Origin of the sequence: Kocuria sp. TGY1127_2 (assembly GCF_013394385.1) — a bacterium.
In the GTDB taxonomy this organism is placed as follows: Bacteria; Actinomycetota; Actinomycetes; order Actinomycetales; family Micrococcaceae; genus Rothia.
The window spans coordinates 1-115,343 of sequence record NZ_AP022834.1 but is presented as its reverse complement, the minus strand read 5'-3'; the positions used below and the strand labels follow the sequence as shown (position 1 = coordinate 115,343).

The 115,343-nt window shown below is 59.6% G+C and carries 102 protein-coding genes, 2 tRNA genes, 1 pseudogene and 1 riboswitch (1 of these 106 running past the window's edge); of the genes and pseudogenes, 44 read left to right on the top strand and 61 right to left on the bottom strand.

Annotated features, from left to right (window positions below; genetic code table 11):
- Window positions 1–508, bottom strand: partial view of an imidazolonepropionase gene (gene hutI, locus sake_RS00520; RefSeq protein ID WP_178945216.1) — the beginning only. Its footprint begins 686 nt before the window's first position; 508 of the gene's 1,194 nt are visible here — the first part of the coding sequence; the start codon lies at window positions 506–508; its stop codon lies off the left edge, out of view.
- Window positions 505–2,187, bottom strand: coding sequence for a urocanate hydratase (gene hutU, locus sake_RS00515; RefSeq protein ID WP_129358362.1), 1,683 nt, complete (start codon window positions 2,185–2,187; stop codon window positions 505–507). Before hutU ends, hutI begins: the two co-directional genes overlap by 4 nt.
- A gap of 167 nt (window positions 2,188–2,354) precedes the next feature.
- Here hutU and hutC point away from each other — a divergent pair, with 167 nt between their 5' ends.
- The 6 genes from hutC to sake_RS00485 all read left to right on the top strand — a co-directional run bounded on the left by hutC (window position 2,355) and on the right by sake_RS00485 (window position 9,794).
- Window positions 2,355–3,104, top strand: coding sequence for a histidine utilization repressor (gene hutC / locus sake_RS00510; protein ID WP_238147503.1), 750 nt, complete (start codon window positions 2,355–2,357; stop codon window positions 3,102–3,104).
- Between the two features lie 370 nt (window positions 3,105–3,474).
- Window positions 3,475–4,047, top strand: a complete 573-nt coding sequence (locus tag sake_RS00505; protein ID WP_178945215.1) for a hypothetical protein — start codon at window positions 3,475–3,477, stop codon at window positions 4,045–4,047.
- Window positions 4,048–4,617: 570 nt separating this feature from the next.
- Window positions 4,618–5,205 (top strand): hypothetical protein, encoded by a 588-nt coding sequence (locus sake_RS00500; protein WP_178945214.1) that lies wholly within the window; start codon window positions 4,618–4,620, stop codon window positions 5,203–5,205.
- 88 nt (window positions 5,206–5,293) lie between these two features.
- Window positions 5,294–6,169 (top strand): PRD domain-containing protein, encoded by an 876-nt coding sequence (locus tag sake_RS00495; protein WP_129358359.1) that lies wholly within the window; start codon window positions 5,294–5,296, stop codon window positions 6,167–6,169.
- Between the two features lie 97 nt (window positions 6,170–6,266).
- On the top strand, window positions 6,267–7,262 hold the full coding sequence (locus sake_RS00490) for a glycosyltransferase family 2 protein (protein WP_238147502.1): 996 nt from the start codon (window positions 6,267–6,269) through the stop codon (window positions 7,260–7,262).
- A gap of 246 nt (window positions 7,263–7,508) precedes the next feature.
- Entirely contained in the window at window positions 7,509–9,794 is a 2,286-nt protein-coding gene (locus sake_RS00485; protein WP_178945213.1) for a S8 family serine peptidase, read from the top strand.
- Window positions 9,795–9,932: 138 nt separating this feature from the next.
- On the opposite strand, the gene sake_RS00480 is transcribed toward sake_RS00485, so the two are convergent.
- From sake_RS00480 to sake_RS00470, 3 genes are all read right to left on the bottom strand, one after another.
- A complete protein-coding gene (locus sake_RS00480) occupies window positions 9,933–10,631 on the bottom strand; it encodes a GntR family transcriptional regulator (protein WP_238147501.1) in 699 nt (232 codons plus the stop codon).
- A gap of 203 nt (window positions 10,632–10,834) precedes the next feature.
- The gene (locus sake_RS00475) at window positions 10,835–12,214 is read right to left on the bottom strand and encodes a lytic polysaccharide monooxygenase (RefSeq protein ID WP_178945212.1); all 1,380 of its coding nucleotides are present in this window, start codon (window positions 12,212–12,214) and stop codon (window positions 10,835–10,837) included.
- A 266-nt stretch (window positions 12,215–12,480) separates the two neighbouring features.
- Window positions 12,481–13,311 (bottom strand): thioesterase family protein, encoded by an 831-nt coding sequence (locus sake_RS00470; RefSeq protein ID WP_178945211.1) that lies wholly within the window; start codon window positions 13,309–13,311, stop codon window positions 12,481–12,483.
- A 233-nt stretch (window positions 13,312–13,544) separates the two neighbouring features.
- Here sake_RS00470 and sake_RS00465 point away from each other — a divergent pair, with 233 nt between their 5' ends.
- The 3 genes from sake_RS00465 (at window position 13,545) to sake_RS00455 (ending at window position 15,840) form a co-directional block, all read left to right on the top strand.
- Window positions 13,545–14,333: an HAD family hydrolase gene (locus sake_RS00465; protein ID WP_178945210.1), complete on the top strand. Its 789-nt coding sequence runs from the start codon at window positions 13,545–13,547 to the stop codon at window positions 14,331–14,333.
- 175 nt (window positions 14,334–14,508) lie between these two features.
- Window positions 14,509–15,417: a sulfite exporter TauE/SafE family protein gene (locus tag sake_RS00460; RefSeq protein WP_178945209.1), complete on the top strand. Its 909-nt coding sequence runs from the start codon at window positions 14,509–14,511 to the stop codon at window positions 15,415–15,417.
- A 174-nt stretch (window positions 15,418–15,591) separates the two neighbouring features.
- Window positions 15,592–15,840: a YrhK family protein gene (locus sake_RS00455; protein WP_178945208.1), complete on the top strand. Its 249-nt coding sequence runs from the start codon at window positions 15,592–15,594 to the stop codon at window positions 15,838–15,840.
- Window positions 15,841–15,882: 42 nt separating this feature from the next.
- Here the strand turns inward: sake_RS00455 and sake_RS00450 are convergent, their stop codons facing one another.
- Window positions 15,883–16,968: an NAD/NADP octopine/nopaline dehydrogenase family protein gene (locus sake_RS00450; protein WP_129358352.1), complete on the bottom strand. Its 1,086-nt coding sequence runs from the start codon at window positions 16,966–16,968 to the stop codon at window positions 15,883–15,885.
- Between the two features lie 61 nt (window positions 16,969–17,029).
- Window positions 17,030–18,622 carry an AbgT family transporter gene (locus sake_RS00445; protein ID WP_129358351.1) on the bottom strand — a complete coding sequence of 531 codons (1,593 nt, stop codon included), beginning with the start codon at window positions 18,620–18,622 and terminating at the stop codon, window positions 17,030–17,032.
- A gap of 160 nt (window positions 18,623–18,782) precedes the next feature.
- Between sake_RS00445 and sake_RS00440 the strand changes: the two genes are divergently transcribed.
- Window positions 18,783–19,445, top strand: a complete 663-nt coding sequence (locus sake_RS00440; RefSeq protein ID WP_129358350.1) for a GntR family transcriptional regulator — start codon at window positions 18,783–18,785, stop codon at window positions 19,443–19,445.
- A 50-nt stretch (window positions 19,446–19,495) separates the two neighbouring features.
- On the opposite strand, the gene sake_RS00435 is transcribed toward sake_RS00440, so the two are convergent.
- Complete coding sequence (locus sake_RS00435) at window positions 19,496–20,413, bottom strand: NAD-dependent epimerase/dehydratase family protein (protein ID WP_178945207.1); 918 nt, start codon at window positions 20,411–20,413, stop codon at window positions 19,496–19,498.
- A 113-nt stretch (window positions 20,414–20,526) separates the two neighbouring features.
- Here sake_RS00435 and sake_RS00430 point away from each other — a divergent pair, with 113 nt between their 5' ends.
- Window positions 20,527–21,201: a TetR/AcrR family transcriptional regulator gene (locus tag sake_RS00430; RefSeq protein ID WP_129358348.1), complete on the top strand. Its 675-nt coding sequence runs from the start codon at window positions 20,527–20,529 to the stop codon at window positions 21,199–21,201.
- Between the two features lie 16 nt (window positions 21,202–21,217).
- On the opposite strand, the gene sake_RS00425 is transcribed toward sake_RS00430, so the two are convergent.
- Entirely contained in the window at window positions 21,218–21,814 is a 597-nt protein-coding gene (locus sake_RS00425; protein ID WP_129358347.1) for a TetR/AcrR family transcriptional regulator, read from the bottom strand.
- Between the two features lie 84 nt (window positions 21,815–21,898).
- Between sake_RS00425 and sake_RS00420 the strand changes: the two genes are divergently transcribed.
- Window positions 21,899–23,422: an MFS transporter gene (locus sake_RS00420; protein WP_178945206.1), complete on the top strand. Its 1,524-nt coding sequence runs from the start codon at window positions 21,899–21,901 to the stop codon at window positions 23,420–23,422.
- 424 nt (window positions 23,423–23,846) lie between these two features.
- On the opposite strand, the gene sake_RS00415 is transcribed toward sake_RS00420, so the two are convergent.
- The 8 genes from sake_RS00415 to sake_RS00380 all read right to left on the bottom strand — a co-directional run bounded on the left by sake_RS00415 (window position 23,847) and on the right by sake_RS00380 (window position 32,514).
- Window positions 23,847–24,599 carry an ABC transporter permease gene (locus sake_RS00415; RefSeq protein ID WP_165000916.1) on the bottom strand — a complete coding sequence of 251 codons (753 nt, stop codon included), beginning with the start codon at window positions 24,597–24,599 and terminating at the stop codon, window positions 23,847–23,849.
- Window positions 24,596–25,513 (bottom strand): ABC transporter ATP-binding protein, encoded by a 918-nt coding sequence (locus sake_RS00410; protein ID WP_165000915.1) that lies wholly within the window; start codon window positions 25,511–25,513, stop codon window positions 24,596–24,598. Before sake_RS00410 ends, sake_RS00415 begins: the two co-directional genes overlap by 4 nt.
- A gap of 14 nt (window positions 25,514–25,527) precedes the next feature.
- The gene (locus sake_RS00405) at window positions 25,528–26,979 is read right to left on the bottom strand and encodes a YcaO-like family protein (protein ID WP_178945205.1); all 1,452 of its coding nucleotides are present in this window, start codon (window positions 26,977–26,979) and stop codon (window positions 25,528–25,530) included.
- Window positions 26,980–28,087: 1,108 nt separating this feature from the next.
- On the bottom strand, window positions 28,088–28,792 hold the full coding sequence (locus tag sake_RS00400) for a CPBP family intramembrane glutamic endopeptidase (RefSeq protein ID WP_178945204.1): 705 nt from the start codon (window positions 28,790–28,792) through the stop codon (window positions 28,088–28,090).
- Window positions 28,789–29,592, bottom strand: coding sequence for a SagB/ThcOx family dehydrogenase (locus sake_RS00395; RefSeq protein ID WP_178945203.1), 804 nt, complete (start codon window positions 29,590–29,592; stop codon window positions 28,789–28,791). The genes sake_RS00400 and sake_RS00395 overlap by 4 nt, the downstream gene beginning before the upstream one ends.
- Window positions 29,585–30,364: a hypothetical protein gene (locus tag sake_RS00390; RefSeq protein ID WP_129358340.1), complete on the bottom strand. Its 780-nt coding sequence runs from the start codon at window positions 30,362–30,364 to the stop codon at window positions 29,585–29,587. The genes sake_RS00395 and sake_RS00390 overlap by 8 nt, the downstream gene beginning before the upstream one ends.
- A 13-nt stretch (window positions 30,365–30,377) precedes the next feature.
- Window positions 30,378–30,809: a TOMM precursor leader peptide-binding protein gene (locus sake_RS13580; RefSeq protein WP_366150730.1), complete on the bottom strand. Its 432-nt coding sequence runs from the start codon at window positions 30,807–30,809 to the stop codon at window positions 30,378–30,380.
- A 1,198-nt stretch (window positions 30,810–32,007) separates the two neighbouring features.
- On the bottom strand, window positions 32,008–32,514 hold the full coding sequence (locus tag sake_RS00380; RefSeq protein WP_178945201.1) for a DNA glycosylase AlkZ-like family protein: 507 nt from the start codon (window positions 32,512–32,514) through the stop codon (window positions 32,008–32,010).
- A gap of 121 nt (window positions 32,515–32,635) precedes the next feature.
- Between sake_RS00380 and sake_RS00375 the strand changes: the two genes are divergently transcribed.
- The gene (locus tag sake_RS00375) at window positions 32,636–33,883 is read left to right on the top strand and encodes a glutaminase (RefSeq protein ID WP_129358337.1); all 1,248 of its coding nucleotides are present in this window, start codon (window positions 32,636–32,638) and stop codon (window positions 33,881–33,883) included.
- A gap of 68 nt (window positions 33,884–33,951) precedes the next feature.
- A complete protein-coding gene (locus sake_RS00370) occupies window positions 33,952–34,956 on the top strand; it encodes a putative FMN-dependent luciferase-like monooxygenase (RefSeq protein WP_178945200.1) in 1,005 nt (334 codons plus the stop codon).
- Window positions 34,957–34,978: 22 nt separating this feature from the next.
- Here sake_RS00370 and sake_RS00365 read toward each other — a convergent pair whose 3' ends face one another.
- From sake_RS00365 to sake_RS00335, 7 genes are all read right to left on the bottom strand, one after another.
- Window positions 34,979–36,211: a cystathionine gamma-synthase gene (locus tag sake_RS00365; protein WP_178945199.1), complete on the bottom strand. Its 1,233-nt coding sequence runs from the start codon at window positions 36,209–36,211 to the stop codon at window positions 34,979–34,981.
- Complete coding sequence (locus sake_RS00360; protein WP_129358334.1) at window positions 36,208–37,614, bottom strand: O-acetylhomoserine aminocarboxypropyltransferase/cysteine synthase family protein; 1,407 nt, start codon at window positions 37,612–37,614, stop codon at window positions 36,208–36,210. The genes sake_RS00365 and sake_RS00360 overlap by 4 nt, the downstream gene beginning before the upstream one ends.
- 40 nt (window positions 37,615–37,654) lie before the next feature.
- Window positions 37,655–37,772: riboswitch (SAM riboswitch) on the bottom strand.
- A gap of 176 nt (window positions 37,773–37,948) precedes the next feature.
- Window positions 37,949–39,628 carry an ABC transporter ATP-binding protein gene (locus sake_RS00355; protein WP_178945198.1) on the bottom strand — a complete coding sequence of 560 codons (1,680 nt, stop codon included), beginning with the start codon at window positions 39,626–39,628 and terminating at the stop codon, window positions 37,949–37,951.
- A complete protein-coding gene (locus sake_RS00350) occupies window positions 39,625–40,515 on the bottom strand; it encodes an ABC transporter permease (RefSeq protein WP_129358332.1) in 891 nt (296 codons plus the stop codon). Before sake_RS00350 ends, sake_RS00355 begins: the two co-directional genes overlap by 4 nt.
- Window positions 40,512–41,594, bottom strand: a complete 1,083-nt coding sequence (locus sake_RS00345; protein ID WP_178945197.1) for an ABC transporter permease — start codon at window positions 41,592–41,594, stop codon at window positions 40,512–40,514. The genes sake_RS00350 and sake_RS00345 overlap by 4 nt, the downstream gene beginning before the upstream one ends.
- Window positions 41,591–43,252, bottom strand: coding sequence for an ABC transporter substrate-binding protein (locus sake_RS00340; protein ID WP_178945196.1), 1,662 nt, complete (start codon window positions 43,250–43,252; stop codon window positions 41,591–41,593). The genes sake_RS00345 and sake_RS00340 overlap by 4 nt, the downstream gene beginning before the upstream one ends.
- Before the next feature lie 346 nt (window positions 43,253–43,598).
- Window positions 43,599–44,528 (bottom strand): LysR family transcriptional regulator, encoded by a 930-nt coding sequence (locus sake_RS00335; RefSeq protein ID WP_129358329.1) that lies wholly within the window; start codon window positions 44,526–44,528, stop codon window positions 43,599–43,601.
- 222 nt (window positions 44,529–44,750) lie between these two features.
- Here sake_RS00335 and sake_RS00330 point away from each other — a divergent pair, with 222 nt between their 5' ends.
- Together sake_RS00330 and sake_RS00325 are read left to right on the top strand one after the other, a co-directional pair.
- Window positions 44,751–45,743 (top strand): DMT family transporter, encoded by a 993-nt coding sequence (locus sake_RS00330; RefSeq protein ID WP_243155783.1) that lies wholly within the window; start codon window positions 44,751–44,753, stop codon window positions 45,741–45,743.
- Window positions 45,744–45,777: 34 nt separating this feature from the next.
- Entirely contained in the window at window positions 45,778–46,194 is a 417-nt protein-coding gene (locus tag sake_RS00325) for a DCC1-like thiol-disulfide oxidoreductase family protein (RefSeq protein WP_129358328.1), read from the top strand.
- Window positions 46,195–46,371: 177 nt separating this feature from the next.
- Here sake_RS00325 and sake_RS00320 read toward each other — a convergent pair whose 3' ends face one another.
- Both sake_RS00320 and sake_RS00315 read right to left on the bottom strand, forming a co-directional pair.
- Entirely contained in the window at window positions 46,372–47,571 is a 1,200-nt protein-coding gene (locus sake_RS00320) for an amidohydrolase (protein ID WP_129358327.1), read from the bottom strand.
- Entirely contained in the window at window positions 47,568–48,974 is a 1,407-nt protein-coding gene (locus tag sake_RS00315; protein WP_165000911.1) for an MFS transporter, read from the bottom strand. The genes sake_RS00320 and sake_RS00315 overlap by 4 nt, the downstream gene beginning before the upstream one ends.
- A 183-nt stretch (window positions 48,975–49,157) precedes the next feature.
- Here sake_RS00315 and sake_RS00310 point away from each other — a divergent pair, with 183 nt between their 5' ends.
- Together sake_RS00310 and sake_RS00305 are read left to right on the top strand one after the other, a co-directional pair.
- Window positions 49,158–50,159, top strand: a complete 1,002-nt coding sequence (locus tag sake_RS00310; RefSeq protein ID WP_178946236.1) for an Lrp/AsnC family transcriptional regulator — start codon at window positions 49,158–49,160, stop codon at window positions 50,157–50,159.
- Between the two features lie 91 nt (window positions 50,160–50,250).
- The gene (locus sake_RS00305; protein ID WP_243155707.1) at window positions 50,251–50,631 is read left to right on the top strand and encodes a GyrI-like domain-containing protein; all 381 of its coding nucleotides are present in this window, start codon (window positions 50,251–50,253) and stop codon (window positions 50,629–50,631) included.
- 290 nt (window positions 50,632–50,921) lie between these two features.
- Here the strand turns inward: sake_RS00305 and sake_RS00300 are convergent, their stop codons facing one another.
- From sake_RS00300 to sake_RS00280, 5 genes are all read right to left on the bottom strand, one after another.
- Entirely contained in the window at window positions 50,922–52,574 is a 1,653-nt protein-coding gene (locus sake_RS00300) for an amidohydrolase (RefSeq protein WP_243155706.1), read from the bottom strand.
- Between the two features lie 44 nt (window positions 52,575–52,618).
- Complete coding sequence (locus tag sake_RS00295; protein WP_371811902.1) at window positions 52,619–54,037, bottom strand: APC family permease; 1,419 nt, start codon at window positions 54,035–54,037, stop codon at window positions 52,619–52,621.
- A 310-nt stretch (window positions 54,038–54,347) separates the two neighbouring features.
- Window positions 54,348–55,085 (bottom strand): hypothetical protein, encoded by a 738-nt coding sequence (locus sake_RS00290; protein WP_129358323.1) that lies wholly within the window; start codon window positions 55,083–55,085, stop codon window positions 54,348–54,350.
- 594 nt (window positions 55,086–55,679) lie between these two features.
- Window positions 55,680–56,759 carry a PrpF domain-containing protein gene (locus sake_RS00285; RefSeq protein ID WP_129358322.1) on the bottom strand — a complete coding sequence of 360 codons (1,080 nt, stop codon included), beginning with the start codon at window positions 56,757–56,759 and terminating at the stop codon, window positions 55,680–55,682.
- A 19-nt stretch (window positions 56,760–56,778) separates the two neighbouring features.
- On the bottom strand, window positions 56,779–58,044 hold the full coding sequence (locus sake_RS00280) for an SLC13 family permease (RefSeq protein ID WP_178945194.1): 1,266 nt from the start codon (window positions 58,042–58,044) through the stop codon (window positions 56,779–56,781).
- A gap of 1,111 nt (window positions 58,045–59,155) precedes the next feature.
- Between sake_RS00280 and sake_RS00275 the strand changes: the two genes are divergently transcribed.
- The 3 genes from sake_RS00275 (at window position 59,156) to sake_RS00265 (ending at window position 62,994) form a co-directional block, all read left to right on the top strand.
- Window positions 59,156–60,550, top strand: coding sequence for an FAD-dependent oxidoreductase (locus sake_RS00275; RefSeq protein WP_178945193.1), 1,395 nt, complete (start codon window positions 59,156–59,158; stop codon window positions 60,548–60,550).
- A gap of 1 nt (window position 60,551) precedes the next feature.
- Window positions 60,552–61,889, top strand: a complete 1,338-nt coding sequence (locus sake_RS00270; RefSeq protein ID WP_243155705.1) for an MFS transporter — start codon at window positions 60,552–60,554, stop codon at window positions 61,887–61,889.
- Between the two features lie 97 nt (window positions 61,890–61,986).
- Window positions 61,987–62,994 (top strand): sugar-binding transcriptional regulator, encoded by a 1,008-nt coding sequence (locus sake_RS00265; RefSeq protein ID WP_178945192.1) that lies wholly within the window; start codon window positions 61,987–61,989, stop codon window positions 62,992–62,994.
- A 329-nt stretch (window positions 62,995–63,323) separates the two neighbouring features.
- Here the strand turns inward: sake_RS00265 and sake_RS00260 are convergent, their stop codons facing one another.
- The gene (locus sake_RS00260; RefSeq protein WP_165000909.1) at window positions 63,324–63,497 is read right to left on the bottom strand and encodes a hypothetical protein; all 174 of its coding nucleotides are present in this window, start codon (window positions 63,495–63,497) and stop codon (window positions 63,324–63,326) included.
- Window positions 63,498–63,656: 159 nt separating this feature from the next.
- Complete coding sequence (locus sake_RS00255; RefSeq protein WP_178945191.1) at window positions 63,657–64,418, bottom strand: IclR family transcriptional regulator; 762 nt, start codon at window positions 64,416–64,418, stop codon at window positions 63,657–63,659.
- Between the two features lie 99 nt (window positions 64,419–64,517).
- Here sake_RS00255 and sake_RS00250 point away from each other — a divergent pair, with 99 nt between their 5' ends.
- The 4 genes from sake_RS00250 to sake_RS00235 are packed head-to-tail and all read left to right on the top strand — an operon-like array spanning window position 64,518 to window position 69,050.
- Complete coding sequence (locus sake_RS00250; RefSeq protein ID WP_129358317.1) at window positions 64,518–65,717, top strand: aminotransferase class V-fold PLP-dependent enzyme; 1,200 nt, start codon at window positions 64,518–64,520, stop codon at window positions 65,715–65,717.
- Window positions 65,718–65,734: 17 nt separating this feature from the next.
- A complete protein-coding gene (pepE, locus tag sake_RS00245; RefSeq protein WP_197964440.1) occupies window positions 65,735–66,442 on the top strand; it encodes a dipeptidase PepE in 708 nt (235 codons plus the stop codon).
- Window positions 66,439–67,392 (top strand): DUF1177 domain-containing protein, encoded by a 954-nt coding sequence (locus sake_RS00240; protein WP_178945190.1) that lies wholly within the window; start codon window positions 66,439–66,441, stop codon window positions 67,390–67,392. Before pepE ends, sake_RS00240 begins: the two co-directional genes overlap by 4 nt.
- Before the next feature lie 23 nt (window positions 67,393–67,415).
- Entirely contained in the window at window positions 67,416–69,050 is a 1,635-nt protein-coding gene (locus sake_RS00235; protein ID WP_178945189.1) for an OPT/YSL family transporter, read from the top strand.
- A gap of 594 nt (window positions 69,051–69,644) precedes the next feature.
- Here sake_RS00235 and sake_RS00230 read toward each other — a convergent pair.
- From sake_RS00230 to sake_RS00200, 7 genes are read right to left on the bottom strand one after another with little or no spacing between them, the layout of a single operon-like run.
- Window positions 69,645–69,983, bottom strand: coding sequence for a DUF202 domain-containing protein (locus tag sake_RS00230; RefSeq protein ID WP_129358314.1), 339 nt, complete (start codon window positions 69,981–69,983; stop codon window positions 69,645–69,647).
- Complete coding sequence (locus sake_RS00225; protein ID WP_129358313.1) at window positions 69,980–70,339, bottom strand: YidH family protein; 360 nt, start codon at window positions 70,337–70,339, stop codon at window positions 69,980–69,982. The genes sake_RS00230 and sake_RS00225 overlap by 4 nt, the downstream gene beginning before the upstream one ends.
- 27 nt (window positions 70,340–70,366) lie before the next feature.
- Entirely contained in the window at window positions 70,367–71,755 is a 1,389-nt protein-coding gene (locus sake_RS00220) for an MFS transporter (protein ID WP_178945188.1), read from the bottom strand.
- Window positions 71,756–71,783: 28 nt separating this feature from the next.
- Entirely contained in the window at window positions 71,784–73,199 is a 1,416-nt protein-coding gene (locus sake_RS00215; RefSeq protein WP_178945187.1) for an aldehyde dehydrogenase family protein, read from the bottom strand.
- Complete coding sequence (locus tag sake_RS00210; protein ID WP_178945186.1) at window positions 73,199–74,332, bottom strand: mandelate racemase/muconate lactonizing enzyme family protein; 1,134 nt, start codon at window positions 74,330–74,332, stop codon at window positions 73,199–73,201. The genes sake_RS00215 and sake_RS00210 overlap by 1 nt, the downstream gene beginning before the upstream one ends.
- Window positions 74,329–75,201, bottom strand: coding sequence for an NAD(P)-dependent oxidoreductase (locus sake_RS00205; RefSeq protein WP_129358309.1), 873 nt, complete (start codon window positions 75,199–75,201; stop codon window positions 74,329–74,331). Before sake_RS00205 ends, sake_RS00210 begins: the two co-directional genes overlap by 4 nt.
- The gene (locus sake_RS00200) at window positions 75,198–75,905 is read right to left on the bottom strand and encodes a GntR family transcriptional regulator (protein WP_129358308.1); all 708 of its coding nucleotides are present in this window, start codon (window positions 75,903–75,905) and stop codon (window positions 75,198–75,200) included. The genes sake_RS00205 and sake_RS00200 overlap by 4 nt, the downstream gene beginning before the upstream one ends.
- A 247-nt stretch (window positions 75,906–76,152) precedes the next feature.
- On the opposite strand from sake_RS00200, the gene sake_RS00195 reads away from it, so the two are divergent.
- Window positions 76,153–76,845 (top strand): recombinase family protein, encoded by a 693-nt coding sequence (locus tag sake_RS00195; protein WP_178945185.1) that lies wholly within the window; start codon window positions 76,153–76,155, stop codon window positions 76,843–76,845.
- Here sake_RS00195 and sake_RS00190 read toward each other — a convergent pair.
- Entirely contained in the window at window positions 76,842–78,083 is a 1,242-nt protein-coding gene (locus tag sake_RS00190) for an MFS transporter (protein ID WP_178945184.1), read from the bottom strand. The genes sake_RS00195 and sake_RS00190 overlap by 4 nt on opposite strands.
- A gap of 388 nt (window positions 78,084–78,471) precedes the next feature.
- Between sake_RS00190 and sake_RS13360 the strand changes: the two are divergent.
- The 8 genes and pseudogenes from sake_RS13360 to sake_RS00150 all read left to right on the top strand — a co-directional run.
- Window positions 78,472–78,628: pseudogene (locus sake_RS13360) on the top strand (DUF664 domain-containing protein); the annotation flags it as partial.
- A gap of 315 nt (window positions 78,629–78,943) precedes the next feature.
- Entirely contained in the window at window positions 78,944–80,044 is a 1,101-nt protein-coding gene (locus tag sake_RS00180; RefSeq protein WP_178945183.1) for an LLM class flavin-dependent oxidoreductase, read from the top strand.
- On the top strand, window positions 80,037–80,711 hold the full coding sequence (locus tag sake_RS00175; RefSeq protein ID WP_178945182.1) for a CE1759 family FMN reductase: 675 nt from the start codon (window positions 80,037–80,039) through the stop codon (window positions 80,709–80,711). Before sake_RS00180 ends, sake_RS00175 begins: the two co-directional genes overlap by 8 nt.
- Before the next feature lie 243 nt (window positions 80,712–80,954).
- Complete coding sequence (locus tag sake_RS00170) at window positions 80,955–81,353, top strand: VOC family protein (RefSeq protein WP_197964439.1); 399 nt, start codon at window positions 80,955–80,957, stop codon at window positions 81,351–81,353.
- A 127-nt stretch (window positions 81,354–81,480) separates the two neighbouring features.
- Window positions 81,481–82,341, top strand: coding sequence for a PHB depolymerase family esterase (locus sake_RS00165; protein WP_129358304.1), 861 nt, complete (start codon window positions 81,481–81,483; stop codon window positions 82,339–82,341).
- A gap of 243 nt (window positions 82,342–82,584) precedes the next feature.
- Window positions 82,585–83,952, top strand: a complete 1,368-nt coding sequence (locus sake_RS00160) for a histidine kinase (protein ID WP_178945181.1) — start codon at window positions 82,585–82,587, stop codon at window positions 83,950–83,952.
- Window positions 83,953–84,052: 100 nt separating this feature from the next.
- The gene (locus sake_RS00155; protein ID WP_197964438.1) at window positions 84,053–84,715 is read left to right on the top strand and encodes a response regulator transcription factor; all 663 of its coding nucleotides are present in this window, start codon (window positions 84,053–84,055) and stop codon (window positions 84,713–84,715) included.
- A 206-nt stretch (window positions 84,716–84,921) separates the two neighbouring features.
- Window positions 84,922–85,395, top strand: a complete 474-nt coding sequence (locus tag sake_RS00150; protein ID WP_129358301.1) for a MarR family winged helix-turn-helix transcriptional regulator — start codon at window positions 84,922–84,924, stop codon at window positions 85,393–85,395.
- Window positions 85,396–85,467: 72 nt separating this feature from the next.
- Here the strand turns inward: sake_RS00150 and sake_RS00145 are convergent, their stop codons facing one another.
- The 3 genes from sake_RS00145 to bioB all read right to left on the bottom strand — a co-directional run bounded on the left by sake_RS00145 (window position 85,468) and on the right by bioB (window position 88,650).
- Window positions 85,468–85,701, bottom strand: coding sequence for a hypothetical protein (locus sake_RS00145; protein WP_129358300.1), 234 nt, complete (start codon window positions 85,699–85,701; stop codon window positions 85,468–85,470).
- Window positions 85,702–85,750: 49 nt separating this feature from the next.
- Window positions 85,751–87,406: a sodium:proton antiporter gene (locus sake_RS00140; RefSeq protein ID WP_178945179.1), complete on the bottom strand. Its 1,656-nt coding sequence runs from the start codon at window positions 87,404–87,406 to the stop codon at window positions 85,751–85,753.
- Window positions 87,407–87,477: 71 nt separating this feature from the next.
- A complete protein-coding gene (gene bioB / locus sake_RS00135; protein ID WP_178945178.1) occupies window positions 87,478–88,650 on the bottom strand; it encodes a biotin synthase BioB in 1,173 nt (390 codons plus the stop codon).
- A gap of 164 nt (window positions 88,651–88,814) precedes the next feature.
- Between bioB and sake_RS00130 the strand changes: the two genes are divergently transcribed.
- The 6 genes from sake_RS00130 to sake_RS00105 all read left to right on the top strand — a co-directional run bounded on the left by sake_RS00130 (window position 88,815) and on the right by sake_RS00105 (window position 93,659).
- The gene (locus tag sake_RS00130; protein ID WP_129358296.1) at window positions 88,815–89,354 is read left to right on the top strand and encodes a type 1 glutamine amidotransferase domain-containing protein; all 540 of its coding nucleotides are present in this window, start codon (window positions 88,815–88,817) and stop codon (window positions 89,352–89,354) included.
- Window positions 89,355–89,398: 44 nt separating this feature from the next.
- Window positions 89,399–90,007: a TetR family transcriptional regulator gene (locus sake_RS00125; RefSeq protein WP_129358295.1), complete on the top strand. Its 609-nt coding sequence runs from the start codon at window positions 89,399–89,401 to the stop codon at window positions 90,005–90,007.
- A 76-nt stretch (window positions 90,008–90,083) separates the two neighbouring features.
- Window positions 90,084–91,523 carry a galactokinase family protein gene (locus sake_RS00120; RefSeq protein ID WP_243155704.1) on the top strand — a complete coding sequence of 480 codons (1,440 nt, stop codon included), beginning with the start codon at window positions 90,084–90,086 and terminating at the stop codon, window positions 91,521–91,523.
- A gap of 393 nt (window positions 91,524–91,916) precedes the next feature.
- Window positions 91,917–93,032: an NADH:flavin oxidoreductase/NADH oxidase gene (locus sake_RS00115; RefSeq protein WP_129358293.1), complete on the top strand. Its 1,116-nt coding sequence runs from the start codon at window positions 91,917–91,919 to the stop codon at window positions 93,030–93,032.
- A 216-nt stretch (window positions 93,033–93,248) separates the two neighbouring features.
- Complete coding sequence (locus sake_RS00110; protein ID WP_129358292.1) at window positions 93,249–93,395, top strand: ribosome recycling factor; 147 nt, start codon at window positions 93,249–93,251, stop codon at window positions 93,393–93,395.
- A 69-nt stretch (window positions 93,396–93,464) separates the two neighbouring features.
- The gene (locus sake_RS00105; protein ID WP_129358291.1) at window positions 93,465–93,659 is read left to right on the top strand and encodes a CsbD family protein; all 195 of its coding nucleotides are present in this window, start codon (window positions 93,465–93,467) and stop codon (window positions 93,657–93,659) included.
- A 195-nt stretch (window positions 93,660–93,854) separates the two neighbouring features.
- Here the strand turns inward: sake_RS00105 and sake_RS00100 are convergent, their stop codons facing one another.
- The 3 genes from sake_RS00100 to sake_RS00090 form a co-directional block, all read right to left on the bottom strand.
- Window positions 93,855–94,763 carry a C40 family peptidase gene (locus sake_RS00100; RefSeq protein WP_238147496.1) on the bottom strand — a complete coding sequence of 303 codons (909 nt, stop codon included), beginning with the start codon at window positions 94,761–94,763 and terminating at the stop codon, window positions 93,855–93,857.
- A 979-nt stretch (window positions 94,764–95,742) separates the two neighbouring features.
- Window positions 95,743–96,285, bottom strand: a complete 543-nt coding sequence (locus sake_RS00095; RefSeq protein WP_238147495.1) for a rhomboid family intramembrane serine protease — start codon at window positions 96,283–96,285, stop codon at window positions 95,743–95,745.
- Window positions 96,286–96,673: 388 nt separating this feature from the next.
- The gene (locus tag sake_RS00090; RefSeq protein ID WP_129358289.1) at window positions 96,674–97,216 is read right to left on the bottom strand and encodes a peptidylprolyl isomerase; all 543 of its coding nucleotides are present in this window, start codon (window positions 97,214–97,216) and stop codon (window positions 96,674–96,676) included.
- Window positions 97,217–97,429: 213 nt separating this feature from the next.
- Between sake_RS00090 and sake_RS00085 the strand changes: the two genes are divergently transcribed.
- Window positions 97,430–98,317, top strand: a complete 888-nt coding sequence (locus sake_RS00085) for a hypothetical protein (RefSeq protein WP_129358288.1) — start codon at window positions 97,430–97,432, stop codon at window positions 98,315–98,317.
- A 117-nt stretch (window positions 98,318–98,434) separates the two neighbouring features.
- Here the strand turns inward: sake_RS00085 and sake_RS00080 are convergent, their stop codons facing one another.
- The 4 genes from sake_RS00080 to sake_RS00065 all read right to left on the bottom strand — a co-directional run bounded on the left by sake_RS00080 (window position 98,435) and on the right by sake_RS00065 (window position 101,281).
- Complete coding sequence (locus sake_RS00080; protein WP_129358287.1) at window positions 98,435–98,713, bottom strand: DUF3349 domain-containing protein; 279 nt, start codon at window positions 98,711–98,713, stop codon at window positions 98,435–98,437.
- Between the two features lie 33 nt (window positions 98,714–98,746).
- Window positions 98,747–99,043, bottom strand: coding sequence for a hypothetical protein (locus tag sake_RS00075; protein WP_129358286.1), 297 nt, complete (start codon window positions 99,041–99,043; stop codon window positions 98,747–98,749).
- Between the two features lie 15 nt (window positions 99,044–99,058).
- Complete coding sequence (locus sake_RS00070) at window positions 99,059–100,339, bottom strand: inorganic phosphate transporter (protein WP_129358285.1); 1,281 nt, start codon at window positions 100,337–100,339, stop codon at window positions 99,059–99,061.
- A gap of 192 nt (window positions 100,340–100,531) precedes the next feature.
- A complete protein-coding gene (locus sake_RS00065; protein WP_129358284.1) occupies window positions 100,532–101,281 on the bottom strand; it encodes a helix-turn-helix transcriptional regulator in 750 nt (249 codons plus the stop codon).
- 137 nt (window positions 101,282–101,418) lie between these two features.
- Here sake_RS00065 and sake_RS00060 point away from each other — a divergent pair, with 137 nt between their 5' ends.
- On the top strand, window positions 101,419–102,723 hold the full coding sequence (locus sake_RS00060) for an MFS transporter (RefSeq protein ID WP_129358283.1): 1,305 nt from the start codon (window positions 101,419–101,421) through the stop codon (window positions 102,721–102,723).
- A gap of 156 nt (window positions 102,724–102,879) precedes the next feature.
- Here sake_RS00060 and sake_RS00055 read toward each other — a convergent pair.
- The 6 genes from sake_RS00055 to gyrB all read right to left on the bottom strand — a co-directional run bounded on the left by sake_RS00055 (window position 102,880) and on the right by gyrB (window position 108,650).
- Window positions 102,880–102,952: transfer RNA gene (locus sake_RS00055), tRNA-Ala, on the bottom strand.
- A 5-nt stretch (window positions 102,953–102,957) separates the two neighbouring features.
- Entirely contained in the window at window positions 102,958–103,077 is a 120-nt protein-coding gene (locus tag sake_RS13355) for a DLW-39 family protein (RefSeq protein ID WP_238147494.1), read from the bottom strand.
- A 28-nt stretch (window positions 103,078–103,105) separates the two neighbouring features.
- Window positions 103,106–103,179, bottom strand: a tRNA-Ile gene (locus tag sake_RS00050).
- A gap of 97 nt (window positions 103,180–103,276) precedes the next feature.
- Entirely contained in the window at window positions 103,277–103,741 is a 465-nt protein-coding gene (locus tag sake_RS13350) for a DUF3566 domain-containing protein (protein WP_255411240.1), read from the bottom strand.
- Window positions 103,742–103,857: 116 nt separating this feature from the next.
- A complete protein-coding gene (gene gyrA / locus sake_RS00040) occupies window positions 103,858–106,530 on the bottom strand; it encodes a DNA gyrase subunit A (protein ID WP_129358281.1) in 2,673 nt (890 codons plus the stop codon).
- Between the two features lie 92 nt (window positions 106,531–106,622).
- On the bottom strand, window positions 106,623–108,650 hold the full coding sequence (gyrB, locus tag sake_RS00035) for a DNA topoisomerase (ATP-hydrolyzing) subunit B (protein WP_129358280.1): 2,028 nt from the start codon (window positions 108,648–108,650) through the stop codon (window positions 106,623–106,625).
- A 400-nt stretch (window positions 108,651–109,050) separates the two neighbouring features.
- Here gyrB and sake_RS00030 point away from each other — a divergent pair, with 400 nt between their 5' ends.
- Entirely contained in the window at window positions 109,051–109,371 is a 321-nt protein-coding gene (locus tag sake_RS00030; protein WP_178945177.1) for a DUF6457 domain-containing protein, read from the top strand.
- 6 nt (window positions 109,372–109,377) lie between these two features.
- Complete coding sequence (fdhD, locus tag sake_RS00025; RefSeq protein WP_129358278.1) at window positions 109,378–110,232, top strand: formate dehydrogenase accessory sulfurtransferase FdhD; 855 nt, start codon at window positions 109,378–109,380, stop codon at window positions 110,230–110,232.
- Here the strand turns inward: fdhD and sake_RS00020 are convergent.
- The 4 genes from sake_RS00020 to dnaA form a co-directional block, all read right to left on the bottom strand.
- Entirely contained in the window at window positions 110,223–110,858 is a 636-nt protein-coding gene (locus sake_RS00020; RefSeq protein ID WP_129358277.1) for a DUF721 domain-containing protein, read from the bottom strand. The two genes, fdhD and sake_RS00020, sit on opposite strands and share 10 nt — an antisense overlap.
- Entirely contained in the window at window positions 110,855–112,078 is a 1,224-nt protein-coding gene (gene recF, locus sake_RS00015) for a DNA replication/repair protein RecF (RefSeq protein ID WP_178945176.1), read from the bottom strand. The genes sake_RS00020 and recF overlap by 4 nt, the downstream gene beginning before the upstream one ends.
- Window positions 112,079–112,090: 12 nt before the next feature.
- Window positions 112,091–113,215 carry a DNA polymerase III subunit beta gene (gene dnaN, locus sake_RS00010; protein WP_178945175.1) on the bottom strand — a complete coding sequence of 375 codons (1,125 nt, stop codon included), beginning with the start codon at window positions 113,213–113,215 and terminating at the stop codon, window positions 112,091–112,093.
- 436 nt (window positions 113,216–113,651) lie between these two features.
- Window positions 113,652–115,343, bottom strand: coding sequence for a chromosomal replication initiator protein DnaA (gene dnaA, locus sake_RS00005; RefSeq protein WP_129358274.1), 1,692 nt, complete (start codon window positions 115,341–115,343; stop codon window positions 113,652–113,654).

Genomic DNA, 115,343 nt, shown 5'->3' with positions numbered 1-115,343 from the left:
ATTCCGGTGGGACCACGTGGGCTGCGAGGAGCGTGATTTCGTCGGTGAGCGAGCCGGCTACCTGCAAGCTCCTCAGTTCCGATTCGACGGACTGACCGTAGCCGGATTTGCACTCGACCGTGGTGGTTCCGGACCGCAGGGATTCGTCCAGCAACCGACTCATGTTGCTGCGGAGTTCTTCCTCCGATGCTTCACGAGTGTGCTTGACGGTGCCACGAATTCCTCCGGCCGTGTACTTCTGTCCAGCCATCCGCGCGGCGAACTCTTCCGAACGGTCCCCTGAAAAGACCATGTGGGAGTGCGATTCCACGAAGCCCGGCAGGACCGCCCGCCCGTGGAAGTCGTGTTTGGCGTCGGTTGCGGGAGCTTTCCCGGCCGGCCCCACCCAGGAGATGGTGTCGTCCTCGATGACGAGTGCTGCGTCATCGATGAGGCCCAATTTTCCCTGGCCCAGCTCCGGATCATTGGTGACGAGTTCGGTGATTCCTGTCAGCAGGGTCGATCTCATGCATCACCTTCCGTCATCGGCACCCGTACGCCGCGTTCCCGGGCGACGTCGGCCGCGTGGTCGTAACCGGCATCCACGTGACGGATGACGCCCATCCCGGGATCGTTGGTCAGGACGCGCTCAAGCTTCTGTGCCGCCATGTCGCTGCCGTCCGCGATGCAGACCTGGCCCGCGTGTATGGATCGCCCCATACCAACACCACCACCGTGATGAATAGAAACCCACGAAGCACCGGATGAGGTATTGACCAGGGCGTTCAGCAGTGGCCAGTCGGCGACCGCATCCGAACCGTCTTTCATGGACTCCGTCTCACGGTAAGGAGAAGCCACGGAACCGGAGTCGAGGTGGTCGCGTCCGATGGCGATGGGTGCTGACAGCTCACCGTTGGCCACCATCTCGTTGAATTTCAACCCGGCACGGTGGCGTTCTCCGTACCCGAGCCAACAGATGCGGGCCGGGAGGCCCTCGTACGATACTTTCTCCTCGGCCATGGTGATCCAGCGACGAAGATGATCATTGTCAGGGAACAGCTCAAGCAATGCACGGTCCGTGGCTTCGATGTCCTTAGGGTCTCCCGAAAGAGCCGCCCAACGGAACGGCCCCAGCCCTTCTTCGAAAAGCGGACGGATGTAGGCCGGAACGAAGCCGGGGAATTCGAAAGCGCGATCGTAGCCGGCCTTGCGGGCCTCGTCTCGGATAGAGTTTCCGTAGTCGAATACCTCGGCTCCGCGGTCCTTGAACTCGACCATTGCCTGGACCTGGGCGGCCATGGATTCGCGGGACTTCTTGGTGAACAGCTGGGGATCGCGCTGAGCTTCCTGTTTCATTTCTGCGAAGGGCACCTCCACGGGCAGATACGCCAGGGGATCGTGGGCGGAGGTCTGATCGGTCACGATGTCGATGGGGGCGTCACGCCGGAGCATCTCGGGGAAGATCTCGGCCGCGTTGCCCTCAAGACCGATCGACAGGGGTTTCTTGGCGTCTCGGGCCTCGACCGCCAATTCCAGAGCGTGTTCCAGGTTGTCGGCTTTGACGTCCAAGTACCTGTGCTCGATGCGTCGATCGATGCGGGTGACATCGCAATCTACGCAGATTGCCACACCTTCGTTCATGGTCACGGCCAATGGCTGCGCGCCGCCCATTCCGCCCAACCCAGCGGTCAAGGTGATGGTTCCGGCCAGGGTTCCGTCGTAGCGCTTGCGGGCCACGGCACCGAAGGTCTCGAAGGTTCCCTGGAGGATGCCCTGTGTGCCGATGTAGATCCACGATCCGGCCGTCATCTGGCCGTACATCATGAGTCCTTCTGCCTCGAGTTTGCGGAAATCCTCCCAATTAGCCCAGTCGCCCACGAGGTTGGAGTTGGCGATCAGGACGCGGGGCGCCCACTCGTTGGTCCGGAAAACCCCGACCGGCTTGCCTGACTGGACCAACATCGTCTCGTCCGACTTCAAGGTCTTCAAAGTGCGAACGATGGCATCGAAGGATTCCCAGTTCCGGGCGGCTTGTCCCGTCCCTCCGTACACCACGAGTGCATCCGGGTGCTCGGCGACCTCGGGGTCAAGGTTGTTCATGAGCATGCGCAGAGCACCCTCCTGCTGCCAACCTAAGGTGTTGAGCTCGGTTCCTCGTGGTGCGGAAACCGGACGCGGCTGATGCTCCGGTGAAGAAACCTCGTGCATTTCGTTCTCTCCTTCATGGCTAGGATGGAGCATTCCGGGCCCGTGCGCCCCGAATGCCAGTGATCGAAGTGTTCTCGCAAGCCTTATAAAAGCAATGTGGATCACAAAGTCCGATACGTCGTATAATCCTGTATATACAACCTGATGTCAAACAGTCGAGGAGATCTGTGGACACGCAACAGCTCACGAGGTCGTACCTCACTCAAGCCGTCCATAGTGGCCCCGCCTACCGGCGAATCATGCGGGCCATCCTGTCAGGAATCGAATCGGGCGAGTGGACAGCAGGCGAGCAGATCCCCTCCGAAAACGAGCTCGTCGAGGGTCTCGGCCTCTCCCGCATGACCATCAATCGCGCCTACCGCGAACTCGCCACGGAAGGGGTGTTGAAACGCGTTCGCGGAGTCGGAACTTTCATCGCCGACTTCAAGATGCCCACATCCCTGGTCGAAATCCGCAACATCGCCGACGAAATCCATGAACGCGGCCATTCGCATCGGACAAAGGTGCTCTTCGCACGCGAGGAGACAGTGGAAGAAGACGCTCGCTGGCTCACCGCAGAAAGCCTGACCGGTCGAATCTTCCATTCACTGGTGGTTCATTATGACAACGACGTCCCCTTCCAACTCGAAGACCGTTACGTCGCACCCAGCGAAGCGCCTGATTATCTGGGCCAAGATTTCACGACGACGACACCCAACGACTACCTGACCCGCGTCGCCCCGCTGACCCGCGGAAAACACGTCGTGGAGGCAATTCTGGCAACCGACGAGGAGTGTCGTCTGCTGGGCATTCAAACGACCGAACCATGCCTGCTCGTACGACGACATACGTGGTCGCAGAACGGCCTAGTGAGCCTTGCCCGACTCATCCAGCCCGGGTCCCGCGGACGCCTGGAAGGCGAATTCGGACAACCCTAGCCCCCCCCCGGGACATATCACCGACAGCTCCTCGCTCCTATACGGCAGATCCAAGGGTCACGAAAGGTCCACAGAAGCTACAGTCTGGGATCGCGGGTCTTCTGACGTCGTGGTTCGTCACCGTGCCCGCTTCCTCGAGCTCCACTGCCTTTGTCACCGGAATGAAGAAGCAGGCAAAGGGCAGACCCGTCAACGCCTACCGCCGAGCATCGGGCGGGGTGAGTAACACCGTTTCCCCATCTGCATCTACACCGTTCACGGTAAAGGAGGCTCTACCGAGAAATACACTCAGTTCTATCGTTCCGATTCTCGTCCCGTGACAAAATTTTGCTCGAACTTCAAACCACCGGGAATCGAGACAGAGAGCTCCATGAAAAAATTAGTCATTCCGACCGTGCTGTTTTCCGTAATTGTTGTTGCGTTGGCGACGGCAGCTCTTTTCTGGGACAAAGAAGCTAGGCACGCTCGAGAGGAATCAGCAAGAACTGCAATTTCAACCTTGACGCATCAGAACAGAGCAGAGGAAATAGACGTTCATGGCAGACCGTACGTCATGTACCAGGCCATGAACCTGAAATCGACGGTATACGTGAAAATGAAACCCGCCGAAGGAGCGTCCAAGGAAACCCTCATTCTCAACAACATTACGGACAATGATCACGACGAGATTGAAGACTTGGTTTCACTCCCGTATCCCGAATCGGACGCGACTCCGATCACCAACGATGACGGATCATTCACGGACCGAGCAAAGGTCGGCGGTGCGGAACGGGCCTACAAAGCGGAGTCTTCGGAGCTTGCCCCGGGACAGAACCTGCGGATCACGGATGACACAGGCAGGGTCGTCGCTGAGGCGAAGTTGGATGCAAAGAAACAAGGCCATGTTTCCGCGGTATCGGCCATGGACGACGGCATAACGGCCAGCGTTATCTACGAGAAATAGAAACAGTAAAATGGCCGGCAATAGGCCATCCCTCTCGGATTAACGCACCCAACCACGGGCCTTGCGGGCGCGGAGGACATCACGTCGGAAAGATATCCGACATATGAGTGCACCGTCACCCGCAAAACCCGTGGTCGTCGCCGTGAGAAATGATCAAGAATAGATCACCAAGCTCTCACATTCGGCCACGGGACTAGAGACCCAGCGCAGTCAAAAGATCGAGGATCGGGCCCGTGATACCGGAAACGGAGTCGAGCAGGAATTCTACGGTGTGGGACAGCATGTGTTTTCCTCTTTCGTTCTTATCGCATTGACCGCCTGTCAAAACGGCCTGAGAACAACTCTGGACGACTCAAGATCGCTCGTGGCTACAGCCGGGTAAACATTCGGTATCCACCATGTTTCAGGCCGGGCGGTACCATTCCGTCCTGTTCTGATGGCTTTCGGCGCCCCGTACATCTTGCTCAGGACAACCAAACTTCCTCCTGACTAGGCGCGCCATGGCAGGGAAAAAGTGTCTTCAGGGTGGTTCGAATGTGTAGTGTGGAGCACACTTCTGGAAGGAGAGCCATGGCCAATTTCCGCGAGCCGAACAAGAAAAAGAAGAAGTCCGCGACCACGGCAGATCAGACGAATCAGCAGCGTCCGACCTCGCCTGGTCCTCGGAGCTCCGCGAGCCCCGGTTCCGACGGCGAAGACAAGCCCCAGCAGTCTCGCCAGGGCCGCCCGTCCCAGACGGCCAAGGAGCAGGCCAACGCTGGCGACACGACGACCAATAAGAGTCCGCATAGCCCCGGCCCCTCAACGGGATCCCCTTCGTCGGACGTCGGTACTCGTCCGGCCAAGGGAAGACCTGCCTCTCCGGGAAGAGGGTCCAGTCAGCGGCCGTCGCAGAGTCGGCCCTCAGGCCCCAAAGGCCCTGGTACGTCTCCGAGCGCCGCGGCCACGGCTGCCGAAGAATCCGAACACGCCGGGGCCGAGCCCCGCAAAACCGCTCCCAAGACGCCAAGTCCGAACCCCAAGACGCAGCCCGAGCGTCCCAAATATCCCGGAAGCCTGGGCAATAAAATCGTGTTGACCGGCCTGATCGTGATCGGGTTTGCACTGCTCATTACGGTCTTGGTGGCCTTGATCGGCTTCCCGATACTCGAGCTCTAGATCATCTGGACCCGCCGTAAGATGTTCCTAAGAGTTGGCGGGGCTACCTCACCCTCAACCACGTTGCCGGGAGGAAGGACAAGCAGACATGCGCATCCTCCGTATCTTCAATAACAATGTGGTACTCGCATCCGGTGATTCCGGTGAGCAAATGGTCATGATCGGCCGGGGGCTCGCCTTCGGCAAGAAGAAGGGCCAACAGCTCGATCCCGACAAGGTGGAACAGACCTTCGTACCGGAAAGCCAGGGCGAAGAGCAGCTCACGGCCATGTTGTCCGAGATACCGGCGGAGGTTTTGGCCCTCGCGACAGAGTTGGAGGCCATAGCCCGTGACGAATTGGGCGCCAGCATTTCGCATTCCTTCATTGTTCCCCTTGCGGATCACATCAATTACGCATTGATCCGCGCCCAGGAGAAGCTCCGTATCGAATACCCCCTCAGCATCGAGGTCGGACAGCTGTATCCCAAGGAAGTCGCCTTCGGCCGTCGGGCAATATCACTGATCAATGAACGTTTTGACGCCGATCTACCCGAAGACGAGGCGACGCCTCTCGCACTGCACCTCGTCAACTCGCAATTTGCCACCGAGGACCTCGTCAAGACCTTCAAAATGACCGAGGTCTTCTCGCAGATCTTCGACGTCATTTCCTCGGCCTACGGGCAGGAGATCAACCAATCCAATATGTCCGTGGCGCGATTCGTGACCCATCTCCGGTATCTCTTCGTTCGTGCCGAGCACGGCAAGAACCCGACGAGCCAGGACCCGGCCTTCCCGGCTATTCACGACGCGGTCCGGGCCAGCTACCCCCGCGCCTATGATTGCGCGTACAAGGTCGTACTGCTCCTGCAAATGCATTTGCACCAGGACATGTCGGAAGACGAACACACGTACCTGACGATGCACATCGCCCGGCTCGCGACGGATCTCTGGGGCGAGAGCTCAACGGTGTCTGCGATTCAGTGAATGCTTATCAAGGCGGCAATCCACCCGGGCGCCACTGGGAAACATTCAATATGATGGCAACTTCGGATATGTATTGCTTCCACAACGAAAGAAGATTGTGACTCTTAGCCAGGGCCCCCGAACATCAATCATCATGCCGGTCTACAACACGGCAGAACGTGTTGTCTCGTCGATCCGATCCGTCTTGGAACAGACTGATCCGGATTTCGAGTTGCTGGTCATGATCGACGCTTCGCCCGACGACTCGTCCCGCGTTATCCATGAGTTCTTGCGGAACCACCCGGACGAGCGAGTGCGGGTCTTCGACAACACAACCAATGTCGGGGTGTCCGGGGTACGCAATCAAGCCCTGGACGAAGCGAAAGGGCGTTGGGTCTCTTTCATCGATTCGGATGACAGGTATCGACCCAATTTTCTCTCGACGATGCATTCTTTTGCGGCCTCCGAGGAAGCCGACTTGGTCGTGTGTAGCCACACGCTAGTGAGCACGGACGGCTCGCATCGTGACCGCTCCATTGGCGCCCCGGGGGGCCGATCCGGGAAAGAGGCGGGTCTCGAGCTCTTGAAGGACAACCTCACCCCTTATGTTTGGGACAAACTGATCTCCGTGGAATCCATTGGTGAGATTCGATTCCCGATGGACATTCACCGGGCTGAGGACGCAGTCTTCTGCTTGGGGGCCTATGCGGGGTCCAAGCGAGTCGCCGTGATCGATCCCTCGTTGTACGAATACACCGTGGACGCAAACTCCGCGACGTGGGGGAAGGTCGTTTCGGTCGAAGAAAGTGATCGACTCCTGGACCATATGAGCCAGGAAGCTGGATCCCTGCTCGATACGTCCGAAGGCCTACGGGCGTTCAAGATCTCGTGCATCTTGACCTATCTGAATAATGCTCAGCAGGCCATCGGTCTCGACAATGAGCGCGGCCGAGAAATCATATCCCAGTGCCGACGCAGAATTTCGTGGAACCAAATTATTACCGCGCTGCGGATCAAGCCCGTATTCGGTATGGCCGGTGTACTTCTGAAAGCCTCGCCGACGATTTATCGCCGCCTGTACGGAATGTACGTCCGGCGGATGTACGGAATCTAGAACCGGCCCCGAATTCCGAGGGAAAACATCCTCGTCGTCGCACGAATCCAGGATACGGCGCCGACCTCCCACCGGTTTCACCGCGAAACATCACATGTATGGAATAGTTCATTCGAAATATTCTTGACAAATAGGGCGACCTAGAAGAGGATTTCGCGAGAGACAATGTTCACGTTTTCAAGGTGAGCAGCGTCATCCAGGCTCCAATCACCGCTCGCTTTCTCGCACCTTTAGTTAAGGTTACCCATGCGTATATCTCGTACCCTCATCGGAATCTGTCTCGTGGCAGGGACCGTTATATCGGCGACGCCCCCGGCCGTTGCCGCTCCTCCGAGCGGGCCGACCGGCCAGCAGCAGTCGCAGAACAAGGTGTTCGGTGACTCTTCACTCGCCGAGGCCACGGGGCAAGCCCCGGAAACACCGTCCTCCGTCGAACCCGCGACCGACCGCCTGGTGGTGAAATTCAAGGAGAGCACCCCTGCAGAGACTAAATCTCAGGTTCTTCAGAAAGCCGACGCCGCCGCCCCCTCCGACGAGTCCAAGGTCCTGAAGTCCACGACCAACGATTCGGATGTCGTTCAGACATCGGAAAAACTGGATAACGCCGAACAGGCTGAGGTCGTGAAGCAGCTCGAGGCCGATCCCTCCGTGGAATATGCGGAGGCGGACAAAATCGTCAAGAACGCGACGGCGGCTTACCCGACCACGCCCAATGATTCCCTGTACTCGAGCAGACAGTGGAACATGCGAACCATCAACGCGTCTGGGGCCTGGCAATACGCCACGGGCGCCGGGCAGACCATCGGCGTCGTCGACACCGGAATCACAAACCATCCGGATCTCAACTCCAAGGTCACCGGCGGGCACGACTTCGTCTCCCCCGACTACGACAGAGATGGCACCCCCGGGCGCGATTCCGACCCGACCGACCCCGGGGTGCTCAACCCTTCGGAGAATTGGCACGGAACGCATGTTGCGGGCATAGCGGCGGCGTCGACCAATAACGGAATTGGTGTCGCCGGGGTCGCCCCGGATGCTGCCATCGAACCCGTCCGCGCCTTCGGCATCGGGGCGTCCGGGTACGTATCGGACTTTGCCGACGCAATAACCTGGGCTTCAGGCGGTCAGGTAGCCGGGGCCCCGGTGAATCCGCGGCCTTCAACGGTCGTCAATTTCTCTGCCGCCTGGAACGACCAGTGCTCGGCAACCATCAAGTCGGCGATCGACGGCGCATATTCCCGAAATGTACCTGTAGTCGTTGCCGCCGGTAATGCTGGCGTCAATGCCAACGACGTGACCCCTGCCAATTGTCTCGGTGCAATGGTTGTTGGCGCGTCGGCCTCTTCCGATGTCATGACCGGATATTCGAATTACGGCCCGATGCTGGACGTCCTGGCCCCCGGCGGAACGACCGGAGCGGACGTCTACTCGACGTACAACACCGGGTACGAGTCTCCGGCCCAGGCCAACTACGGTCCGCTCAACGGGACCTCGATGGCGGCGCCTCACGTGGCGGGCGTCATCGCGCTCATGAAGCAACGGAACCCGAACATCAGCATTGAACAGATCCGAAATATTCTGGTGAGCACCGGCGCCAATGTGAACGGTTACTCCCGCATCGATGCTCGCGCAGCGGTCGCTGCGGTCGCCCCGGTCGACAACGGACCGGTCGTGGTCAACGGGATCAAGAATCTTTACGATTCCCAGGGCGGAGCCTCCAAGTTCGGCACCCCTAGGAATAATGAAAGTGGCGGTCTTGTCAACGGCGGCGTTTTCCAAGAGTTCAGTAAGAACTACACCATCTATTGGACGCCCTTTACTGGTACTCATTCCGTGAATTTCTCGGGAGCAATCGGTGCCAAGTTCAAGGCAGCCGGATATGAAAATGCCTACGGGTACCCGAGTTCGGAAGAAATCAGTGGCAACGGTTATGCATACCAATGGTTCAAGACGGCCTCGGGACGATCAACCCTCATGATGTGGACGCCGCAAACCGGAGCAAACGCCATCGTGGAGAACAACGCCATCGGCCAGAAATGGATCGCGAACGGACGCGAACGGGGCGCCGGATTCCCGAGCTCGGACGAATTCAGCGCCAACGGTTATGCATACCAATGGTTCAAGACGGCCTCGGGACGATCAACCCTCATGATGTGGACGCCGCAAACCGGAGCGAACACCATCGTGGAGAACAACGCCATCGGCCAGAAATGGATCGCCGATGGCCGGGAGCAAGGTTCTGGCTTCCCGGTCGGCGACGAGGTGACGTCGGCGCAGAACAATTTTGCCTACCAGACCTTCAAACGCGGAGCCGTGGTGAAGCTCTACATGTGGACCCCGTCTTCGGGAGCGCATACCGTCATCGAGTCCGGTGCAATCGGGAATGCTTGGACTCAGAACGGCCGGGAATCCGGCTGGGGCGTACCCACCACGGATGAATTCCGCGGTTCTGATGCCAAGGTCCATCAGAAGTTCAGCAAAGGGGTCGAAGTGACATGGACGGCCTCAGAAGGAATCCGCGTGCTTCGTTAGAGGTGTCCTAGCCCCGCCCAAGACTTCGATCTCTGAAGACACGTCGCCCGGCCATACCTCGACGGTATGGCCGGGCGACGTGCTTCATCTCGGAGATTCCTCACGGTTCCGGTTCTCACAACTCATATCCGGGAGGTCTTAGGAAGAAACGGAGTCTTCGTTACTTGCTTGAAGAAGATGAATCAGCTCGACGACGAGTTCGGCTCCGATGGCGTCATTGGCCTCGATCTTCTGAATGAACTCTTCGAACATGTCGGCGTGAGCGTCGAAGTCGAAGAGTTTGTCGATCGTCGCGACGCGCAGCTTGAATGCTAGGCCGTCGATGGTTTGCTCGCAGAGGCTGAGCAGAAGCGGGTTACCGCACTCGCTCATCAGGCTCCTCCAGAGCTTGACGGCAGCATCATTGGTGCTCTCGCCGTCGTCGGCCCTCAGATGCGCGACGACGACCTTGGCCTGCTTGATGACCTTTTTCCTCGCGCCATCGTCCAACCTGGGCACGGCAAGACGGACGACACCGCCCATGATGACCCCTAAGGTTTGAAGAGCCGCGAGCGCTTCCTCTTCCCGCGGAACCGCAACCCTCGTGTACCGGTTGGGCGACATCTCGACTAGTCCCACGTGACTCAACTCGTTGAGGGCATCTCGGACGGGAGTCCTTGAGACGCCGAGCCACTTCTGGATCTCGTCGTCATTGAGTCTTTCGCCGGGCTGAAGCGTGCCGTCGAGAATAGCCTCTCGCAGACGTTGGAACACGGTATCCCGCAGTAGTGTGCGTTTTACTGGTCCGCCCTTCGAGCCCCCCGGAATCGGCATGAATTCCCCCATACTTCTGTTCATGCTGTGATACTTCAGATTATACCGGAGGAAACTCATCCCACCGTCGGTGAAAGCCCGAAGGCGGTCGGGCCAGATAGCTCAGTCGCTCATGAAATGACACCTAAGACAGCTCATGCGTGCTATCCGGCCTCAACGCCCCTTGCTTGCCCGAGGGCCCAGATGCTGGGACCTCGGGTCAGGCGTGGGGCATGCACCGATCGATGTCAGCCGATCTTCTTCCACAAAGAGAGGGCATTGATCCACGTCGGATCTCCGTGCCCCTGGTAATCCTGGACGGCCTCGAAAACGGATCCGTTGTGCAAGACGCGGTCGCCCTTCTTGTAGGCGGCAGTGGATGACCACTGTTCGGTCTCCGGCGTGCTGTCATCGCGGGTGCGGACAGTGAATACCTCGCTGGACGGCGATTCGTTGCCCGCGGCATCGACAGCGACAACTCGGTAGTCGTAGCTCGTCGAAGCGTTCAGCCCTTCGTCCATGTGCGAGGTCTTGTCCGTGGTTCCGATCGCTGCAAATTCTCCCCCGCTGATGGCGCGCTGGATCTCGTAGTGGTCGATGCCGACGTTGTCATCAGCTTTGCTCCACATCAGATCGACGCTGTTGGCCGTGGTGCCCATCGAATGCACGTGCGAAGGCGCCGAAGGTGCTTCTGTATCCGGGCCAGGGTTGACGTCTTCATTCTTCGTGGTCACGGACAGGGTGCCGGGATCGGAGGCATTGCCCGCAGCGTCGAAGGCTACAACGCGGTAGTCATAGGCCGTCGAGGCGGTCAGGTCCTTATCTTTGAATGAGGTGCCGGCGGTTGAACCGACTTTCTTGAAGTCTCCGCCCTTGGTGCGGCGTTGGATCTCGTAATGGTCGACGTCGACATTATCCGTGGACTCCTTCCACGTGAGCTGGACGCCCGTGGAGGTCACGTTGTTCGCGGTGAGGCTGGATGGGGCGGACGGAGCTTCAGTATCCGGTTTCTCCGGTTCGGCGTCGCCGTTGATGTGGACGTCCACCGTGTTGTAGAACGCATTGGAGGTGTCGGCGACATCCCACACGGCATAGATCACGTGATCGCCAGTGTGATCAGCGGGAAGCTTCATTTGGTGGACTGTGCCCTCGGTGGGCAGCGTTCCATCGTGCTGGACCGTTGCAAGCGGCTGCAGCTCAGAGCGTTTGAGGGGAGAGTTCTGGTCCCAACCGTTCTTGGTGATGTAGTAGTGCCACTTCGACGTCGGGTGCATGGCCGTGTACTCCCAGCCCATACTAATGGTCTGCCCCGCGTTGACTTCGTTTTCCTTCCAACGATCCGGGGACTGCTCGTCCAGGTTCTTGGCGATGTCCGTCCCGGCGGAAGCAAGCTTTCCGTCTGCGGGCCCTCCCGTGGAGGCATCAAGGCTGAACCCCTTGGGCGCCTCAATGGACTGCGGCTCGTACTGGACTGGACCGAGGTTGGTGTTTGACTTCATGGCCGCTCGAGCGGTGACGTCGGACTTCGAGTTGCCGATGTAGCCGTGAGCGTTGGCGGCTGCTGCTCCGCCAAAGGCTAAGGCACCGACCAGCGTGGCGACGGTGCAGAATTTCGCGGACTTTTTCACGGTGTGTTCCTGACTATGAGGTGAGTGGAATGCTGACGCACAGTCAGCAGGCCGATCACGCGGAGGTTACGAGGTCTCGGACAATCGCCTGAAGACCTCCGAACCACCAGGAGCACACGAGGAGTGTCCCGCGGGTCGGCAAAATCCATAGTACCTCAAAATTTAAGGATCCGAAATTTCAGTTTGTCCCCAACGCTGAAAAAACCCGTGATTTCGGGGTAAAATTCATCTTAAATACTAATATTTTGGCTTTCTTGACCGGACGATCAGGACTGGTTGGGTCCCTTTCTCAAGGTCAGAATCTGTTCCGATCTCCCGAAGGGCCCTTGCTCGTCGTGAAGGATCGAGGACGTCAGACCAATTCCGTCCGCACCGAAGGTCACGGAATTGTCGATGCCCAGCCACTCGCCCCTGGGCTCGCGATACATGTGGATTTGCAGGTCGACGTTCGGGAACAACCAGCTCGAGGCGCCGGCCGGAACCCGGGTTGCGATCCCGTTGGTGGCGTCGACGACGCCGAGCAGTCTCACCCAGTCTGGGGAATCAACGCCGTCGACCAAGGGAACCGTGGGGCGAATCCAGGCCTTCCCCCTGCCTGGCCGATGCCCCGGGGCCTGCACTGCCTCGATCGAACGAATGAATCCTCCAGGCCATTCCTCGTAGCCATTCCACCTCGCACATTCTGCTCGCAGGGGGAGGCTCGGATCTTCGGTCGCGGCAATAGCAGAGGTGTCGGAGGTGGTGAGCCTCCACGCCGTGGCTCGAATGGCCACGCGACCGCCGGCGGCCAACTCCGCCTGAACGAGTTCAATGGTCTTGCCGGGGCGAACAGTCGATGTCACGATCTCGAAGTCACCGCCCGGGATGAGGCCGAGAATCTCGAAACTGATGCGGGCAATGCGCATATCTTCTCGCGGCTCATGTCGTGCGAGACAGTGGGCTATGATCCCGGACGCCGGAGCCATGTGCTGCTCGTGCTCGTTCCATGCCCCTTGGGCGTGAATCGAGGAACGGAAGTTTCCATCTCCTCGGTCCTCGTAATAGGCCTCCGCAGTTGCCAATTCGGGAAGTTCCGTCCGACCCGCGCTCTTGTCCATAGTGTCTCCCTCGTCGATTCCCTGACATCCGATATCGTCATCGTGTGTCCGTGCCGATTGCCACGCCTTGGCAGAGGCCTCGGTGTGGAGCTTACCGGCCGACAGAACATCATGTGTTGTATTTCACCTGGTCATCCGAGGGAGCGCACGAAGCCTGAGGATGGGCGGGAGCGCACCGCGGAGCCGTAGAGTGGTGAGAGGCATTTTCGGACCCACCCCACTAAGGAGTCTTCATGGCGCCGAAGCTCATGGCTTTCGACTTGGACGGCACGCTCGTCTTTGACGGAAAAATCGCCCAGAACAGCATCGACGCGATCCACGACTGGCAAGAGGCGGGCAATCTTGCGGTGTGCGCCACGGGAAAATCGATTGCTGCAACCCGGCACGCACTGAACGGCACCGGCCTCCGGTTCGACTACTACGTCTTGTACACGGGTGGTGCGGTCACGGATGCCGACTTCACCGTGCTCATGAGCCACACCTTGCCCAACGAGACGGTGCAACGGATCGTCGAGACTATGACGACGGAAGAGGGCGTTGCCGTCTACGGGACGACGTTAGACTCCCCCGATGACGTGCAATTCCCCTCGACCACCGGCGAGAAATCGAGTTCTATCCTCGCCTATTTCCAGCCCATGAAACTCTCTGAAATTCCAGATCATGAGTTCGTGGGCATCCCCTTGTGGATAGAGAACGACGACGCCGCAATCGAACGAATCCAAGCGTGGATCCGGAACAACTTCCGGGGTCAGGTCGATTGCCACAGAAATCAGGACTTCCTGGATATCGTGCCGCCGGACTGCACCAAAGGCACAGGTCTCAAATGGCTCGACGATGCGCATTTGGGTGATCGGTACGAGACCTTTTCCGTCGGGGATTCGTGGAACGACCTGGCCATGCACGAGTGGGCCCGACACTCGGCCTCATTCGGCTACTCTCCGCAAGAGGTCAAGGACGCCACAGACGTCATCGTCGAGACCACGGCGGAGTACATCCGCACGATTCTCGACCAAACTTCCTGAGATCGTCCAAGGCCCCTGGGGTCGGAACGGTGATTGTATGACGGCCGGTGAAATGTGTTGATGCCAGTCGCAATGCGGTGTCACCTAGGTACACGCCACGACGCATCCTTTGAGGGGTCCCGCAACCGCTCCATAGAGTGATCGAACTTGAATACCTCGATCTCTGGAGCGGACCATGCGTACGTTGATCCTTTTGGGTTTAATCGGACTTGCCGCGCAGCTCGTGGACGGCTCGCTGGGGATGGCCTATGGCGTGACATCCTCGACGTTGCTCCTGACCGCAGGGCTTGCGCCGGCGTCGGTCTCGGCTACCGTCCACCTCGCGGAAATTGGTACGACGCTCGCTTCGGGAGCGTCGCACTGGCGGTTCGGCAATATTGACTGGCGCGTCGTCGGCTTCATGGCCGTTCCGGGTGGAATTGCCGCATTCTTCGGCGCCAACGTTCTCACGGCTTCGGGCGATGGCGCCGAGCCCGTCATGTCAGCCCTCTTGTTGCTTCTCGGGATCTACGTGGTGTGGCGGTTCTTGCGCATACCAAACCGTCGCCCGAGTTTCTCCGGCAAGGTCCCAGGCTTTTTGCTCGTTCCGCTCGCGATGGTCGCAGGGTTCATGGATGCGATCGGCGGAGGCGGTTGGGGCCCCGTGGGAACCCCAACGCTCCTCGCATCCGGCAAAATTCAGCCGCGCAAAGTCATCGGCTCGATCGATGCCTCCGAGTTCGTGGTGAGTCTGGGCGCTTCGGCAGGATTCCTCATGGCCATGGGGCATCAAGGCATCAACCTGCCGTTTGTCCTCGCGCTGTTGATCGGGGGCGTGATCGCCGCGCCCATAGCAGCATGGCTGGTCCGTTTGCTGGCTCCTCGACTCTTGGCCGTTGGTGCGGGCGGACTCATCATCTTCACCAACGCCCACACCCTGCTGAAGGTCGACGCCGTCAATGCGGTTCTGCCGGGCGCAGCCTACGCGGTCATCCTGCTGACCATCGCGGCCCTGTGGGCCGTCGCCTTGGTATGGGTGGTCCGCAAAGAACTCTCCGACAAACGCGAAGAACCTTCGAACACCAAGGAAAGCGTCGAGGCCTGACAGCCCGCCCGGCCGGCGACTGTTGCAGTTTCGCGGAGAGTCTTCATCGTGGTTTCTCATGACCTTGGATCGTCCCTCCATGAACCTGCTGTTGATTCCGATACCGTGACGAGGACCGATCCGGCTGCTTACCATGGGGGCCAATCGGGATCTGTCACGAAAGGGGCGATGAAGATGCGATGGACCATCGGCAAGCTTGCACACGATTTCCCTTGGTTCCACCGTTGGATCGGCCTGATCGGTAATACGCTCTTCGTTCTCGGGAGTATCTTCTTTCTCTCGCCGGGGCTTATGGATGCAGGGACCTGGATCTTCATCGCCGCATCCGCTGGAATGATGTTCGACAGCATCGGTGAGAAGCTCGTACGCCGCGAGAACGAGACGCGAAACGCGGAGCCGGGAACAATACGCGACACGCCCTGACGTGAGCGGCCGCAGCGGCGTTTGGATTGCGTGCGGCCCGGCTCATTCGGGGAACTCACCGGAGACGAACGCCCCCTTGATGGCCTCGGCGTCGCCACCGAGGAGGCCCAAGGTCGATGCCGTGCGTCCCGCAAGTTCCCAATCGCGGCCGCAGAGAACCTGACTGATGTGTACGAAAGAGTCGGTGAGGGGCATGGCGATGCCTATCTGCGACGCGATCGAACTCCATGTGAGAAGACCGAAGGGAATGTCCTCGACGAAGTAGCGGTGCTCGAGGGAGTCCGGTTCCGGGAAAGCCTGACGACCGTATCCACCGATCACCCTCTCGACGAAGCTACCCTCATTGACCCCATACGATGTTTCGAGGAAATTCCAGAAGGTTGGCAGCTGCACGCCCAGAGCACGGCCGAATGCAATGCGTTCCTCGTCGAGCTCGTTGATTACCTCTCCGATCCGAGGGGTGACGAGTGTGTGCTGCGGCAGGCGCGCAGCATCCTCGACCGTCTTGAAGTTCAAGATTGCGGGAGGCACGTGGTAGACGGGATTGATATTCGTGAGACCGACAGCAAGGGTGTCCCCGCCGTCGACGTAGCGCCGGCCGAAGAACGGCTCCAGTCGGGCGAGTACAGTGGCCGTCTGGCGATTGGGAATGGCAGACATCGGTACCGCGTTCTTGATGGCACCGACGTATACCTGGGCCGGCCCGCGGAGTCTACAGGTGTACAGGCTGGTCGAGGTCTCGGCGACGATTCCGGGCTCTCGTTCGGCCAACCTTGTCTTCCTCATGAGCTCGAGCGCGCTGCCGAGCACCCCCGGCTGGAAGATGACCAGTTGGTCGGGTTCCAGCACGTCGGCGAGTGATTCGGACAGGTATGGGTGCGCGAATGCGGGTGCGGCCACGACGACCACGTCCACTCCGTCGATCGCGAGCGCGAGGTCCGTCGTCAACAGATCCGGTACCGCCGTACCCTCTATCTCGCCGGAAAGGGTAATGCCTCCGCGCTGCTCAATCGCAGCGTAGTCCCGTTCGAAGCGTGAATAGACACGGACATCGTGGCCGTTCAGTTTCATATGGCCGGCCATCGCCTGGCCGACGTTGCCTGCTCCGATTACTGCAATGCTTCCCATGGGAAATCCTTACGGTGGTGGTGCGAACGGCGATCTGCCGTCCCTGACATGAATGGGGTGATCAGCGGATGGGTACGCCCGGACCGAGGGGGATGCCGAGCAAGTACCACAGGACAAAGAGCACGATCCATACGATCAACACGACGCCCGCGATCGGAATCGTGAACGAGAGCTGGGTTCCGATACCTGCCCCCTTGCGAAATTGCTGGACAAAGCCGAGAGCGAGTACGAAATAGCCGTTGAGCGGTGTTATGCAGTTGGTGACCGAGTCGCCGATCATGAATGCGACCGTCGCGGCTTCCGGGGTCATCCCGACGTACATGACCAGCGGAACAACCACGGGGGCAAGGATCGACCACATTGCCGATCCGCTCGTGATCAGCATGTTGAGGATGCAGATCGAGAAGATGATGGTCAGCAGAATGACCAGGTGCGGCGCCTGGAGCGAGCGGAGCAGGTCTGCGCCGTTGACGCTGATGACGGAGCCGATATTCGTCCACGTGAAGTAGCTCAGGAACTGGGCGACGACGAAGAAGAGCACGAGCACGGGCGCCAGAGAACGCACGCCCTCGGCCATAGCAGGCGGCACGTCGCCCAGCCGGGGGATCGTGCCTGTGATCCTGCCGTAGGTGATACCCATGAGCGCAAAGATGATCGAGATGAATATCGCTATGTACTCGACGACGTACGAGTCGAGTAGTCCACCGTTCTCGCCGCGGAAAGGCGATCCGGGCAGCAGCATCAGGACGATCACGACGACGCAGACCGCGAAGACCACCGCCGTGGCCGCGATGGCGCGCATCTCGGTCTTCGAGAGCTTGATCGTGCCGATCGAGGCCGTGGTGCTGTCCGCAGTATCGGTGTTGAACAATTTGTCGGCTACTTCGAAATCCCCATCCAGCTGAGAAGAGGAGAATTCGGGTCTGCGAGCGAGGACGCGATCCACGACTATGGCAATCGCGGCCGCGAGAACGACCGATGACGTGGCGGTGAAGAAGTAGGTCGCGACCGGAGTCATCACGTAGTCCGGATCGACGATCTGAGCCGCCGCCGTCGACAGAGACGACCGAATGGCATCCTGTGGCGTAACCAATGGGCTCGCATTGAAGCCGACGGCCGTGGCCGCATAAGCGACCATGAGACCCAGGACCGGGCTACGTCCGGCTGCGCGGAAGGCGAGGGCTCCCAGCGGAATCATGACCAAATACGCAGAATCGCTCATGATGTGCGCGGTCATGGAGCTGAAGGCGATCGCGAAGGTCAGCAGGCGTTTGGGAAGGCGGCCAACGGTACTTCGAAGAAGCGCGGTCAGGAGCCCACTACGTTCGGCGACACTGACGCCCAGGAGAACGACGACGACCATCGCCAACGGCGGGAACGTCGCATAATTCCTCAACGCATTCTTGATCGCGTACTGGGCGCCTTCCACAGAAAATAGGCTCTTCACGGCAGCCGTGTCTCCCGAGGAGGGAAGCGTGACCTTCACGTCCAAAGAGGCAAGGACGGCACTCACCGCCCCCAAGGCAACGATGAGAATGACGAATAGCCAAAAAGGATGCGGAAGCCTGTTGCCTGCCCTTTCAATGGCGCTCAGAGCACGGTAGAAGCGGTTGAGCGGAACGCTCTCGATCACATCGTCTGACGTCTTCGTCATCCTCATCGCCTTGCCTTGGGGCCTGCACTGCCGAATGAATCGGCCGCGGGTGGAGGTGAACCACCTGAGATCACGGTGACATTCCCGTGATATTTCTGATAGACGCTAGACTAGGGCCTTAAGGAAGTCAATAGTCAACAAAGGCGGAACGGAGGCCGGCATGGAGCGTCAGATGTCGATGGCGGATCGGGCCTATGAGGCGATCAAGCGAGACATTATCCAGTGCAACTTGCGTCCGGGCGCGGTCATCGTGGACGCATGGCTCGCCGAGAAATACGACATGAGCAAGACGCCAATCCGCCAGGCCATCAATCTCCTTGAGCGTGAAGCCTTGGTAGTGGTCATTCCCCGCCGAGGTACTTTCGTCAAGAGCGTGGATTTCACAGAGGCACAGGATACGTACCGTTTACGGGCACTGCTCGAACCAGAGGCTGCAATCCTGGCGTCCCGCCGCGCAACCACCGAGGAACTCGATGATCTCGAGACGTTGAGCGAAGCAACGGTGAGTGCCGGTTCCGACAGCACGGCCAGGAACGAAGCAAACCGGATCTTTCATGTCCGCATCGCAGAGTTGGCCCGCGTACCCGTCCTCTTGCGAACCGTCACCGCCCTCAATGAGGAAATCGAGCGATTCCTGAACCTGCGCAAGGAACTCGGCAAGCCGTATACCGCGGTCAACCACGGGCGGCTCATCGACGCCATACGCAGCGGCGACGAGTCAGAGATAAGGGACGTCGTGACCGCGGGCATCGAAAGGGCTCGGGTGCATATGCTCGAAACCATGTTGGACGGCGGAGCCTTCTCCGCCACACGACCGTCCTGAATGCAAACGAACGCCACCCCGAGGGCCGATACCCGGATGCGAGAGTCTCGCTATCGGGTTCTGGTCGCCTCGAGGCCCGCCTCAAAGGTAGTGGCCTTGAGACCGTGTTCTTCGGCGAGAACCCCCGACCGGAGAATCGCGGGGCGGTTCCAGAGATATGCCTGATTCTTCAATTCCGCCATCATTGGACTGACCAACCCTGCAGTCCTCAGCAACACGTTCGGTACGGGAAGGAGCCTTTTGTACCGCACGCCGGAACGCAGGGAAACCAGCTCGTTGAGATCCTCCAAAGATCCCGTTTCCGGTGAAGGAGTGTGAAGAATTCGGTCGCCGGCGGGAGCGAGTGCCCCTGCGTGCATCGCCGAATAAATCATCGCGGAGGTGAGGTCCGGGATGTACGTCAGCGTGTGCGGGAGGCTCGGATTCCCCAACGCATAACCCCGCTTGCCCTGAGGACGCGGGACAAGCACGGCCAGATGGGCCACCGACGTCGCAGGCAAGGCGGTCGGCCCCCAGAGATCCGACGCCACAACACTGACGGTACGGGCCCGATGCTGTTCTCGGGCGGTCAACAATAATGCCCTGACCTCGCCCAACGGACTGCGCGGACTCAGCTTGGCCCCTTCCGGCAGATCGACCGACTGGTCTCCGAAGCCGTAGACCGATTCGGGGAAAACCACGGGAATGCCCGCATCTGCCGCAGCGTCCATGACCGCCCGTTCGCGACTCGGCAGGAATTCCTTCCACTTTTTCGCGTCGTAGGCCGTGTGGACGCAGTGGAAGACTGCCGCGACTCCGGCCATCGCCTTCCGGAGCAATCGGCCGTCCAATACGTCCCCGCTGAGGACGTCAGCTCCCTCCACCGGCGAATCCCGACGCCTCAATACAACGACGTCGTGACCGCCCGCAACCAGATCCGAGACCAGTTGCGAACCGATTTGCCCCGCGCCGGTGACGAGAAATTTCATGATGACCACCCTTCCGAGAGCACTGCTCTCTGTTTGATGACACCAGACTATTCTCAAGGCCGACACTAAACAAGAGCGGTGCTCTCGGTTATTGAAAATGGCACACTGAAACCATGAACACCCCACATCAATCCAGGGCAGAGTCCAGAGCCCAGATGGAGTCGGCCATCATCGCGGCAGGTCGAGAACAGCTCGTTTCCCGAGGAGCAGCAAACCTCTCTTTGCGCGAAGTGGCGCGGACAATCGGCGTCGTCTCGTCCGCGGTGTACAGATATGTAGCCAGCCGGGACGAACTGCTCACACTGCTCGTGATCGACTCCTATTCTTCCCTGGCCGACCACGTGGAGGGGAAGATCGAAGCATCGGAAGCGCCCGCACAACAGTTTCGGGCTCTGGCTCTCGGGATGCGTGAATGGGCAGTGGAACACCGTGAACAATGGGCTCTGATCTATGGCTCCCCCGTTCCCGGGTACGCGGCACCGGCCGAGAGGACAACAGGTCCGGGCACGCGAGTGATCGGGATGTTCCTCAGTATCTTTTCAGCAGCCGAACTCCGCTATCCCGAGCCCAGCAGGAAATTCGCGGAGCGTCTCGATTTCGAGCTCGCCGGACTGGGAATCGATGCGTCTGCAACTCACGCCGCATTCGGAATAGAAGCGTGGGGAAGCATCGTGGGATGCATCAGTATGGAAGTTTTTGGGCAATTGGGCCCGGGACTGGACGGCCACGGGACGGAGATCATGGGCCGAATGATCGACTCGCTCACCGAAAAACTCGGTGCCGCCTAAGACCAGGGCACCTTGCTCAGCTGGCGTTGCCCTTGAGCCTGTCCACTACCTCCAGAAGATCTTCGAGGCCTCGCGAACTGACCAACGAAACCCCGAGGGCGGTTTCCGGGGCGGGGGCCAGCACGCCATCGACCGATCCGCCGGCGAGCGCAGCGTTGTAGTACAGGCCATCGCCGATCAGAAGTATCGCGGAGGCAATCACAGGCTCCCCCACCTCTTCCAGAATGATGTTGTACCAGTCCGAGTGGATGCGACTCATCGCTTCACGCGCCTTGGGCTGGGCCTCTTGCCCCAAACTCAAAACCGCGACAAACGTGCGATCAATGGGTGCACCATGGCTCGATTCGTTGCCGAGATAAAAGGCCGAGGAACGCACGTAATATCTGGAGGGGCCCTCCGGGGACGCCCGCATTGCCGCGTTGTCGTCCGCGGCATATTCCAGGAGCCGCTCGATCAACCCGTCGGCGAGGGAATTCTTGTCCTTGAAGTGATAAAGCAGTCCCCCTTTGGAAACCTCGGCACGAGCGGCAACTGCGTCCATCGTCGCCGCGCGCTCCCCCTCGGAAATCAGGATCGATTCATAGGCATCCAGGACACGACTTTTGGCACTCATGATGTCGACCATACTGTCTTGGCACTAAACCGTCCAGACGGTACAGTAATCGTCATCTACTGCCGTGCCGTGAAGGGAAAAGTCATGTCCACCGCCTCAAAGCGCCGTGCCGGGCCTCCGCCGCTGCACGACCGCCGTTGGATCGCGCTCGTCGTCCTGATGCTGCCGGTTCTTCTGGTTGCGGTGGACAACACAGTCTTGGCATTCGCATTACCGCCCATTTCGGCAGCCCTGAACCCAACTGGAACGCAGTTGTTGTGGATCGTCGACGTATATTCTCTGGTTCTGGCGGGTCTTCTGGTTCCGATGGGGAGTTTGGGCGACCGCATAGGTAGGCGTCGTCTCTTGCTGATAGGCAGCACCGGGTTCACTATCATCTCGGTCGCCGCGGCCTTCGCCCCGAGCCCGGGCTGGTTGATCGCAGCACGGGCCGCCATGGGGCTCTTCGGCTCGGTGCTTATGCCGGCCACCCTGTCGCTGATCCGCAATATCTTCGTGGAACCGAATGAACGCCGGAAAGCCATCGCCATTTGGGCGGCAGGATTCTCCGGCGGCGCTGCCCTCGGCCCCATTCTGGGTGGTTTCCTCTTGGAACATTTCTACTGGGGTTCAATCTTCCTCTTGGCCGTACCGATGCTTGTACCGCTCCTCGTCTTCGGTCCGCTTCTGGTTCCCGAGTCCAAGGACCCGAACCCAGGCCGCATCGATATTCCGAGCATTTTCCTGGTCATGGCGACCATGACGCCCCTGGTTTACGGCATCAAGGCGTTCGCGAGCGACGGCTTCGGGATCGACGCCTTGCTGTGCCTCGTCGTGGCGGTGGGTTCGGGCATTTGGTTCGTCCGCCGCCAACTGGGTCGGCACGACCCCATGTTGGACGTCCGCCTCTTCACCAACTCCGTTTTCTCAGGTGCGGTCAGTGCAAACCTGCTGAGCGTGTTTTCCCTCGTCGGATTCTTGTATTTCGTCTCCCAGCATCTACAGCTCATCAGCGGAATGACACCGATGCAGGCCGGCGTCGTCTTGATCCCGGGCCTCGCGGCCACGATCGTCGCGGGACTGGCCGTGGTACCGATAGTTCGTCGTTTCAAGCCGTCGCACGTGGTCGCCGGCGGGCTGACCCTGAATGCCGTGGGGTTCGGAATCATGACCGTCGCGGGTCCGGCGGGATCGGATTTGGGTCTGATCCTGGCCTTTGTGGTCCTTGGCGCCGGAATCGGGGCCGCGGAAACCATTTCGAACGACCTCATTCTGGCCGCGGTCCCGGCGCACAAAGCCGGTGCGGCCTCCGCGATCTCGGAAACTGCCTACGAAACCGGCGCCGTCCTCGGCACCGCGGTATTGGGGTCGATACTCAATGCCGCCTACCGAACCAACGTCACGGTGCCCTCAGAGGTTCCCGAATCCGCTAGGAGCACCGCGAGGGAAACCCTCGGGGGTGCGACCGAAGTCGCCTCCCAGATCGGGGGCCCCGCAGGGGACGCACTGTTGAGGTCCGCTCGCTCTGCTTTCGACTCAGGTGTGGCGCTGACCTCGGGCATCGGCGTCGTGCTGATGATCGCTGCGGCGATCATCGCCCTGCGGACTCTCCGCGACGCGAAGTCCTAGGAGCACTTCGGGCGACACAAGCGTCAGCGTTTCATCCATTGCCACTCAGATACTCACGTGCTGCGTCTTGTCCCTACTCTTCATTGTCAACGGCGGGTCCTTTGAGGATCTTCTCCGCCATACGGCCCTGAAACGCCTTTCGGACTCATTGAAGTCATGATTTCCCTCGGTCTCATCATGCTGGCGTTGCATTTCTGGATAGACGACATGCTCTGGCGGGCTTTGGTTTCCGCGTGCTCAGTACTTCGCGCTCGTGGCATATTCCGCGCTCATGAACTCCGTATTTGCCGTTCTGAGCAAGCGGGAGAACGGAAAATAGGATGAGTCACCTCGGGTCAAGCCGAACAGGCATCGTCCACTTCTCGAGTTGGGTTTTCGCCGCCGAACGGATGGCGGAGGTGGACACCTCGGCGTCGTATTCGACCTATACGTCCTCTCGACGCCGCATCAGCACGCGGGCCAGAATCACCGCCAGTACCAATACGACGGCAAGGTAGAGCACGCTGCCGGAATCGATATCCTGCCCCTCGATCCAGAACGGAGCCAGTGCTTCCGTGAGGCGATAACCAGGAAGCCACGCGGCGATTTCCCGCAGTATTTGGGGGAATGAGGTGGTTGGGAAGAGGACCCCGGAGAGGAACAAGAACGGGAAGAAAATCACCGAGCAGATCGCCTGGGATCCGCGCGGGGTACCGGCCAATGCGGCGATGCACACGCCAAGGGCAAGAAACAGGGCGACGCCGAGCGCAGCCACTCCCAACGCCGCCAATGGAGCCACCGGGAGCTTGACCTGCCAACCCAACTTCAGCGCAAGATATGAGACCGTCCAACCCAAAAGGACCATAAGCAACAAAACTGCGGCGTAGGCACCCATCATCAGCCCCGGACCACCGGGGCGAAGACTGGAGCCGGCAAGCACACGAGATTCGATCATCGAGGCCAGCCCGACACCCATACCGAAGAGCCCGACAATCATCGTGAATATAACCCCCGCGTTCACGCCCAAGGTGTCCACGACTCGGTATCCGGGAAGCTCGTCCCCGATGATTTCATCCCCGAAAGCGAGTGCCTGCACCATGACGATGACGAACGGGACCACGAGATTGAATACCGAAGCCACCGGTTCTCTCACGAAACCGAGAGATTGATTCCGAAATTGCAAAAGAAACGGCTTCATTGTTTCTCCTCTAGTCCATTCGGGCATCGATAAGTATGCAAGTACACGTCGGAAAGGCGCGGCGACCGCTCACGCACCTCGGCCCCATGCGCGGCATCCAAGGCCTGGATCTCGCGCCGCAAGACGTCGACGTCGGTGTACCCCACCAGGGCAGTCCCTCGATCACGACTCAATATTGAGCGGGCCGAGGCGCCCTCGTCGGGCAGTAGGCCCAGAACGGAGGCCGGCATCGAGACCACACCCACCAACCCAGCGGAATGAATAAGGTTGGTGACCGAACCATCCGCCACGATCCTGCCGTCCCTCATGATGATGACGTTGTCCGCGTAATCCTCGGCTTCGGACAAGTCGTGAGTGGTTGCAAGAAGCGTCGTCGAGGTTCCCTGCATAGCCCTCGACAACGACTCCCACAGGGAAAGACGACTTTCCAGGTCGACACCGCTCGTTGGCTCGTCAAGCACGATCAGGTCCGCATCCCCGAACAGACACCCGGCTACCAAAACGCGTTTCTGCTGACCGCCACTGAGCCTCCCGTATCGCCGTTTCAGGAGATCCTGAATGACGAATTGCTCGGCAATGGTCTCAACCGAGTCAGTTCCCTGACCATAGAGGGCAGCAAGGTAGTCGAAGTGCTCACGCACAGTGACCTGCGGGTGAATTGCGCCACCTTGAAGACACACTCGGATGCGCGGACGAAGGGACGGGTCGCCCGGGGCTTTGCCGAGCACTGTGATCTTTCCTCTGGTCGGTGTCCTAAGCCCCACGAGGGACTCGACGGTCGTGGTCTTTCCGCAGCCGTTCGGGCCTACCAGAAAGTACGTGCTCCCTGCGGTCACCGACAAATCCACACCGTGCAGAACCTCGCGCCCTTGATACGTTTTGGTGACGCCGGAGAGTTCGATGACGTTATTCATGGTCGTTTCTTCCATCACGGATACGGGAGGGGCAGGACCTGGCCGTCCTCCTGACGGAGGTCGGCGCGAACGTTGGACAACCTGGGGTGCCCCAGCATCGGACGCGACTGGAGAAATGGCGTCGTCAATTCCGGAACGAAAACCTTAACTACGCTCAGGCTCTTCCAGTCAGGATGCGAGTAATCAAGAATGATCGGGTCAATTCCCGATTGGCTGAGTTCGTCGGTCAGGATCTCCAACCGCTCCGCCGTTGATAGCTTGCTTCTGTGCCGTTGCTCGATGTCGAAGAGTTCTTCACCCGCTATTTCCTCGCCTTTGAAATAGTGGTCCAGATGACGGGCGTTTTGCTCCAAACCGTAGAACCCGATCGCTTGGAAAAATAGCGTCATCTCGCTGAGATGACGGTCTTCGTCCCAGTCGAACATCGTGCGCACGCTGCGCCCGACGGAGGAGCCTGGGGCCACGTTGGCTAGGCTCAGGGTGCTACGCGTCTGTCCGAATTCAGCTGCGGCCTTCCTGACGCCAGTGAAAGCGCTGAGGTCGCATCCCCCACCCGCGCAATAGCGCCGTCTGGACAACCAGTTCTGGAGCCCAACGAAGCTGAATGTGCTCGCACTGCACACGTCAGACGGGTGTCGTAGCAAGAAGGCATGCGAGTGATCGTGTTCAAGGCGATCCGCAAATCCGCCCAAGAGGCCCCGAGTCGTTGCATCGAGAGTTACGACATCAGGTGGATTCGAGGTGTACCACGACACGTTGACTGCGTCCCGTTCGATGACCTCGGTGAGGCCGTGATAGATCGCGTCCCTGTAGGAGACGTGACACGACAACCCTCCCGAGACCGGGTACCCCACCAACTCTTCACCGGGGTCGAAAATGTGCACCATGTCGACCAGCTGCGCTGGGACCCAAATGTCTTCGCGAGAGACCAATCGTCTGCCTCGGACCCACTGGACAGGCACTTCTCGAGTGAAAGGGGCATAAAGAAACCCTTCCGTAGCGTACTGCCACTCGCTGAACAGCGAGACCGCCTCAGGGTCCAGGGCCGGAAGTCCCATATCCTCCAGGTCATCCCAGGAGCCAACGATACGGCGGCTCGGCATTTCCGGAGCCGTCGCCACCAGTCCAGCGACCACACGTTCGAGCGATTCTCCAAGCGTCGACAAAGTAACGTCCGCGATGGCAAACCCCTTGCCTCCGCCGAAGAGGGTATCGTTGACGCCCGGTTCCATGGACGGCTGCCCGTACACGTCTTGCAAAAGGCCGTCGATATCTATTAGCTCCGCGTGTCCGGCATAGCCACCTCCTGCTGGTTCTCCAGACCCCAAAAACGAACTCGCTCTCAGAATGGGTCCATACTGTGGAGTGACGTGGCGCAACATGTCACGCAAGGATGCCACCGAGTTCCCTTCGACGACTCCCGGGAAAGTCGCACCGGGGTTTTCGGGGATGGCCGTGATCCTCATACTTTCCTTTCGTCTGATAGCTGCGTCCTTCGCTGCACATCCTCTTGAACTTCGTTCATTGAACGCCGACATCCGCCCACGACAATCTCCTGCACATGGTGTCGAGCATTGGAAATTGACCAGGTAGGTGCTTCAACCAACAGAGCGTCGAACCGAGATCCGGGGGTTAGCTTCCCCGCGTTTAGCTCAGGGAATGCACGGTATGCGTTTCCTGTGGCTGCGCAGAGAGCGGTATCCGCACCATAGGCCATTTCAAGCAGGCCCATTTCCTCCCACAAGGACCGCCCAGGTATCACCCCGGGCCACCCTGCCGCTGAGGACGCTAAAATTCCTTGCTCGCACGGAAGCATTCCCTCAGGCTCATTCACGGCATCCAATGCAGGGCGTGAACCATACATTCGGTTCAGGACATGTCGAGCCGCGCGCTTAGCAATAAAATTTTGTTCTCCAGCAAAGTTTTCAAGGTAAGGCAGAAAAGCTCGTGCCTCCGTGCAGTCCCCTCGCGCGGCTAGCCCTTCAACCGACCAGAGCTGTCTAGCCAGTAATTGAGGAGCCCACCACGTCCCCCCTCTCCGCTCGATCTCCAGTCCAGGGAGAGTCACTCCGTCACGGTCACGGCTAACTACACGGGGCACGGTTTCCCCCAATGTAGAGTTGACTTCCCGTTCAAGCGAGATAAAACCCGATCCAGCGCTGACTAACCATTCAGCAACATCGTTGACCTCATTGTCCGATACCTCAATATCGCTACGAGACGCAGCACGGCGACAAATCCTCGGCCCACCGGCCAGATAGTTGATTCCGCCGTGACGTTGGAACCACTGACTGGTTTCCCAGGATGATCCCACATCGACAACCGAAGTTACGCCATAGGCGAGACACAAGGAGACAAAGGCTTCCTCAGGAGATCGAACTGTTGTTCCCGTCACCGGTCCCGCAACGTAGCCTTCCGGTCGAACCCCACAATCTACAAGCCCCGGAAGGACCAACGGAACCGACATCGCACCGGGTGATCTCCCCTGTCGAATGTGGTGAATCCGCTCGTCCCCTATCACTGTGACGTCCTCGTGCCATGCGTCTCCATCAAACAGACGTTTAGCGTGAATCGTTATAGGTTCCGGCACTCTGACCGCCTTGACGCGATGATCGACAGGGTGACATTCAGAGCGAGATGCGCAAGAGCAGCGGCTATCCATCCCCCAAAGAGTGCAGCCCAGACGAGAGCTGAGCCTACTATCAGCTTGATAGCGATTTGCCTGAATCCGTAATACCAGTGTGAGATACCGAAGACTACAGCGACCAGGCCAGCAGCGACACTCTTAGGAAGGTCCCAAATATGCCACATGGAGCCCAGGGCCAAAGAACGAAATATGTACTCTTCAAGAACTGCCACGAGGGCTAGGAGGGCAATCTGGTTCACGCCTTGTCGCGCCCACACAGGAAGGGCACCCTCATATTTTTCAGCAGCTTTCCTTCGGGCAAGGTCGTCACGACGTCCAAAGAATAGCCTCTCAGCCACAAGCTCAATGAGAACACTGACCACAAACGCCGACGCGGCCCCACCTAGGATTCGCACTATGGATGGCTCATGGAGAGAGGGGAAGTGAAATGCACGGCTTTCACCCTGTGCTATCGATCCTACGACGGCGATGACCGCCAGTGTCCCGATCCACCATATGAATCCGGAGCTCTTGAATTTCTCCATCCCCCCGGGCCGGCGACGGGCTACCGGGTATCCGATGAACCCCATCGCAGCGATCTGAATAACTGGTGCGGCAAGCGGAATAATACCAATGAAGTGCTCCGTCATCATGTACGGGATCCAATCGCAATACTTACCAAGGGAATCTGTTCTGGTTCCAAAACAAGAGTCTCGGACAGCAGGGCTACAGGCAATGAACCGAGAATGCAGGCACGGGTCTCCAACGCCGTAGCCACCAACTCAAGATGACCGGCCGCGACACCCGCGTCGGTCAAGCAGAGTTTTGAAGCCATAACACCGTATTTTCGGTCCACCCGTTCCGGGTTGCCGACCAGCACAACTATCGCGGCGGCTTTCTCCAGCCAAGTCATCGAAGGCAACGCGGCCGCGATTTTTTCAGTTACTGCCCCGATAAATGTCTGGACTAACCCCCGCTGATAGTCGTAGTAATAACTGCCTTCTGCGAGACCGTTCACGTTAAGCGCAAGACAGTAACCGTCTACCGAGGCCAGCCCTCCGGCAGAGGCACAATATCGGAGCGGAGCACCACGCCAGTCGTAAGCTATCGTTTCTTCACGTTGCCCCAGAGTCCAGGCCAGTATCGAAGTCATAATATCCAGGGAGAGCGGAGAATCCCCGAAATCTCGCCGCGAAGCCCGCGCCTTCACCACGTCGAAGAATCCGTGGCTCGACTGCATTTTGGGACCGGGTCCTGCAACGGATTCGCCCTCAATGACCCGGCGATAGGTGGGTGGTGTCGGAAACGATGACTTCGGCTCTGAGACCAAACCGGTGACCATATGCAGGATCTTTCCTGTCATGGTCTCGTGGTCAATGTCGTTTTCGCGAGCAATGATCTCTAGTGACTCGGCCAGGCGAGCGGACCGGTCAAACGCATCATTCTCATGCATTGACGGTTCCTTCCGTCTTGCACATGCCTGAATCCCGTTGATAAGCCAGACACATCGGGGCCCGCTCCACACCATCGAGGGAAAGGACTGAGCAGAGCGCATCGTCGTAGAACTCAGTGGTCCAATCCCACCAGACGGAGTTTGAGCGCGACAACCGAGTCTTAAGCCATTCCTGAGCAACACCTGCTTCGAGAAGTGCTCGTCGAAAACCTCGCAAACCACCGAAAGCGGCAAGGCGCCCCGGGACACTGGAGACGATCAAAATCGCACCAGTTGTCCCCTCGTCGAAAGTACCGAAAGGCGCCACTCTCTGCGAGAACAGCTGTCCGAGGTCATCTGAGCTCAAGGCACGGTACCGGACGAACTGCTGATTCATGAGGACGTAACAGATCCTGCCAACGACCAGATATATCTCGGTCGACATTCGCCATTCCTCGTAAGGCAAAGGAAATTGTTTAACGGAGAAACCGAGAATCCGTGCCACGTCGTCTTCACTCAGAGCGCCATGCCCTTCCGGACCTCCTGGGCCTGAACCCGCGAAAGGTTTATGCAAGGTATCCGCCAGCCACTGTCCGATCTCCCGAACCGATTCAGCCGGAATCAGTCGCGTTGATCGCACCGGCTGATCAGTGACCTGGGCGTTCTGAAGTAAAGTGTCTCCCAGGCGTGCGACGGGATCCCAATCGTTCATCCTCTCAAGCCATACCGCATCGGGGGTTTTCCGGGCGCAGAGGGAAACCTGTTCATTGAGGACTCTCTCATCTTCATGCATGATAAGTCTCCACTTAGTACAACGGGTTTCGTGCCATGGGTTGCATTGGCATGCAGATCGGACACCGTGGTAGACGCATCACTGAGTGGTTCGAAAGCTCTGACGTGGTTGCTCGACCATGAAGGACCACGCCCCCGCGACTACTCGTACCCCTCAGGGAAAGTTCAAGCAATGCGGGTGCGAGGGTGGCCGCAAACGCCTCTGCTGCGACATGCTTATGCTCGCGGGACGGTGATACCGCATCTGAATTCCCACGCTGTCTTACACGCAACAGAGTCTCGTACTGTTCCCGATCTGCGCTTGAACGAGCCCACTGTCGTTCTGTTTCCCACATACACGCTGTTTTTCCAGGGACAACGTAAGGGCCGACGGTGTAGTCCGACCCATCGATGCTGGCGTAAAACACAGGAAGTCGGTTCCTTATTGCGTCCCGATTGAAGATCATCAACCCAGTACGTGCATAGGACTCACCGATGAACACTATGCCCTGGCGAGGTGCATCAGGGCTGTGCGGGGGAGTGTCGGCGACCGGTTCAATGTCACCCAAACCCACGTCCTCGGGGTTCGTGAGACGCAACGGTATGCCCCACGAACTTGCAACCTGAAGAAATGGGCTCGCATCTATTTCAGCGGCGACGGTTAATTCGGACAGGAGCCTCGGATCCGGCAGCTCACCGTAACGAACGAAGGTTGTCCAAGCTCCGTCGCTCTCCGGCAGAGATTCGTCATCAAGTCGCTCAATAGCGCCACCCGACTCCATCTCGAGAAGCATTGATTTCAGGTCATCGACCCCTATTTCTTCTCGAAGATCCTTGGATAATTCTTCAGCGCTCCGCGCCGAATGGCGCAGTTCTGCAACAATCCGCGCAGTCAATCCTCGTCGCAGAGGATCGTTAATCAACAAACTGAACCCCTCGAGGGCTCCCCCTTTGACAAGAACCTCATGGGGTGACTGGGGTATGTAGGTTGCTGAAGGAATGAGGGAATACCGATGACCCACTTTTTCCTGCTTCTCTCAATGGCCGTGCCGCAAGGCCACCACCGACGAGTTGTCGATGTGACCCTTACGAATGAAAAACAAGACCGAATGCGCCCGCAGTACGCAATGGCAGCGGGCGCACTGGCACTACGCGACAGCTAGGAGTCCACCGGTCAGTTCCGCGGCGTCTAGCGTGGAACATGCCGCTTCTGCGCCACCAACCGCAGAACAACAGCAGCAACTACATGTCCAGCAGTGACAGCACGAGCTACAGCAGGCAGCAGCCGGTATGAGGCTAGAAGCAGAACGGAGGGCATCGGATCCAATGATTGAAACCTGCACAAGCTATCCTTCCCTTAGTATTGGCCGGGTGTTACCTAAGTACTTCAGGTAAGCCGTATGTTAATAGCTGGTTCTTCAAAATCTGTACATTACGCATCGTTACGCTCTGCGGCCGGGCGGCCAGGCTCACGTTCATCCGCGCGGTAAGCCTGGTCGCCGTTGTCACCTTGCCGCTCAGGGAATGGTCTCGGAGGGGAGCGGCGTCGCCGTCTTCTCCGAGATCTGCGCCGCATTCAACCCGGAAACGCACAGAACCCCGACGGCCGAACTAGGGGCCCGGAAGGAATCGGCGTAGGGCGATCAGCTCAGATGAGGGAAGGCTTCACCCACGAACAGGCATCGTCCACGTTTTGAGTTGGGTTTTCGCCGCCGAACGGATGGCGAAGGCGGACACTTCGGCATCGCACTCGAAGTTCTCGATCTCCACGGCCCCTGCTTTCGCCCGTGCCGCGACCCGGCCGACCAGCCGGCGCCCCGCCAGGATGGGCATCGAAAAATACCTGAACTCCCGCGCCGTAGACGGCTTGTAGGCTTCCAAAAGACAATGCTTTCCGAACACGTCACGCAGCCTCGCCCGCGTCCTGATCAGGGAGTCAAAGGGAGACAACACCGTCACGGCCAACGACGGCCCGGAAGACTGACCTTCCGTCACCTCAGCAAGCGCTTCCGGGTCAACGAACCAAACACCCTTGGATCCTTCAACCCGTATGCGCTGGTATCCGGCGTCGTCGGCTACGGCCGCAACGTCCACGTCGCCAGGGATGCGGAAATAGTCCCCGACGTCATTGACCGCGGCTCTCCCCAGCCCGCCCCCCCCCGGTTGGATCACGGTCACAGAGGCACGGCACTGCTCCCCCGGGCGCCGCCCCCCCCCACCCGATGAAATAGGCTCGTGACAGGCCAACATCCTCCGTAAAACGTTGAACCCGCACCGATCCCGAAAGGAACCCTTGGAGTCACCCGTACGTAAGTACCTGCACCAGCTCTACAAAGAGACGACCGACATGGACGGGGGTGAACTCGCCGATTACATTCCAGAACTGGCCAAAGCCGATCCGGACGTTTTCGCGATCGCCCTCACGACGATCGACGGTCGCACCTATTCCGTGGGCGAGGACGAACGAGAGTTCACCATCCAGTCGATTTCCAAGCCCTTCTCCTACGCCGCCGCGCTCACGGACCGTGGCCTGGAGGCCATCGCCGCCAAGGTCGGCGTGGAGCCCACGGGCGAGGCCTTCAATGAGCTGTCTCTTGAAAAAGGCACGAACCGGCCGAAGAATCCCATGATCAATGCTGGTGCCATCACGATTCACAGTATGCTCGCCGACGCCGGATCCTCGCTCGAGGAACGGGCCGACCACACCGTCGAGTTTTTCTCTCGTCTCGCAGGGCGCAAGCTGGAGATGGATCATTCCGTCTTCCGGTCCGAGCTGGAAACGGCCGACCGGAACTTCGCCCTGGCGCACATGCTCAGGAATTTAGGCGTCTTCGAGGAGCACGCCCACCAAGCGGTCGCCGGATACGTCGCGCAGTGCGCTATCAAGGTCAATGTGCGGGACCTGGCTGTCATGGGCGCCACTCTGGCCAACCGCGGCTTGCACCCCTTCACCGGCGAGCGCGTAGCGAGTCGCGAAGTCGCACGGCAGGTCCTAGCCGTCATGGTCTCCGCCGGAATGTACGACGCCTCCGGAACCTGGTTCTCGGATGTCGGCATCCCTGCCAAATCCGGGGTCTCCGGCGGGATCCTCGGCGTCCTGCCTGGCCAGGTCGGCATCGGAGTCTTCTCCCCACGACTGGATTCCAAGGGGAACAGCGTCCGCGGAGTCAATGTCTTCAATAAACTCTCCCAGGACATGGGCCTCCACTTGCTCGACGCCGGAATTTTCGGTTCGAACACAATCCGTTCGGTCAGCGAAGGCGAGGATGAGACCGTAGTCCGTCTCCAGGGGGTCATCCAGTTCTCGGGGGCCGAGGCCATCCTCCACCGCATGGCAAACTTGGAATGCGATCCGGGGACCATGGTCTTTGACCTGACCAAAGTCACTCGACTGGACGAGATGGCCCGGCGCATGTTCCTCGAGGGCCTGCGGCGCCTCACGGCAGACGGGCACCGCGTCGAACTCATCGACCCCGACGATGTCCTCCCCGACCCGGACTTGGGCGGAAATACCTATCCGATTCAGCGGGAGACGACGTAGCCTCGGGACCGGTCTTTCTGGGACCGCACCGACGACCTTCGAGTAGCCCCTCACGAGAAAGGCTGTTCATGAGCGAGAAAACACGCAAGAAGACCCTCGGGTTCTTCACTCGACTCCTCGAAGACGTGAGCCCGCAAGAGCGGTACACATCCGCCTTGGAGCAGATCGACGCCGCGGAACGTCTGGGATTCCACAGCGCATGGGTTGCCCAACATCATTTCCACGAGAACGAAGGCGGGTTGCCCTCGCCGTTAGTCCTGCTTTCTGCCGCGGCGGAACGGACCGCCCGCATTCACCTGGCTACGGGCGTCATCACACTGCCCATGGAAGATCCCGTTCGGGTCGCGGAAGACGCCGCCGTGGTGGACGCTCTGTCCGGCGGAAGGCTCCAGATCGGCCTGGGCTCGGGCGGAAATCCGCGTTCCTTCCCGGCGTTCGGACGGTCCTTCGAAGACAGAGGCGAGATCTTCGCTTCCCATCTCGAGACTTTGGAAACCTTGTGGCGAGGGGGAGAGATCGACGGCGGAAACAGGCTGTACCCCGCCGCGCCCGGACTTCTCGACCGTTTGTGGCAGGCGAGTTTCGGCTCTTTCGGGGCGGGTATCGCAGGTTCCCGAGGGGACGGGCTCATGCTCTCCCGAACTCAGCCCCGGCCAGGCAGAACGGATGCGCCGCTGAGTGAGATTCAGGTGCCGGTGGTCGAGACGTACCTCGCCGAACTTCCCCAAGGCACGGCTCCTCGCGTCATGGCTTCTCGGACGGCCATCGCGGTAGACAAGGAAAACCGTTCGGATTTGGTCCGCCGAACGGCAGAAAAACTTCGCCGCGGGGAAGCCGATCGCCTGGTGGGGTATGACACCTCGGGCCTTTCCGATGAGGAACTCCTGGTTGCCACGGACACTTACCTCGGCACTCCGGATGAGATCGTGGCACGCCTTCGGGACGACGTCGTCGTCCGGGATTACGCAACCCAGGTCGCCTTCCAGGTCCATTCCGCGCCGGCGACTCACAAGGAGACCCTGCGCTCACTCGAGCTGCTGGCAACCGAAGTCGCGCCCGCCCTCGGAATCTGAAGTCCTCGGGACGGGCACGGCGTCACTCACCGGATCGGTTCAAGGCCCGCTCCAGGTCGGAAATCAGGTCCTCGACATCCTCGATGCCTACCGAGAGCCGCACGACGTCGCTCGGTGGGGCCTCCGGCGTGCCCCTCGTGGAGCCGTGGGTCATCGTCACCGGATGGGAGATCAGCGATTCAACACCGCCCAGGCTGACGGACAGACCGAAGACGTCCGTGGACTCCGCGACCTTCCGCGCCGCGGTCTCTCCACCTTTGACGCGGAACGATACGATCCCTCCGAACCCTGACATCTGCCGTTTGGCTACAGCGTGACCCGGGTGATCGGCGAGGCCAGGATAATACACGCGCTCCACGCCTTCATGCTCCCGCAGCCACTCGGCGACCGTCTGGGCGTTCTCGCAATGTTGCCGGATCCGAACCCCCAGGGTCTTGAGACCGCGCGCGGTAAGGAACGCATCTTGGGGACCTGCCACCGCACCCCCAGCGAATTGCTGGAATTGCAGGAGATCGGCCAGGGGTTGATCTTCCCACAGTGCATCGCCGACCACGAGGGCTCCGCCCAGCACGTCCGAGTGACCACCGATGTATTTGGTGGTCGAATGCACCACGACGTCGGCGCCCAGCGTCAGCGGATTCTGCAACGCCGGTGAAGCGAAGGTGTTGTCCACAACCAACAACGCGCCTCCGGCATGGGCTGCTTCCGCCCATTCCTGGATATCCACGATGGTCAGCAATGGGTTCGTCGGCGTCTCCAACCAAACAACCCGTGCTTCCGGATCGCACAGAATCCGGTCCCGCACATCGGTCTGTTGAGGCGACACGAAGGTCGTTTCGACTCCCCATCGGGCATACAACTGGCTGAGGAGTCGGTGCGTTCCTCCGTAGGTCTCCGCCCCGGCCACAACTTTGTTCCCCGGTCGCAAGGTCGCACGCAACAGGGCGTCCTCGGCAGCAATCCCTGAAGCGAAAGCGAAGGCGTGTGTACCGTTTTCGACGGCCGCGAGCTGGACCTCCAAAGCACTCCGAGTGGGGTTTCCCCCTCGCGAGTACTCATATCCGCTCTTGAGCGTCTCCACTCCGTCTTGGGTGAAGGTCGACGTCTGGTAAATGGGAGGAATCACGGCGCCGGTGTGAGGGTCCGGTTCCTGGCCCGCGTGAACGGCTGCCGTTCTGAACCCCGGACGGGTCGAATTCACTCGATCGGTTGTGGGTCCCGGCTTGAACTCGGTGGATTCTTCGACTGCAGTCATACCTGAGCAGCCTCCTTCTCTCGCGTGAGAGCCGTCGCCCGGCTCAGGGTCTGGCTGGATGTGGACAAGGAACCGAGCGCTGCGGAGAGATCATCCCAGAGATCGTCGACCTCTTCACGACCCAGCGCCAGCCGAACGGTCTGTTCGGTGATGTCCCCGGCCTCTCTGAGCTCGGGGGTAAGACGACAATGGGTGGTCCACGCGGGATGCGTTGCCATGGATCGAGCGTCGCCCAGGTTGGCAGCGAGCTTGAACAGCTTCAAATTGTCGAAGAATTCCTCCACCTGCGATGTGTTGCCCGCGATGTCGAAGGACAAGACCGCTCCGGTGCCGCGCGGAAAGTCTCGTTCGGCGATGGCCGCATCCGGCGACCCAGGAAGGCTCGGATGCCGGACACGGCACACGCGAGGATGAGTCGCCAGTCGACGCGCGATCTCCTCGGCCACACGGCAATGGCGCTCAACCCGGATGTCGAGGGTCTCGATGCCTTCAAGGGCTTGTTGCGCATTCCACGGAGCCAGGCTCGGGCCCAAGTCGTTGAGCAATTGTGCGCGAACGAGGTGGAGGAACGCTCCGTGATCGCCGTGCCCCTCGACCAGGGATCTGTTCCCGAATCTCCTCCGCGGAGCCGTAAGCTGCGGCCATCGGATGGCGTCCTCGCTCGGGGTCAGCCGGCCGGTGTCGACGATGATTCCCGCAAGCGCCGTTCCATTTCCGGTCAGGTATTTCGTGACGGAATGGACTACGACGTCGGCACCCAATTTCCCGGGCTGCAGGAGATATGGCGTCGCGAGAGTGTTGTCGACGATCAGGGCGGCGCCCGCGGTATGCGCAATGTCCGCGAGCGCGGGGATATCGGGAAGGTCAGCATGCGGGTTTCCGATGGACTCCACGACGAACGCGCGAGTGCGCGCCGTGACGGCATTTTCCCATTCCTCGGGTCGATGCGGGTTGACCCACGTGACCTCGATGCCCGCCTCGGCGAGAGTGTCGTTGAGCAAATCGGCAGTGCCACCGTAAATTCGGTTGGATGCCACCACATGGCCGGCGGGGATCTCCGGGTGGGGCTCGCCGTCCTCGCTCTGACCTGATCGACCGGCCAGGGCAAGAAGGGTGAGCGTTGTTGCCGCTTGGCCGGAAGCGGTGGCGACGGCACCGACGCCCCCTTCGAGTTCCGCGAGCCGACGCTCGAGCAAACCCACCGTAGGACTGCCGGTGCGTGAGTACGTGAATCCGGGTTCTCTCTGGCCGAAGCATTCACGTGCGTCGCGCAACGTCTCGAATTCGTAAGAGGCCGTCAGGTACAAAGGCGGATGCACAGGTCGGGCAGCCGGCGGATTGGCCGTACCCCCGTGCACTTGCACCGTACCGATTCCGGGTGCCGGGTTGTTATCAGCTGACATCGTGATCCCCTCGAAGGCGGGGCGCCGAGTTCGCCTCGTAACGCCGTGCTTGCCGGGGAGCGGTATGCTCCCGACCGGATCTTCATCTGGGGCACCCCATCACAGCGGAAAGGGTTGCCGACCGGCCAGCCAGAGCTTCACAACCGGTACTCGTGATCCTGATTCAGAAACCTACAGCCTTCCCACCAACCTCGAAAGGACATGACGCACGGTTCAGACAGATCGTCATATGAAGGTAATCCACCTGCCGGGAAACGTCATATGACCTGGCGAGACTCCCGTATGATCAGGGCGGACTCCGTGGAATCCGTTCGCGTGCGGACCGAGTTCAGGTCTAGGCGCTCAGCGCGGGGCCGAACACATCGGTAGCGTAACGAGATCCCGGAACGGCCTTGATCAGGGTCCGCGTCGCCTCCTCGCGCGGATTCTCGAAGACCTGCGCCGCGGGGCCCGACTCGATCACCCGGCCATGAGCCATAACCAGCACGTCGTCGGAGATCTGTCGGATCACCGCCAGGTCGTGACTGATGAACACGTAAGAGAGCCCCAGACGATCCTGGAGATCGGCAAGTAGGTCAAGAATCTGGGCTTGAACCGAAACGTCCAGTGCCGAGACCGGTTCGTCCAGAATCACCAGTTCGGGGTCAACAGCGAGTGCCCGAGCTATGGAAACACGTTGGCGTTGCCCTCCGGACAGTTCTACCGGCCGACGACTGGCCAATTCCCGAGGCAGGGCCACGAGATCGAGGAGCTCGTTGATTCGTCGTTCGCGCTGTGGACGTGTGCCGATACGGAATCCCCGCAGGGGCTCCCCGATCGACGCGGCCACGGAATACCGAGGGTCGAGCGATGCGCTGGGGTCCTGGTGAACGAACCGGGCGCGCGTCGAGAGCTCTCGGATGTTGCGCTTCGTGCCATCGAACGGCCGACCGAATATCTCCAACCGGCCGGCGTCATACGATTCCAGACCGAGCAGGATCCGGGCCGTCGTCGATTTTCCGGATCCCGATTCCCCGACGATCCCGAGTGTTCGCCCCGGTTCGAGCTCCAGGTCGAGATCGGCCACAGCCTGGACCTTCCTCGCTCGGGAACCGAAGGTCTTGCTCAGCCCCTGAGCTCGTACCACGCTCGAGCTCTCGCCGCGCGGGGCAGGCCCAGTACGCTTCCGCGGCACATCGTGCAGTGCCGGCGATGCCTTGAGCAGGCGCCGGGTGTAATCGTGCTGAGGTTCGGCGAAAACGCTGGCTGCCGAGCCTTCCTCGACAACACGGCCCTTTTCCATCACCAGGATTCGATCGGCCCGGTCCCGAGCGATTCCGAGATCGTGGGTGATGAGAAGGAGGCCTGCTCCGGCGTCGGAAACTCGCGCCTCCAGCAAGTCCAGGACGTTCTTCTGCGCGGACACGTCGAGGGCGGAGGTCGGCTCGTCGGCGATCACCAGTTGCGGCCCACGCGCTAGTGCGAGCGCGATCAGGACCCGCTGGCGCTGGCCACCGGATAGTTCGTGCGGATAGCGGGAGCCGTGGACCTCGATCTCGAGGCCGACGTCCTCGAGCGCCTTCGCCGTCTGTTCCTTGGCCCGATGACGCGAAAGACCGGCTTCGCGCAAGGATTCCGATAGCTGCGAAGTGATCGTGCGTACGGGGTTCAGTCCCGTCCCCGCGTCCTGAGGAACGTAGCCCAGGAGGTCTCCCCGAACACGCTTCCATTGGTTCTCCGAGGCAGACCGCATATCCGAGCCGTGCAGGGATTGCTCAGCGATATCCACGTGGGCGGAGGAAGTCAGCAGTCCGGCCGCTACTGCGGCCGTGGTTGACTTCCCCGAACCGGATTCACCAACCACCGCAAGGGTTTCGCCAACAGGGACAGTCAGCGAAACCCCCTCGACCGCGGGGGCCGCGCCGTCGGAGTACCGGACGGTGAGGTCTCGCAGGCTGAGAGCCACGGGGGAATCCGCCGAATCGGTGGCCTCGACGAGGCGTGGATGCACATTCTCTCGATGGGGCAGGGTCATGATGGTCTCCTGGTCTGCAGGGCGTGAGAGATACGGTTGACGGAAACGACGACGGCGGCGATCACCAGTCCCGGAATGACGGTCAACCACCAGGCGCTCGCGAGGTAATCTCTTCCTTCGGAGACCAGTAGCCCCCACTCCGGATTGGGCGGCTGGGTTCCGAATCCCAAGAAGCTCAAGGCGGAAATCGCGAGAATCGCGGCTCCGAATTCGATTGCGGCCAGTGCAAATACCGGGCCGATCGCGTGCGGAAGGATATGGCGGGCCAGGATCTCCGGCGTGCGGATACCGGACATCGATGCCGCCTCGATGAACAAAGAACTCCTCCATCGAAGGACTTCGCCTCGCATAAGTCGCGCGAAAGACGGTATGGACGCCAGCGCCACGGCCACGGCAATGTTGACGGACCCGGCCCCCAGCGCGGCCACGACCGCGAGGGAAAGCAAGAGCGAAGGCACCGACTGCAGGACATCCACGACGCGCATGAGTATGGTGTCGACGACGCTTCCCGCGGTTCCTGCCAACAACCCGAGAAGGGTCCCGACGAAAAAGGCTATGAGGACCGCGATGGCGGTCGTCCCCAAGGACGCCCCGGCTCCTTGGACGACTCGGGAAAATACGTCCCTCCCGAGGTGATCGGTACCGAACCAGTGCTGCATTCCGGGCGGCGACAAGCGAATATCGGGGTCGCCCAGCAACGGGTTCTCGGTGACGAAGACGCTGGGCAGAACCGCCCATGCGAGTGCGACGAGAACGATGAGTCCGGAAACGATGAGTCCGTACGGCGCACGAACCATCGTGGCGGCGAATCGACGATGACGAGTCGCAGGGTTTCCGGGGCGTCGTACCGAACGCGCGGATCCGGAGGGAAGCTCGCTCGTGCTCATGGTCGCGCCTCCTGAATCGATTGGGTCGTGTTGTCGGTTCCCGGCGGACTTGTAACGGATGTGGCGTCCGCGGCGTCGGGATGGGGACCCTTGTGCGAGTCCAGGCTTTGCGAGCCATCGCGTCCTCGTTTGGGTGGATTCCCCGTGGGACGTGTTCGGGGGTCGACCACCGGGTACAACAGGTCGACCACCAGATTCACCACCACGAACACGAGCGCGGAGAAAGCCACAACCCCCAGTACCACGGGCATGTCCTGGCCGGTGACCGATGTTTCCGCGAGACGACCGATGCCGTTGCGCGTGAAGACGGTCTCGACGATCACGGCACCACCCAGAACATTGCCGAGAACGACTCCCGCGATCGACAAAAGGGACACCCCGGCCGGGGGCAGGGCATGCGAGAGAAGAAGACGAAGCCGGCCCAGACCCGCGGCACGATAAGTCGTCATGAATTGCCTGCTCCACGCCTGAGTGAGCGATCGCAGCAATACCTGAGCGATCATCGCCCCAAGGGGCAAAGACAAAGTCACCGCCGGGAGAATCACACCCGCGATACCCTGCGCGCCGATTGCGGGGATTACGCCCAAGCGGAACGAGAACAGTTGAAGCAGGAGCAGTCCGACCCAGAACGTCGGGAGGGACACCCCCAGACTGGGCAGCCCGGACAACAGATTCCGCAACCAGGGGCTCCGGACCCCCACGGCCGCGAGCGCCAGAACGACTCCGCCTGGGATCGCAATAGCCAAGGTCCACGCCGCGAGCTCGACCGTGACCGGAAGTGCCTGGGCGATGGCCGCAGCAACCGGTTGGCCCGTGGTGTAGGACGTTCCGAGATCGCCTCGTACGGCATTGCCGAGCGCTGACAGATATTGAACGACCAGTGGTTGGTCGAACCCGTATTGATGCCGGAGTTCGTCGATTTCCTCCGGGGACGCCGTCGAAAGATCACCTCCCAGAACCGCAGCCACCGAGTCGCCCGGCAAGGCATACAACAGGAGGAAAGCCAGGGCATAGGCCGCCCACAGCACCAGAATGCCGAATCCCAGGCGGCGGAGGATCATCGCGAGCAAGGGGTTCATCGGTCGCCTCCCTGAGACCCGGAGCCCGCGTTGCCGCCGGCGTCATTCAGCCAGGTGTCATACAGGTCGATGCGCGAGGAAGCATCGTATTTGAAGTCCTTGACCCGGGGCCCTGTCGCGATCACACCGGACAGTTCGACGAGCGGAACCGAGTGGGCATCACGTATCAGGGAGGTAACTGCTTGGTCGACGAGCTTCTTCCGTTGCTTCGGGTCCTGGACTCCGACGCTCTGATCGAGGGCCTGGTCCAGCTGTGCCGGATCCCGCTTGTTCCGGTTGGCTCCGTTCGCGTCAAAGACGGTTCGGAGCACGTCCGGGTCGGAGCGCGTGAGGTTCATGAATTCGACGTCGGCTTCCCCGGACTGCGAGGCGGCCTCGGTGTTGGCCACCGTCGTCTGTTCAAGTTTCATTTCGATACCGGTTTCCCTCAGCTGTTGCTGAACAAGCTCCAGGAACGGTGCGGATTGCCAATATTTGACGGTGAAACTGAGGGTTTTCCCGTCCTTCTGCCGCAGTCCGGTCTTGGAGTTCATCGTCCAACCGGCTTCGTCCAGCAGTTTGGCGGCACCGTCCGGATCGTGCTTGAGCAGTCCGGAGAAATCCTGGTAATCAGGCGTTGATCCTGCGAGCACCGAAGTCGCTGGTTCCTGATAGCGCGAAAGCAACGCACGCAGTTGATCGCGGTTGATCGATTTGGTGACGGCCTGGCGCACTCGTTCGTCGGAGAACAACGGCCGGGATTCGTTCATGATGAAGTTGTAGACCACGCCCGGATTAGGCCGGTCGACGATGGTGAAGTTCGAAGCCTGCAGCAGCTCTTCGTCCTGCGGCTGGACAACGGTGTCGACGTCGATCTGACCGGAGGCCAGGCTCCCGTTCCGGACGGTCGATTCCGGAACGATCGACATGTCTATTGCGTCGAGGTAGGCCGGCCCCCTGTGATTCGCCTGCTTCGGAGCCCATCCGTAGTCGTCGAACCGGTCGAGGCGAATGCTCTGTCGCGGGGTGTAGCTCTTCAGCTGGAAGGGACCGGTCCCCACGACCTCGCCCCCGCACCTTTGGTCCGGCGATTTGCCCAGAGTGGAATCCGAGTAGAAGCCCAGGGTCATCGTCGACGTCGCCTGGAGGAACTGCGCGTTCGGCTTATCGAATTTCACGGTGACCGTTCGCTCGTCCGGAGCCTGTACGTCCGAAAGACCGGTGAGATACGTGGAACCCAGACTTGCTTTGGCTCCCAGATCCTGAATCGCCCGAAGATTGTGTTCCACGGACGTGGAGGTGAAATCCGTTCCGTCCTGGAATTTCACACCATCCCGGAGATGGAACGTGAATTCGGTGGAGTCCGGGTTCACGTCCCACGATTCCGCGAGCCATGGTTCCAGTTCTCCGGATTCGGGGTCCTGATAGGTCAGGGAGTCCGTGACCTGTCTCGTCACGTTGAGTGCGACGTTCTGACCGGCTTGTTGCCCGTCCACGCATCCGGGGTCGGCGTCGAAAGCCAATTTCAGCGTCCCACCGGAGACCGGGTTCTTGGCCTGGCCCCCGCCGGTGGTCTCGGATGAGCCGCAACCGGCCAGTACGAATACCGCGCTGATTCCGACGGCAACGGCTCGTGCCAACCGGGCATTCTTCAGCGGGCGGCGGTGAAATGGCGGCATGGAATTCTTCCTGGGTGTCTGCATCGGGAACATCGCTCGAGCGGCGGTGAACGCAATGACCCTTCGAATGTCCAGTGCTCTCCGACGCCGCTCAACAGATACGACAGTCCAGGGCCTCGAAGCGCGAGGCCAGCGCCCAGCTCTGCGAATTTCTGAAAGCAGTCACGATTCAAATCCCTAGTCGTCTCAGGGGGGTCACCGGATAGGCCGGTGCGCCTGAGCCCAGGCTATCGACCCGCATCGCGAGAGTCAGAGGAAAAGAAAGAAACCTTCATCTGAGGTCAGAAAACGCAGTGTTGAAGGTTGCAGGGGCCGCAGGTTCCGCGGCACTTATGTCCGCTTCTGACTATTCCGTCAGCCTGAGCTCTGGTTCAGGCGCAGTTTCCCCTCGAACGGCCGCCTGGAAGGCTTGTCTGCAAGCAAGGATTGCTGGGTGGCCCGCGCGCCCGGTCCTGATGGAGGTGTAGACCATCCGGTGTGCATCCCCGGGAAGTCCGATCAATCGCGTGCCTGCAAGATATTGGCCGCTGAGAAGCGCCGGAATCAACGCGACCGCGTGGCCGGTGCGAACGAGGTGTGCTTGGATCAACGGGTTTCGGGTGTCGAACCGGACCTTGGGTTCGAATCCGGCACTGCGGCAGATCCCGCGGGCCCACTGCCCCGTCGGCTGGTCCGAGGGATCCATGGCCCACGGAGCGTCTTCGAGGTCCCGCACGGTTCGCGGCATCCTGGCCCACGGGCCCGTTCCGGGGATGACAAGGTTCAATGGGTCCCTGATCATGTTGATCCGGTCGATGCCTTCTCGAACCGGCTCGGCGAGGCCTGGATATTCCTCCCCAATGATCACGTCGAATTCGTGGGACATGAGGCCTTCGTACGCCTCGCCCACTTCCCTCTGGGTGATTTCGACCGTCAGCCGGGGGTGCCGTTCATTGAGAATGTCCAGAGCCGCCGAAGCAACCGTCATCACCGCCGTTTGGAACGAACCGATACGCAGTGTTCCGCGCACCTCGGAGTGAGTTCCGGCGAGCTCGGATTCGGCGAGTTCCATCTGCGCGAGGATTTCATCGGCGTGCCTCACCAGGTTCTCCGCCTCGGCGGTCAGTCGGACCCCGCGCCCCACATGCTCCAGGAGTACGACGCCGGCTTCCCGCTCGAGCAGAGACAACTGCTGGGACACGGCCGAAGGCGTGTACGACATGGACTTCGCAACATGCGCGAGAGTGCCCCTCCGGTGCAATTCGCGAAGCATGCGAAGTCGTTGGAGATTCAGCACTGCCTTCTCTTCCTGAATTTACGGAGGCCGTCGGCCCTGCTGTCGTTCACGGTTCCGAGACCGGCAATGAGTTTATTTATTCTTACCGGTTCTGGTTAGATACATTCGCTAGACTACCCATTCCCTGAGGCCTCATGCTTGTAACGGCCCACTCCGCGAAAAATTCAGCGGTGTGGGCGTCGTGATGAGACTCGAGCCTTCAGGAGGTGACCCGTGAGCACCATGAACAATGGACCCGTAACCGGCGTGACGCCGGCCGTCGTGGCGACCGGTTCCATGCCCACTGTGAATCCAGGACCGAACACTACGCGCGGCATGGCCCCAGGGATTCTGTTCGTCATTGGTTCGTGCACATCCCTCCAGCTCGGGGCTGCGATTGCAACGCAGCTGTTCCCTCGGTTGGGCCCGTGGGGCGTGACATCGCTGCGCATGCTTTTCGCCGCGGTCATCCTGTTGCTCATCACCCGACCACGAATTGCAGGATGGACTGGTAAGCAGTGGCGATCGGTCATGTTTTTCGGGCTCGCCCTGGCTGGGATGAACGGTTTCTTCTACGCAGGGATCGCACGCATTCCTTTGGGAGCAGGAGTTGCGATCGAATTCCTCGGACCTTTGGCCCTGGCCGCCGTCCTCTCGCGCAAGGTCGTCGATTTCCTGTGGGTTCTTCTGGCACTGGCCGGCATGGCCGTACTGGGTATCGAGAGTGTGACGAGCGCGAACGCTGCCCTGGATCCACTTGGCGTCCTGTTCGTTCTCATCGCGGGCGCATTCTGGGCCGTCTACGTTTTGACGAGCGCCCAGGTAGGGCGGACTGTTCCGGGAACGGGCGGCCTCGCCGTTGCGATTGCCGTAGCCGCTGTTGTTCTGGCGCCAGTCGGGGGCCCCTCCGCTGTGCTGGCCTTCGGAGATCTCCCTTTGCTGGCTCTGGCGGCATTGGTGGCGTTGCTGTCTTCGGTCATCCCGTATTCACTCGAGCTCAAGGCTCTTCGTCGTCTCCCGAACGCGACCTTCAGTATCCTCTTGAGCCTGGAACCCGCGTTCGCTGCCCTCTTCGGTTTTCTTCTTCTTCACCAGATCGTGGGACCTCTCCGACTTCTCGCGATTGTCCTGGTCATCCTCGCCTCGATGGGCACCACATTGTCTTCCACGAAAATTCGCATTCCTGGATCCAAACGCCGCCGTGAGAGGAAAGTCGAACGAGTGACCGCGAGCTGACACCACAATTGACCTAGAGGTCTAGCCTCGAGATATGAGGACTTTTGTCTACGACGATGATTGCGGCCCCTGCGTTCCGGCTGCCCGATTCCTGGATGCCCGCACGCGGGACCGTCTCGACGTGGTGCCTTTTTCTCGGGTTCAATCAGAGCTGACGGATGCCGAGGCCGAGAGGTTCCTCGCAGAAGCGGTTTATCTCGAGGGCCCCGACCCCTCGGATAGCGCCTTTCTCCCACAGGGCCGGAAATTCTGGGGCCACGAAGCCGTCGGCAAAGCTATGCTCGCTTCCGCTCATGGAATCGATCGACTGGCGGGGCGCATAATCCTTGCTCCCGGGTTCTCGATTCCGGCTCGTTGGTTCTACGCCTGGTTTTCGGCGAACCGGTGGCGTTTCGGGGGAAATTCGTGCAGCATCGACGGGCACACCACGAGCTCACGGAAACGGCAGTGATCACGAAGCCCGCGGACGAGCCCGAACAATGCTCCTCCATGGGGAGATTTTTTTCTGATGCGCAGGGTCCCGCTTCTGCAGGTAAAGGTCTTGGCGCCGGGCCTCACTCCGTGAACCAGCCATCGTCACGATCATGGTTGTTGCGTCCGTCCACCGAATAATCCGCAGTCACCGGCTTTAGGGGCAGTTTCTTGATTGCCGCGCCCTCATGAGGCGAATACGCAAATCTTCGTCTGTTGCGGCTATGCCCATTGCCATGGCAAGCCCGTACGCGGCGTCGAGAACAGCTCGGTCCGCAGAAGCCGTTGCACCGTAGGCGGCGAACGCCTTGTTGTGATTGACCGCGCCGTGGACTTCGTACCCGATCTGGGGATGAATGCTCGGCAGAACTTGGGAAACATTGCCCATATCCGTTGATGCGATTGCTTTGTCTAGTATCGGGACATCGCGGCCCCGATCCAGAAGCGCAGAAACATAGGCTTGGGATAGATCCGGATCTTGTCTGAGGTCTGCGAAGGTGTTGCCTTGCGGTTCGATGTTGATCTCACAATCGGTAGCAATAGCTCCGGCTCGGAGACACTTCTCGACGCGGTCTTTGATGATCTCGAGATCCTGGCTGAGTGGCGAACGCATTTCGACTGAGATCTGGGCGCACTCGGGGATGATATTGACGGCATCGCCACCCTTTTCGACAATCAAAGAAACGACGGAATCAGGGGGAAGTTGCTGACGGGCTACAGCGATAGCTGTTTGCGCTATATGTACAGCATCCAGGGCATTGACGCCCGACGACGGTGCGCTGGCAGCATGGGCGGCTACACCTCGGTAGGAAACGACCCAGGCGGACAGCGCCATCGACGAGCAACCAGCCGCATCTTGAGCGGATGCATGTGCCATTGCCGCGGCATGCGCATTCTCAAAGAATCCCTGTTCAATGAGGTCGATCTTGCCCCCGTGCGTCTCTTCGGCTGGCGTGCCCAGGACCTGGACGGTGAGGTCCAACTCCTCTGCCAGTCGCGACAAGGCGATGGCCGCGCCCAGAGCTGATGCTGCATTGACGTTGTGCCCACAAGCGTGACCGATGTGAGGAAGCGCGTCGTATTCGATACATAGAGCGACTGTGAAATCACCGGACCCGGACGTAGCACTCAGTGCAGTCGGAGCGTCAGGTTGCCTTCCGTCCACATCGAATCCTGCATCACGCAAAATGACTCTGGTCCGTTCTGCCGCACGGTACTCCTCACCGCTGAGTTCCGGGTCGGCATGCAGCGCATGACTATAAGCAAGCAATGTATCGCGCCAGACTTCGAGAGTATGCGATACCGATTCAGCAAGAGTGCGTCGTTGAGAACGGACTGGTGTATTAGCGTCGCTCATGACATGACCTCCGAGACTGTCCGATGTTGTAGGGGATAGCGAGACCCTGCGACTGCCGCGATGAGAGACGCCAAGCAGAGGGAGAGCCAAATAAGGGTCAACCCGGTCGATGAGATGGTGCCACTACCGGTGACAGTGGCAGAGGAAATCATCTTGATGACAGCCGCTCCTACAGCGATACCTACGGAAAGTGCCAGCTCATTGAGTCCTGCAGCGGCCGCGGTCTGGTCGGCCGGAACACCCTCGACGGATAACGACCGCGTTGCAGCCTGATACACGCCCAGCGCGACGTTGAACAGGCAAAATCCGACGATGTAGACGATAAGGCTATGTACCCCGACCATCATCACCACGAAACTGGAAGCCAGAATCATTCCGGCCAAGGTCAATACACTACGTTCGGACCGTCGATTCATGAGCGGAGCCGATGCAACAGAAGCGACAAAGGAAAGCAGCGAAGTAGCGGCCAACAGAACAGCAATGAGCATAGGAGAGAAGCTAAATCCGTACCCGGCAACAGAATATTCCGAACTGAGAAAAATTCCATTCGTACCGAAGTAGCTGATGGAGGCAAACCCGAAGAAAAAGGTTGCCACCGATACGCTGCGCAGAGAGCGTCTGCGAATTAGCCGCAGGTCAATGAAACGTTGTTTTCTTTCACTGGGCCGTGAATCGAGATAACCCCAGAAGGTTAACAATCCTATTCCGGCCACAAGAAGGGAAAGAGTCCTCCAATCCATCCACCCGAAGTCAGGCCCCAGGGAGAGGCCAGCAATAGTCATCACAAGGCCCAATAGACAGCTACTCATCGACGTTGCGGCGATGGACTCACGCGTTGCCGTTCCTGCGTCCGGGACAAAGAATGAGCAGACAAGGGTAGCCAACGCGAATGGAACCCCTACCCAGAAACCATGCAAAGGGTTGGCCATCCCCAGGACTCCCGCGATAAGGCCTCCGACACCGATCATGATCATGAGTGTCCCGACGAGATAGCTCACCCCAGTGCGAACCACATCGGGGTAAGTACTCCGAAGGATACCCATCATGAGCGGAATAAAACCGACCACTCCGGCAATGAGGATGATGCCGATGATGACGGTAAGCAACGAGGGGATCAAAGCCATGAGTAGAACCCCGACCGCAACCATGAGCGAACTGGCCCGCAGCACGGAACGGTAACCGTAGCTGTCACCAAGCCGTGAGATAAGTGGGGTGAGGACCGCGAAGGAGACATTGGAGAGGAGGAACAGGCCATTCACCTCAGGGGCGTTAACGTCAAATACCGACCCGAGCGCTGGAAGAATGGGATTCAGATAACCCTGAACAACCCCGCTCGTCGATTCGACGATGACCATGAGTGCAAGCACTCCGACAACTCCGCGTTGGGCAGAGGATGTTGCCATCTGTGGGGACCGTTGCGGCTGTACGCAGCTGCGTGGGCCGGCTTCGCGAGGTATTGAGTCCATGTCTGACTACTTTCGAGGGTCAATTTTTGATCGCTCATTGCAGGCTATATCCCAGATCACAGTAGGGTTGAAAATGGCGGGAATCTTCCAAAAATGCACGCTCGATTAAGGAAAACGCCCATGATGGATGAAACCGATCTAGCGATCGTCAGCGCCCTCGAAGTCCAACCACGGGCAGATTTTGAGACCTTGGCAGAGGTGCTCGGCTACTCCCCGGCCACGATTGCGCGACGCTGGGAAGGGCTGACTCAAACAGGAGAAGCGTGGGTCACGGTCTCTCCCGGATACAGGCACCACGAAGAAGGGTGGTCTGCATTTATCAGTATCGAGGCAGATGCGGGAGACCAGGAGGAGCTGGCTGAGCGTCTATGTGCCGAGCCGAGCTTCGCATCCGTGCTTCTGTTATCCGGGGAAGGTCAGTTTCTTCTTGACTGCTTTGCGGCCTCAGCCCATGACCTCATGCATCTGCTCACTCGTGATCTCCCTTCGATGCCGGGAGTGGTTCGCCGCAAGATCGATCCCATCACCAAAATATATCGTTTTGGTAGCCAATGGCGTTCGGGCGTACTTGATGAGCCCGAACAACAAGCTCTTATGCGAACGCATGCGCGGGCTCCAACCGGTCGGCAACCGGACGGTATCGATATAAAGATTCTTGAAGAACTCTCCACTGACGGCCGGCTCGCTTGGCAAAAGATCGCGGATAGCGTGGGCATATCTGCTCAGACAGCGAAGCGACGCGTTACACAGATGATGAGTACGGGGTCGATGGAGTTCCGATGCGATACCTCAACACGGGAGAACCTAGGGTTACAAGAAGTCATCGTCAACTGGTCGGTCCCTAGCGACGCGGTCGATGCGGTAGGCGCGCACTTAGCTGCTGACCCCATGTGCCGCGTTTCAGCGCAAGTGTTCGGGGCCGCGAATCTTACTGCAACACTGTGGATTCATAGCTATGACCAAGTGCAAGATCATGAGGCAAAAGTGGTAGCCATAGCCCCTCGGGCAACTGTTGCCGATCGTCACGTTGTGTTGCGTTCCTACAAGCGGATGGGTCAAATTCTCAATGAAGACGGAAGCCGCAATAGCACGGTCCCCATTACGTGGTGGTCAACGAAGTAGCTGGCAAGCACACTGCCGTTTCTTCTGACTCAGACCCCCGGACAAGGCCATGCATGGACTCACACCCACTCAGGCTCGGGCACCAGGAGCGGTGCTCCATTCCCAACCGCAATTGAGATTCCATCTCCGCGTTGAAGGGAGCAAAGAGGCCTTCGTACTAGTCGGTTTCAGGACCCGCGTCCCGCTGATATACGAAGGTCCGAACCAGTCCATCGAGCAGTTCGAGCAGAACCTGGACAAGGCGGCAACCCATCGATTGCTTGCTATCTCCAATGTCGACCCGGCGGGAGCGTTGTCGGTAACCGGCAACATCTCTGAGCACCGTACCGAAGGGAGCGAATTGGACTACTGGCATGCTGTAGCCACATCGCAACCAGCGCCAGAAGGATTCGACCGCCTGGACATCCCCGCCGGATTGTGGGTCGTATTCGAGACTCAGGGAACATCCCCCAAGGTTCTCCAATATCTGTAGTCCGACGCGGCCACGGAATGGTTCCCGGCCAACCCGTACCGGTGGGCACAAGGGCCTGAGATGCTCAGCGTCCAGATGAGCGCCGACGGGTCGCAGGTCAGCGGGCAGCTGTGGGTGCCTATAGAACAGGAGTGACGGGATAGTCGCGTAGCCCACAAACGGGCTACGCGAACTCCTCCGCAAACCTCGCTCCGGGAGCTTTTACCCTGCGGCACCCGTCCGTGACCACTTGTTCCGTACTCCGAAGAATTTCTGAGAGGGGGAGTCGAAGAGCCGTAGCGGTACAGGCCTCAGCTCCGGACCGACGTCGCGGCGTGCACACACCTTCCTGCTACGTAGGTGCTCACCACTGATTGCTTCAGCAGCGCGGACGGATCGGGCGCAAAAGGATCCACGTCCAGGACTACGAAGTTCGCCGGGAGTCCGGGGCGCAGCCGTCCCTCTTCGATGCCTGAAGCGTCTGCACTTCCCGCGGTGAGAGCGGTCAGAGCCTGCTCCGGTGTGAAGACGCGCTCCGGGTGGTATGGCGGCAGGGACGGGTCGATCGCGGACCCGCCCGTCAGGGCGATGTACAGGTTCGATAGGGGTTGATGCGGAGCGGTTGGTGCATCTGTTCCCAGCGCCATGGGCACCCCTGCCTCGCGTAACTTCTGCCACGGGAAGCCCGTCTCGGCGCGAGAGTCCCCGAGCACTGCCTTCCAATTCCTCAGCACAGCCGGATCACAGTGCACAGGCTGCATCGAAGCTGTCACACCCAGAGCAGCCATTCGAGAGATGGTCTCGTCCGCGACCGATTCCAGGTGCTCTATCCGATGCCGTCGAGCGGGTGACCCGTTCACCGCGGCGCAGTGCTCCACTACATCCAGTGCGATCTGACTGGTGCGGTCGCCAATGGCGTGCATTGCCAATTGCAGCCCTTCCGCGTCAGCCTCTTCCGCGACGGGCAGTAACTCTTCAAGACCCCAGATCGGATCGGCGTTGGTACCGTCTGCGTAAGGCCAGCGCATGGGCGCTGTGCAGGCATCGATCACGCCGTCCAGGATGAATTTCACCCCTGAGATGCGCAACCAGCCGTCCTCGCCCGAACCCGCAACATCCTCACGTACTGCCGCAACATGCGACACGGCAGCCAGGTCCTGTTCCAATGACCCCGAAGGCTCCAACAGGTAATGCGCCGAGACCGGGAACGGCAATCGACCGTCCCTGTCGATGATCGCGCGCAGTGCCGACAGTTGGGCGTCGTTCATCGACATGTCCGTAGCACCCGTGACACCGGACCCGAGATATGACGTGAACGCCCGGTCCAGAGAACGGATACGATCTTCCGGCGTGACCACGGAGGCCAGGAAGCTCCAGACATAGCGCGTGCAAGCAGTCTCATAGAGCATGCCGGTCGCGCGCCCGAATTCGTCCCGAGCGATCTCGCCACCGACAGGATCCGGAGTGGAATCGTCGATGCCCATCTCTGCCAGTGCAGCAGAGTTGACCCACGCGGAGTGCAAGTCATTCGCGTCGAGGTAGACCGGCACATCCGGGAGAACGGCGTCGAGCATTGCGGCGGTGGGTCGCTCAGCGCCCACCGCATCGAAAAGCCAGCCGATGCCCAGTATGCGTGACGCCCTGGGATCGGCGGCGCGCGCCGCGACGAGCGCCTGCAGGATCTGCTTCAGACTGGAGCAGTCTCGCAGTTGGACCTTTGCCAATGACTCCCCGAAGCTGTCCAGGTGTGTATGGGCATCGATGATGCCGGGGGCCACAAAACGGCCGTCCAGGTCCACTTCCTCGGCACCTGGACCTGCCGCTGCGCGCACGGCGTCCGACGGCCCGACCGCGAGGATCAATCCGTCCCGCACGGCCAGTGCATCGGGGGTTTCCTGATCAGGAGATTTTTCGGGACCCTCTGCGGTGAAGACGGTCGCGTGGTGGTAAATGGTGGTCGTCACGGTGCTCCTGGGAATGTGAGGCGGTTGGTCTGGCACAGTCTGATTCATCGGTGGTGTTTGAGCGGCTGGCCGATGCCGAGCTCGTCGATCATCTGGGTGTCTGGGATGGGCTCGGAGAACTTCAGCGCGGGGACGGGGCGACGAAAACCATGGGTCTTGGCAACCAGGATGCCAAAGCCCACAAGGATCCAGATCCCGCCGATGGCCCAGGTCAACGGATTGAGCGAAACCCAAAGCCACACGCTCAAGCCGAACCCTATGAGCGGGACGAGGCCGAAGCGCAGCAGTTCCAATGCGGTCGCGCGTCGTGGTCGACCGCCGCGGGGGAAGAGATAAGTCCGGATGACACAGAGATTCACGAGGGCGAATGCAGCTATCGCACCGAAGCTGATCATGTACGCGGCTTGGTCCAGGGAGAGAACCAGCGACAACAGAGCGACGACGGAGACGGCTGCGGCGGCGACCACCGGAGTGCCGCGGCGTTTGGAGAGGAAGCCGAGTGGCCTGGGCAGGATGCCGTCCCGGCCCATGGCGTAGAGAATACGGGAGACCGCGACTTGGCCGGCTAGGCCGGAACCGAAACAGCCTGCCACGGTGATGATGAGAAAGACTACGGTGAGAGGTTCTCCGCCTACGTGGCTGAAGAGCACCATGCCTGCGGCATCGAGCAGCTCCTGGGAGGCCTGGGACCAGTCGTCCAGGTGGTATGCGCGGGCGCCGCACCAGGCGACGAGGAGGAAGATCAGCCCGCCGAGAATCGTAGTGAGCATGATGGCACGCGGTATGTCCCTGCGAGCGTTTTTTGCCTCCTCGGAGAGCGTGGATACGGCGTCGAAGCCGAGGAAGGACAGGGCAAGCACGCCGGCGCCGGTGAAGACCGGGTTGTAGTCCGAGCTACTGGGGATGAACGGATCCATCAGACCCGGTGCGGTCGGGTCCGCCAGGGCAGTCTTGATGGCCAGAACCGCGAAGACCATCACGGCAGCCAGCGAGACCACCACGATGACGGAGTTGAGCTTGCCCACAATGGAGATGCCGAGGACGTTGAATACAAATACGAGGATCAGTGCGACCAGGATGAAGACCCAATGCGGTACCGAGGGGAACTGCGTGCCGATGTACAGCCCAAGTATGAGGAAGTTGATCATCGGTATGAAGAGGTAGTCCAGCATCAGGGTCCAGCCCGCGAGGAAGCCCAGTCCTCCGCCGAAGGACTGCTGGACGTAGGTGTACGCCGAACCCGCGACGGGGTATCGGCGCACCATGGCCGCGTAGGAACTGGCCGTGAAGAGCATGACGATGACGGCGACCAGATAGGAGGCCACAAGGTGGCCCTCCGTGAGTTGATTGACGATGCCATACGTTGTGAACACGGTTCCGACGGCCATGTAGGACAGCCCAAACAAAGTCAGGCTCATGGTGCCGAGGGTGCGCTTCAAGTGGGGAGGCTGCGGCTGTTTCACGGGGCTCCTGATGGGGCGGGTCGCGACGCCAATTGGTCATCGCCGCAAACGAACTAAGTTCGTTTAATTCCCCAACAATATAGCATCACCGTGTTTCACGTCACTGCTTTGTGCTGATGAGTTAGGGACTCACCATCACCAACCCCTGAGGCCTTGACTGCCAATGTGGCAGCGGATTCAAGGCCGCACGCGGCCTGGCCGGCCCCACTCGAATCCCTGGCCGTAGGATTCCATGCACTGTGTTGCATCACGAAACCCTTGGGACACTTTGTCTGAGGCCGTCGAGCCCCAGCGTCCACTGCTTTTCCAGCTACGGACAGGTACTAGCGGTGAAGCTCATTTTGCTGAGGAATATTTGTTGGCTTCCTGCGCCCGTTTTGCTCCAGAATTCGAGGGTCACCGACGTAGTGGGTTGCGTGTACTGAACCAAGCTTCGCGAGTTCGTGTTGTCAGACCTGAGATCACCGCGGTTGCGGTTCGGCCCCAGAGGCGACGTTGGGGTTCCGGAGCCGCTGACGCCGGAAGCATTGGTGATGATGGGAGAACCGGAGACGGCTACCTGGTCCAGGTAATTCGACTGATCGAAGTCCGCGAGAGTGAACTTCAAATTGCTGACGGGGCGATCGAATGTGATGTTTAGGATCTGCCGGGCTGCATAGCCAATCGGCCCCCTCTGGATGAGTTCTATACCGTCGGTTGCGAGGTCACCTGCACCGTTGTATCCCAGTTGGTTCTGCTGCCCGGCCACCGCGAGGTTCTGCACCGCGCTGATGATCTTGCCGCCGGTCGCCGACGCTGTGAACGAGACATTGACCGTTGGTTTTACCGGCCCGGTAGGCGAAGAGGGCGTGATCGTGGGATTGAATTTTCCCGTAGCGGAGGTCGAGCTGGAACGTGTGATGGTGCTGGTGCTGAGCACTGGCTGGTAAGCGACATCCTGGCATATGGATGCGGCATAAGCTGGCACGGTACTCGCGGCAGCGATGACCGGCGCAGACCACGCAGCGCCTCGGACGATAGTTCTCCGGGAGATATTGTTTGCAGGCATGGTTCCCCTGAATGGTTCGTAAGGCTAAAAATAGCGACGGAAAGATAGTAGCCTACTGACAAGTACAGATCCGGTAACTTTGATTCATGGGCGAACCTACTGGACCGTCGGGCGGAATCGTCAGGCGAATCTGACGGCGACAATGACAGACTCATATTCGCCCGCGACCGCGGCTGCGTTCCGGTATACGACTCAGAAGGTCTCCGCCAGCAACGGTCGCATCTCGTCTGCGCGGGGAACGGAGAGAACCCAGAGCGCAGGACCATCTGCGGTGGAGCTGTCGTCACCGGAGAACTGTACGTTCCACCGGCCTCGGAGGCTGGAGCAATCCCGAGCATGACCACAGACCTGGCCATACCGGCCTAGGCAACGGTTTTCATCGCTTCGCGGGTTGTTTCCATCCTTGCATAGGGCAAAGTCCCGAAATCAGCTCCTCGAAGAGAGATGATTCAGGAGTCCATTGCCTCCGGAGGAATCATCAACAAACGTGGATCCTGGTCGACCAATACCTGAGGGGAGCGGATATGGGCTCGCACCCTAACCACGGCTCCGGGTTTCTCCGACGCCCAGGGACCTGACCATATTCTTGCTGCCTCAGTTCGAGTAAGTGAAGCCGTCCATGATGATTCTGGCGGTACGGGCGATGCCGGCGGATTTCAGATGATCCTGGTGTGTATGGGCCGTGGTTGTGACAAGACCCTGGGGCTGTTGGATCACAAGATCGCCGCTGGGAGCCCGCGCCACGAATTCATCGAGCAGGGTGCCTCCAAGTGCTGCTGCCGCGCCCAACGCCAGCGCCCCGGTTACGGGAATCGCGTGGTGTAGGACCCCCATGGATGTCGTTCGCGTTTGAACTTCATGCGTCCCGGCAGCTGGGAACAGACACGTTACACGGGGGATCGCAGTGCTTTGGGGCAGGCCCATGAGCTTGCCGGCCTCCCGACGGATGGATTCGAGGCGTTCCAGTAGGGCTGGTTCCTTATTGAGTTCCTCTGGCATCCCGCAGGATTTAAGACCAACATCTGCCGCGCGGATTAGCACCAACGGATTGGTGACATCGACCAGAGACGCTTCGATACCAGCTTCAGGGAGAAACGTCATCGGGCCGCAGGGCAGTACTGATCCCGTCTTTTCGCCTCCCGGTGCCAGAAACCTCAAGTCGATTCGAGGGCCGGGGGTTGGCACGCCGGGAATCGTGAAATCACCGCTCTGGGGCAGGACGCCGCCGTCGAGGTCGTGCTCCAGCTCGAAAATCGAATTGGTGTTCATATTCCAGACTCGCACGACCGCCCGCTGCCCGCTTCGTGCAAGCAGTTGCTGGTCCAGCGCATATGCGCTCACCGCGGCGCTGAGGTTTCCGCAGTTGCCACTCCAGTCAACGCTGGGAGATCGTGGATCCACTTGGGCGAATAAGGTAACCAGGTCGATGCCGTCGGGACATTTGTCAGCTCCGGGTATAGCGGTGATCCTGTCCGGGAGGTCGACGGCCATAATCTTGCTGTTTGACGATGCCCCTCCCCCAAGTCCATCGACTGCCAGTGGATCAGGACTGCCGATCAAGGAAACACATAGGGCCTCCCGCTCGGAGAGCTCCCGGGGTAGGTCACGTATTCTGAGGAATACACCGCGGCTGGTGCCACCGCGCACGATCGATACTGGAATTTTGTTGTTCATGTCTTGCCCGAATTCTCTTTCAAATACTCAGGGCCAGTGGAATAAGGGATAACAACCCGGGGACCACTACCGTCATGCCCAGGGATGTAAAGAGGAAGATCCTAAACACGTCATTCTGTCGATCTTGCTGCGCGTTGGCGACAACCAACGTTCCGGCAATATGAATCGGATTCATGACCATCAGGCCTGAGGGGATGGCAACCGCCGCCACGATCCAGAAAATGTGAGGCGAATCGGAGAAGAATCCATAGGCCAACGGCATGGTAAGGCTCAACACGCCCAGGGCAGAGGATTCCACATTGCACAGCACCGCGGTCAGATAGGCCAGGACAAGCAAGAGGACCGCACCTGAAGCAACCCCGTTCATTGAGTTCTGAATCGAGTCGATCGTCCCCACGGACTCCAGCAGACCCAGGTAGGTCAGAAGCCCGCCGATCAGCAGCGTGGCACCCCAGGGGACGCGACTGAGCATGTCTTTCTGAGCCGGATGAAAAATCAACTGCAAAATTGCGGTAATCGCCATGGCGGTCAGACCCACGTCGGTGCCGAAGGCAATCACGCACAGCACAAACAGGAACAGTCCGATGATCGAGCCCACCGCATAGGGCGTATTGATGGCTTCTGAACTGGATTCGGCTCCTTCGTCAACCTGCGATGCACGCGGTTCAATCAGCGCTTTGCCGCGTTTGGTCATGATGGCGAAAATGATCTGGAGTACCGCCAGAGCGGCAGCCGTCACCACAAGGGCCACAAGCCATAGGGTCCATACAGGGTAATCGGCGCCTGCTTTCGTCGCCAAGTGATGGACGGTCGCTCCCGTGGGATTCAATGGGGACATTCCCAATCCGATGGATCCCATGATCACGCCCAGCGCGTTAATGAGGTAGGTGCCCGGATATTTGACGGAGATGAATGCGATGATCGGTACCAGAATGGCCACCGGGCCAGTACCGAAAATGCCCACTGTAGAAAGGAAACCGCCGAGGAGGAAGCCCACCCACGGAATCAGCGCATGGCGGTCTCCGACAACACGGAAGACACCGTTGATAATCCAGCGAATAGCCCCACTGAGCTCCAAGTGACTGAACATCAGGGATACGCCGATAATCAGAATCACCAGGTCGGCAGGGAAGCTACTGTAAACTTCATCAACCGAAGCGCCAGCGATGATCAGGAGGATGAACGTAGCGCACAACGACAGCGTGCCAATGTTGATTTTCTTCCACACCGCCCCTATCAAGATCAAAACCAACAAAATGAGGGATATGGTCTGCGGCGCGCTCAAAAAATCTCTCTCCAAAAATCAGTGCCAGAGTAGGCGAGGATTGGTCCGATTCAGAAGTCCGCACCTGGAGAAAGCTCAGTTAATTGGCCGCCCGCCGGCGGACACCGACCCCCTGGGGGACACGATGGTTATCGGAATCACAGAGGTCACCGTATCAGCAGGCAACCCCAGCGCAGCAAAGCGTTAAGTCCGCCGCTCCCCTGTTACCCAACGCCGCGTGAGGCATCGTGTACCTAGTCGAGCACACACACGCAAGTCCACGGACAAGTCACCGGCAAGCTCGGAACCTACCCGGGACATGGTGTACATGCACGGCTGTACCGTGGGCCACCGCCGCCTTACGCGCCGCATCAATCAGTAGCTACAACAGGCCTGCGTCTATTTCGGAATGTTCCTCCCGCGGCCCGTTGGAAAAATTCCTGCACCTGCTGGATGGACGGCCCTTGATCGGTGGCCATATTTGCTGGCATTTCGATTTTCGTTGTGTTTCCGCAGTAAGGTCTCAAGGACTTTATCCGTTTCAGCGTTAGCCGTTCATTTGACGCCAACGCAATACCCTCGCCCTCAATCTCGCCGCCGTTATTGCCTTACGAGCTTTGCCATGAGGTGCATTATCCGTTCCTGATTTATCAACCCGCACAGGGCGAGGGGTGACGGGCAACCAGTTCCAACCGATTGCCCGGACAATGCTCTTCGAGCAATTGATACTTCTGATACTTCTCGTCAGGTGTGCGGGGCCCTCACGTTGACTCATATCGGTCGTATTGCCCTGGGGGACGTCTCGATTGCAGGTGCCCAGACACCCTCTGAGACGAGTGGGAAGAGTTCGGTGGCATCGCAGAAGAAGACCCGCGGCACCCGCCGTGCCTGATCGGGCCACCGTCCTGACACGACCTTGATGTCAAACAAGATGTGCGCCCAGGTCGCATCGGCATCCGCTCTACAACCCCGTTTGTCGGGAAAGCACTTATGGAGGAGTAGGTGGGCTGCACCCGATGTGCATATCGCACGAATGTTCAAAATCGTTGAGACCTGCTGAACACGGCCACTAGCTTGAGAAAACCGTTACAGACGGTGGACCAGTCTTTGACAATTGGAGGATAAACGCATCATGGTCACAATGCACTACGAGAAGAAAATCTCGATCGCGCCGGAAACCGACGTACTGGTGGTCGGCAGTGGACCTTCTGGGTTGGCGGCAGCAATAGCCGCGGGAAGATCTGGCAACAGCACCCGAATCGTGGAACAGTACGGCTTTCTAGGCGGGAACCTGACGGCGGGGATGGTGAACCCGTGCATGACATCATTCTCTCTGGACGGCTCTGTCCAACTGGTACGGGGGATCTTCGACGAGTTCATTACGCGACTAGAACAACAGGGTGCGGCTGTGCACCCTTCCAAGACTAAGTCAGGGACGCCATACGCTGGGTTCATGAAGTTCGGCCACGAGGCCGTCACACCATTCGACCCGGAGGCCGCCAAACTCGAGGCCCTGGATATGTGCCAAGAGGCCGGCGTCGACATCGTGCTTCACAGCTTTGTTGTCGACACCGTTGTCGAGCATGAGAACGTCAAGGGAGTCATCGTCGGGAACAAAGACGGCCTGACGTTCTTCCCGGCCAAAATCACCATCGACTGCAGCGGGGACGGTGACGTCGTCGCGCATGGTGGTGGAAAGTTCGACCTCGGACGCACCGAGGACGGACTGACTCAGCCGATGACAGTGTTCTTCCGCATAGCAGATGTAGACGACGAGTCCGTAGAAGAGTACAAACGGCAAAATCCCGATGAGCACTTCCCCTACCAGCACTTGGTGGAACAGGCACAGGCAGAGGGCACCTATGATCTTCCCCGCCGCGGAGTCCAGCTATTCAAAACCATGCAGCCCGGTGTCTGGAGTATCAACACAACGCGAGTCTTGGGCAAGGACGGCACGAAATCGGCAGATCTCACCGCTGCAGAAATCATCACACGCCACCAGATCCCCGAACTCATGCGGTTCTTTCACGACCGGCTTCCCGGCCTGGAACGGGCACGCGTCACCGAGACCGCCGCAACCGTAGGCGTGCGCGAGTCGCGGCGAATCACCGGGCAGTACACGTTGACCCTAAGCGATCTGGTCGAAGGGCGACATTTCAACGACGTCATCGCCGTTGCCGGATATCCCGCGGACATCCACAGCCCTTCAAGCACGCAGGGCCCCTTCGACGATGAGTTGCCGGCCACCGCAAATATCTACGAGATCCCCTATAGCTCCCTTGTCCCCATCTCGCTGACTGGTGTGATCGCCGCCGGTCGGTGCATATCGGCAACACACGAGGCTCTGGCGGCTGTGCGCGTCATGCCACCGGCCTTTGCGATCGGCCAGGCCGCCGGCGAGGCCGCCGGATTGGCAATCGACCATGGTGTCAATCCGGTCGAGGTAGACGTCACAGAATTGCAGCGTCGGCTCACTGAGGAGGGCGCTTACCTCGGACCCAGCTACAAGGTGCCGATGGAGGCGTGACATGAAAGTTGACAAGACAGACACCTCACGATCGATGCGCAATCGCGTCGTAGCTGCCAGTGTGATCGGAACTGCGTTGGAGTGGTACGACTTCTTGCTATTCGGAACCGCGGCGGCCGTAGTATTTGGCCACGTATTCTTTCCATCGGGCGATCCGGCCGCCGGGGTGCTCCAGTCGTTGGCGACTTTTGCGGTCGGCTTTTTCGCCCGGCCATTTGGCGGGATAATCTTCAGCCACCTCGGCGACAAGGTCGGGCGCAAGCCCGTGCTTACCGCAACGGTGATCCTCATGGGTGCAGCCTCCACGCTCATGGGCCTCATTCCCTCCTATGCCACAATCGGAGTGGCAGCGCCGATCCTCTTGGTCATCCTCCGCGTCCTTCAGGGTCTGGGCGCCGGAGCCGAGCTCGCCGGCGCCTCCCTGATGGCCGCAGAATATGCACCCAAGTCGCGGCGAGGCTTCTTCACGGCATTGCCGAATGCAGGCAACGGGCTGGGAGCTGCCGGCGCGGCGATCGTACTGACTCCGTTCACCTTTCTACCGCAGGAGGCGTTCCTGGCGTGGGGCTGGCGGGTTCCATTCTTGCTCAGTAGTCTGCTCGTCGTAGTCGGTCTGTACTTCCGAGCCAAGCTCACGGAGACCCCGGCCTACGTGCACAACGTGGAGGAACAGGAATCACAGGCCAGAGCGCCCATTGTAGAAGTGTTCAAGAGGGAACCGAAGACCGTGATTCGGGGATTGCTGTTGAGCATTGGGCCAAACGTGGCCACCTACGTGCCAAGCGTCTATCTGCTGACCTACATCACGGACAACCTAGGGCTCGCCGCCTCCATAGGGACAATCGGACTGCTCATTGCCAATGTCATCAAACTCGCGACAATACCGCTGGCTGGCTATCTGTCCGACAGATTCGGCAGACAAAGAATCTTCATCGCGGGCGCAACCCTGACGATCCTGGCTGCCTTCCCGATGTTCTGGCTACTCGACACCAAAAATACGATCGCGATCTGGTTCGCCATAGTTTTGGTGCTGACCTTTGCTCTGGACCTCATGCTGGGCTCGCAGCAGTCCATGTTGGCGGAGATGTTTCAGACGAACGTCCGGTACACGGGAATGGCGTTCAGTCGCGAAGTCGCATCCGCTGCGATCGGCGGTACGTTGCCCTTTATCTTCGCCTGGCTCAGTAACCTGACATCCGGCACCTGGGCTTTGTCAGTGGTCATGATCGTACTGTGTGTCATAGCAATCGCCGGGGTCGTCGGTACACCCGATCGACGTGACATGGACTTTGTCGACCCCCAGAAGTACAAGGCGGATGGAGCACTTGAGACTAGCTGAACTAGCTCCAACAATGGCTAGTAAGACCCCTGGATGTGGGATTGCTTTTCACCCAGGAACACTCAAAGATCGATGACGAAGTGGGTGGAAACACCACGTGACACTTTCCCAGACCGGTGACAATTGGGACCCGTATCTCCACGACAAGCGGGCCAAAGCCCTCGAAGTCGCATCGCGGTATTACGCCCAGGGACAAACAATGCAGGCGATAGCGCGGGCTCTTGGTATGTCGCGTTCAACGGTCTCCCGACTGCTCAGCTGGGCTAAAGAGGTCGGACTCATCGAAGTCCGAGTCCGTCCAGGACGATCCAATGACTTGGTCATCGAGAATAGGCTAAAGGACGAATACGGCTTAGAAAGCTGTACGGTGGTTCCCACTGGATCGTCAGACGTGGGCGAAAGCCTTGAGGCGGTTGCTCTGCGCGGTGCGCATCTCGTTCATGAGCTGCTGGAGTCCGACATGGTCATGGCTATTTCTTGGGGCACCATGATCGATTCGGTGAGCAGATGCCTGACCCCCAAATCGACCGTCAATTGCCAAGTCGTTCAACTCAACGGATTCGGCAACTCCATCACCAGCGGGATCCACTACTCCAATCTGATCATGGAAAGGTTCGGTACTGCTTTCAACGCGTACGTCCAACAGTTCCCTGTGCCGCTTTTCTTCGACTCGCCCGTGACGCGTGACGCGCTGTTTTCCGAACGCAGCATTGCACGAATCCGGCGCCTGCAACAGACGGCGGACCTTGTCCTTTTCAACGTCGGCACGCTAGACGACAACCTGCCCAACGGCCCCTATCTGGCCGGCTACTACGTCGGCACGGACGACTCTCGAGAACTCGAATCCGAGCAATGTGTCGGTGAGATCTCGGCAACGTACTTCCGAAAGGACGGATCGTCGCATGACATTGAATTCAACCGCAGAACAAGCGGTCCCGACCTGGAGGGCCTCCGGTCCAGTCGCTACCGCGTATGCGTGACCTGTGGGGCCAGGAAGGTGACAGCCCTGTACGGTGCGTTGAACGGAGGCCTTATAACGCATCTGGTCACCGACGTTACAACGGCGCAGCAACTGATCGACCAAGCGAAGCCCTCAGCGCGGTAGCAGGCCTATTGTCGGTAACGATCTTGTCGATTGGGTTGATGTCGTGAGCGGCGAACCACTCCCGTGCCCTATGTGTAGGACAGACCAAGTCCGTGGTGAGGATTGGCCTAGTAGGGCATACGTGCGGTCGGCTAGCGAATCCGATGAGCCGAGCCAAAGCCAAGCACGTTCGCAGTTTTAAAACTCCATCAAATAGAAGCAGAAGAATGATCGGTCAGCCGAGGCCGTGCGGCCCCTCCGTAACGTGCGGCCGTTTTATCAACCAGTGTTGAGCCCCCCTTTCTGCCAATCCACGCAGACAGACCTACCTTGCACTGCTACGATCGTGGTCACCAGAACGAACATCCGCGGGCTAATGCCCTTGCCAGCCCCTTCTGCCGCATCGAGGCGGCCACCGAGAGCTCCTTCTCCAGCTCGATCTTCTGTCGCCCTCCGCCCAGCGTTTGCGCGCCGACGCCGATTTCCACGGGAACAATGGCGCCTGTGCGAGCAGGCTCGATCATCGGCATCACAGATCCTGCTGATACTCCGGGGTGAAACTCAGACGCTTCCTCATCACACTTGTCATCGTTGCACTCGCCTAACAACAGCAGTAGCCACTACCTAAATTCGGTGTCCACTCAACGATGGTAGGGCCAAGCCGAATTCGTTCTTTATGGTGTTTAACGTCTGCGACGTTGCAGGGAAAGCAACGATTGCAGATCGCTGGAGGCCTGCTTGCATTGTGCAATCAGTGTGGAATCGACGACCAGATCGCCTCGCGTGGCAACAGAAATGGCGCCGAGCGGGTCGTCTTTCACCAGCACAGGAACCGCCAGAGCCGAGACCGCTTCATCATATTCCCCATGAGTCGAGCAATACCCGACCCTCGCGATCTTTCGAAACTCTTGCTCGAGCTGTAATGGAACGGTTGTAGTTGTAGCGGTGAACTTGGCCATCGGCCGACCCGTGACAAACCTGGCCCGTGCCTTCTCGGGCAACTGTGCGTAGTAGACCTTAGAAATCGCCCCGGCGTGAGCGGGGAACAACTCTCCTCCCATCGGGTACCCCCGCAGTGCGCCTTCCTTACCGTCGCAAGCGACGAGGGAGCGCATGTGGGCATGATCAGGCACAGCAAACGTCGCTACTAACCCCGTGGTTGCGGCCAGATCGATGATGATGGGTTCAGCGAACCTCTTGAGAGAACTTGCCCGATTCCAGGCCTTGGTGAGCTGGAGTACGGCTGTTCCCAGGTAGTAACGCCTGGTCTGGTCGTCACGACGCAGGAATTGGAGCTCGCACAGTGTGTTAACGGCACGCTGCGCTGTCGATGTGCTGCAACCGAGACGTCTGGCGAGTTCCGAAACCCCCAGACTGTCACGTTCTGCATCGAAGGCCAGCAAGGCATCCAAAGCATGTGCCGCTCCGTGAACACGTTCCACCATGATCTTTTATCCCTCTCTCCGGGAAACTCTGGCATGGCCAGTGTTGCCCAGATCATACTTTTGTTCAAGAACTAAAGAACCGCAGACAAAGGTGGATCCGTGAAGTGGCAACGCGTGAGGGATGAGACCCCGGTAACCCATCGATACGCATATTTCGATACGGCAGCCGCTGCACCGCCTGTCAGAAGTGCCGTACAAGCAATGACCGACTACCTCGCCAAGACGGTGGACTCAGGTCCGTACCTGCCGTCACTGCGAGCAGAGATTTACCGAAAAATCGAAGACATACGGGGCAAAACCGCACGGTTTATCGGCGCAGAACCAGAGGAAATCGCCTTCACCCGCAACGGTACGGAATCGATTTCCTTGATAGGCCGAGGGATTGTGTGGAGGGCAGGCGATGAGCTGATCCTGCCCGATACTGAGATGCTCAGCAACGTTGCCATCTGGCGCCAGTTGGAGTCGGAAATAGGCATTCGAATCGTTACCGTCAGGGCAGATGAACACGGTCTGATCGATCCCACGTCGGTTGCAAACGCCATCTCCGAACGCACCAGGCTTATCAGTTTTGTGTCCCTGTCCAACGTGACTGGAGCTGTGCAACCAGTTGCCCAGATATGTCAGGTGGCCCGAAAAGCTGGAGTTCTCACTCACGTGGATGCGGCGCAATCTTTGGGAATGATCCCCACCGACATCAACCAAATCGGTTGTGATTTCCTCTCGGCGTGCACCAGGAAGGGCCTTCGGTCCGTCGAAGGGTCCGGCATCTTATACGTCAGGCAAGAACATATTTCGAATCTCTCTCCCGTACTGGCTGGCTGGTGGAACGCTTCAATAGGCGAGGACGGCGGAATCGGATTCCCGGACACCGCTCGCCGTTTCGAGGCAGGATCCCCCAACGTGCCTGTCATCCTGGCCCTCGAAAAGGCCATTGACTACGCAGAGAACATCGGTGTCGCGGACATCGAGGCACACGTGCGGGAACTGACCGAATATGCCGTGACGAAAATTCGATCCATCGACGGGGCATCTGTTTATGGGCCCCCGGATTCCACCCATCGCTTGGGCATCATTCCATTCAACGTTGCTGGAATCGACCCGGCTGAACTGGTAGCCGCCCTCGCGGAACAGGGCATCATCATCGAGTCTGGGCACTTCATGGCCACGCCGATTCTGAAGGCTTATGGGATCGAAACGATGGCGCGAGCATCCTTGCATTACTTCAATTCCCAGACCGAGATCGACCGCATGACCTCGATTATCAAATCATTTCTCGAGAAGGAACGAGGTAGGCACTGATGGTAAATGCAATGTTAATGAGCAGCTCTAAGAAAGACGACTTGGGCTACCTCGAACATGCCTCCAGCCAGCTAAGAACCCTGCTGGGTAGCGGACCAAGAGATGTCCTCTATATTCCGTATGCGGCGATTACCCCGACCTACGACGAATACGAAGCACTTGCTGCCGAACCGTTCTCACGGCTTGGCTACACCATTCGCTCTATTCATCACGAACCGGATCCTCTCCGCGCAGTAGCTGAAGCGGGGGCAATCGCGGTGGCCGGCGGTAATACCTTTGCCTTGCTGAATCGTCTCTATCACGGAGGTCTCGTCGACCCAATCCGTCGCCGAGTAATGGACGAGGGCATCCCATACGTCGGTTGGAGCGCGGGAACAAATGTAGCTACGGCGAGCATCCGAACGTCCAATGACATGCCGATCGTGCAACCGCCCTCCTTCGTGGGCCTGGGCTTAGTTCCCTTCCAGATCAATCCTCATTTCGTATCCGGCAAACCGGCCGGTCACAACGGTGAAAGCCGTGAAGAACGGCTGACCGAGTTCGTAACCCTGAACTGTAATGAGGAAGTCCTGGCCTTATACGAAGGTTGCGCCCTCCACGTCCAGGGGGATACCGGAACTATTCTCGGTGACCGCGACGGGCTTGTGTTCAGCAACAACGTCCAGCCCAGAACGATCGCTGCCGGGGAAATGTTTAGTCTTGGCGAAATCAAGGGGAAGAAATGAGCATTAAAGAAGTTTCAGAAGTCATCAACCTCATCGACAGCCCGAGCCTTAGCGGAGCAGAGGCGAAAAAACTCTTGGACTCTGCTAACGCCAAAGGGTGCACCATATCGGTTGATTCCATCCCCTACGATGATCCGAATCTGCCATTCAAGTGCGACTTCATCAAAGTCGTTATTCCGGGAAACAACGGTAAAACCCATGGCGGGAAACAACGAACACTGGGCATCATCGGTCGTTTGGGAGCCCAGCAAGCTCAGCCTGAGCGCATAGGCATGGTCTCCGACTCCGACGGATCCATTGTCGCCTTGGCGCTTGCGCTGAAGCTCCTTCGCATGCACGAGGCCGGAGCCATCCTTCAGGGTGACGTCATTATCACCACTCACGTCGCCACGCATGTGTCGATCAAGGAACACAAGCCGGTAGATTTCATGGGCTCGCCCATCAGCTCCGCGAAAATGAACGATCACGAGGTCGACAAGACCATGGACGCGATCCTTTCCGTGGACACCTCCAAAGGCAACAAAATCATCAATCACCGCGGGATTGCCATCTCTGCGACGGCGAAGCAAGGCTACATTCTGCCGGTCGCCCCCGATCTGGTGAGCATCCTGGAGAACGCGACAGGAGAACCCGCATTCACTTTCCCCGTATCGCTCCAGGACATCACTCCCTATGAGAACGGGTTCTACCACTTCAACTCGATCATGCAGCCACACGTTGCGACAGTTGCCCCGGTCATTGGACTCGCGCTGACAGCCAAGGCCGCAGTTCCCGGAAGCGTGACGGGAGCAAGCTATCCGGACGCGATTCTGGACGCGGTTCGATTCGGACTCGAAACCGCAGTTCAGTTCACGTGGGGCCGTGCTGAGTTCTACGATTCTTCCGAATTTGAAAACCTCCAAACGCAGTACGGGTCGTTGAAGCAATTCCAAACCTCAGGCAAGAAATAGCCCCGGAAACAGGAGTGAGCGACGTGGCTGAGAACAAGGTTGCCCCGGAAGGCAACGAAACGCGGCACCCCGGAGCCTTCGAGCCCGTGGTGCTTATACCCACGATTATTCTGAGTGTTCTTGGCGCCATCGTTGGGTTGAACCTGATTACTACACTGGGAATCTCCGCAAATACCAGCATCATCGGCGCAGTGATCGCCATGCTGTTGGGGAGGATTTCCTTCTTCGGGTTATCCAAGCTCCGCAGTGAAAATCGACAGAACCTGGTGCAATCGGCGGTTTCGGCCTCGACGTTCGCGGCAGCAAACGGTCTTTTGGCGCCCATCGCTATTCCATTCGCACTGGGGATGCCTGAGCTCGTTTGGCCCATGCTGCTCGGAGCCTCGATAGGTGTACTGGTAGACGTCTTTGTCCTTTTCAAGGTCTACGGGTCGAAGCTTTTTCCGGCATCCAACGCTTGGCCGCCAGGAACCGCTGCGGCCGAGACCATTAAGGCGGGCTCACGCGGAGGCAGACGCGCGCTTATCCTCGCCGCTGGCACCGCGGTAGGTATCGGAGGGTCATTCCTTTCTCTGCCCATGTCCGCTGCAGGTGTGGCCCTTATCGGCAATATGTGGTCCCTGACGATGTTCGGAATCGGCCTGCTGATTGCCCAGTACGCACCTACCCTGTTCCAAGTGGATCTGACGGCGCTGTACATACCGCACGGGCTGATGATCGGGGCCGGCATCGTCGCTCTGTTTCAGGTGCTGTGGATCATCTTTGGCTCGCGAAGCAAGTCGGCGCAAAAGCGCGAGGCAGAAGTCTCAAAAGCTGCCAAGACGGATCCGTCCATGAAGTACACGGTGAATCCCCAACAGTTAGCTCGAGCTTTTGGGTTTGGGTACTTGGCGTTCGTGGCGGGAGCGGTAATTCTCACCGGCTTCGCAGGCGTCCTAGAAGGACTGCCGTGGTGGGAAATTCTGGGTCTGGTTCTGTTTGCCGGTTTGGCCGCAATCATCCACGAACTGATCGTGGGTTTGGCCGCAATGCACGCGGGCTGGTTCCCGGCTTTTGCGGTTACGCTGATCTTCCTGGTTATTGGCTTGTTGATTCACATTCCAGCCGCGCCCCTGGTCTTGTTGGTGGCCTATTGTTCAGCGACCGGACCGGCCTTTGCTGATATGGGTTATGACTACAAGGCCGGGTGGATCCTGCGGAGAGAACATCGTCCGTACACTGCATTCGAAATGGACGGCCGCAAGCAACAGCTGCAAGCGTCTGTGGTAGCAATCCTGATCTCCATCGGCATCGTCGCAATTTCGTGGGACAACTTGTTGAACAGCGGCGCCATCCCGCCGACCTCCCAAGTCTTCGCCGACACCATCACAGCTGGTGTCAGTGACCCGTCCATTGGCAAGACAATGGCCCTGTGGGCCATACCGGGAGCGATCATTCAGCTCGTGGGCGGCCCTCAGCGACAGCTGGGCGTATTGTTCGCAACGGGTTTGCTGGTGGCCTCGCCAAACGCTGGATGGCTGGTCCTCATCGGGTTGCTTGCGCGAAAGCTCTGGACCAAATGGCGCGGTGAAGAAGGTGAACGAGAGGTCGGTCTGGTTGGCGCTGGACTGATTGCTGGTGACTCGCTGTTCAACCTCGGCAAGATCATTCGGATTTGATGTCTCACTGACGATGCGATGTAGGCTCCGACGTCAAAATTCATGCCGAAATCATTTCGTAGCACCATACCGGTATAGCCATTATTGCTACCGAGAATGCCGCGAATCATGGGGACGCTCAAGATGGTGTCGTCCACGCGATGGGTGCCACCACTAGTTGGTGACAGGATCCGGTGAACCGCGGGTTACCGGTTTACCTGTCCCCTGGTTTGTGCATCGGACCATCAACCGCCGATGGATTGCTAGAAGTTGTGAGCCACCAGTGACCACGACACGACGTCGTTAGTTTCCACGTCATCCCCCTCCAGGAAGAGCCGCGAGATCGACGCCTGAAGGAGCTGGATCGCAGGCACAACCGATGAACGGTGGTCACTGTATGAACCGATGGTGCCGGTGAATATTTGCGCAGCTGTCTGAGGCCATTCAGTGCCATAGAGGATCAGTAACCCCTTAAGTTTCGGCCTCGGCGCACTCTTTACCTTCAGCGTTTCAGGCCTCGGTCAGCGCGGCCATCGTGTCCTGCTTCCCCTCTGGAAGCCGAGTCTCCACAATCGCGACACGGCAACGACCTCACGCGTCGCCAAGTTGCACTCGTCAGCCTTCGAACAACACGAAAGCGAACCCACCGAGACCGAAGATAGAGGTAGCGCCCGCGAGGACGGCCAAGGAACATCCGCTCTGCTGAAGGGCAGCCTGAGAACCAGTGAGGGACCGATGAACCCCGCGGTATCGATGAATCGTCCCCAACCAGGAGAACGTCAGCAATGCGAGGCTGATAGTGCCCAGCACCACGATCGGTGCTCCAAGGACCGGCATAGCCAAGCGAGTACCGCCGGCAATTACAACGGCCAGCGCCAAGCATGTTCGCTGCCAAGCGAGTAGGGTACGCTCCGGCTGCAGCCCCGGATCGAAGAGCGCATTAGGCTCGTTCACAGAAGGAGCCCTACGAGGATTCCGAGAATGCCGAGGATGACTCCTGAAGTCAGAAGCGCACCCGCCCCCAACCCTGTTAAGGGCCGTCGCTCCCGCAGGGCTCGTTCCGTGCGTGCCCATCGTACGAAAGATAAACACGCAGCAAGTAGACCAAGTAGGACGAGGATCAGCGAAGCGATCTGGCGCAAGTCGGGATGGATCGGCAAGTCCAGAGCCTCCAGGGCGACGCCCGCGGCCACGAGAGCGAGAGAAGTGCGAATCCATGCAAGGAAGGTACGTTCATTGGCAAGGCTGAATCGTGCGTCGGGCTCAGTCCCACGGTTATAAACCTTGCGGGGGAACCGGCTTTGAACCATGCGAACTCCTCCTTGAGCTTGTTCGTCCTAGGCGCGTCGGACACGCTCAGGTCCGACGGACTCGGCCTCGATTTCGACGTTCTTCGGGTCCCAGCGCGCCACCAGCACAGTTACGAAGATGATCAGCGGAACAGCCGCGAGGATGAGCATCGTCTGAGACAGGCCCACCGCGGCTATTACCAGCGGGAACACGTAGAAGCCCACGATGGACCCCAAACGGCTGCAAGCCTCGGCCCATCCGGTGCCCGTGCCACGCAGATCGGTAGGGTACGACAGCGTCGCCATCGTCTTGCCCTGCGATCCCGGGCCGAAGGAGTGGCCGAAAATAAACGCCCCCACGAGAGTCGCAGCAAGGTACGGTGTGGATTCCAACTCGACCAGGCCGACCGCGATCAGCGCGACGACGCAGATCGCGCTGCCGACCAACGTGAGCATGCGCCCGCCGAATCGATGTGTAAGGAACGGCTGGATACCGCCGCCTAAAAGACCGAACAAGTTCAGCAGAATGGTGCCGGTTACGATGGAAATGACGTCCAGCCCGAAGATCAACCCTACGATCACGGGCAGATAAAATCCGACAGCAAAGTATTGGACCGCTTGGAAGCCGCTGACCACCGCGACGACAAGGGATCGGACACGGTATCTGCGCTCGAAGATGCGACTGATACGAGTATCGGCTTCCTTCTCCACTTCACCCTCTTCGACCACGAATTCTGTGGATGGGAAGTTCTTATGGAGGATCTTCACGGCCTCTTCCATGCCCAGGTTGTGGGCCGCCCACATAGGGCTCTCGTCAGCGAAAAGGAAGCGTAGGGCCAAGACAATCAAGGCCGGGACAGCGCCGAATCCCACGGCCCAGCGCCACATGTGTTCCTCCAGACCAAGGAACACCAGTGGCAGTACCAGGGCCGCGGAGGTGATCGTCGCCGCGTACCACATGGGCTGCCAGAGGTTGACGAACTTGCCCTTATCTTTGTTGCGAGTGAACTCCGCAACCAGGCTCAGCGCTGCAGGCATGTCCAGGCCTACCCCTAGGCCCAGCAGGAAGCGCCAAATGATCAACACCTCGATGGAAGGAGACAACGCAGCGCCGATCGCCGCGACCACGAAAAGTATCAGGTCGAGGATCAGCAGCTTATAGCGACCAAGCTTGTCGACGAGGTATCCGCCGAAGATTGCGCCCAGGAGAGCGCCGACCGCCATCGCTGAGGTGGTGGTTCCCACCTGGAACGGGGTGGGGCTAAGCTCCGCCTTCATCGAATCCAAGCCGATCGCGAGAGACGTGAAGTCGTAGGCGTCGATGAAGATAGAGCCCAGGGCGATCAGAGCGATGACCTTTCCTCGGGAGCTGCCGGTGGGGTGGTTGTTGACAAAAGTGATCACATCACGCTTGGTGCGCAGGGCTACTGTGTTCATGATGGCCTCATTCTTGGGAAGGGAGCGGTCAGCGTGCGATCGAGATCGATTGCTGCTCGGTGAACTCGTCATATCCGGCCATGCCGCCCTCGCGGCCAATTCCGGAGGCGCCGAAGCCACCGAAGGGGACTTCCGGTGTGTTCGGGGCACCATTGTTGATACCGACGATGCCGATCCGCAGGCGCTCGGCGAGATTCTGTGCCGCGGCGAGGTCCCGGCCGCATACGTAGCCGGCCAGTCCAACGCCCCACCCGTTGATTTCCTCGACGACAGCGGACTCATCGTCGTAGGTGACCAGTGCGATCACGGGGCCGAAGATCTCCTGCTCATACAGCTCGGTGCCACGGGCGTCCTCAACGAGAGCGGCGGCCATGAATGCACCGTTATCGGGACCCGTCTGGCCGCGCACCACACGTCTTCCGCTCTGCTCAGCCTGTTCTACGAGATCGGTCAGACGCGTGACCGCGTCCTGGTCAATGAGCGGGCCGAAGTCGGCCTCGGCATCGGTCTGGGCCCCAGGCCGTGTGGCCTCGATGCGCGCCGCAAGGACTGTCCGGAAATCTTCGGCCAAAGTCGAGGGCACGAACACGGTGTTCGCCGCGATGCAGGATTCGCCGTTGTTTCGCAGCTTCGCGATCAGCAGGTGTTCGACGGCGTCGGCCACGTCGGCGTCTTCGCGCACGATAAAGGGGGCTCGACCGCCCAGTTCGAGGCAGACCCGAGTTAAGCTACGCCCCGCACGCTCAGCGATGATTTTTCCAATGGGAGTAGACCCGGTGAAGGTCACCGCAGCCACGCGCGGGTCGTCGATCAACGCATTCGAAATCTCAAGGCCATCACCAATGACCTGGCCGATGACGCCGACAGGGAGGTGACGCTCGCAGATGCGCACCAACGCGTCAGAAGAGACTGGAGTGCGTTCACTGGGCTTGAGGACTGTTGGGCAACCAGCGGCGATCGAGGCCGCGATCTTACGGGCGGGGATTGACAGCGGGAAGTTCCAGGTGCCGATCGCGGCGACGACTCCCACAGGATGGCGGCGCACACGGAAGCGACGAAGCGGCGTGACGCGGCCGGCCTCCTCCTCAGCGATCGCGGGAGCCTCAGCGAACCAGTCGAAGTACTTCGCGGAGAATTCGACCTCGGCGGTGGCTTCGGCAAGGAGCTTGCCCGATTCGGCGGCGATCACGGGCGCAATCTTGGCGGCCTTGGAACGCAGGTCCGCGGCAATGGCGCGCAGAGCAGCGGCGCGGGTCCTGGCCGGGGCGGAGGACCAGTCGGCGAAGGCATCGGCGGCCACGCCCACTGCATGGTCGACGTCTGCGGCGCTGGCCCAGCCGACGCTCCCGAGGGCAGCGCCGGTAGCGGGGTCGATCACGTCATGGGCGATGCCCTCGAGGGTTTGGCAGCCGATGCGGGCTGCGGGGGTGCAAGTAGTACTCATCAAAAACTCCGTTCTTCGGAGTGAACCTGGAATCGGTTCACGGCTTCGGCGTCGATATCACCGACGAGACCGAGCGCGGTGGGAGCGAGGGCATTGCCGTCGCGAAGGGGAAAACCGCCGGTGACGAGGTCGTCACGTAGTGGGTTGGCGCGCACGTCGAGCTCGATCCATCCGGCGTGGCCAACGGCAGTGGCGAGTGTCAGGGAGGCGCGCAGACCGATGGCGCCGGAGTACCAGTGCGGGCTCAGCCCGCAACCAGTGCCGTCGAGTCGCTCGTCCAGTCGTAGTAGGACGGTCAGCCCGCCTGATTTGGCGACGTCGGGCTGAGCCTGGACAACACCCTCAGTGGTAACGAGACGAACTAAATTCTCCAGTCCATACACGTTCTCGCCGCTGGTCAGCGGCATACCGGTGGTCTCGTGCAGCGTGGCGAGATCCCGGGTGTCGTCTCCAGAGACGGGCTCCTCAAGCCATTCGACGCCCTGCTCTTGCAGCCATTTCGTGTTCGCGATGGCCTCCTCAAGGGTCCACGCCTGATTGGCATCCGCGAAGATACGGATCTCCGGGGCCACCTCGCGAACCGCCGCGATGGTGGCGCGGTCAGTCTCCTGGCCGAAGCCAACCTTGGTCTTGACCGCGGTCAGGCCCAGCTCGAGTGCGCGCTCGGTGAGATCATGGACCTTGGTGGGCCCGACGCCGCTGGCATAGACCGGTACGCTATCGCGGAGCAAGCCGAGCGTCTGTGCGGTGGAGGTACCGGCGAGACGACCTCGTAGGTCCCACAGGGCAATGTCGACGCCGCTGATCGCTTGCCAGATTGGGCCGTGCGCACCCCACTGTCGTCCTACTCCGCCAAGGGCCGCGACGAGGGAATCCAGCAATGAGCCGGGGTCGAGCGCGTCGCGCCCCAGGGCGAGCGGGGCTACCCCCTCGAACAGGGTCGCCAGACGTTCAGTGGCAGCCCAATCGGGGTAGTTGATCCAGCTCTCGCCGATCCCAACCTCGCCACCCGCGTGGACCTCGATCAGGAAGGTACGTCGGGCGTTTAGCTGAGAGAAGGACATCGGCACGTGTTCCTCGAGGGGGTTTTCAAGGACCCGCGCGACGATGCGTTCGATGGGCAGGCTGCTCATCGACTGGCTCCGGATTGTGAGCGGTAGAGCTCTTGGACGGCTCCCGTGTCGCGATCGGCCAACCCCTGCTCCATGGCTCCGGTGTTCACACGGTCAATGATCTCGGCGAGGTGTGTCGGAGCGCCGACAGAGCGGGCAAGATCGATGGCCAGCTTGTTGTCTTTTGCCAGTAGCTCTAGGGCGAAGGCCGGCTCGAAATCACTCGCGATCATCTTCGGGGCAATCTCGCGGAATAGGTTTGAAACGGTCGCGGCGCCAGAGTCAGCAACGGTGGTGACAAAGACTTCGGGATCGACGCCCGCGGCCTCGCAGATGGTGAGCACTTCTGCGGTGATCGCATTGATCGCGCCGAACATGAGGTTGTTGAGGACCTTCACAGCATGGCCGGCACCGACATCGCCCACGCGAACGACCTGTTTGGCGACCGTGCCCTCGAGCACGGAGCGTACCAGTGCGGTCGCAGCCTCGGGCCCACCAGTCGGAAGCGTCCAGCTGCCAATCTTGTCCGGTCGGCCCAACACCGGGGCATCGACGTAGGTGACGTCGTGCTTGGCGAGGATCTCCGCGGCTTCCTTGGCACTGCCTGGGTCGATCGTCGACATATCGGCAACGACGGCTCCCTTAGCCGTGGACAGTGGCCCGCGCGCAGAGGCAAGAACGTGCTCGGGACGCGGTACGGAGATAACGACGAGCTCCGCCCCCTGCAGGGCCTCTTCGGCGGTTTCGAAGACGGTGATGCCTGAAGCGGAGGCAGCCTCTCGAGCGCCCCTGAAGGGGTCGAAGCCCCGAACCTCATGGCCACCGGCGCCGATCGAGCGGGCGATACGGCCTCCCATGGTCCCTAGTCCGATTACAGCGGTCAATGTCATGGCTTGTGCCTTTCGTCGATGTGGTGATGGTCCGCGAGAGCCGCATCATGGAGGCTCTCGCGCAAACGAGTGATATGTTCGCGAGCGACGTTTTCCGCCACTGCGGGGTCGCCACCTTGGATGGCGTCAATGAGAGTGCGGTGCTCGGCGAGGGCTGCATGCATACCGCCACGACGGGCAACGGTGGTCGTCATGGCCACCCTGATCTGTCCTTGCAGTTGTCGCAGGTTCTCCGAGAGTCGGTGGTTGCCGCTGGCGTCGCGGATGCGACGGTGAAATGCGGCGTCGAGCTTCATGTGCTGTTCCACATCGTCGCTCTCGACGGCATTGTGGTGGGCCTGCCAGTTCCGTTCCAGGTCATCGATCAGTGCAGCATCTGCGGTTCGGGTTGCGAGGCGGGCTGCGAGTCCTTCGAGGACCTCGCGCACGTCATAGATGGCGATGAGTTCGTCAAGGCCGATCTCAACGACGACGGCCCCGCGGTGGGAGATGCTCTCCGCAAGACCTTCGTACTCGATGCGAGCAATGGCCTCCCGCACAGGACTTCGACTGATATCAAGTTGCCGAGATATCTCGGGGATGGACAGCCGGCTCCCTGGTGCCAGACGCCGGCTGAGGATCGCGTCGCGGATTACCTTGTAGGCCTGATCCGTGAGGCCATCGCCTCTACTGATGGAACTGGTATCCAATGTGAGCTGAGTCATTGTTGCCCTCCTTGTTGGCCAAATTACATGCAATATGTAATCTTAGCAACAGGTGGGCTGAGGCACCCAGCACACGCGAGGCAAGATGCAGGCGTCTCCGTCAGAGACATGTCCCCTCACTGGGACACTCGGATGAGGTCACTCGATGAGTTGGGTCGCCGCTGAATACGCAGTTCTTGAATTCACATATAGCCCGACCACGTAAAGGCCCGGTCGTCACACGCCAACGGGCACAGTCGTTGACAGGTTGTTTCGCGACACCCGGGTCTCGAAGACCGAACAAGACCTCGATACCCAAAGGGACAGCCTGTCCCAACTCGGTGTTGCCGAAGCGCAGATGTATGTTGACCACGGGTTAGCCGGGGCCAACGGGTCCCGGCCCGATCTGTGGGGATCAATGGCCGCAGTCCGCACCGGGGAGGTCCTAGTAGTCGCCAAACTAGATCGGCTCGCTCGGTCGTTACCGTGTGCCCGGGAAATTGCTCCTGAATTGACGCCCCTGGGCGTGACTCCAAATATTGGACGAAGTGTCCATGACCCGGTCGGCCGGTTGCTGTTCCGAGTGCTTAGCATGGGCGCCGATTCCGAGGCCCACCGGCTAAGCACCCGCGAAGGAATGGCCGCAGCCAATGAAAACGGCCGGTTGGGGGACAAAAAGCCGAAATTTTCTCCGTCTCAGAAGAAACATCTGGTGTCGCTGCATCGCGGTAGGGAGATCACGATCGCAGACATCGCGGAGCGGTTCGGCGCGTCCCGGTCTACGGTTTGCAGAGCAATTCAACGGGCCAGGGCCAGTAGCCCACGTGGACTGCCTGAAGGCAAGGGACAGCTCGCTCAACCCAGATTCGCATGGAGGAAAATCGCGAATGGTTCAAGGTTCATGACTGGCGACCACTTGCCGGGGGTAAGGGGCCATCACGTTATTCAACGAGGCCGTTAGTGTTTTTTCACGATGCTGATACCCACAGTGTCCCGGCTTGCCCGTTTGTCGTGCCGCGTGACCGCCAAGCTGACAAGAGCCAGAACCAGACCCAGCACGGCGAGTCCTATGCCGATCCAACCGGGCGAGAGGTATCCAAAGCCTGCGGCAATCGAAGCGCCACCCAGCGCGGCACCAAGGGCATTGCCGATGTTGAACGCCGAGTGGTTCACCGCCGCACCGAGGAGCGCAGCCTTGCCCGCGATGCGGATCAAACGCGCCTGGATGGACGGAATCAGAATCGACTGGGTGACGCCAATCAGGAACACCGTAATAAAAAGACCGGGCTTGGACGGGGCGAGCAGTGTGTACAGCACCAGCGAAATGATGAACGCGGTGAAGCCGAAGAGCACTGTCTTGGTGAGATTGCGGTCGCTGGCCCAGCCACCGATCATATTGCCGATCGTCATGCCGATGCCCATGACCGCCAGGACCCAAGGGACCACCGACGAAGAGAGGCCCGCGACCTGAGTCGAGACCTCGGTGATGTACGAGTACACCGCGAAAAATCCACCGAACCCGATGGAGCCCACGGCGATCATGATCCAGATACGTATGTTCTTAAAGGCCCGGAGCTCGGATCCCGCTGTGCGCGTGGGGTCCCCTGCGTAACGCGGAAGCGAAAAGAACGCGAGAACAAGTGCAAGGGCGAAAATCGCCGCGACCATCAAATAGGCCGAACGCCAGCCGAAATTCTGGCCGAGCCAGGTCGCGAGGGGAACGCCCACGACGTTCGCGATCGTGAGTCCGGAAAGGGCCAGGGCAATTCCCTTCCCCTGGTTCCCCGGACCCATGATCCGGGCCGCGAGCAGGGAGGCCACCGCAAAGTACGCACCGTGAGGCAGGGCGGCAATGAACCGGAAGGTCGAGAGCAGCCCGAAGGTCGGGGCGAATGCGGACGCCAATGTCCCGACGATGAACAGGCACAAGAGCAGCAACGCCAGTCGCGTATACGAGGCTTTGGCGCCGAGGGCTGCGATTGTCGGGGCTCCTACGACGACGCCTAGCGCGTACATCGTGATGAGCCTGCCTGCCTTGGCGATCTCGGTTTCGGGGGATTGATCGAATTTCGGCAGGAGGTCCCGCGCAATATCAGGAAGGAGACCCATGGAGGCGAATTCGGTGACCCCGATGCCAAAACCGCCGAGAGCGATGGCCAAAAGGGCAATACTCCGACGAGCGGGTGTGAGAGTGGTCAAGGCTGACCTTCCTGGGTGGAGGGGATTCGCTTCGATGACAATCGCCCCATTGCGCGCAGACTAGGCTAGTCCGTCCTGTGCCAGGGTGTCGACCGCGAAGCTTTCCGTTGCTATATGTGACCCGTCGAGTGCTCTCGCCGGCCCCTGGATACGCATCACCAGGACATCGATGGGTTGAGCTATAGCCTAGGTTTGCCAAGTCGACTTAACTCAAGTTGGCAACGGCCCCTAAGCCTTACTCACGATCGCGCACATTCGCCCGGTTGAGTACCGTGCGGATGTGTACCCTCATCATATTTGTCCATGTATGGAGCAGATTTAGTACATCACGACTCCAGGTCATCCGGACCTTTGTGCCGCAGACACTGACGCACGGTCAGCGGCCTTTATTGAACAGCGTAGAGACATGATTGCTTCCGGTCTTGACGGTCTGACTGAAGCCGAAGCCCGTAAGACGGCTCGTGTCTTCGAAAGCGACGCTGCTGGGCCTCGTCAAACATGCCACTTTCGTTGTACGGGTGTGGTTCGAGGAGGCACGTACCCGCGCCAGCCCAGAACGATGAGACCATGAGCAATCTGTCCAAGGCTCAAGGCAAGACAAAGTCGGAACTAATTCGGACTGGGCCGAAGAAGGTCTGTGCCGGGGTCTCTCGGCCCATGAGCCGTCTCCGAATCTGCTGTATTACGGCCTTGACCAGCATGACGGGAACGGCACCAAGCCTCTCCCCGCCCAACATCTTGAGCTCACCCCGACGTCACGCACTTGCTTTACGGTTCAAATAATTTTCACCGGGAATAAGCGGAACTATTATCATGTTGACCTTGGTGATTCGCCTTTGACAGACCATCAGGAGGTCACCATGCAGCTCGGAATCATGACGATCGGGGATGTCACCCAGGACCCCACCAATGGCACCACACCGACCGAAAATGAACGCATCAAAGCGACCGTCGAGATCGCCAAGAAGGCCGACGATATCGGCCTGGACGTTTTCGCGACGGGTCAGCACCACAACCCACCGTTCGTGGCTCCGGGTAACCCTCCCACGCTCATGGCGTATCTCGCCGCCGTAACCAAGAACATCATTCTGTCGACCTCGACCACCCTCATCACCACGATGGATCCGGTTCGTCTGGCGGAGGACTACTCCTACGTCCAGCACCTGTCCGAAGGCCGCGTGGATCTGATGCTCGGTCGCGGCAATACCGGGCCGGTCTACCCGTGGTTCGGTAAGGACATTCGCCAAGGCGTGAACCTTGCGGTGGAAAACTACAACCTGTTGCATCGCCTCTGGAATGAGGACGTCGTGAACTGGCAAGGCAAGTTCCGTACCCCCTTGCAGTCCTTCACCTCGACGCCGCGGCCGTTGGACGGCGTCGCGCCCTTCGTATGGCACGGTTCCATCCGCACCCCGGAGATCGCCGAACAGGCGGCATATTACGGAGACGGCTTCTTCCACAACAACATCTTCTGGAACAAGGAGCACACGGAGCAGATGATCAATCTGTACCGCGAGCGCTACGAACACTACGGTCACGGAAAGGCCGAGCAGGCGATCGTCGGCTTGGGCGGACAGTTCTTCATGCGGCAGAACAGCCAGGACGCATGGCGGGAATTCCGTCCCTACTTCGACAACGCTCCCGTCTACGGGCACGGCCCCACGCTGGAAGAGTTCACGGACCAAACCCCGTTGACGGTCGGCTCTCCTCAAGAAGTCCTTGAAAAGACCCTTTCGTTCCGGGAGTACGCAGGCGATTACCAACGCCAGCTGTTCCTCGTGGACCACGCGGGCCTGCCCCTCAAGACCGTTTTGGAGCAGCTTGACATGTTCGGCGAGCAGGTCCTGCCCGAGCTTCGGAAGGAGTACGCGGCCTCGCACAACCCCGAGGTGCCGGAAGCTCCGGTTCACCCGCGCGTCGCCAAATCTCGGGAGTTTCAGGAAGGAGCAAACCATGCGTAATCCCAAGATCGTCGTGATCACTGCGGGACTGTCCGAACCGTCGTCGACGGCTCTTCTGGGCGAACGCCTCGCGGATTCCACGCTTGCCCGCCTCGACGGTACTGGTCTGACCGCTCAGGTCGAGACCATCAGTCTCCGAGGCTTGGCCCACGGTATCGCTGATTACATAACCATGGGCTTTCCTTCGGGCGAAGTCGGCAGAGCGCTGGACACGGTACGTTCCGCGGATGCGATCATAGCGGTAACACCCACCTTCAAGGCCGGATACACCGGGCTGTTCAAATCCTTCTGGGATCTGACGGACGACGACGATCTTGTGGGAACCCCCACGATCGTCGCCGCTACCGGCGGCACAGCTCGTCACTCGCTCATGATCGAGTCTTCCCTGCGCCCGCTGTTCGCGTACCTTCACGCCGACGTCGTACCGACCGGAGTATTCGCGGCAACGGACGATTTTGGGGCAGACTCCTCGCTTCAGCACCGTATCGATCGGGCAGGCCTCGAGCTGGCTGATCGCATCGCCTGGCAGGCCGGGACCAACCGGGCCGAGAGGGCGCCATCCGTGGAGAAGAAGTCCGAGCCGAAAGCGCCGTCCCTCGCCGGCGGTGGGGGGCTTCCTCCGCTCAGGGTCACCCCTTTCGATCAGCTGTTGAACGGCGAGGCGTGATCCCTCGCCGCCTCAACGGAATTCGATGACGGCACCGTCGAGCCGCAACGGACCGGAACGGGGCGGTGCGGTGTCCTATCGCACCGGACCCAAGGCTATGTAGTCTCGAGGTGAAAGCCTCCGGCTTCCACACCCGACCATTCCGCGACGGTCAAGATGGCAAGGATGCGATCTGAGAGCCTCGCCCCTGGTGCGAGTCGTAGCCGTCCGGCCGGTGACGCCTCAACCTACGGAGCAATGAACATGGCCATCCCATCCCTGTCAGGCATCCACCATGTGAAGATCCCCGTCAGCGACATCGATCAGAGCCGACGGTGGTATGAGGCAGTGCTCGGGCTGCAAGTCAATCACAACTTCCAGGACGACGACGGCGTGGTGCGCGGCGTCGCCGGGACTCTGACCTCGCCCGAGGGCGACGCGTTCCTCTCCATCGCCCTCCGGCAGGATCCAAAGGTTGCTGAAGGGATTCACGGCTTCGATCCCCTCTCGCTGTTCGTCCCCCACCATGACGAATTGGCCGCGTGGAAAGAGCATCTCGTTCAACTCGGTTACGGTTCTCCCGAATCGACCCCCAATGGCAACGTGCTGCTCCTCCACGATCCCGACGGCATCGAGATCAGAATCTTCGGCACACAGCCATAGCCATCTCGGTCTCCTCGGGCCATCGAATGTCCGTACGGCTTGGCATGACGTGTGCTCTGCCTGGTGCCCGTTTCTTCCGGGGATCTCTGCACGTCGGCCCCTGGTCTTCGGTGCTTAGGATGATCGGGTGAACGATTGCCTGACTGCGTCCCAGAAGTCCCTGACCGTCCAGGGCCGCGAGCGCACCCTGACGTTGGTCGTGCCGAAAAATCTCCCGTCGGACCCGCCGCTCGTGATTGTTTTCCACGGTTCTCAGCAGAGTTCTCGCGTATTCCGAAAATTCACCGCGGGAACCTTCGACGCCGCCGCGCGCAACGGCGCCGTCCTCGCCTACATCGATGGCTTCGATCGGCACTTCAACGATTCCCGCGTGGGGGCGAACTTCCGATGCCGCGAGCTCGGGATCGACGACGTCGCTTTCACGGCCGCCACGATCAAAAGGCTGAGCAGGACTCACGGAATCGATGAGTCCAGGGTCTTCGTGGTCGGGTATTCGAATGGCGGTCATATGGTTATCCGTTTGATTCACGAAGCCCCGAAACTCCTGGCCGGGGCGGCCACGATTGCGGCGACACAACCGACCCCGGAGAATTTCCTGCTTGCCGGCAGACTCCCCACGTTGCCGAGACCCGTACGCCTTCTCGCAATCCACGGGACCGAGGATCAGCTGGCTCCCTACGATGGTGGGCAAGCATCCCTGTGGGGAAAGCAGTCTCGAGGTGCGGTCCTTTCTGCACCCGATTCCGCCCGATACTTTGCCGAGCGCAATGGCATTCGTACACCACCCACCGAGACCCAATGGCATGAAGACGTCGTCGTCACCGAATGGGCCGGACAAGATCTGGAGCCGGTTCACCTGTGGACGGTGCACGGTATGGGCCATGTGGTCCCGGTCCCCCACGAGCTGCCTGCGAGCCTTGGCCCGGGAACACGAGCATTTACCGCGGCGGACGTGATCACCGATTTCTTCGGCTTGTCCGAGGTATAGCCTGCTCTACCCATGAATCACACCTTCCCCCACTGCCGTGCCCCCTCTCGCTCATGAAATATGGAGACATAGCGTTCGGCTGATCCAGGAACGGTTTCCTCCCACCCGGCAGAACGAGCCCGTCTCGACCACAGCACCCTTGTTCTCCGGGCGACCGGTCGTTTCCTGGGTCGGCCCACACGTTGCTGGGAAACCTGTAACGTCGCCAGCAGAAAAACGCTACGCGTATCGATGAGAGGAACCATGAACGTTTCGATGTGGCGCAAGCTGGCGAGTCCCTGGTACCTCGTATCCGCCGGTCCCTGGGTCGCCCTCATCGCCATCGTCATCCAGCCGATGATGTTTTTCGTAGCGTTTTTCGCCGTATTTCTCGTCATGGCGCTCATATCCAGCAACGACTATGCGCTGAGCTTCTTTTTCTTCGGGATCCCATTGCTGGGGCTCATTTTTCTGCCCGTAGTAGGCCTGTGGTTCGGTTACATCGAGCGTGGCCGGCTGTGGATGATGGGCTTTCAGAACGTTCCCTCGGCCCACGTCAATCTGCCCCTCAAGCCTTTCTTGGTATGGCTCAAGACCAGATATCGTGAACCCGCCTCTTGGCGCAACGTCCTTGCTCTCGTAGTCACGGGTGTCTTCGGAATCGTCAATACGGTACTGCTCGCACTCGAAACCCTGACTCTGGCAACCATGGGGTTTCTGTGGATCTTGACCGGACAATTCCACAGGACCATTCCGGCCAATGAGCTCCCCGGATTGTTCAAGTTCATCCGTCTGATGACGGACGGGGACGTCACCCCGGATGATTGGTGGAAGTTCCCGCTCGTTGCGCTCGCTTCGCTCGTCGTCTTCGCCTATTTCAACGGGCTGCTGGCCGCCATTACAGGCTCGGCGTCGAAGGCACTCCTGAGCCCGCGTCCGGAGGAGATCGAGCGTCAGGTTCAACAGTTGACGTCGTCACGCGCCCGGATCATGGACTCATTCGAGTCCGAGCGGCGCCGTATAGAGCGGGATCTGCACGATGGGGTTCAACAAGAGCTCGTGAACCTCACACTGAGGCTGGGCATGGCCGAATACGAACTCCAAGCCCTGGAGAACCAGGGGATCGACGTCGCCGCCGCACGGCAAGAAGTATCCCGCGCTCAAGAACAGATGGACCATGCTCTCCAAACGTTGCGCAATACGGTCCGGGGAATCTACCCTGCGGTCCTCGAAGACCACGGTCTGCGAGCGGCGCTCGAAGAACTCGCGAACAACTGCATGCTGCCTGTCCACCTGGTCTACACCGCAGCTGACCAGCTCCCCCAGGACATCCAACGCAGCGCGTACTACATCGCGAGCGAGGCAGTGACCAACACCCTCAAACATTCGACCGCCAGCACCATTTGGATCACTGCGTATACAGAGGACAATGTTCTGCATATCGAAATCACCGATAACGGCCAGGGCGGTGCCGACTCTCGTGGCGGAACAGGCGTTTCGGGCCTGAACGAACGTGTTCAAACCATGAACGGCAAGGTCTGGTTGGTTTCGCCCCCTGGCGGGCCCACGACGCTCTTCGGCTCGATACCCTTGGAGGAGAAGCAGACTTCACCTGCATTGTCCGCCGAATAGCCCGATGCACTGTCGGAAACGTACTGAGCACGCACCATCGACATCTGGCATCGACACTTCCATAACCCGATTCGTATTTTCGTTTCTCAGAAAGGGTCCCGTGCGTATCATTCTCGCCGAAGATTCCACCCTCCTCAGAGAGGGCCTCGTGATGGTTCTCAAACGCCTCGGCCATGAGGTCTCCCGTGAGGTCGGGGATGCCCCTGGGCTTCTGGCCGCCGTGGACCAAGCGCAAGGACAGGAAGGGGTCGACGTCGTGGTCACGGACGTGCGTATGCCTCCGACCAATACCTCGGACGGCCTGCAGGCCGCACACACCCTCCGTGAGCGGTATCCCAGGCTCCCCGTCCTGGTTCTCTCCCAGTACATTGCTTCTGCATATGCCCGGGAGTTGTTCTCAGAAGACTCGTCCGGCCTGGGCTACCTCCTCAAGGACCGTGTCGGCAAAATCGAGGACTTCGCGCGGGCCCTGGAAACGGTGGCCGGCGGCGGGACCGTCATCGACCCCGACGTCGTCAAGCACCTCATGGGAAATGCCGCGTCGGACAACAGGTCGGCGGCCTTGGAACGGCTGACCCCGCGAGAACTCGAGATCCTGAAGCTGATGGCGCAGGGCAAGGCGAATTCGGAGATCGAGCAGGAGCTCTACGTTTCTTCCGCGACGGTGGCCAAACACATCGGCAATATTTTCGACAAGCTGGGGTTGGACAGCGACGCCGGGAATCGACGCGTCCGCGCGGTCCTTGCATTCCTGGACCACTAATCCTGGGCGCGTGTGCCACGCCTCCCCCAAGTTACTCCGAAGAACCATTCTCAATACGGCACTCGCAAGGCAGTCTATTAAGTTGAAGCTTTGACAACCGGAAATACTAGTACCCTTTGAATCTGTGACGGATGTTTTCGCCGCCTTGGACCAAGGATCCGGCGAACTGCCGTCGCGGACTAAGTGACCACCAAGGGAGAGAACAAGTGACAGAGCTGCAACAGGAACCAGTTGACGCTGATGCACAGATCAAAGCCGCTTCATGGCGCCAGTTTTTTGAGACGTCGCAGATGCTCACAAATCGTCTCGAACAATTATTGCGCAAAGACACAGCGCTCCGGCTGGCCGATTACGATGTCTGCCAGCTCCTCTACAACGCCCCGGATCACCGATTGCGCCTGGGAGACATCGCGCACATCATGGTTTTCTCACCGTCACGTCTGAGTTACCAGGTGGGGGTCCTGTGCGACAAAGGCGTGCTGCGTCGCATTGAAGACGCTTCCGACGGTCGCGCCGCATTCGCGGAACTGACCAGCCACGGCGTGGACGTTTTCCTCCAAGCGCGCGAAACTCATCGACAGCACGTCAATGAGATCCTTAACGACCTCGTCAGCGTCGAGGAGGCCGAGTCGATCGAGCGGCTTTTCGCTCAAGTTCGCCAGCGGCTCTTACAGGGCTGAGACACCCGGGCGACAAAACTAAGTGAAGACCCGTGGCTCGCGACGCGCATCGCGAGCCACGGGCTTTTCTGTTCAACGCTTGGGCGACGTTGTGGAACCGGATCGTTTGGACTGGCCGGCTTCTTCGGCGCGGCGCAGTTCCTCGCGATTGTGGCTCACCATGGAAGCAACGACATTGAGAGCGATACCGGCAAGCACCAGGATCCAGCCGAGGATTCCCAGGTGGGCCGTGATGAGGATGGCACCCACGAACAGCACGAGCAACGAGGTCAAGTACGCAGGGGTGAGGAAGACGCGATAGTTCATATACCTATTTCATCACGTCCGTCTTGGACTCGCGTATGAGGCATGGTTGCTAGCTCTGTTTTGGTGGCCGGGGCGGTTTTTGGGGCTTGCCCGCCGGTGGAGATGAGAGGCCTGATTGAAGCCCCGGGAGCAGATTTGCCATATCGGGGTTCTGAACGGCGGCCATCTGGTCGAGCTTCCGAAGCACGTGGTCGACGGTGGCCGGGTCCACTCCGCGATCAGAGCGCGCACTGATGATTTCGTCCTGGGCAGCGTTCAGGGCGGTGTCTCTCATTTTGGCGAAGAGCTTACGGCGTTTGTTGCGCTCCGCCAGCTGCGCCTCGTAGAACTCCTGGTTCTCCACTTCCTGGGGGCTCTTCGGGACCATCCGTCGGTACAGGTCCGAGACCATGGACACGAGTTCAGGTGGGGCGTCCTGAGCGTAGCGGCCAACCGCTTCCATCGCCGCGTTCTGCGCCCTCTTCAGGAGTTCGCGCTCTTGTCGATCCTGTTGATCCTCTTGATCGAGACCGAGCATTTTGACGAGGAACGGAAGTGTCAGCCCGGGGAAAACCATGGTGAAGAGCAAGACCATGGTTGCGATCACCAGAACTTCGGACCGGAATCCGAATCCTTCGGCCGGCAGGGACAGCGCGAGGGCCAACGTGACGAGACCTCGCATCCCTGACCATGTCATCACGAGCGCCTCGCCCATGGTCCGTGGCGTCATGGGTCGGCGTGCCTTGGAATGGTTGAAACCGACAATGATGCTCATCCACGCGAGGCGAATGAAGATGACGACGGCCGCGATGATGCATCCGTGGAGAAGCATCTCTCCGATGCGATCTCCTGCATCCTCAACGACTTGCCGAACTTGCAACCCGATCAGCCCGAAGGCGACGCCGGTGATGAGCATCTCGATGACTTCCCAGAACGCCGTTCCGGTCAATCGATCCTCCGGTTCCAGGTCTCCCATCGTGCTGGACATTTGGACGGCAGCAACGACCACGGCAATGACTCCGGAGGCGCGAACCTCTTCGGAGGCGATATATACGGCGAACGGAATAATGAGTGTCAGGCCGGATCGTGCGACATGCGAGTTGAGGTGACGCCGCGCGATTCCGCCCAGCCAGCCGAAGAGCAGACCGATGACCACCGCAGCAAAAGCCGTATACAGGAATTCGAGGACGAGAACAGGTGCAGACAGATGGCTATTGACGGTAATGGCTGCGAGAGCCGCCTGGAACGCCACCAAGGAGACGGCGTCGTTGAAGGGGCCCTCGGTTTGCAAGGTCGAAACGATGCGTCGAGGTATTCCGACGGGTTCCGCGACGGCTTCGACCGCCACGGGGTCCGGAGGGGCTACGGCCGCACCGATCGCGACGGCAGCAGCCACGGTCATTCCGGGGATGAAGACCATGGAGGTCCACATGACCGCCAGGATAGTGATGGACACGAGGACCACCGAATAGATCACGATCGCTCGCCAGTTGGTCCGGAACATCTGCCAGCTGGCTCTCTGCCCCAGTGCCCACAGAAGTGGAGGCAAGAATATCGGGAGGATGAGCTCAGGCTGAATGGTCACATTCGGCACGCCGGGAATGAAAATCATGGCGGCGGTCGCCAGTGTCAGAAGAACCGGCCAGGGCAGGTTGAATCTGTCGCCGACCCCCACGAGGACGAGGGTCGCCAACAAGATCACAATGACGACGATCAAGAAGTCCACGTTTCGACTTTATCCGACCGAGCCCGGCAGAAATAACATTTTTCGGAGGCGGACTGACTGTCTATTCCGATTCAGGCATTTGGGGCGACCGAAGTACCCACGCCGCGCCGCCTGATCGTGACCGGAACCGGCGCACCTTCTCCGCCGGCGGAACAATGAGGGCTTTGACCACAAGGCGGCGTGCTGGCCGGTGTTTCCGGCTCCGCACCGTCTGCGTGGTGAGCTTCCAGATATGCTTCGTGTTCCGCGACGAGGTCTCTGTCCTCGGCGCCCAACACTACAAATCCTGCGTCCTGGATCATGCGCAGATCGTCCAGAGCCGATTGACCTTCGCTGGTGAGGTAGTCGCCCAAGAAGAGCGAGTTGACGACGTGGAGGGCCACGGATTGAAGAGATCTCAGATGCATTTCGCGGCCACCGGCCATGCGAATCTCCGCTTCCGGCGCGGCAAAGCGAACCATCGAAAGGATCCTCAGGCACTTCAGTGGGGTAAGTTCCCAGGTGCCTTCCAAGGGGGTTCCTTCGAAGGGCATGAGGAAGTTGACCGGAATCGACTCGGAGTCCAGGTCAACGAGGGAGAATACCGCCTCGACCAGTTGCTCGGGACTTTCCCCCATCCCGACGATCAGACCCGAGCAAGCTTGGAGTCCGGCGTCGTGCGCTTGTTCAACCGTGGCAACTCGTTCGGAATACGAGTGTGTCGAGCAGATCTCCGCGTAGTGGTCCTCGGAAGTATTCAGATTGTGGTTGTACGCATCCGCGCCGGCACATTTGAGGCGTTCGGCCTGCCCTTCTTTCAGGATTCCGAGACACGCGCAGACCTCGATGTCCGGATTGCTTTTCTTAAGGCCTTCGATCATGCGAGAAACCCGTTCGACGTCCCGGTCCGTGGGGCCTTTTCCACTGGCGACCATGCACACGCGTGAAGCCCCGCCGATCACGCCCATGCTGGCCTGACGGACGGCTTCCTCCGGTTTGATCCACGTGTACTTCAGGATCTCCGCGGCCGATCCCAAGCGTTGGGAACAATACGAACAATCCTCCGGACACAGGCCGGACTTGAGGTTGACCAGGTAGTTGACCTTGACCGTGTTGCCATAGTTCGCGCGTCGGAGGATGGATGCGGCGTTGACGATCTCGAAGGTTTCGGCGTCACTGGCCGATAAGAGGGTTAGAGCTTCGTCTCGGGTTAGGTGGCGGCCAGCAGCCACCTCGTGAGCGAGTTCCGTGTATGAAATGTGCATGGATGCATTGAAGCCCGTTTTTGAACAGTGTTCAAGTATGTACTCGGCCATGGCTGGTCATATGACGTGCGAAGCAGGGATTGGCTCTCAGCGCACATCTATTCCCATCCATGCCGCGTCGCAATAGGTTTGAGATAAGAACATCACATAGAAGGGTGCAGATCATGGCAGATCTTTCCGGCAAGAAAATCGCTTTCCTCCTGACCAACGGTGTGGAGGAGGTCGAGCTGACTCGTCCGCGCAAGGCTCTCGACGACGCAGGTGCCGAGACCGTCATCGTCTCGCCCGCCGAAGGCAAACTGACGGCGATGAATGGCGACTGGGATCATGGAGATTCCTTCGATGTGGACCTCCCTCTCTCCGAGGCCAAACCAGATGCATTCGACGCTTTGGTCCTGCCCGGCGGCACCATCAACTCGGACACCTTGCGCATTGCCGAGGGCGCAACCGAATTCGTGAGGGCCTTCTTCGACCAGGAGAAGACCGTCGCCGCGATCTGCCACGCTCCGTGGATCCTGGCCCAGGCGGAACTCGCTCGTGGACGTCGGCTCACCTCGTTCGTCTCGACCAAGACCGATCTGATCAACGCCGGTGCGCTTTGGGAAGACTCACAGGTCGTGGTGGACGGAAACCTCATCACGAGTCGCAACCCCGGCGACATCGACGCTTTCAACGCCGCAATTTCCGAGGCACTCTCCTCATAAACCGCGCGGGCAGGGACTCGGGATGGAATCGGTAGACTCTTCCCGTGGCCCTCACCCGTGAACGCATCCTGGAAACAGCCCTGTCGCTCTTGAGCGAGTACGGGCTGGGTGATCTGTCCATGCGCAGGGTAGCTGGTGAACTCGGGGTTGCCCCCGGCGCTTTGTACTATCACGTCAAGAACAAACAGGAATTGCTTACGCAGCTGGCGAGCAAAATGCTCGACCCGGAGCCGTTGTTGTCCCCGGGCGGCGCCGAAGCTTCGCAGCCTGAGGCGATGACCGAGCGGGAGCTGATCGAGGCCGTAGTCGGACAGGCTCGAGCCGTCAGAGATTCCGTTCTGCGTTTTCAAGACGGCGCAGACGTCATCGGAATCGCCCTGGCCGCCGATCCCGATTCCGTTTCTGCGTTCGTGTCGATCCGCAACTGCCTGGAATTCGGCGGTGTGTGCGAGCGACGAGCCGATTGGGGAGCCCGTTCCGTGCTGTACACGGTCCTCGGTTTTGTCTCGACGGCACATAACCGAATCCGGCTTGAATCGCCATCCGCCCCGACCGGCGAGCGCCCCGTTATGGCCTCGGACGACGCCGAAGCATGCGATTTCGGAGTCAGTTCCATCGTTCTGGGCATTGTGGAAGGATCACATACCTCCTAGTCGAGGGGGTAGCCTCCCGCGCTTTACAATAAATTGGGGCGCGTTGTGAGCCGAGAGTTCCGCGACCTGTATCGCGGTGCCCGAAATCCGAATCCGCGCCGAATCACACCATCAACGAGAAGAATTCAGGTACAACTCCATGACCGAGGCCTCGATCGTGGCCCAGTGGGCCTCCCTGCCGGACCACACTGCGCAGGTGGAATCATTGCGCGAGGCCTTCATCGACAGGTACGGCTCGGAACCCGATGGCATCTGGTCGGCTCCGGGGCGCCTGAATCTCCTCGGAGAGTACGTCGACTTCAATGGGGGCTCGTGTTTTCCCACGCCCCTTCCCTACCGGACCCTGATCGCAGGACGGCTTCGACGGGATGGAATCCTCCACGCGGAGTCCCGGCAGATGTCGAATCCCGTTGAATTTCCAGTCCCGGAGATCGCTCCCGGAACCATTTCCGGATGGTTCGCATACGTCGGTGGCGTTGCGTGGTCCATGAACCAAGAGGGCGGCCAAGACATCGCCTTGCCGCCGGATTTCGGAGCGGACTTACTCATCGATTCCACGGTTCCGGTCGGCGGCGGACTGTCCTCTTCGGCCGCTCTGGAATGTTCCACGGCCCTCGCTCTGCTGGAACTGTCCTGCCCACTCCGCACGGAGGCGGCCATGGAGCCGTTGCCGGTCGGCGGCTGCGGCCCCGACAACGACGACCTTCGGGCACGACTTGCCCGGGTGTGCATGCGGGCCGAAAACGAGGTGGCTGGCGCCGTGACCGGCGGCCTCGATCAGACGACGTCGCTCCGGTCTCTTCCCGGGCAGGCAATGGTCGTGGATTTCCGGGATTTCTCGATCGAACCCGTCGACGTGAACGTGACCGAGGCCGGCCTGGCATTCCTGGTAATCGATACCCGCGCGCCCCACGACCTGGCTGATGGGCAGTACTCCAGCCGGAGAGACGTGTGCGAGGAGCTCAGGCAGTTGGCGGGCGTCGACAAACTTCGCGATCTCCTGCCGGAGGAGCTCGGCTTCCCCGAACTCGCGGCCGACGACGCGCGTCGAGCTCGCGAGCTGACCGTCAATGAGACTCTGGATCGCTGCGCGCGCCTATCGGGGGTCCCGGAGCGGATCGGCGCGGAAAAGCTGCATAGTTGGTTGAAGCACGTCTTCACGGACATGATGCTCGTCGAGCGTGCTCGCACTCTTTTCACGGATCGGACTCCGACCTCTCGAGAAACATGGGAGGAACTGGGTCGGCTCTTCACAACCTCCCACACCTCGATGCGTGACGATCTCGGCGCATCGCGGGCAGAGCTCGACATCGCCGTGGAGACGTGCCTGGAACACGGTGCCTTGGGTGCCCGACTCGTGGGCGGCGGATTCGGTGGAGCCGTACTGGCTCTGACGACCCGCGAAGCAGTTGCGGAGACTGCACAGGCCGTAGCCGCTGCCTTCGCAGCACAAGGTTTTGAGGTCCCCGTTTTCCTTCCCTTGGCGCCGGGGCGCCCGGCTAACCGTGATATCTAAAGCGCTCAAAAAGAACAGAATTTAATTAAAATTCATTATTTGTCTACGGGGGCGGAACGCTTTTCTTGCGTTCCGCCCCGTGCCTGACTCACGTGGTTCATTCCCTTAAAACCGCCTCACTGCAGGCCCATGAGGCGGAATTTCCGATGTGCTGGAGCACCGATCGATATCGATAGGTACCAATAAAACACTCGCGAGTACGTTTCACAACAAGGCGCGCACATCGTTATCAAATCTTTATGTCGAAGCCATCGAAGCAGATGCTTGGAAGGCAAGTCTTTGTGAGCTTCGAAACGTTCAGAGGGCGCGGCCGCCCGCAGGGGAATAACGACCCGGCCACTCAAGTTGAGATGAGCACGCCCATCACAATTCCTCCCCGCGAAAGGCGGCTTTGTGGCTTTTTCATACCTATTCCAGCCGTTGACCCTCCGAGGCCTTGACCTCAAGAACCGAGCTTTTGTCGCACCGATGTGCCAGTACAGCGCAGCCGACGACGGCGTTCCCACCGACTGGCATTTGATGCACTTGGGTTCGTTCGCGACCGGCGGCTTCGCCCTCGTCACAGCGGAAGCAACCGGGGTCGTGCCTGAGGGACGAATCTCGCCAGGAGATTTGGGACTGTGGAATGACGACCAGGCCCAACAGTTTGCTCGTATCGCAGACTTCGTCCATGAACATGGCCAAGGCGCCAAGTTCGGCATCCAGCTGGCCCACGCAGGCCGGAAAGCTTCCACGCATCATGCCCTGCCCGGCTACCCCGAAGGTTCACTGGAGAAGAATGAGGGCGGCTGGACGACTCTGGCTCCCACGGATCAGGCGTTCGGCCCCTTCGATGCCCCACAGGCCATGACCGAACAGGACATCCTGGACACGGCTCGAGCTTTCGGCAAGGCAGCGACCCGCGCCGTCGACGCCGGAGTGGACACGGTTCAGATTCACGCCGCTCATGGATACCTGCTTCACGAGTTCCTGCAAAAGGACGTCAACACCCGCGAGGACAAGTGGGGTGGCGATGACCTGGAGAACAGAATGCGGTTCCCGCTCGAGGTTGTCCGCCAGGTTCGTGCCGCGATACCGGAAAACATGCCGTTGATGATCCGGGTTTCTGCGGTCGATTGGAAGGAAGAGGCAGGCTCCGAGGCAGCCCGCCGCGCCAACGACGCGGATCTCGCCGACATCACGGAATTCGTCCGGCAGGCAGGGACACTCGGTGTCGACATGGTGGATGTGTCCAGTGGTGGCAATCTGCCCCAGCCGCATGTTGTTCCCGTACCGGGGTACCAGACCGAATTCGCGGCACATATCCGGCGCGAAACAGGGATCACGACAAGCGCCGTCGGAATCATTACGGACCCGGTTCAGGCCGAGCACACCATTGCGACGGGTCAGGCCGATGCGGTCAGCATTGGCCGCGAAGCATTGCGCGACCCTCGATGGGTTCTCAGGGCCGCTCAGGAATTGCGCCAGGATACGGATTGGCCGGATCAGTTCTATCGAGCCAAGCGATAGATCTCGTTTAGTAAAAAACCAAACTAACTATCTCCGTCCTCAAAATTCCCTGGATGTTTGGTGGAGTTTTGGTAACGACGTTTTGCCAGGGGTGAACAATTCGATCTGATACGCGAAAGCGGTTCACATCACCCCTTGTTTGCCCTAGTCTCGAACACAAGTGGCGGTCCGCACCACTGAAAATAGCAAGGATCGCCGAGACGAAAGGGGCCAACTATGGGTTTCGATATTGGTGACAAGGCGGGCGACGCTCTAAACAAGGGCAAGGACACCGTCAATGACAAGACTGGCAAAGACACCGTCAAGGACGAACATGTCGACAAGGCCAAGGATGCGCTGAACGATAAGTTCGGCAACAACTAATCTGTCGTTGTTCGTTCTTGCTTGTCCCTCGGACATTTCCTAGGGGCACCCCAATGAAAGGAGTCCCATATGGGTATCGAGGATAAGGCCAATAACGCATTTCAGGATGCCTCCGGCAACGCCAAGGAAAAAGTCGGCGAAGCAGTAGGCAATGATGATTTGAAGAATGAAGGCAAGGGCGACCAGCTCGGCGCAGCCGTCAAGGACGGCGCCGAGAAGGTCAAGGATGCCGCCCGCAACATCGGGAACAAGCTCAAGGGCTAATACCCGGCATTCACATTTGCCTGCCTGTGGCGGGCCACCTGTACGGGTGGCCCGCCACAGGTCTTTAAAGCCGGAAAACTCGACATCTCGTTATCCAGTCCGGGCGAATTCACCCTTTTGAGGTGGAGACGACGGCAGGGGTTGCGGACAGTTGTCCGCAACCCCTGTTTTTGGAATGGGGAGTGCTATCGGATATCAGAGTCCGGGAGCGGCGTAGTAACCGTCCACCGTCATCATTCCGCCGCCGTCGACTGCGGTGATCTGCGTTCCCTGTTCCGGGTTGAGCGCGGATACCATCTGCCCGTCACCGAGATAAATGCCTACGTGGGCATAGTTGTTCGTAAAAACGACGTCCCCGGCTTGGGGTGCAGACGTCGGCACGAGCTGGTCCTTCATGCTGTACGTGTACGCATCCAGATTGATCCCCGATTGAGCGTAGACGTAGGAGACGAATCCGGAGCAATCCCAGGCCATATAGTCCTGACCGCCCCACACATAGGATCCGCCGACCCCGGCCAGGGCGTCCTGGACGATCTGGGCACGACTACCGGTTACGGCATCGGTGGACGCCACGGGCTGGACATCGGTTGCCTGCGCCGACAATGTGTCAGTCGACTGGGACTGATCCACAGGTGCCAACTGTGCCTGGTCGGCAACCTCGGAGCCGAGATCCTGCTGCGGGGTGGTCTCTGCCGCAGGAACGGTCTCGATCGGTGCGTCGGCAGCATCGTTGGCTGCTTCCGCTCCGTTGTCGAGATCGTCGGCAACCAGATCGTCTTGAACACCCTCATCGACGGGGTCAGATACCGGAGTCGTCTCAGCGGCCGGGACAGCCGCGGGGGCCGGGGCCTGGGCCGTCGTATCAGCTACAGGGGTAGCTGCCGGTTCAGAGGCTTGAACATTAGTCGACGTGTCAGCGCCATCGTCAACGGGCTGCTGAGCCCAGGGCGCTTGAGGAACACTGGCTGCCGGCTGGGCGGCAGGAGCAGGTGTGGGCGCAGGGGCAGGAGCAGGCTGCTGAACCGCGGGGGCGGCGCCGGTCGGCGCAGATGCTTGGGAGTCCACAAAAGTGTGAGCAACCGGGGAGGAAGTTGCAAGTGCCAAGCTGGGTCGAGTCTGAGGTGTGGTCGAGGTTGATGACGGAGTTGCGGATGCGAAAGCGTTCGCTGAAGTCATGGAACCGGCGACGATTCCGACGGTCGCTAACCCGATTCCGGTGTTGCGAAAGAAGTGTGACTGGGTAACTGGGCGAACACGAGTGATTTGTTGAGCCATGGGAAATGGTTTCCTCCTCTTTGCCTACGCGGTTGGTGCAAGATCCATCAAGGAACCCCAGTCAGCAAAACCACTTACCCTCGGAGTCTTGTGAGGAAGAGAACCCCATCCAACACCTCGCCCCTGCCAAAGGTTGTCCTGAGTTCAGGTTCTCTGGGCGGCGGCAGGGTACGGCAAGCCTCCCAGAGAAGCAGATCTATGTATCGATCGGCAGGCTCAATATAGCACAGGGACAATTCCTGGGGTATCCCACGTCACGTGTTGTTTTACTAACGTTAAACAAACCGCGGCAGTAAGCCTGAGTTTTCGAGTTAGATCTATTCTCGGACGCATCCGAAGAGTCATCAGTAAGGCCGATTGCCCTCCTGAATTGAATTTATTGTAATTACGCCTATATGCCATGGGAGCGCACCATCGGAAATGATGAGACAAGCGCTGCGGCGCGGACAAATTGGGGGCACCTTCCGCCAGGCGCCCCGGTCTCCGGCCATAGGGTCTCCATGTGACTGATGGAGGCAACATCGTCGCGTGCATGTGGAACTCGGCGCCTGAAATTACAATGATGCGCGGCAGTAGCCGGCGTCCGCATCCCCACCCCGTGCACAGAGTTATCCACAGGCGTGGATAAGTTAAGGTTCAAAAAGGTTCCTCGAGCCACGAAACGCCCGAAAACTCAGGGAAGACGGACATCCACAGAGTTATTAACATGTGTGGAGTTACAGGCCTGTAGTTATTAACAGCTGTGGGTAACCCTTGTGGATAACTTTTCCGGCGACTGACTTCTTGTAATCACAAGTCTTGTCGGACGTCATCGTCTCTGCCGACGCCGGTGCGATGTCACGTCGAAGATCAGGGCCATAACGGCACCCACAACGAGCCCGCCCACGTGCGCCTGCCAGGCAATTCCGGGAACCACGAACCCGAAGACCAGGTTGATTGCAACTAGAATGAGCAATCCTCGGGTCTCACCACCGCGGAACCTGGTCCACGCAAACAAAGCCCCGAACAGCCCGAAGACCCCTCCGGAAGCACCAACGACCAATGTGTACGGACTGGCAAGAAGGTACACCGCCACGGATCCACCGATGATCGAAAGCAGATAGACCGCAAGGAAACGCCATCGCCCCATTCGCGGCTCGAGCGCTGCACCGAAGATGTACAACGTGTACATGTTCAAACCGATATGCAGCAGATTTCCCGGGGAATGTACGAATCCGCTGGTCAGCATGCGCCAGGGTTCTACGGTGGTGAGGACCGGAGCGTACGCGAACGTATTGAGGACCATCTGTCGAGGGATGACCCACTGCAGAACGAAGACCACGACCGTCACCGCGATCAGAGTCCACGTCACTCCCAGTCCGGACGCGCCCGGGAAGATCGAATTCCTGTTGTGGACAGAAGCACCGCGGCGGCGAGCCTCCTGATTCGCCTCGTGGACACAGTCGACGCATTGAACTCCCACAGGAGCCTGAACCTGGCACGTCGGGCAGACCGGACGGTGACATCGATTGCACGTCACGTACGAAACGGTGTCCGGGTGACGCGGACAAACGGGGCGCTCACCCCCGGAGGCGGCTGCGTCGTCGCGTTGTCCGTATTGGGGCGGTCCTTGATTCATGAAACTGTGTTCCTCGCTTACGTGCTTGTACGGCATAGACAAAACGAGGCCCATCCGCGGTGTCGCGGAAGGGCCTCGATCAATCGGGCACCGAGAGGTCCCCGTGCTGAAGTCGTTGGTTCTAGAGCTGTTCGATCTCGATGTTCTTGATGACAACGTCTTCGACCGGACGATCCATCATTCCGGTTGCGACACCCTCGATCTCGTCCACAACCTTCTTGGAATCGTCGTCGGCAACTTCACCGAAGATCGTGTGCTTGCCCTGAAGCCAGGTGGTCGGAACGGTGGTGATGAAGAACTGGGATCCATTGGTCCCCTTGCCGTTCTGGATACCGGCGTTCGCCATGGCCAGCTTGTAGGGGTCGTTGAAGTCGAGGTCCGGGCTGATCTCGTCATCGAACTGGTACCCGGGGCCACCGATGCCCTGGCCGAGGGGGTCACCACCCTGAATCATGAAATCACGAATGATGCGGTGGAAAATCACTCCGTCGTACAACGGGGTGGTCTTCTTTTCACCCGTCTTGGGGTCGGTCCACTCCTGGGAACCATCGGCCAGACCGACAAAGTTCTTGACGGTCTTAGGGGCTTGATGACCGAACAGGTTAACCACGATGTCACCGTGGTTGGTATGAAGGGTCGCTTTGGCAGTGGGAATCGCAGTCATGACAGTTATTTTCCCATGAGGCGAGCTAGCTCCCAATAGTGTTCCGCCTACAGTGAAAACAACGCGGCGGAACCCCCTGGGGGTGGGGACACTTCACCCTCTATTACATATCCTGAGAGTGGACTAAAACTGACTCGGTAAAACAGCCCGTCTCTCGACGGGTGGCGCTGGCAGAGATTCTGTCTGCGCACCGGATCCACGAGGAGGTAACCCATGGGATGCCAGAAGAAGGCTGAAAAGAAGGCTCAGAAGGCTGCGAAGCAGGCCAGGAAAACGGCCAATGCCCGCTACGCCGAGGGCGTCGACAAGGTCAACGACCTCACCAACAAGCTCCAGCAACGTGCCGACCAGGCCAACGACTGGGCACAGAAGGAGGTCGCGCCTCGTATCCAGGAGCAAATCGATCGTGCGACTCCCGCGGTGGAGAACGCCGTCTCCAATGCCCGCGAGCGCGCCGGAGAGGCTGCCACGGCACTGGCGGGCAAGCTGAACAGCACCGAAGCTCACCCGCAGGTCGAGGCCCTCGCCGCCAAGGTCACGGGTAACAAGAAGTCTCTGAAGAAGGCTCAGAAGGCCGCTGCGAAGCGAGCCGAAGAGTTCGCCAAGCAGCAGAAGAAGGCCAACAAGAAGTCCCACAAGGGTCTCGTGTTCTTCGGTCTGCTCGCTGCGGGAGCGACTGCCGGCGTTGCCGCGTGGCGTGCTTCCCGTCCGGTTGAGGATCCTTGGAAGACACCCGCGGATGCCAACCAGAAGCCCTCCGAGAGCAAGGGCGGCGACCAGTCCTCTTCAACGGCCAAGGCTGACCCGTCCGAGCAGAAAGTCACCAAACCTGCTTCGTCGGCTGCCCCCTCCAACCAGGAGGTCAAGTCGTTGAACGATCCCAAGAACACCAGCCATCCGGGCCCCGGTGCCCCGATGGACAAGCCCGCCACGTCGGTCCAGGGGACCCCGGCAGCGGACAAGGACAAGGAATCCGACGCCAAGAGCGCTGATGATTCCCAGTCCTCGATCCCGCGTCCCGGCGATGCGCCTCAGAACACCGAGGCGGAGAAGCGTGCCGGCAAGCACCAGGCACCCAAGTCCGACCAGGGCGACAAATAAAATCGGAGTCCAGGTTCGCCTGAACTTTTAGACAACGACGCCGCCGCGCTCAACCAGCGTGGCGGCGTCGTTTTTTGTGACCAAGTGGCTTGGCGGAACTCGGATGTGCTCTCGAGGTCAGAGGTCCCATCCGCCGTGGCGCAGGTGTTCTTCCACCCGGGCAACATCTTCCGGCAACGGCATCTCGTCGGTTATTTTGGTGATTTCGACGCCGATGTCGACGCTTCCGGCAGGCATAACGCCTTCAGCGATGAGCTGCCGACAGATCTCGAGGACTTCTTCGTCTCCCAGCCGCCGCCGTAATACGGCGACGAGGGGAATGTAGTCCTGGCTGGGCAGACCGTCCGGGTAACCGGCGCGGAGCCATCTGATCACGGAGGCAGCGATATTTCGCATGTCGCCCCCTTTCCTAGAGCTCCGTGGCGGGCCCTATTTTTTGGCGAGACCCAAGAAATTGAATCCGGTTAGGTGAAACAGAAAATCTTTGGCGATCCAGAGAATCCCCATGGCGATGGCCGCGAGGATGATGGCGAAGACGATTCCTCCGAGAAGCCGCATCGCTGTGGAAGGAGGCCGCACCTGGATGACGCTTCCGTCTTCCTGATGCTGAGTCTGACCGGCGGAGAGGCGCATTCCGACCGCAAACAGAGCGGGAAGGCCTGCCCCGAGGATCAACCCGGCGATCGTCACGGGGACAAGGTTTGAGATGAGTTGTAGAAAGTTCATGCTCAGACTCCGTGGTTACTTGTGAGAGAAGTGCTTGCGGGCACCACCGCGTGACTCGTGACCAATCATCTCGCCCACTTTGACATGAACCATGGTCCCGGTCAGGGTGCTCTCCGAGTTGATGGCTTCCGTTGCCGCTCCGTCGGCAGCCGGCGTCTCCCCCTGCCATTCGTCGTTGACGTTGTCGTGGGTTACGGGCGACTGACGGGACCGGTGCCACATGTATCCGGACAGGCCAAGGAGCAATGCGAAAATCACGAGCGCGCCCACGAGGTCGTTCGTCATCATCGCCACCATGTGACCGAGGAACCAGGTGACGGCTCCGACGATCGCCGCCGCGGGGATCGTGATAATCCACGCGACGACCATTCGTCCGGCTACTGACCAACGAACTTCGGCACCTTTCCGCCCGAGGCCGGTTCCCAGAATCGAACCGGTCGCCACGTGGGTTGTGGACAAGGCCATACCGAAGTGGGAGGACGTCAGAATGATGGCTGCGGAAGCGCCTTCGGCAGCCATGCCCTGAGGCGAATCGATTTCAACCAAACCTTTGCCCAAAGTCCGGATGATCCGCCAGCCACCCAGGTAAGTTCCCAGGGCAATGGCTGCGGCGCACGTCAGTTTGACCCAGAAGGGAATGTCGGCGTTCGGATCGATGGCCGAGGAAGCCACCAACGCCAGGAAGATCACGCCCATCGTTTTCTGGGCATCATTGGTTCCGTGGGCGAGGGAGACCAGCGACGCTGTTCCCACCTGTCCCCACCGGAAACCACGCTCTTTTTGTTCGTCTCCCACGCTGCGGGTCAGACGGTAGATCAAGGCGGTGCCCACCGTAGAAATAATGCCAGCGACAAGGGGGGCCGCAACGGCCGGGACGATGACTTTCGCGACGATGCTGGTCCACAGGACACCGCTGAGGCCAAGACCAGCGATGGTCGCGCCGATCAGACCACCGAAGAGCGCATGGGATGAGCTGGACGGCAACCCCAAAAGCCAGGTTAAAAGGTTCCAGGTGATACCACCGACGAGCCCCGTGAACACAATGATCATCAGGTCACTGCCGGAGGTCAGTTCGAGGTTCACGACCTCTTTGCCCACCGTTTTGGCGACCTCGATGGATAGGAAAGCACCTACGAGATTCAGAATCGCAGAGAGAGCGACCGCAACCTTCGGCTTGAGAGCGCCCGTCGCGATCGACGTGGCCATGGCGTTGCCGGTGTCGTGGAAGCCATTCGTGAAGTCAAAGACCAATGCCGTGACGATGACAATTGCGAGGATGATGAGTTCAGGTGCCACATAAGAATTATGCCGACGCGTATCTGAAGTCCCGGAGGTGAATACGTGAACAGAAGGTTAACATCGCGGCCGAAAGCTGTGAGATTAACTATGGTGCTGGGTAGGCTGGACAGCTGACGTTTTCTGCTTCAGACTGCGTCCTGCACGTCTTGAATCGTACGACGACGTCGATCCGCGGATACCGGTGACATGTCAGCCCAACGAGTGCTGGTACTTGCCCGGAGTCTGACCCACCAGCGAGTCAAAAGCGTCGATGAACGCGCTCGGATTGGACCATCCGCAGGCCGTCGCCGTGTCCACGACCGAGACCCCTTCCGTCAGCATCAGAAGAGATCTGTGGATCCGCAACTGAGTGCGCCACTGCCGAAAACTCATGCCGGTTTCCCGTTGGAACAAGCGACTCAGGGTTCTTTCGCTCGCGCCCACTCGTCGCCCCAGACTCGCCAAGGCGGCGGGGCTTGCCAGGTCGCGCTCGACGAGGTGGGTCACCGCCAGCAGGCGATCGTCATGCGGTTCGGGAAGGTGAAGGGGCTGTTCGGGTGCGGCACTGACATCATCGATGATTATTCGCCTCAGCCGATCCCGGCTCTCGGTCGATCGCGTGAAAGGTTCCGTCAGTGCAAGAACGGCCTCCCTGGCCAGTGCGGTCAGGGCCAATACCGCCGGTCGTTCGGGAAGAAGGCCGGCCAACTCCGGGGACATGAAAACGATCCTCATGTCGGTAGCCCCGTGTGCGCGGTGCTGATGAGTGAAACCTGCGGGGATCCATACCGCCCGATTCGGTGGTGCGATCCAGGAGCCGTCTTCGGTGACCATCGATAGGACTCCAGTCGAAGGGTAGACGATGTGTCCCCTTCCGTGGACGTGAGCCGGGGTGTGCTCGTCGTGGCCCAGGAGATGGATCTGCTCAGGGCTGAGCATCGTATGGCGGGATTCAGGCATCAGGCGTCAGTTTATCGGTTGCCTGCCGAGGTGCACGAGCGTGGAATGGGTTGAAGCTGCATCACTGCGATGTCTCCGACCGTTGAGCCGGAGTCGTCCATGGAGCTGCCCATGAGCACCTCGCCCGAAAGGAACCTATGTCAGTCAGTACTCACCAGGCGGAGGACACCGCTGAGTCCCCGATCCCCGGCGGAGAACCACCGAATTCTTGGGAAGTGGAAGATCCGCCCGAGTCCGCCCGAGGCGCGTGGAGTCTGGTTGTCCTCGGGGTCGGTTTGATTCTCATCGGGTTGAATCTCCGTATCGGAGTCGCCTCGATCGGTCCGGTGCTTGGGGAGATCCGGTCCTCTCTGGGCTTGTCCGCGACGTCGGCGAGTTTACTGACGACGATCCCCGTGTTTGCGTTCGGTGTGTTCGCTTTCCTGACGCCGAGCCTGACACGACGCTTGGGAATGCATCGATTGCTCGGTGTCACGATGATTGCGTTGGCTTTGGGGATTGCGCTGCGCCTGCACCCAAGTTTGGTCAGCCTCTTCCTCGGCACCACGATCATCGGAGCCGCCATCGCAATCGGAAACGTCGCGATGCCACCGGCTATCAAACAGGATTTCTCCCATCGCGCTGGCCTCATGATGGGCCTGTACTCGACGGCTCTGTTCGTCGGGGCTGCAGTGGCTTCGGGCCTCACCGTGCCGATGTTGCCTCTCACAGGCGGTAATTGGCGCCTGGCCTTGGCCCTGTGGGCCGTCCCGGCGCTTCTCGCGGCCCTGATCTGGATTCCTCAGATGCTTCGTTCGCCGGGGCACATGAAGCAGGGCCACGACGTCGCAGATGCCCCTTCCGAACACGGGGAACCAAAGTTCCGGTCAATCCTCACGAGCCCTGTTGCCATCGCGGTCACGGCGCTCATGGGCCTCCAGAGCGTCAGCTACTACACAACCCTCACCTGGGTCCCGACGATGTTTCAGGATGCAGGCATGAATGCCGGATCGGCCGGATGGATGTTGTCTTATTCCGCGTTCCCGGGCATCGTTGCATCTCTGGTGACACCGACGATCGCAAAACGTATACGCCCCAGCTGGTTGCCTGTGGCGGTCGCCGTGTTCCTGACTGGTAGCGCGTATCTCGGAATCGGTCTGGCACCGCTGTCCAGCCCTTACGTTTGGATGACATTGCTCGGGTTGGGCCAAGGTGCTTCCATCAGCTTGTCGCTGACGTACATCGTGTGGCGATCACCGGATACTCACCACACGGGGCATCTTTCGACGATGTCGCAAGGCTTCGGCTACCTCCTGGCGGGCCTGGGGCCGCTGGGAATCGGCGCGGTGCATTCCCTGACCGGAACGTGGACCGTTCCGTTGATTGTTCTGGGCCTGCTCTTGATCGCCCAGTTGTTAGCTGGTGCGATGGCCAGCCGGCCGGTCCACATCGGCCGGTATTAGACCGTCTGCGGTTTACTGCGCAACGTCGGTGCGTGGTTGCTGTTCCGGAGGTTGGCGTTGCGCCTGAGGCCGGAACAGCAACCAGGTCCGCTGCTCCGCCGCGGCGTTGAGACAAAAATGAGGACCCGGCTCAATGCCGGGTCCTCATTCATTCGGTGGAGGCGAGGGGACTCGAACCCCTAACCCTCTGCTTGCAAAGCAGATGCGCTACCAATTGCGCCACGCCCCCGCAGGTCAGTCAACCTTGTCGGTGGAAGTACTCCACGTTCTCTTGGTTTCCTGAGAATCCTTCACACGTTTGGTTACCACGAAAGCTACCGTACCAGCCGCGAGGGCTGCCAGGATCTTCCTCATGGGAACCTCCTCCTTGGAAAGGATTCTGTGGGCGTACCAGGAATTGAACCTGGGACCTCTTCGTTATCAGCGAAGCGCTCTAACCGTCTGAGCTATACGCCCCTTTGGCCTTGGGCCGAGATAAAACACTACATGACTACCCCGCCCGGGCCAAATTCACCTTCGGTGACCTCCCCCACAGGAGAAGACACCACGTCTGTCAGTCGTCGGTGAGGGTCACTCCGATACCGCCCACCAGTCTAGCCGCAATGTTGTACAGGAACGCCGAGATGACACCCAGGAGCGTCATGAGAACAACGTTCACGATCGAAAGGATTGTCGCATAGAGAGCCACCTGGCCCAAGGACAGGTAATCCGTGATCGATACCGCATTGCCCTGACTGGAAAGCATCGATAGGACCGAGTCCACTCCACCGAAGATACCGGTGATGTCGAATACCAGCCACAGAATCACGGTTGCCACCACGACGACGATGCCTACGGCAACGGAGAGAAGAAAAACCAGCTTGGCAATCGACCAAAGATCCACTTTGGCCACTGTCAAGTGGGCACGGCGGACTTTGGAACGCGGCGCTGGCCGAACCAAAGGCCGACCTCCCGAAGACGCCGGTCGTTTCTTTCCGTTGGCGGGTCCGTTGGATGGTGCAGACTTGGTCGCTGTCACCGAGTCACCACGATTGGAGTTGGCGGCTGGCTTGCGGCGATTATCCGCGGGCTTTCGCGCAGAGGAGCTGGCGGACGTGGAGGGTCTTCCTGCCGCGTTACCAGGGTTATTGGTGCTCACTCACTACCTCCGTGTGATGAAGATTCCGACTCGGCCGGGGTATCAGTCTGTTCACTACCGTTGTCCAACGGTACTTCATTTTCGGCGTCGAGCACCTCAACCGTTCCGTCTTCGGCGATCTCTTGGCCCTCGTCAATACCCTTGTCCTGGTTTCGAGCGATGGAAAGAATCCTGTCGTTCTTGCCGGGCTTGGCAAATATTACGCCCATCGTGTCACGACCCTTTGCGGGCACCTCCGACACGAGCGACCGAGCTACCTTGCCCGACTGCATGACTACCAGGACTTCGTCGTCGGCACCAACGATCAGGCCTCCGACCAGGTCGCCACGGTCCTCGACGAGTTTGGCAACCTTGATACCGAGTCCACCACGCCCTTGGACGCGGTATTCCTCGACCTTGGTCCGTTTGGCGTAGCCGCCCTCGGTGACCACGAACACGTACGAATCATCGCTCACGACATTTGCAGCGAGGAGCTCATCACCGTCCCGGAACTTCATGCCGGTCACACCGCTCGTCGCGCGGCCCATGGGGCGAAGCGCTTCGTCGGTCGCGGTGAAACGCAGGGACTGGCCCTTGCGCGAGATGAGCATGAGGTCGTCGTCGGAATGCGCGAGCTGAGCCGAAATCAGCTCGTCCTCGTCCCGCAGATTGATCGCGATGACGCCGGCGGTACGGTTGGTGTCGTAATCGCTCAGACGAGATTTCTTGACCAAGCCGTGTTTTGTCGCCAAGACCAGGTATGGCGCGTCCTCGTACGTCCGGAGAGCCATCACACGGGCGATCGTCTCTCCTGGCTGGAAGGCCAGAAGGTTGGCCACGTGCTGACCCTTGGCGTCGCGACCCGCTTCGATGAGTTCATAGGCCTTCGTGCGGTACACGCGACCGAAGTTCGTGAAGAACAGAATCCAGTTGTGCGTCGTGGTGACGACGAGGTGTTCAACGACGTCGTCGCCGCGCAACTGCGCCCCCCGGATGCCCTTACCGCCGCGATGCTGCGAACGGTATTGGTCGATCCTGGTCCGCTTGACGTAACCACCCCGGGTAATCGTGACGACCATGTCTTCTTCGGGAATGAGATCCTCGATCGACATGTCTCCGTCGTAGCCCATCAGGATCTGGGTCCGTCGGTCATCGCCGTAACGGTTAACAACGTCCCGCATTTCCTCCGAGATCAAGTCGCGCTGACGCTGCTCGGAAGCGATGATTTCCTTGTATCCCTCGATCAGACGCATGAGCTCGTCGTGACGGTCCTGGATTTTTTTGCGTTCCAGGGCCGCGAGACGACGCAACTGCATGTTCAGAATCGCCTGCGCCTGCGCCTCGTCGATGTCCAGGTACTCCATGAGTCCCGTGCGGGCATCATCGGCCGTCGAGGAGTTGCGGATCAGCTGAATGACTTCGTCCAGGGCGTCCAAGGCCTTGAGGAGGCCGCGGAGGATGTGCGCCTCTTCTTCCGCCTGGCGCAGTCGGAACTGCGTGCGGCGGACGATGACGTCCATCTGGTGCTGTACCCAGTGGCGGATGAATGCGTCCAGCGACAGCGTGCGCGGAACGCCGTCGACGATCGCGAGCATGTTCGCCGAGAAATTCTCCTGCAGCTGGGTGTGCTTGTACAGGTTATTGAGAACAACCTTGGCCACGGCGTCACGCTTGAGCACGATGACGAGGCGTTGACCCGTGCGACCGGAGGTTTCATCCCGCAGATCCGCAATTCCGCTGATCTTGCCGTCGCGGATCAGGTCGGCGATCTTGATGGCGAGGTTGTCGGGATTGGCCTGGTAAGGCAATTCCGTGACCACGAGGCAAGTACGCCCGTGAAGCTCCTCGACATTGACGACGGCCCGCATGGTGATCGATCCACGGCCCGTCCGGTAGGCCTCTTCGATCCCCTTGTGCCCGAGGATCTGCGCGCCCGTCGGGAAGTCCGGCCCCTTGACACGCGCAATCAGGGCATTGAGCAGCTCTTCGTCGGATGCCTCGGGATTCTCGAGGTACCACTGAACGCCTTCCGCTACCTCTCGGAGGTTATGCGGTGGGATGTTGGTTGCCATACCAACGGCGATACCGGAGGAACCATTGACCAGGAGGTTGGGGAATCGAGCCGGAAGGACGACCGGTTCTTGATTCTTTCCGTCGTAGTTGTCCTGGAAATCGACGGTGTTCTCTTGGATGTCCCGCACCATTTCCATGGCGAGCGGTGCCATCTTGCACTCGGTGTAACGAGGCGCTGCGGCGCCGTCGTTACCGGGGGAGCCGAAGTTCCCCTGTCCCAGCGCAAGCGGGTAACGCATGATCCAGTTCTGGATCAGACGTACGAGAGTGTCGTAGATCGCGGAGTCGCCGTGCGGGTGGTACTGCCCCATGACTTCACCGACGACGCGGGCACATTTGTTGAAAGAACGATCAGGCCGGTACCCACCGTCGTACATCGCGTAGATGACGCGTCGGTGAACCGGCTTGAGGCCGTCGCGGACGTCAGGCAGTGCACGACCGACGATGACGGCCATGGCGTAATCGAGGTAAGACCGTTGCATCTCGGTCTGGAGGTCGATGTGCTCGATGCGATCCGCGATTTTGGGGGTCGCCTCCGCGTCGCTGTCTACGATCTCACCCTCGATGGGTTCGCCCTCTTGAGGATTCTGATTCGAACCGTTGTCTTCGGTACTCATGTTTCTTGTGTTCCGTCCTGATGAAAGTCTTCAGTCGCTCGATACCGGGCCTTTGATCCGCAATATTCCCTAGTTGAAATATTTGGATTCGGTCAGATATCGAGGAACCGGATGTCCTTGGCGTTCTTCTGAATGAATTCGCGGCGGGACTCGACATCCTCGCCCATGAGCACCGAGAAGACCTGATCGGCCGCGGCGGCGTCGTCCATGGTCACCTGCAACAGAGTCCGGTGTTCGGGATCCATGGTCGTGTCCCAGAGCTCGGTGTAATCCATCTCGCCCAGACCCTTGTAGCGCTGAATGCCGTTGTCCTTGGGCAGTCGCTGATTGTTCGCCAATCCGCGGGCCACAACCTCGTCACGTTCCGCATCCGAGAAGACGTAGTCATCGGGGGCGTTCGACCATTTGATCCGGTACAGCGGAGGCTGCGCAAGGTAAACGTAACCGGCCTCAATCAGCGGGCGCATGAAGCGGAACAACAGCGTCAGTAGAAGTGTGGTGATGTGCTGGCCGTCGACGTCGGCGTCGGCCATGAGGACGATCTTGTGGTACCGAGCCTTCTCGATCTTGAATTCCTCTCCGATGCCCGCGCCGAATGCGGTGATCATCGACTGGACCTCGGCGTTGGACAGTGCCCGGTCCAGGCGCGCGCGCTCGACGTTGAGGATTTTTCCTCGCAACGGAAGAATCGCCTGACGCTCGGGGTCACGCCCCTGAACGGCGGAACCACCCGCGGAGTCACCCTCTACGAGGTAGATTTCTGAGATCTCCGGGTTCTTGGACGAGCAATCCTTGAGCTTTCCCGGCATTCCGCCGGATTCCAGCAGGCCTTTGCGGCGAGTGGTCTCGCGCGCCTTACGAGCGGCCATGCGAGCCTGAGCGGCGGTGATGGACCGACGGACGATGTCCTTCGCTTCATTGGGATTGCGCTCCAGCCAGTCCCCCATTTGGTCCCATACCTCGCGCTGAACGAAGGTCTTGACCTCCGAGTTGCCGAGTTTGGTCTTGGTCTGGCCCTCGAACTGAGGCTCGGCGATCTTGACCGATATCACCGCGGTCAATCCCTCGCGGACATCTTCTCCGGTGAGGTTCTCATCCTTCTCACGGAGGAGTTTGTTGTCTCGCGCGTACCGATTGATCAGAGAGGTCAGTGCCGTACGGAAGCCCTCTTCGTGGGTTCCGCCCTCATGAGTATTGATCGTGTTGGCGTAAGTATGGACCGATTCCTTATAGGACTCGGTCCACTGCATCGCCAATTCGAGCGAGAGCTTTTTCTCGCTGTCCTCAACTTCCAGGGAGATGACGTCCTCGTGGATCACGTTGGTGTGCTGGCTGGCGTTCAGGAATTTGACGTAGTCGAGGAGGCCATCGTCGTACTGGTATACGACGACGCGATACCCCTCGGCCGTGGTGCCCTCTTGATTGATCTTGGGCTCGGCAGATTTTTTTTCCTCGGCGACCTCGTTTTCGAAGTTAGCGGCCTCTCGCTCATCCGTCAGGGTGATGCGGAGCCCCTTGTTGAGGAAAGCCATCTGCTGGAAACGCGCCCGAAGGGTCTCGTAATCGAATTCAACGGATTCGAAGATTTCCGGGTCAGGGTAGAAGACCTGTTGCGTACCGGTCTCGGTGGTTTCTTCCCCGCGGGTCAGAGGCTCATCGATGATGCCACCGTCATGGAAACTCGTGGTCCAGACGTAGCCTTGGTTTCGCACCGTGGTAACCACTCGAGTGGAAAGCGCGTTGACCACGGAAATGCCGACGCCGTGCAGACCGCCCGAAACGGCGTAGCCGCCACCACCGAATTTGCCGCCGGCGTGGAGAACCGTCATCACGACCTCGACGGTCGGCTTGCCCTCCGTGGGGTGCATGTCCACGGGGATTCCGCGCCCGTTGTCCACGACCTTGACGCCGCCGTCGGCCAACAAAGTGATCTCGATATGATCGCAATACCCGGCGAGCGCCTCATCGACGGAGTTGTCTACGACTTCATATACAAGGTGGTGCAATCCGCGTTCACCGGTGGAACCGATGTACATGCCGGGACGTTTGCGCACCGCTTCCAGGCCTTTGAGGACCGTAATGTCGCTCGCGCCATATTCGTGCTTTTCTTCGGCTGCCACTTTGAGGTTTCAGCTCCTAGTTTCCAGGCGCCTCGAAGGGCCCGGTCCGGGGATGGCGGGCCGGTGCGCGAAGTCGATAACATAGTGATGTAATCGGGACGCTGCGCTGGCCACCTTTTTGATCTACTGAACATTCTACCGGACTTCGCCCTTCACAGGGCCCATATCGCTCAGCTCAGAGCATGCTCCGAGAAGGGCTATGGCTTTCACAGGCCCGCGATGGGCCTTTGGCGCGGTTTGCCCCTCGCGCATGTGGGTCCACACTCTCGGAAGGCTGGACCCAAGAGAGGCCGATTGAGGCGGTTGATCCGGCCGGGCACGGCTGATTCCTGGACTCCGCCCCTCCCATCAGGATGTTTGCAGGGTTAAAGTGGCCATCAAGGACGAAGAAAGGCTCGATATGACCGACCAAGAATTGCCTGACCTTGTGGAATGGCTCGAGATGGTTGCCGACGAGCTCGATTTGCCGCGCGACGTCGTGGTTCCGGGACCGATTCTCAAGATGACCAAGGACGTGGCTCACGGAATCGTTCGACCGGGCGCACCCACGAGCTCGTACCTTGTGGGGGTGGCTCTCGGGTTGCGTTTGGCTGCTCAATCCAACTCCGCCGAGGCCGCCGTTCCGGCAGAAGAGCAACTCATAGAATTGTCCGAGCAGATCAGAGAGCTCGTCGCCCGGACCCAGCGCCAAGCTGGGATCGATCCGGATGCAGGTGAATAGAGTTTCATGAGTCGTAGTGAATCCCGCACCAGGGTCATTCGAGTGGATCAAGACGGCCGCAGAGAAGCGCGTGCCGATATGGTCGCTGCCGAAGAGCCGCTCGAGATCCGCGTCAACGGGCGTCGCCTCGCGGTGACCATGCGTACCCCGACCGAAGATTTCTCCCTCGCCGCGGGTTTTCTGCTGAGCGAAGGTGTGATTACCGACGGCGAGCAGGTCTCGTCGATCAGGTACTGCCGCAAGGACTTCGGCCCGGGTGCCGAAGACGGGGACAACACCGTCGACGTCGTCCTCCAACCTTGGGTCTTGCCCCCTTTCCATTACCAGGAACGCAACGTCGTGATGTCGAGCGCGTGTGGAATGTGCGGTAGAACGAGCATCGATCAGGTGCATCAGAAATCCTTGTTCCCGGTTGACGAGGATCCTCTGCGCTTGTCCGAGGAATTCGTGCTCGAAATGCCGGAAATCCTGCGGGCCAAACAAAAAGTCTTCGACCGCACGGGCGGCCTGCACGCCGCTGGCCTTTTCAACGGTGAGACCGGGGAATTGGTCGCTATTCGAGAGGACGTAGGACGCCACAACGCCGTCGACAAAGTCTTGGGCTGGGCTCTCCTGCATGGGAAACTTCCGCTCAGTCAGCACGTTCTGATGGTTTCGGGAAGAGCCAGCTTCGAGCTGACTCAGAAAGCGGCCATGGCAGGCATACCGATGTTGGCTTCGGTTTCTGCGCCGTCCTCTCTGGCCGTTGACCTCGCCAAGGATGCGGGCATGACCTTGGCCGGTTTCGTCCGGGGCAATCGGTTTGTGCTGTACAGCGGGGATCACCGGGTCCTGCCCGTCTCGGAGCTCGCCTACCCGTAGGTATCTCGTGGCCCTCGGCCGCCAGGGGCCACTCGCCGTCCTTTGCGCCATGTGGGAACGTTCGGGCCGAAAACGCTGATCTTCGTCACGATTCCGGGGCCCAATTCTGATTCAAAGGTATGCATCAGTTGCGGCGTCATGGTGCGCAGAATAGTGGCATAGTTCGTCGAGTCGCACCGAATCACGACCTCCGAGTTCTCATAGTTCTCAGGTGTCGAATGGGCCGCGATGGAAGGCCCCACAATGTCCGACCATCTGGCGAGAACACTGCTGACCGCGACCGGTTCTTTCCATCCACGTGAAGCGATCATGTGGTTGATCACCGACCCCAGACCCTGCGGATCGCGCGAGGATTTCCCGGGACCCGTATATCCTCCCAGCGTCCGGGGGTCCCAGCCTTCTTCGCGCCACCGCCTCTTGGTGGACTGCCCTGGTTCGGCAGAGACGATCTCACCAAAATCGCGTATAACCTTCTTCGCGGCATTACCCGTGAGTCGGCCTTCACCCCGTTCTTTGGCTGCGGTGCGCAGTCGTTGCAATAGCGACGCCGGAGCGTCGATTTGGTTCTGTTCAAGGGACCGACGGGTGGCCTCCTCCGGAACATCGTCCGAACGGGAAGGTGTCATTCTTCGGGGTCACCGCCTTGAGACACGTCCTCCTCGACATGCACGTCTTCGGCAACGACCGCCTGACCAGGGCTGACCCTGACAATACGGCGAGCGGCATCGAGCTCTTTCGGGAGGTCTTGTTCGACAGCGCAGGTCACGAGCACTTGTTCGGCGCCGGATACGATCTTCGCGAGTCGGGCACGACGTGTGGCGTCGAGTTCAGCAAAGACGTCGTCCAGGATCAGAATGGGGCATGCAGATGGATCGTCATGATCCGCTTGATGCATGTACCAGGAGCCAAGCCGCAAGGCCAGAGCGTAGGACCATGTCTCCCCGTGGGAAGCATATCCTCGCGCAGGAATATTTCCGAGCATGAGCGTGATTTCATCGCGATGCGGACCGACAAGGCTCATCCCGCGTTCGATTTCCTCCGGGGCTCGCTCCTCGAGCGCGGATTCGATCATTGCGCCTAATTCAAGCAACGGGATTCGTGCCAAAGACACGATGTCAGACCCGTCCCGGGGGCCTAGAGACGAAGATTCGTAGACGAAACCGAGGTTCTTGCCGCCGTCCGTGAGCTGCTCGTACGCCCGGTCGGCTTGGGGTAACAGTCCCGCAAGGACTTGGAAGCGTGCCTGCATGATGCGTGCCCCGAGATTGACGAGCTGGCCGTTCCATACATCGAGCGTTGCCTGCTCGTCCTCGCCCAAAGCCCTGCCCGGCCCTCGTTTGCGGAGGGACTTGAGAAGGGCATTTCTTTGACGAAGAACTTTTTCGTAGTCGGCACGGTATCCGCCCAGAACTGGGCGAAGTGAAACGGCAAGATCATCGACAAAACGACGACGACCGGCAGGTTCTGCCTTGATGAGTCCAAGGTCTTCCGGAGAGAACAGAACCGTCTGGCAAATCCCGAGGGCTTCTCGGACGCGAACCGGAGCTGCGCGGTTGATACGAACCCGGTTGGCTTTGCCCGGGGTGATCTCGAGTTCCATGACTGTCTGCTGATGGCCCCGGATCACTCGGGAACGGATGTAGGACCGGTCGGCTCCGACCCTGATGAGCGGAGAATCGTTGCTGACACGGTGCGAGGCCAAATTTGCGCTGTAATCGACAGCCTCGACGATGTTGGTTTTTCCCACACCGTTGGGACCGACCATGACAGTCAGTCCGGTAGTCAATGGCAGATCCAAGAACCCGTAGGTTCTGAAGTCCATGAGCGAGAGGTGATCTATATACACCTCGCGGCTCCTTTATTGGTTCGGTAGGCGCACGGGCATCAACAGGTAGCGGTAGTCCTTACCGTCTTCACCCTCGGGGTCCTCTTGAGCGGACAAAACGGCCGGTTTGGGCGGCGTCGTAAAGGAAAATCGCACGTACTCGCTTCCGAATGCGTGCAGGCCTTCACTCAAGTAGACCGGGTTGAAAGCAACTGTGATGTCGTCGCCGTCGAGTCGGGCATCGAGTATTTCATTGGCTTGGGCGTCTTCTCCCGTACCCGCATCCAACGCAAGCTGACCCTGTGAAAAGGCAAGACGAACGGGTGTGTTTCGTTCGGCCACCAAAGACACGCGACGAACTGCTTCCACCAATTCCGAGGTCTTGACGACGGCATGAATCGGCGTCTGCTCCGGGAAAAGAGAACGGATTTTGGGGTATTCGCCATCGACCAGAAGACTCGTGGTGCGGCGTCCACCCGATTCGAAGCCCACCAATTCGTGAGAATCGGACAACGCAAGGTTCATCTGGCCAGCATTGCCCAGGGTCTTGGCGACCTCGTTCAACGTTTTGGCCTTGATAAGAGCAGCCGTGGAAATCTCCGGGTCAGTGGGTTCCCACGTGAGTTCTCTCATCGCAAGGCGGTATCGATCCGTGGCCAGAAGGGTCATGGTTGAACCTTCGATTTCCACACGTACGCCCGTGAGGATCGGAAGAGTGTCGTCTTTGCTAGCTGCCACGATGGTCTGAGAAATTGCGTGTGCGAAAGCTGCGCCATCGACGGTTCCGGAGATCTCAGGAAGTGCGGGGAGATCCGGGTATTCGGAGACCGGCATGGCTGCCAGGTTGAACTTCGAGGAACGACAGCTCAGATAGACCTTGGAATCGCGGGTTTCCAACTCCACGGGTGCCGAGGGCAGTGAACGGCAGATATCCGCGAGCAGACGACCAGAAACAAGCGTTTCGCCTTCTTCAATGACTTCGGCTGCAATGTTCAGTTTGGCCGAGGTCTCGTAATCGAAGCTCGCGATGGAGACCTCGTTACCCGAAGCCTTAATCAGAAGGCCTGAGAGAACCGGTACGGGCGGACGAGGCGAGAGAGAACGTGCCGTCCATGTGACGGCTTCGGCCAGTACGTCCCGGTCAACTGAGAATTTCACGTGCGCGAAGTCCCTCTCTGGAAGATGGTGGGTCTTTGTATAGAGCCTACCGGAGACGGAGTCTCCATAGGATTCTTGTAATTACGGATTTCGGTGGGCGACTCATCCGGTTCCGCCGGCAGGACTCGGAGCAGAGTTTTGTTATTTGGAATGATCTCTTTAAACGATGGGTAGTGTTAATAACCCGTGTGGATACTGTGGATAAGTGCCTTAAGCGGTGCCGGCACAGGGTTCAGGCTGTAGACAGGATGTGGGTTAAATCGATCACCCTGGTGGACGGGATGTGCAGAGATTTGAGGGCCCGCGAGCCGACTCCACAGGTTCTGCCTCTGCGTCCCCTTAAGGTCCACAGATTTTGGGGTTTATTCCACAAACTTATCCACAGGTGTTAATAAACAGCTCTTGCCGCGTGATCCCGCGGAAGTGTGGATAAAGGTCAGCCTTCGCGCTGCTGCTGTTTGATCCTGTTGGTGAGCTCGGTGACTTGGTTGAAGATCTGACGACGCTCCCCCATGAGCTTTCGAATCTTCCGATCCGCGTGCATCACGGTGGTGTGGTCACGGCCGCCGAATTCCTGTCCGATCTTGGGCAAGGACATGTCAGTCAGCTCCCGAAGCAGATACATCGCGATCTGGCGGGCCGTCACGAGAGTACGGTTACGTGATTTGCTGCGGAGCTCTTCCAAGGAAATTTCGAAATAGTTCGCGGTCTGTCCCAGGATCGCAGAAGAAGTGATTTCGGGGACGCCGTCATCGGTGATCAGATCCTTGAGCACCAACTCGGCCAGAGGCAGATCGACCCGTTGCTTGTTCAGCGACGCGAACGCCGTCACACGGATCAAAGCACCCTCGAGTTCACGGATGTTCGTGGTGATGTTGGATGCGATGTACTCCATGACGTCCCCGGGAGCATCAAGGTTTTCGTTCTGAGCCTTCTTCCGGAGGATCGCAATACGTGTCTCCAGCTCGGGAGGCTGTACGTCAGTGATCAATCCCCATTCGAAACGGGAACGCATGCGCTCTGCGAATCCGGACAGTTGCTTGGGCGGCAGATCGGAGGTGATCACGATCTGCTTCTTGTGGTTGTGCAGCGCATTGAAAGTGTGGAAGAACTCTTCCTGCGTGTGCTCTTTGCCCGCCAAGAACTGGATGTCGTCAATGAGAAGCAGATCCACGTTCCGATAGATCTGCTTGAAACTGGACCCCTCGTCATCGCGAATCGAGTTGATGAAATCGTTGGTGAATTCCTCGGAGTTCACGTACCGCACGCGGTGATTCGGGTAAAAGCGTTTGGCATAGTGACCGATTGCGTGGAGCAAGTGTGTCTTGCCCAACCCGGAGTCTCCATATATGAACAACGGGTTATACGCGCTGGCCGGGTTCTCGGCCACGGCTAGCGCCGCCGCATGAGCGAAACGGTTGGACTGCCCGATCACGAAAGTATCGAACATGTACTTGTCGTTGAGGCGTGCTGAGCTGTCCCATTCGATGTCATCCTGAGTCCGGTCATATGAGTCGCGCGGAATATTGCGTTCCTGGCGGGGAGGATCAACTCGAGGCGCCGGCAATTCGACGTCGTCCCTCTTGATACGAGGGGCGCTGGCTTCGTCCGTGTGCTGGACGTCGACGGGCGAAGTATGGGACGTGGCGTGGCCTCGTTCGGCTTCGAGCTCATTGATCGGCGGAATCGAAACGCCGGATACGGTCACTGAATTCTCGTGGTTGAGAGACGGTTCAGGCTGGGACCGGGAAGCAGGCGAGCTCGTTGTCTGGTTTTCCTGGGGTGCGGACTGTTCTGAGGGTTGGGGTTTCTGATCTTGCGTCTTCGCGGGGGCAGCCGACGTGGACTCGGAGACATCCATCTCAGGGTCGATGACGAATGCTTCGGTGATGTCCTCGCCGAAGGTCTTGGAGATGGCCTCTTTAAACGCCTGATGAATATCTGATTGGAAGATTCCGCGGGTGTATTCGTTGGGGACAGCAACGATCAACGTGGTGCCGAAGAGCCCCTGTGGCTTGGCCAGGGGAAGAAAAGCACGCAAGCGGCGGGCGATGGCGGCATTTGCCTGAAGATCCGTAATGCACGCGTCCCACTGGGACTGGATCTCGTTGTTGCCCTGAATGCTCAC

Excerpts from the sequence above, each read along its gene's own strand:
- hutU (WP_129358362.1), bottom strand. The coding sequence starts at position 2,187 with ATGCACGAGGTTTCTTCACCGGAGCATCAGCCGCGTCCGGTTTCCGCA.
- sake_RS00505 (WP_178945215.1), top strand. The coding sequence starts at position 3,475 with ATGAAAAAATTAGTCATTCCGACCGTGCTGTTTTCCGTAATTGTTGTT.
- sake_RS00500 (WP_178945214.1), top strand. The coding sequence starts at position 4,618 with ATGGCCAATTTCCGCGAGCCGAACAAGAAAAAGAAGAAGTCCGCGACC.
- sake_RS00495 (WP_129358359.1), top strand. The coding sequence starts at position 5,294 with ATGCGCATCCTCCGTATCTTCAATAACAATGTGGTACTCGCATCCGGT.
- sake_RS00485 (WP_178945213.1), top strand. The coding sequence starts at position 7,509 with ATGCGTATATCTCGTACCCTCATCGGAATCTGTCTCGTGGCAGGGACC.
- sake_RS00480 (WP_238147501.1), bottom strand. The coding sequence starts at position 10,631 with ATGAACAGAAGTATGGGGGAATTCATGCCGATTCCGGGGGGCTCGAAG.
- sake_RS00470 (WP_178945211.1), bottom strand. The coding sequence starts at position 13,311 with ATGGACAAGAGCGCGGGTCGGACGGAACTTCCCGAATTGGCAACTGCG.
- sake_RS00465 (WP_178945210.1), top strand. The coding sequence starts at position 13,545 with ATGGCGCCGAAGCTCATGGCTTTCGACTTGGACGGCACGCTCGTCTTT.
- sake_RS00460 (WP_178945209.1), top strand. The coding sequence starts at position 14,509 with ATGCGTACGTTGATCCTTTTGGGTTTAATCGGACTTGCCGCGCAGCTC.
- sake_RS00455 (WP_178945208.1), top strand. The coding sequence starts at position 15,592 with ATGCGATGGACCATCGGCAAGCTTGCACACGATTTCCCTTGGTTCCAC.
- sake_RS00450 (WP_129358352.1), bottom strand. The coding sequence starts at position 16,968 with ATGGGAAGCATTGCAGTAATCGGAGCAGGCAACGTCGGCCAGGCGATG.
- sake_RS00445 (WP_129358351.1), bottom strand. The coding sequence starts at position 18,622 with ATGACGAAGACGTCAGACGATGTGATCGAGAGCGTTCCGCTCAACCGC.
- sake_RS00440 (WP_129358350.1), top strand. The coding sequence starts at position 18,783 with ATGGAGCGTCAGATGTCGATGGCGGATCGGGCCTATGAGGCGATCAAG.
- sake_RS00435 (WP_178945207.1), bottom strand. The coding sequence starts at position 20,413 with ATGAAATTTCTCGTCACCGGCGCGGGGCAAATCGGTTCGCAACTGGTC.
- sake_RS00430 (WP_129358348.1), top strand. The coding sequence starts at position 20,527 with ATGAACACCCCACATCAATCCAGGGCAGAGTCCAGAGCCCAGATGGAG.
- sake_RS00425 (WP_129358347.1), bottom strand. The coding sequence starts at position 21,814 with ATGAGTGCCAAAAGTCGTGTCCTGGATGCCTATGAATCGATCCTGATT.
- sake_RS00420 (WP_178945206.1), top strand. The coding sequence starts at position 21,899 with ATGTCCACCGCCTCAAAGCGCCGTGCCGGGCCTCCGCCGCTGCACGAC.
- sake_RS00415 (WP_165000916.1), bottom strand. The coding sequence starts at position 24,599 with ATGAAGCCGTTTCTTTTGCAATTTCGGAATCAATCTCTCGGTTTCGTG.
- sake_RS00410 (WP_165000915.1), bottom strand. The coding sequence starts at position 25,513 with ATGAATAACGTCATCGAACTCTCCGGCGTCACCAAAACGTATCAAGGG.
- sake_RS00405 (WP_178945205.1), bottom strand. The coding sequence starts at position 26,979 with ATGAGGATCACGGCCATCCCCGAAAACCCCGGTGCGACTTTCCCGGGA.
- sake_RS00400 (WP_178945204.1), bottom strand. The coding sequence starts at position 28,792 with ATGATGACGGAGCACTTCATTGGTATTATTCCGCTTGCCGCACCAGTT.
- sake_RS00395 (WP_178945203.1), bottom strand. The coding sequence starts at position 29,592 with ATGCATGAGAATGATGCGTTTGACCGGTCCGCTCGCCTGGCCGAGTCA.
- sake_RS00390 (WP_129358340.1), bottom strand. The coding sequence starts at position 30,364 with ATGCATGAAGATGAGAGAGTCCTCAATGAACAGGTTTCCCTCTGCGCC.
- sake_RS13580 (WP_366150730.1), bottom strand. The coding sequence starts at position 30,809 with ATGATCTTCAATCGGGACGCAATAAGGAACCGACTTCCTGTGTTTTAC.
- sake_RS00370 (WP_178945200.1), top strand. The coding sequence starts at position 33,952 with ATGAGCGAGAAAACACGCAAGAAGACCCTCGGGTTCTTCACTCGACTC.
- sake_RS00365 (WP_178945199.1), bottom strand. The coding sequence starts at position 36,211 with ATGACTGCAGTCGAAGAATCCACCGAGTTCAAGCCGGGACCCACAACC.
- sake_RS00360 (WP_129358334.1), bottom strand. The coding sequence starts at position 37,614 with ATGTCAGCTGATAACAACCCGGCACCCGGAATCGGTACGGTGCAAGTG.
- sake_RS00355 (WP_178945198.1), bottom strand. The coding sequence starts at position 39,628 with ATGACCCTGCCCCATCGAGAGAATGTGCATCCACGCCTCGTCGAGGCC.
- sake_RS00350 (WP_129358332.1), bottom strand. The coding sequence starts at position 40,515 with ATGAGCACGAGCGAGCTTCCCTCCGGATCCGCGCGTTCGGTACGACGC.
- sake_RS00345 (WP_178945197.1), bottom strand. The coding sequence starts at position 41,594 with ATGAACCCCTTGCTCGCGATGATCCTCCGCCGCCTGGGATTCGGCATT.
- sake_RS00340 (WP_178945196.1), bottom strand. The coding sequence starts at position 43,252 with ATGCCGCCATTTCACCGCCGCCCGCTGAAGAATGCCCGGTTGGCACGA.
- sake_RS00330 (WP_243155783.1), top strand. The coding sequence starts at position 44,751 with ATGAACAATGGACCCGTAACCGGCGTGACGCCGGCCGTCGTGGCGACC.
- sake_RS00325 (WP_129358328.1), top strand. The coding sequence starts at position 45,778 with ATGAGGACTTTTGTCTACGACGATGATTGCGGCCCCTGCGTTCCGGCT.
- sake_RS00320 (WP_129358327.1), bottom strand. The coding sequence starts at position 47,571 with ATGAGCGACGCTAATACACCAGTCCGTTCTCAACGACGCACTCTTGCT.
- sake_RS00315 (WP_165000911.1), bottom strand. The coding sequence starts at position 48,974 with ATGGCAACATCCTCTGCCCAACGCGGAGTTGTCGGAGTGCTTGCACTC.
- sake_RS00310 (WP_178946236.1), top strand. The coding sequence starts at position 49,158 with ATGATGGATGAAACCGATCTAGCGATCGTCAGCGCCCTCGAAGTCCAA.
- sake_RS00290 (WP_129358323.1), bottom strand. The coding sequence starts at position 55,085 with ATGCCTGCAAACAATATCTCCCGGAGAACTATCGTCCGAGGCGCTGCG.
- sake_RS00285 (WP_129358322.1), bottom strand. The coding sequence starts at position 56,759 with ATGAACAACAAAATTCCAGTATCGATCGTGCGCGGTGGCACCAGCCGC.
- sake_RS00275 (WP_178945193.1), top strand. The coding sequence starts at position 59,156 with ATGGTCACAATGCACTACGAGAAGAAAATCTCGATCGCGCCGGAAACC.
- sake_RS00270 (WP_243155705.1), top strand. The coding sequence starts at position 60,552 with ATGAAAGTTGACAAGACAGACACCTCACGATCGATGCGCAATCGCGTC.
- sake_RS00260 (WP_165000909.1), bottom strand. The coding sequence starts at position 63,497 with ATGATCGAGCCTGCTCGCACAGGCGCCATTGTTCCCGTGGAAATCGGC.
- sake_RS00255 (WP_178945191.1), bottom strand. The coding sequence starts at position 64,418 with ATGGTGGAACGTGTTCACGGAGCGGCACATGCTTTGGATGCCTTGCTG.
- pepE (WP_197964440.1), top strand. The coding sequence starts at position 65,735 with ATGAGCAGCTCTAAGAAAGACGACTTGGGCTACCTCGAACATGCCTCC.
- sake_RS00240 (WP_178945190.1), top strand. The coding sequence starts at position 66,439 with ATGAGCATTAAAGAAGTTTCAGAAGTCATCAACCTCATCGACAGCCCG.
- sake_RS00225 (WP_129358313.1), bottom strand. The coding sequence starts at position 70,339 with ATGGTTCAAAGCCGGTTCCCCCGCAAGGTTTATAACCGTGGGACTGAG.
- sake_RS00220 (WP_178945188.1), bottom strand. The coding sequence starts at position 71,755 with ATGAACACAGTAGCCCTGCGCACCAAGCGTGATGTGATCACTTTTGTC.
- sake_RS00215 (WP_178945187.1), bottom strand. The coding sequence starts at position 73,199 with ATGAGTACTACTTGCACCCCCGCAGCCCGCATCGGCTGCCAAACCCTC.
- sake_RS00210 (WP_178945186.1), bottom strand. The coding sequence starts at position 74,332 with ATGAGCAGCCTGCCCATCGAACGCATCGTCGCGCGGGTCCTTGAAAAC.
- sake_RS00205 (WP_129358309.1), bottom strand. The coding sequence starts at position 75,201 with ATGACATTGACCGCTGTAATCGGACTAGGGACCATGGGAGGCCGTATC.
- sake_RS00200 (WP_129358308.1), bottom strand. The coding sequence starts at position 75,905 with ATGACTCAGCTCACATTGGATACCAGTTCCATCAGTAGAGGCGATGGC.
- sake_RS00180 (WP_178945183.1), top strand. The coding sequence starts at position 78,944 with ATGCAGCTCGGAATCATGACGATCGGGGATGTCACCCAGGACCCCACC.
- sake_RS00175 (WP_178945182.1), top strand. The coding sequence starts at position 80,037 with ATGCGTAATCCCAAGATCGTCGTGATCACTGCGGGACTGTCCGAACCG.
- sake_RS00170 (WP_197964439.1), top strand. The coding sequence starts at position 80,955 with ATGGCCATCCCATCCCTGTCAGGCATCCACCATGTGAAGATCCCCGTC.
- sake_RS00160 (WP_178945181.1), top strand. The coding sequence starts at position 82,585 with ATGAACGTTTCGATGTGGCGCAAGCTGGCGAGTCCCTGGTACCTCGTA.
- sake_RS00145 (WP_129358300.1), bottom strand. The coding sequence starts at position 85,701 with ATGAACTATCGCGTCTTCCTCACCCCTGCGTACTTGACCTCGTTGCTC.
- bioB (WP_178945178.1), bottom strand. The coding sequence starts at position 88,650 with ATGCACATTTCATACACGGAACTCGCTCACGAGGTGGCTGCTGGCCGC.
- sake_RS00130 (WP_129358296.1), top strand. The coding sequence starts at position 88,815 with ATGGCAGATCTTTCCGGCAAGAAAATCGCTTTCCTCCTGACCAACGGT.
- sake_RS00110 (WP_129358292.1), top strand. The coding sequence starts at position 93,249 with ATGGGTTTCGATATTGGTGACAAGGCGGGCGACGCTCTAAACAAGGGC.
- sake_RS00105 (WP_129358291.1), top strand. The coding sequence starts at position 93,465 with ATGGGTATCGAGGATAAGGCCAATAACGCATTTCAGGATGCCTCCGGC.
- sake_RS00090 (WP_129358289.1), bottom strand. The coding sequence starts at position 97,216 with ATGACTGCGATTCCCACTGCCAAAGCGACCCTTCATACCAACCACGGT.
- sake_RS00085 (WP_129358288.1), top strand. The coding sequence starts at position 97,430 with ATGGGATGCCAGAAGAAGGCTGAAAAGAAGGCTCAGAAGGCTGCGAAG.
- sake_RS00080 (WP_129358287.1), bottom strand. The coding sequence starts at position 98,713 with ATGCGAAATATCGCTGCCTCCGTGATCAGATGGCTCCGCGCCGGTTAC.
- sake_RS00075 (WP_129358286.1), bottom strand. The coding sequence starts at position 99,043 with ATGAACTTTCTACAACTCATCTCAAACCTTGTCCCCGTGACGATCGCC.
- sake_RS00065 (WP_129358284.1), bottom strand. The coding sequence starts at position 101,281 with ATGCCTGAATCCCGCCATACGATGCTCAGCCCTGAGCAGATCCATCTC.
- sake_RS00060 (WP_129358283.1), top strand. The coding sequence starts at position 101,419 with ATGTCAGTCAGTACTCACCAGGCGGAGGACACCGCTGAGTCCCCGATC.
- sake_RS13355 (WP_238147494.1), bottom strand. The coding sequence starts at position 103,077 with ATGAGGAAGATCCTGGCAGCCCTCGCGGCTGGTACGGTAGCTTTCGTG.
- gyrA (WP_129358281.1), bottom strand. The coding sequence starts at position 106,530 with ATGAGTACCGAAGACAACGGTTCGAATCAGAATCCTCAAGAGGGCGAA.
- sake_RS00030 (WP_178945177.1), top strand. The coding sequence starts at position 109,051 with ATGACCGACCAAGAATTGCCTGACCTTGTGGAATGGCTCGAGATGGTT.
- fdhD (WP_129358278.1), top strand. The coding sequence starts at position 109,378 with ATGAGTCGTAGTGAATCCCGCACCAGGGTCATTCGAGTGGATCAAGAC.
- sake_RS00020 (WP_129358277.1), bottom strand. The coding sequence starts at position 110,858 with ATGACACCTTCCCGTTCGGACGATGTTCCGGAGGAGGCCACCCGTCGG.